114 protein-coding genes, 3 tRNA genes and 1 riboswitch (2 of these 118 only partly in view) are annotated in these 113,161 nt (G+C 60.3%); of the genes, 44 read left to right on the top strand and 73 right to left on the bottom strand.

What is annotated here, in order from left to right; all coding sequences use genetic code 11:
- Positions 1-317 carry the 5' portion of a DUF952 domain-containing protein gene (locus FHW37_RS17995; protein WP_186458299.1) on the bottom strand. 31 nt of this gene lie to the left of the window's left edge, so the window shows 317 of its 348 coding nt (coding positions 1-317); its start codon is at positions 315-317; its stop codon lies beyond the left edge, outside the window.
- Positions 318-402: 85 nt separating this feature from the next.
- On the opposite strand from FHW37_RS17995, the gene FHW37_RS17990 reads away from it, so the two are divergent.
- The 3 genes from FHW37_RS17990 to FHW37_RS17980 all read left to right on the top strand — a co-directional run bounded on the left by FHW37_RS17990 (position 403) and on the right by FHW37_RS17980 (position 2,344).
- On the top strand, positions 403-804 hold the full coding sequence (locus tag FHW37_RS17990; protein ID WP_145638836.1) for a hypothetical protein: 402 nt from the start codon (positions 403-405) through the stop codon (positions 802-804).
- Positions 805-887: 83 nt separating this feature from the next.
- The gene (locus FHW37_RS17985; RefSeq protein WP_145638834.1) at positions 888-1,541 is read left to right on the top strand and encodes a response regulator transcription factor; all 654 of its coding nucleotides are present in this window, start codon (positions 888-890) and stop codon (positions 1,539-1,541) included.
- Positions 1,542-1,678: 137 nt separating this feature from the next.
- Positions 1,679-2,344 carry a S24 family peptidase gene (locus FHW37_RS17980; RefSeq protein ID WP_145638832.1) on the top strand — a complete coding sequence of 222 codons (666 nt, stop codon included), beginning with the start codon at positions 1,679-1,681 and terminating at the stop codon, positions 2,342-2,344.
- Positions 2,345-2,386: 42 nt separating this feature from the next.
- Here FHW37_RS17980 and FHW37_RS17975 read toward each other — a convergent pair whose 3' ends face one another.
- Positions 2,387-3,220, bottom strand: a complete 834-nt coding sequence (locus tag FHW37_RS17975; RefSeq protein WP_145638830.1) for a transporter substrate-binding domain-containing protein — start codon at positions 3,218-3,220, stop codon at positions 2,387-2,389.
- A gap of 243 nt (positions 3,221-3,463) precedes the next feature.
- Here FHW37_RS17975 and FHW37_RS17970 point away from each other — a divergent pair, with 243 nt between their 5' ends.
- On the top strand, positions 3,464-5,275 hold the full coding sequence (locus FHW37_RS17970) for a glycosyltransferase family 2 protein (RefSeq protein ID WP_246690808.1): 1,812 nt from the start codon (positions 3,464-3,466) through the stop codon (positions 5,273-5,275).
- Between the two features lie 6 nt (positions 5,276-5,281).
- Here the strand turns inward: FHW37_RS17970 and FHW37_RS17965 are convergent, their stop codons facing one another.
- The 7 genes from FHW37_RS17965 to FHW37_RS17935 all read right to left on the bottom strand — a co-directional run bounded on the left by FHW37_RS17965 (position 5,282) and on the right by FHW37_RS17935 (position 8,620).
- Entirely contained in the window at positions 5,282-5,632 is a 351-nt protein-coding gene (locus tag FHW37_RS17965) for a YkgJ family cysteine cluster protein (RefSeq protein ID WP_145639325.1), read from the bottom strand.
- Positions 5,633-5,652: 20 nt separating this feature from the next.
- Entirely contained in the window at positions 5,653-5,976 is a 324-nt protein-coding gene (locus FHW37_RS17960) for a hypothetical protein (RefSeq protein WP_145638825.1), read from the bottom strand.
- Positions 5,977-6,070: 94 nt separating this feature from the next.
- Positions 6,071-6,451 (bottom strand): DUF6481 family protein, encoded by a 381-nt coding sequence (locus FHW37_RS17955; RefSeq protein WP_145638823.1) that lies wholly within the window; start codon positions 6,449-6,451, stop codon positions 6,071-6,073.
- Positions 6,452-6,498: 47 nt separating this feature from the next.
- Entirely contained in the window at positions 6,499-6,714 is a 216-nt protein-coding gene (locus FHW37_RS17950; protein ID WP_145638821.1) for a hypothetical protein, read from the bottom strand.
- A 123-nt stretch (positions 6,715-6,837) separates the two neighbouring features.
- Entirely contained in the window at positions 6,838-7,047 is a 210-nt protein-coding gene (locus FHW37_RS17945; RefSeq protein ID WP_186458298.1) for a cold-shock protein, read from the bottom strand.
- A 318-nt stretch (positions 7,048-7,365) separates the two neighbouring features.
- Positions 7,366-7,439, bottom strand: a tRNA-Gly gene (locus FHW37_RS17940).
- An 86-nt stretch (positions 7,440-7,525) separates the two neighbouring features.
- Positions 7,526-8,620, bottom strand: coding sequence for a 2'-deoxycytidine 5'-triphosphate deaminase (locus FHW37_RS17935; protein WP_186458297.1), 1,095 nt, complete (start codon positions 8,618-8,620; stop codon positions 7,526-7,528).
- A 100-nt stretch (positions 8,621-8,720) separates the two neighbouring features.
- A riboswitch (SAM riboswitch) is annotated at positions 8,721-8,799 on the top strand.
- A 46-nt stretch (positions 8,800-8,845) separates the two neighbouring features.
- Between FHW37_RS17935 and FHW37_RS17930 the strand changes: the two genes are divergently transcribed.
- Positions 8,846-10,033: an O-succinylhomoserine sulfhydrylase gene (locus tag FHW37_RS17930; RefSeq protein ID WP_145638819.1), complete on the top strand. Its 1,188-nt coding sequence runs from the start codon at positions 8,846-8,848 to the stop codon at positions 10,031-10,033.
- A gap of 156 nt (positions 10,034-10,189) precedes the next feature.
- Positions 10,190-10,582, top strand: coding sequence for a Co2+/Mg2+ efflux protein ApaG (gene apaG, locus FHW37_RS17925; protein WP_145639318.1), 393 nt, complete (start codon positions 10,190-10,192; stop codon positions 10,580-10,582).
- 19 nt (positions 10,583-10,601) lie between these two features.
- On the opposite strand, the gene FHW37_RS17920 is transcribed toward apaG, so the two are convergent.
- The 5 genes from FHW37_RS17920 to FHW37_RS17900 form a co-directional block, all read right to left on the bottom strand.
- Positions 10,602-10,949, bottom strand: coding sequence for a type II toxin-antitoxin system HicB family antitoxin (locus FHW37_RS17920; protein WP_145638817.1), 348 nt, complete (start codon positions 10,947-10,949; stop codon positions 10,602-10,604).
- Entirely contained in the window at positions 10,946-11,197 is a 252-nt protein-coding gene (locus FHW37_RS34655; RefSeq protein ID WP_145638815.1) for a type II toxin-antitoxin system HicA family toxin, read from the bottom strand. Before FHW37_RS34655 ends, FHW37_RS17920 begins: the two co-directional genes overlap by 4 nt.
- Positions 11,198-11,282: 85 nt before the next feature.
- Positions 11,283-12,272: an Hsp33 family molecular chaperone gene (locus FHW37_RS17910; RefSeq protein ID WP_145638813.1), complete on the bottom strand. Its 990-nt coding sequence runs from the start codon at positions 12,270-12,272 to the stop codon at positions 11,283-11,285.
- A 204-nt stretch (positions 12,273-12,476) separates the two neighbouring features.
- Positions 12,477-13,394: an ornithine carbamoyltransferase gene (gene argF, locus FHW37_RS17905; RefSeq protein WP_145638811.1), complete on the bottom strand. Its 918-nt coding sequence runs from the start codon at positions 13,392-13,394 to the stop codon at positions 12,477-12,479.
- A 54-nt stretch (positions 13,395-13,448) separates the two neighbouring features.
- Positions 13,449-14,645, bottom strand: a complete 1,197-nt coding sequence (locus FHW37_RS17900; RefSeq protein WP_145638809.1) for an aspartate aminotransferase family protein — start codon at positions 14,643-14,645, stop codon at positions 13,449-13,451.
- A 421-nt stretch (positions 14,646-15,066) separates the two neighbouring features.
- Between FHW37_RS17900 and FHW37_RS17895 the strand changes: the two genes are divergently transcribed.
- Entirely contained in the window at positions 15,067-15,606 is a 540-nt protein-coding gene (locus FHW37_RS17895) for a GcrA family cell cycle regulator (RefSeq protein WP_145638807.1), read from the top strand.
- A 94-nt stretch (positions 15,607-15,700) separates the two neighbouring features.
- Here the strand turns inward: FHW37_RS17895 and FHW37_RS17890 are convergent, their stop codons facing one another.
- Both FHW37_RS17890 and FHW37_RS17885 read right to left on the bottom strand, forming a co-directional pair.
- The gene (locus FHW37_RS17890) at positions 15,701-16,102 is read right to left on the bottom strand and encodes a helix-turn-helix domain-containing protein (RefSeq protein WP_145638804.1); all 402 of its coding nucleotides are present in this window, start codon (positions 16,100-16,102) and stop codon (positions 15,701-15,703) included.
- Between the two features lie 10 nt (positions 16,103-16,112).
- A complete protein-coding gene (locus tag FHW37_RS17885; RefSeq protein ID WP_145638802.1) occupies positions 16,113-16,364 on the bottom strand; it encodes a type II toxin-antitoxin system RelE family toxin in 252 nt (83 codons plus the stop codon).
- Between the two features lie 235 nt (positions 16,365-16,599).
- Between FHW37_RS17885 and FHW37_RS17880 the strand changes: the two genes are divergently transcribed.
- Positions 16,600-17,031, top strand: a complete 432-nt coding sequence (locus FHW37_RS17880) for a PACE efflux transporter (RefSeq protein WP_145638801.1) — start codon at positions 16,600-16,602, stop codon at positions 17,029-17,031.
- Positions 17,032-17,094: 63 nt separating this feature from the next.
- Here the strand turns inward: FHW37_RS17880 and phoB are convergent, their stop codons facing one another.
- The 7 genes from phoB to phoR form a co-directional block, all read right to left on the bottom strand.
- Positions 17,095-17,778: a phosphate regulon transcriptional regulator PhoB gene (gene phoB, locus FHW37_RS17875; RefSeq protein ID WP_145638798.1), complete on the bottom strand. Its 684-nt coding sequence runs from the start codon at positions 17,776-17,778 to the stop codon at positions 17,095-17,097.
- Positions 17,779-17,921: 143 nt separating this feature from the next.
- Entirely contained in the window at positions 17,922-18,635 is a 714-nt protein-coding gene (gene phoU, locus FHW37_RS17870) for a phosphate signaling complex protein PhoU (protein WP_145638796.1), read from the bottom strand.
- 58 nt (positions 18,636-18,693) lie between these two features.
- Positions 18,694-19,497, bottom strand: coding sequence for a phosphate ABC transporter ATP-binding protein PstB (gene pstB, locus FHW37_RS17865; protein WP_145638794.1), 804 nt, complete (start codon positions 19,495-19,497; stop codon positions 18,694-18,696).
- The gene (pstA, locus tag FHW37_RS17860) at positions 19,497-20,336 is read right to left on the bottom strand and encodes a phosphate ABC transporter permease PstA (RefSeq protein ID WP_145638792.1); all 840 of its coding nucleotides are present in this window, start codon (positions 20,334-20,336) and stop codon (positions 19,497-19,499) included. Before pstA ends, pstB begins: the two co-directional genes overlap by 1 nt.
- A gap of 4 nt (positions 20,337-20,340) precedes the next feature.
- Positions 20,341-21,318 (bottom strand): phosphate ABC transporter permease subunit PstC, encoded by a 978-nt coding sequence (pstC, locus tag FHW37_RS17855; RefSeq protein WP_145638790.1) that lies wholly within the window; start codon positions 21,316-21,318, stop codon positions 20,341-20,343.
- A 69-nt stretch (positions 21,319-21,387) separates the two neighbouring features.
- A complete protein-coding gene (pstS, locus tag FHW37_RS17850; protein WP_246690827.1) occupies positions 21,388-22,398 on the bottom strand; it encodes a phosphate ABC transporter substrate-binding protein PstS in 1,011 nt (336 codons plus the stop codon).
- Positions 22,399-22,736: 338 nt separating this feature from the next.
- Positions 22,737-24,005, bottom strand: coding sequence for a phosphate regulon sensor histidine kinase PhoR (phoR, locus tag FHW37_RS17845; protein WP_432442869.1), 1,269 nt, complete (start codon positions 24,003-24,005; stop codon positions 22,737-22,739).
- 157 nt (positions 24,006-24,162) lie between these two features.
- On the opposite strand from phoR, the gene ppk2 reads away from it, so the two are divergent.
- On the top strand, positions 24,163-25,068 hold the full coding sequence (gene ppk2 / locus FHW37_RS17840) for a polyphosphate kinase 2 (protein ID WP_432442868.1): 906 nt from the start codon (positions 24,163-24,165) through the stop codon (positions 25,066-25,068).
- A 39-nt stretch (positions 25,069-25,107) separates the two neighbouring features.
- Here the strand turns inward: ppk2 and FHW37_RS17835 are convergent, their stop codons facing one another.
- On the bottom strand, positions 25,108-26,385 hold the full coding sequence (locus FHW37_RS17835; protein ID WP_145638781.1) for a biotin transporter BioY: 1,278 nt from the start codon (positions 26,383-26,385) through the stop codon (positions 25,108-25,110).
- A gap of 302 nt (positions 26,386-26,687) precedes the next feature.
- Between FHW37_RS17835 and chrA the strand changes: the two genes are divergently transcribed.
- The 4 genes from chrA to FHW37_RS17815 all read left to right on the top strand — a co-directional run bounded on the left by chrA (position 26,688) and on the right by FHW37_RS17815 (position 31,450).
- A complete protein-coding gene (gene chrA / locus FHW37_RS17830) occupies positions 26,688-27,905 on the top strand; it encodes a chromate efflux transporter (protein WP_145638779.1) in 1,218 nt (405 codons plus the stop codon).
- Positions 27,906-28,044: 139 nt separating this feature from the next.
- Positions 28,045-29,001, top strand: a complete 957-nt coding sequence (locus tag FHW37_RS17825; protein ID WP_145638778.1) for an NAD(P)H-dependent flavin oxidoreductase — start codon at positions 28,045-28,047, stop codon at positions 28,999-29,001.
- A gap of 144 nt (positions 29,002-29,145) precedes the next feature.
- Positions 29,146-29,221 (top strand) — tRNA-Thr (locus tag FHW37_RS17820).
- Between the two features lie 297 nt (positions 29,222-29,518).
- Positions 29,519-31,450, top strand: coding sequence for a TIR domain-containing protein (locus tag FHW37_RS17815; protein WP_145638776.1), 1,932 nt, complete (start codon positions 29,519-29,521; stop codon positions 31,448-31,450).
- A gap of 242 nt (positions 31,451-31,692) precedes the next feature.
- Here the strand turns inward: FHW37_RS17815 and FHW37_RS17810 are convergent, their stop codons facing one another.
- Together FHW37_RS17810 and FHW37_RS17805 are read right to left on the bottom strand one after the other, a co-directional pair.
- Positions 31,693-31,947, bottom strand: a complete 255-nt coding sequence (locus tag FHW37_RS17810; protein ID WP_145638775.1) for a DUF6074 family protein — start codon at positions 31,945-31,947, stop codon at positions 31,693-31,695.
- Between the two features lie 133 nt (positions 31,948-32,080).
- The gene (locus tag FHW37_RS17805) at positions 32,081-33,202 is read right to left on the bottom strand and encodes an NAD(P)/FAD-dependent oxidoreductase (RefSeq protein ID WP_210249299.1); all 1,122 of its coding nucleotides are present in this window, start codon (positions 33,200-33,202) and stop codon (positions 32,081-32,083) included.
- A 111-nt stretch (positions 33,203-33,313) separates the two neighbouring features.
- Between FHW37_RS17805 and FHW37_RS17800 the strand changes: the two genes are divergently transcribed.
- Together FHW37_RS17800 and FHW37_RS17795 are read left to right on the top strand one after the other, a co-directional pair.
- Complete coding sequence (locus FHW37_RS17800; protein ID WP_145639314.1) at positions 33,314-34,267, top strand: D-2-hydroxyacid dehydrogenase; 954 nt, start codon at positions 33,314-33,316, stop codon at positions 34,265-34,267.
- 33 nt (positions 34,268-34,300) lie between these two features.
- Complete coding sequence (locus FHW37_RS17795; RefSeq protein WP_186458296.1) at positions 34,301-35,167, top strand: GNAT family N-acetyltransferase; 867 nt, start codon at positions 34,301-34,303, stop codon at positions 35,165-35,167.
- A gap of 100 nt (positions 35,168-35,267) precedes the next feature.
- Here FHW37_RS17795 and FHW37_RS17790 read toward each other — a convergent pair whose 3' ends face one another.
- On the bottom strand, positions 35,268-35,660 hold the full coding sequence (locus tag FHW37_RS17790) for a PRC-barrel domain-containing protein (RefSeq protein ID WP_145638770.1): 393 nt from the start codon (positions 35,658-35,660) through the stop codon (positions 35,268-35,270).
- Between the two features lie 256 nt (positions 35,661-35,916).
- Here FHW37_RS17790 and FHW37_RS17785 point away from each other — a divergent pair, with 256 nt between their 5' ends.
- The 4 genes from FHW37_RS17785 to FHW37_RS17770 all read left to right on the top strand — a co-directional run bounded on the left by FHW37_RS17785 (position 35,917) and on the right by FHW37_RS17770 (position 41,121).
- Entirely contained in the window at positions 35,917-37,614 is a 1,698-nt protein-coding gene (locus FHW37_RS17785; RefSeq protein ID WP_145638769.1) for a long-chain fatty acid--CoA ligase, read from the top strand.
- A gap of 188 nt (positions 37,615-37,802) precedes the next feature.
- On the top strand, positions 37,803-39,005 hold the full coding sequence (locus FHW37_RS17780; RefSeq protein WP_432442875.1) for an alpha/beta hydrolase: 1,203 nt from the start codon (positions 37,803-37,805) through the stop codon (positions 39,003-39,005).
- 98 nt (positions 39,006-39,103) lie between these two features.
- Positions 39,104-40,729, top strand: coding sequence for a glucose-6-phosphate isomerase (gene pgi, locus FHW37_RS17775; RefSeq protein WP_145638766.1), 1,626 nt, complete (start codon positions 39,104-39,106; stop codon positions 40,727-40,729).
- On the top strand, positions 40,729-41,121 hold the full coding sequence (locus FHW37_RS17770) for a VOC family protein (protein ID WP_145638764.1): 393 nt from the start codon (positions 40,729-40,731) through the stop codon (positions 41,119-41,121). The genes pgi and FHW37_RS17770 overlap by 1 nt, the downstream gene beginning before the upstream one ends.
- 6 nt (positions 41,122-41,127) lie before the next feature.
- Here the strand turns inward: FHW37_RS17770 and FHW37_RS17765 are convergent, their stop codons facing one another.
- From FHW37_RS17765 to pyrC, 4 genes are all read right to left on the bottom strand, one after another.
- Positions 41,128-42,054 (bottom strand): carbohydrate kinase family protein, encoded by a 927-nt coding sequence (locus FHW37_RS17765; RefSeq protein ID WP_145638762.1) that lies wholly within the window; start codon positions 42,052-42,054, stop codon positions 41,128-41,130.
- A gap of 95 nt (positions 42,055-42,149) precedes the next feature.
- Positions 42,150-42,845 carry an orotate phosphoribosyltransferase gene (locus FHW37_RS17760; RefSeq protein ID WP_145638761.1) on the bottom strand — a complete coding sequence of 232 codons (696 nt, stop codon included), beginning with the start codon at positions 42,843-42,845 and terminating at the stop codon, positions 42,150-42,152.
- Positions 42,846-42,950: 105 nt separating this feature from the next.
- The gene (locus FHW37_RS17755; protein WP_145638759.1) at positions 42,951-44,126 is read right to left on the bottom strand and encodes a GGDEF domain-containing protein; all 1,176 of its coding nucleotides are present in this window, start codon (positions 44,124-44,126) and stop codon (positions 42,951-42,953) included.
- Between the two features lie 113 nt (positions 44,127-44,239).
- Complete coding sequence (gene pyrC / locus FHW37_RS17750; protein ID WP_145638757.1) at positions 44,240-45,283, bottom strand: dihydroorotase; 1,044 nt, start codon at positions 45,281-45,283, stop codon at positions 44,240-44,242.
- 248 nt (positions 45,284-45,531) lie between these two features.
- On the opposite strand from pyrC, the gene FHW37_RS17745 reads away from it, so the two are divergent.
- Positions 45,532-46,455 (top strand): tetratricopeptide repeat protein, encoded by a 924-nt coding sequence (locus tag FHW37_RS17745; protein WP_145638755.1) that lies wholly within the window; start codon positions 45,532-45,534, stop codon positions 46,453-46,455.
- A gap of 33 nt (positions 46,456-46,488) precedes the next feature.
- Here the strand turns inward: FHW37_RS17745 and FHW37_RS17740 are convergent, their stop codons facing one another.
- Entirely contained in the window at positions 46,489-47,526 is a 1,038-nt protein-coding gene (locus FHW37_RS17740; protein ID WP_145638753.1) for a proline racemase family protein, read from the bottom strand.
- Between the two features lie 174 nt (positions 47,527-47,700).
- On the opposite strand from FHW37_RS17740, the gene FHW37_RS33610 reads away from it, so the two are divergent.
- Positions 47,701-47,847 carry a hypothetical protein gene (locus FHW37_RS33610; RefSeq protein ID WP_186458294.1) on the top strand — a complete coding sequence of 49 codons (147 nt, stop codon included), beginning with the start codon at positions 47,701-47,703 and terminating at the stop codon, positions 47,845-47,847.
- An 85-nt stretch (positions 47,848-47,932) separates the two neighbouring features.
- Here the strand turns inward: FHW37_RS33610 and FHW37_RS17730 are convergent, their stop codons facing one another.
- Complete coding sequence (locus FHW37_RS17730) at positions 47,933-49,453, bottom strand: glycosyltransferase family 39 protein (RefSeq protein WP_145638752.1); 1,521 nt, start codon at positions 49,451-49,453, stop codon at positions 47,933-47,935.
- A gap of 243 nt (positions 49,454-49,696) precedes the next feature.
- On the opposite strand from FHW37_RS17730, the gene FHW37_RS17725 reads away from it, so the two are divergent.
- The 4 genes from FHW37_RS17725 to FHW37_RS17710 all read left to right on the top strand — a co-directional run bounded on the left by FHW37_RS17725 (position 49,697) and on the right by FHW37_RS17710 (position 52,346).
- Positions 49,697-50,086 carry an acyl-CoA thioesterase gene (locus tag FHW37_RS17725; protein WP_145638750.1) on the top strand — a complete coding sequence of 130 codons (390 nt, stop codon included), beginning with the start codon at positions 49,697-49,699 and terminating at the stop codon, positions 50,084-50,086.
- Positions 50,087-50,201: 115 nt separating this feature from the next.
- The gene (locus tag FHW37_RS17720) at positions 50,202-51,074 is read left to right on the top strand and encodes a hypothetical protein (protein ID WP_145638748.1); all 873 of its coding nucleotides are present in this window, start codon (positions 50,202-50,204) and stop codon (positions 51,072-51,074) included.
- 63 nt (positions 51,075-51,137) lie between these two features.
- Entirely contained in the window at positions 51,138-51,986 is an 849-nt protein-coding gene (locus FHW37_RS17715; protein ID WP_145638747.1) for a hypothetical protein, read from the top strand.
- A gap of 141 nt (positions 51,987-52,127) precedes the next feature.
- On the top strand, positions 52,128-52,346 hold the full coding sequence (locus tag FHW37_RS17710) for a hypothetical protein (protein ID WP_145638745.1): 219 nt from the start codon (positions 52,128-52,130) through the stop codon (positions 52,344-52,346).
- 57 nt (positions 52,347-52,403) lie between these two features.
- Here the strand turns inward: FHW37_RS17710 and FHW37_RS17705 are convergent.
- From FHW37_RS17705 to FHW37_RS17695, 3 genes are all read right to left on the bottom strand, one after another.
- Positions 52,404-52,480 (bottom strand) — tRNA-Arg (locus tag FHW37_RS17705).
- 135 nt (positions 52,481-52,615) lie between these two features.
- A complete protein-coding gene (locus FHW37_RS17700) occupies positions 52,616-54,130 on the bottom strand; it encodes an ATP-binding protein (protein ID WP_432442867.1) in 1,515 nt (504 codons plus the stop codon).
- A 151-nt stretch (positions 54,131-54,281) separates the two neighbouring features.
- Complete coding sequence (locus FHW37_RS17695) at positions 54,282-56,324, bottom strand: methyl-accepting chemotaxis protein (RefSeq protein WP_186458293.1); 2,043 nt, start codon at positions 56,322-56,324, stop codon at positions 54,282-54,284.
- 506 nt (positions 56,325-56,830) lie between these two features.
- On the opposite strand from FHW37_RS17695, the gene rpmH reads away from it, so the two are divergent.
- The 4 genes from rpmH (at position 56,831) to yihA (ending at position 60,127) form a co-directional block, all read left to right on the top strand.
- A complete protein-coding gene (gene rpmH / locus FHW37_RS17690; protein WP_092996667.1) occupies positions 56,831-56,965 on the top strand; it encodes a 50S ribosomal protein L34 in 135 nt (44 codons plus the stop codon).
- Positions 56,966-56,991: 26 nt separating this feature from the next.
- The gene (gene rnpA, locus FHW37_RS17685) at positions 56,992-57,405 is read left to right on the top strand and encodes a ribonuclease P protein component (RefSeq protein ID WP_145638743.1); all 414 of its coding nucleotides are present in this window, start codon (positions 56,992-56,994) and stop codon (positions 57,403-57,405) included.
- Positions 57,389-59,203, top strand: coding sequence for a membrane protein insertase YidC (yidC, locus tag FHW37_RS17680; RefSeq protein ID WP_145638741.1), 1,815 nt, complete (start codon positions 57,389-57,391; stop codon positions 59,201-59,203). Before rnpA ends, yidC begins: the two co-directional genes overlap by 17 nt.
- A 261-nt stretch (positions 59,204-59,464) precedes the next feature.
- A complete protein-coding gene (gene yihA / locus FHW37_RS17675) occupies positions 59,465-60,127 on the top strand; it encodes a ribosome biogenesis GTP-binding protein YihA/YsxC (RefSeq protein WP_145638738.1) in 663 nt (220 codons plus the stop codon).
- 75 nt (positions 60,128-60,202) lie between these two features.
- Here yihA and FHW37_RS17670 read toward each other — a convergent pair whose 3' ends face one another.
- Positions 60,203-60,760 carry a fasciclin domain-containing protein gene (locus FHW37_RS17670; protein WP_145638736.1) on the bottom strand — a complete coding sequence of 186 codons (558 nt, stop codon included), beginning with the start codon at positions 60,758-60,760 and terminating at the stop codon, positions 60,203-60,205.
- Positions 60,761-60,991: 231 nt separating this feature from the next.
- Here FHW37_RS17670 and argB point away from each other — a divergent pair, with 231 nt between their 5' ends.
- Positions 60,992-61,879, top strand: a complete 888-nt coding sequence (gene argB / locus FHW37_RS17665) for an acetylglutamate kinase (RefSeq protein WP_145638733.1) — start codon at positions 60,992-60,994, stop codon at positions 61,877-61,879.
- 15 nt (positions 61,880-61,894) lie between these two features.
- Here argB and FHW37_RS17660 read toward each other — a convergent pair whose 3' ends face one another.
- Both FHW37_RS17660 and FHW37_RS17655 read right to left on the bottom strand, forming a co-directional pair.
- Complete coding sequence (locus FHW37_RS17660; RefSeq protein WP_145638732.1) at positions 61,895-62,668, bottom strand: isocitrate lyase/PEP mutase family protein; 774 nt, start codon at positions 62,666-62,668, stop codon at positions 61,895-61,897.
- Positions 62,669-62,741: 73 nt separating this feature from the next.
- Complete coding sequence (locus tag FHW37_RS17655) at positions 62,742-63,644, bottom strand: DMT family transporter (protein WP_145638730.1); 903 nt, start codon at positions 63,642-63,644, stop codon at positions 62,742-62,744.
- Positions 63,645-63,750: 106 nt separating this feature from the next.
- On the opposite strand from FHW37_RS17655, the gene FHW37_RS17650 reads away from it, so the two are divergent.
- Both FHW37_RS17650 and FHW37_RS17645 read left to right on the top strand, forming a co-directional pair.
- A complete protein-coding gene (locus tag FHW37_RS17650; protein WP_145638728.1) occupies positions 63,751-64,464 on the top strand; it encodes a pyrimidine 5'-nucleotidase in 714 nt (237 codons plus the stop codon).
- Between the two features lie 108 nt (positions 64,465-64,572).
- Positions 64,573-65,289 (top strand): EF-hand domain-containing protein, encoded by a 717-nt coding sequence (locus FHW37_RS17645; protein WP_145638725.1) that lies wholly within the window; start codon positions 64,573-64,575, stop codon positions 65,287-65,289.
- Between the two features lie 114 nt (positions 65,290-65,403).
- On the opposite strand, the gene FHW37_RS17640 is transcribed toward FHW37_RS17645, so the two are convergent.
- The 3 genes from FHW37_RS17640 to FHW37_RS17630 all read right to left on the bottom strand — a co-directional run bounded on the left by FHW37_RS17640 (position 65,404) and on the right by FHW37_RS17630 (position 70,030).
- On the bottom strand, positions 65,404-67,632 hold the full coding sequence (locus FHW37_RS17640; protein ID WP_145638723.1) for a methyl-accepting chemotaxis protein: 2,229 nt from the start codon (positions 67,630-67,632) through the stop codon (positions 65,404-65,406).
- Positions 67,633-67,880: 248 nt separating this feature from the next.
- Positions 67,881-68,780 carry a ribokinase gene (locus FHW37_RS17635; RefSeq protein WP_145638721.1) on the bottom strand — a complete coding sequence of 300 codons (900 nt, stop codon included), beginning with the start codon at positions 68,778-68,780 and terminating at the stop codon, positions 67,881-67,883.
- Between the two features lie 50 nt (positions 68,781-68,830).
- Positions 68,831-70,030, bottom strand: coding sequence for a DNA recombination protein RmuC (locus tag FHW37_RS17630; protein WP_145638719.1), 1,200 nt, complete (start codon positions 70,028-70,030; stop codon positions 68,831-68,833).
- Between the two features lie 112 nt (positions 70,031-70,142).
- Between FHW37_RS17630 and def the strand changes: the two genes are divergently transcribed.
- From def to truA, 5 genes are all read left to right on the top strand, one after another.
- Entirely contained in the window at positions 70,143-70,652 is a 510-nt protein-coding gene (gene def, locus FHW37_RS17625; RefSeq protein ID WP_145638717.1) for a peptide deformylase, read from the top strand.
- A 67-nt stretch (positions 70,653-70,719) separates the two neighbouring features.
- The gene (locus tag FHW37_RS17620; RefSeq protein WP_145638715.1) at positions 70,720-71,025 is read left to right on the top strand and encodes a FitA-like ribbon-helix-helix domain-containing protein; all 306 of its coding nucleotides are present in this window, start codon (positions 70,720-70,722) and stop codon (positions 71,023-71,025) included.
- The gene (locus FHW37_RS17615) at positions 71,022-71,441 is read left to right on the top strand and encodes a type II toxin-antitoxin system VapC family toxin (RefSeq protein WP_145638713.1); all 420 of its coding nucleotides are present in this window, start codon (positions 71,022-71,024) and stop codon (positions 71,439-71,441) included. The genes FHW37_RS17620 and FHW37_RS17615 overlap by 4 nt, the downstream gene beginning before the upstream one ends.
- A 19-nt stretch (positions 71,442-71,460) precedes the next feature.
- Positions 71,461-72,414 carry a methionyl-tRNA formyltransferase gene (gene fmt, locus FHW37_RS17610; RefSeq protein WP_145638711.1) on the top strand — a complete coding sequence of 318 codons (954 nt, stop codon included), beginning with the start codon at positions 71,461-71,463 and terminating at the stop codon, positions 72,412-72,414.
- Entirely contained in the window at positions 72,414-73,181 is a 768-nt protein-coding gene (gene truA, locus FHW37_RS17605; protein ID WP_145638709.1) for a tRNA pseudouridine(38-40) synthase TruA, read from the top strand. The genes fmt and truA overlap by 1 nt, the downstream gene beginning before the upstream one ends.
- A gap of 49 nt (positions 73,182-73,230) precedes the next feature.
- On the opposite strand, the gene FHW37_RS17600 is transcribed toward truA, so the two are convergent.
- The 4 genes from FHW37_RS17600 to dapD are packed head-to-tail and all read right to left on the bottom strand — an operon-like array spanning position 73,231 to position 76,542.
- On the bottom strand, positions 73,231-73,827 hold the full coding sequence (locus FHW37_RS17600; protein ID WP_145638707.1) for a hypothetical protein: 597 nt from the start codon (positions 73,825-73,827) through the stop codon (positions 73,231-73,233).
- 33 nt (positions 73,828-73,860) lie between these two features.
- Entirely contained in the window at positions 73,861-74,481 is a 621-nt protein-coding gene (locus tag FHW37_RS17595; RefSeq protein ID WP_145638704.1) for a hypothetical protein, read from the bottom strand.
- Positions 74,465-75,661: a succinyl-diaminopimelate desuccinylase gene (gene dapE / locus FHW37_RS17590; protein WP_145638702.1), complete on the bottom strand. Its 1,197-nt coding sequence runs from the start codon at positions 75,659-75,661 to the stop codon at positions 74,465-74,467. The genes FHW37_RS17595 and dapE overlap by 17 nt, the downstream gene beginning before the upstream one ends.
- Positions 75,662-75,681: 20 nt before the next feature.
- Positions 75,682-76,542: a 2,3,4,5-tetrahydropyridine-2,6-dicarboxylate N-succinyltransferase gene (gene dapD / locus FHW37_RS17585; protein WP_145638700.1), complete on the bottom strand. Its 861-nt coding sequence runs from the start codon at positions 76,540-76,542 to the stop codon at positions 75,682-75,684.
- A 178-nt stretch (positions 76,543-76,720) separates the two neighbouring features.
- On the opposite strand from dapD, the gene FHW37_RS17580 reads away from it, so the two are divergent.
- On the top strand, positions 76,721-77,581 hold the full coding sequence (locus tag FHW37_RS17580; RefSeq protein WP_145638699.1) for an LOG family protein: 861 nt from the start codon (positions 76,721-76,723) through the stop codon (positions 77,579-77,581).
- Positions 77,582-77,759: 178 nt separating this feature from the next.
- Here the strand turns inward: FHW37_RS17580 and FHW37_RS17575 are convergent, their stop codons facing one another.
- Complete coding sequence (locus tag FHW37_RS17575) at positions 77,760-78,704, bottom strand: nucleoside hydrolase (RefSeq protein WP_145639303.1); 945 nt, start codon at positions 78,702-78,704, stop codon at positions 77,760-77,762.
- 213 nt (positions 78,705-78,917) lie between these two features.
- Here FHW37_RS17575 and FHW37_RS17570 point away from each other — a divergent pair, with 213 nt between their 5' ends.
- Both FHW37_RS17570 and FHW37_RS17565 read left to right on the top strand, forming a co-directional pair.
- Positions 78,918-79,337 (top strand): Hsp20 family protein, encoded by a 420-nt coding sequence (locus FHW37_RS17570; RefSeq protein ID WP_145638697.1) that lies wholly within the window; start codon positions 78,918-78,920, stop codon positions 79,335-79,337.
- Between the two features lie 45 nt (positions 79,338-79,382).
- Positions 79,383-79,640 carry a DUF1150 family protein gene (locus tag FHW37_RS17565; RefSeq protein WP_145638696.1) on the top strand — a complete coding sequence of 86 codons (258 nt, stop codon included), beginning with the start codon at positions 79,383-79,385 and terminating at the stop codon, positions 79,638-79,640.
- A gap of 25 nt (positions 79,641-79,665) precedes the next feature.
- Here the strand turns inward: FHW37_RS17565 and trmB are convergent, their stop codons facing one another.
- From trmB to FHW37_RS17475, 18 genes are all read right to left on the bottom strand, one after another.
- Entirely contained in the window at positions 79,666-80,367 is a 702-nt protein-coding gene (gene trmB, locus FHW37_RS17560) for a tRNA (guanosine(46)-N7)-methyltransferase TrmB (protein ID WP_145638694.1), read from the bottom strand.
- 109 nt (positions 80,368-80,476) lie between these two features.
- On the bottom strand, positions 80,477-81,736 hold the full coding sequence (metK, locus tag FHW37_RS17555; RefSeq protein ID WP_145638692.1) for a methionine adenosyltransferase: 1,260 nt from the start codon (positions 81,734-81,736) through the stop codon (positions 80,477-80,479).
- Between the two features lie 177 nt (positions 81,737-81,913).
- On the bottom strand, positions 81,914-82,333 hold the full coding sequence (locus FHW37_RS17550) for a helix-turn-helix domain-containing protein (protein ID WP_145638690.1): 420 nt from the start codon (positions 82,331-82,333) through the stop codon (positions 81,914-81,916).
- Positions 82,334-82,481: 148 nt separating this feature from the next.
- A complete protein-coding gene (lnt, locus tag FHW37_RS17545) occupies positions 82,482-84,083 on the bottom strand; it encodes an apolipoprotein N-acyltransferase (RefSeq protein WP_145638688.1) in 1,602 nt (533 codons plus the stop codon).
- An 83-nt stretch (positions 84,084-84,166) separates the two neighbouring features.
- The gene (locus tag FHW37_RS17540; protein WP_145638686.1) at positions 84,167-85,333 is read right to left on the bottom strand and encodes a hemolysin family protein; all 1,167 of its coding nucleotides are present in this window, start codon (positions 85,331-85,333) and stop codon (positions 84,167-84,169) included.
- A 9-nt stretch (positions 85,334-85,342) separates the two neighbouring features.
- On the bottom strand, positions 85,343-85,852 hold the full coding sequence (gene ybeY / locus FHW37_RS17535) for an rRNA maturation RNase YbeY (RefSeq protein WP_145638684.1): 510 nt from the start codon (positions 85,850-85,852) through the stop codon (positions 85,343-85,345).
- Between the two features lie 20 nt (positions 85,853-85,872).
- Positions 85,873-86,928 carry a PhoH family protein gene (locus FHW37_RS17530; RefSeq protein WP_145638683.1) on the bottom strand — a complete coding sequence of 352 codons (1,056 nt, stop codon included), beginning with the start codon at positions 86,926-86,928 and terminating at the stop codon, positions 85,873-85,875.
- A 22-nt stretch (positions 86,929-86,950) separates the two neighbouring features.
- Complete coding sequence (gene miaB, locus FHW37_RS17525; RefSeq protein WP_145638681.1) at positions 86,951-88,363, bottom strand: tRNA (N6-isopentenyl adenosine(37)-C2)-methylthiotransferase MiaB; 1,413 nt, start codon at positions 88,361-88,363, stop codon at positions 86,951-86,953.
- 203 nt (positions 88,364-88,566) lie between these two features.
- A complete protein-coding gene (locus FHW37_RS17520) occupies positions 88,567-89,190 on the bottom strand; it encodes a DedA family protein (RefSeq protein ID WP_145638679.1) in 624 nt (207 codons plus the stop codon).
- 140 nt (positions 89,191-89,330) lie between these two features.
- Complete coding sequence (locus tag FHW37_RS17515; RefSeq protein ID WP_145638677.1) at positions 89,331-90,149, bottom strand: lysophospholipid acyltransferase family protein; 819 nt, start codon at positions 90,147-90,149, stop codon at positions 89,331-89,333.
- Positions 90,150-90,158: 9 nt separating this feature from the next.
- Positions 90,159-90,587 (bottom strand): Fur family transcriptional regulator, encoded by a 429-nt coding sequence (locus FHW37_RS17510; RefSeq protein WP_145638675.1) that lies wholly within the window; start codon positions 90,585-90,587, stop codon positions 90,159-90,161.
- Positions 90,588-90,628: 41 nt separating this feature from the next.
- Positions 90,629-91,123, bottom strand: a complete 495-nt coding sequence (locus FHW37_RS17505; RefSeq protein WP_145638673.1) for a GNAT family N-acetyltransferase — start codon at positions 91,121-91,123, stop codon at positions 90,629-90,631.
- Positions 91,124-91,215: 92 nt separating this feature from the next.
- Complete coding sequence (tsaB, locus tag FHW37_RS17500) at positions 91,216-91,869, bottom strand: tRNA (adenosine(37)-N6)-threonylcarbamoyltransferase complex dimerization subunit type 1 TsaB (protein WP_145638671.1); 654 nt, start codon at positions 91,867-91,869, stop codon at positions 91,216-91,218.
- Positions 91,870-91,915: 46 nt separating this feature from the next.
- Positions 91,916-92,482, bottom strand: coding sequence for a NifU family protein (locus FHW37_RS17495; RefSeq protein ID WP_145638669.1), 567 nt, complete (start codon positions 92,480-92,482; stop codon positions 91,916-91,918).
- Between the two features lie 142 nt (positions 92,483-92,624).
- On the bottom strand, positions 92,625-93,116 hold the full coding sequence (locus tag FHW37_RS17490; protein WP_145638667.1) for a universal stress protein: 492 nt from the start codon (positions 93,114-93,116) through the stop codon (positions 92,625-92,627).
- A 129-nt stretch (positions 93,117-93,245) separates the two neighbouring features.
- On the bottom strand, positions 93,246-94,310 hold the full coding sequence (gene trpS, locus FHW37_RS17485) for a tryptophan--tRNA ligase (protein WP_145638665.1): 1,065 nt from the start codon (positions 94,308-94,310) through the stop codon (positions 93,246-93,248).
- 143 nt (positions 94,311-94,453) lie between these two features.
- Complete coding sequence (locus tag FHW37_RS17480) at positions 94,454-94,849, bottom strand: VOC family protein (RefSeq protein WP_145638663.1); 396 nt, start codon at positions 94,847-94,849, stop codon at positions 94,454-94,456.
- A gap of 15 nt (positions 94,850-94,864) precedes the next feature.
- A complete protein-coding gene (locus tag FHW37_RS17475; protein ID WP_145638661.1) occupies positions 94,865-96,091 on the bottom strand; it encodes a hypothetical protein in 1,227 nt (408 codons plus the stop codon).
- 274 nt (positions 96,092-96,365) lie between these two features.
- Between FHW37_RS17475 and FHW37_RS17470 the strand changes: the two genes are divergently transcribed.
- Together FHW37_RS17470 and FHW37_RS17465 are read left to right on the top strand one after the other, a co-directional pair.
- Positions 96,366-97,556, top strand: coding sequence for a GGDEF domain-containing protein (locus FHW37_RS17470; RefSeq protein ID WP_145638659.1), 1,191 nt, complete (start codon positions 96,366-96,368; stop codon positions 97,554-97,556).
- Positions 97,557-97,792: 236 nt separating this feature from the next.
- Positions 97,793-98,272, top strand: coding sequence for a DUF882 domain-containing protein (locus FHW37_RS17465; RefSeq protein WP_145638657.1), 480 nt, complete (start codon positions 97,793-97,795; stop codon positions 98,270-98,272).
- A 21-nt stretch (positions 98,273-98,293) separates the two neighbouring features.
- Here FHW37_RS17465 and murJ read toward each other — a convergent pair whose 3' ends face one another.
- From murJ to mutS, 8 genes are all read right to left on the bottom strand, one after another.
- Positions 98,294-99,880, bottom strand: coding sequence for a murein biosynthesis integral membrane protein MurJ (gene murJ / locus FHW37_RS17460; RefSeq protein WP_145638654.1), 1,587 nt, complete (start codon positions 99,878-99,880; stop codon positions 98,294-98,296).
- 220 nt (positions 99,881-100,100) lie between these two features.
- Positions 100,101-102,938: a [protein-PII] uridylyltransferase gene (locus FHW37_RS17455; protein ID WP_145638652.1), complete on the bottom strand. Its 2,838-nt coding sequence runs from the start codon at positions 102,936-102,938 to the stop codon at positions 100,101-100,103.
- An 83-nt stretch (positions 102,939-103,021) separates the two neighbouring features.
- Complete coding sequence (locus FHW37_RS17450) at positions 103,022-104,080, bottom strand: helix-turn-helix domain-containing protein (RefSeq protein ID WP_145638651.1); 1,059 nt, start codon at positions 104,078-104,080, stop codon at positions 103,022-103,024.
- Between the two features lie 107 nt (positions 104,081-104,187).
- The gene (gene arsK / locus FHW37_RS17445) at positions 104,188-105,372 is read right to left on the bottom strand and encodes an arsenite efflux MFS transporter ArsK (protein WP_145638649.1); all 1,185 of its coding nucleotides are present in this window, start codon (positions 105,370-105,372) and stop codon (positions 104,188-104,190) included.
- Complete coding sequence (arsC, locus tag FHW37_RS17440) at positions 105,365-105,787, bottom strand: arsenate reductase (glutaredoxin) (protein ID WP_145639301.1); 423 nt, start codon at positions 105,785-105,787, stop codon at positions 105,365-105,367. The genes arsK and arsC overlap by 8 nt, the downstream gene beginning before the upstream one ends.
- Before the next feature lie 100 nt (positions 105,788-105,887).
- Complete coding sequence (locus FHW37_RS17435; RefSeq protein WP_145638647.1) at positions 105,888-106,826, bottom strand: MYG1 family protein; 939 nt, start codon at positions 106,824-106,826, stop codon at positions 105,888-105,890.
- Between the two features lie 118 nt (positions 106,827-106,944).
- Positions 106,945-107,427 (bottom strand): transcription elongation factor GreA, encoded by a 483-nt coding sequence (gene greA, locus FHW37_RS17430; RefSeq protein WP_145638645.1) that lies wholly within the window; start codon positions 107,425-107,427, stop codon positions 106,945-106,947.
- Between the two features lie 269 nt (positions 107,428-107,696).
- Complete coding sequence (gene mutS, locus FHW37_RS17420) at positions 107,697-110,345, bottom strand: DNA mismatch repair protein MutS (protein ID WP_145639300.1); 2,649 nt, start codon at positions 110,343-110,345, stop codon at positions 107,697-107,699.
- A gap of 198 nt (positions 110,346-110,543) precedes the next feature.
- Here mutS and FHW37_RS17415 point away from each other — a divergent pair, with 198 nt between their 5' ends.
- Together FHW37_RS17415 and FHW37_RS17410 are read left to right on the top strand one after the other, a co-directional pair.
- Complete coding sequence (locus tag FHW37_RS17415; RefSeq protein WP_145638641.1) at positions 110,544-112,853, top strand: NADP-dependent malic enzyme; 2,310 nt, start codon at positions 110,544-110,546, stop codon at positions 112,851-112,853.
- Between the two features lie 65 nt (positions 112,854-112,918).
- Positions 112,919-113,161, top strand: partial view of a type II toxin-antitoxin system Phd/YefM family antitoxin gene (locus tag FHW37_RS17410; protein ID WP_145638639.1) — the 5' portion only. Its footprint extends 27 nt past the window's final position; 243 of the gene's 270 nt are visible here — the first part of the coding sequence; its start codon is at positions 112,919-112,921; the stop codon falls past the right edge of the window.

Raw genomic sequence — 113,161 nt, 5'->3', positions numbered from 1 at the left:
CCATCGACGCCGATCAAAAGCGGCATTTCCCAGAGCACAGCCGAAAACGGCAGGTGGCCGTAAAGATGCGGGAAGAGATCTCCCCCGCGCGACGGTTCGAATTTCAGCGCATCGCCGAGGGCGAGAACGTTAACGGCGACAAGAAGCAGGCCGGTCACGCCGCCGAAATACAGCCGCGCCGTTTCGCGCGCCTGGGCACCGGTCGAGAAATGGATGTAGCCATCGCGAAGGTCGATTTCCGCACCTTCAAAAACACCCGTGGCCTTGGCTTCGCGCCAGAGCGCCTCGGGCACGATCTTGTACACGATATCGGTCATCAAAAACTCTCGCTGTCGCGGTATACTCGCGACCGTTTGCAGCAAAGGACAACAATTGTCCATGGCACAAAGAGGAGGCTGCACCATGAAAACTGCAATAGTCCTCGGCGCAATGGCGCTTCTGACGCCCCTTCCGGGCCTGGCGCAGGAACCGCGCTTCACCCTTCAGGAGACCGATGGCGGGGTCGTGCGTCTCGACAGACAGACCGGCGCCATGTCGCTTTGCACGCGCGACGGTGGCAATCTCGTCTGCCGCATGGCGGCCGACGAGCGGGCGGCCTATGAAGAGGAACTGGCGCGTGTCGAAAAGCGGGTGGCAGCGCTCGAGGAGCGCGTCAGCCATATGCGGCCCGACACGCTGCCGGATGATGCGGAATTCGAGCGGTCGCTCTCGCTGATGGAGCGCTTCATGCGCAGCTTCATGGGCATCGTCCGCGACTTTACCGGTGAACCGGAGGCCAAGCCGGGACAACCCAACCGTACGTAGTTTCCTCTCTTGTCTCTCCCCGGCGGCAGCGTTACAACTTCATGACAGGAAGCAGGACTGTGCCTTTGGGAGGAGGCGTAGGCATGCAGACACTCACAATCATCATAGCAGACGACCATCCGCTTTTCCGTGGTGCGCTTCGGCAGGCTGCCGAAGGCGTTGCGGGCGAAATCGTGATCATCGAGGCGGGCGATTTCGAAGCCGCCCGGCAGGCGGCAGAAGACAATCCCGACGCCGACCTGATGTTGCTCGACCTTTCCATGCCGGGGGTCAGCGGCTTTTCCGGACTGATGTCGCTGAGGGCAGGTTTTTCCAGCCTGCCGGTCGTGATCGTTTCGGCGACCGACGATTGCGCGACCATCCGCCGGGCCCTCGACCTCGGCGCCTCGGGCTTCATCTCGAAATCCTCCGGCCTCGACGATATCCGCGTCGGCATCCAGGCGGTGCTGGAAGGCGATATCTGGGCCCCGGCCAATGATCATTCAGCCCCCGAGACAATCGAGGACCATGGCCTGACCGAACTCAAGGATCGGCTGAAGACGCTGACGCCGCAGCAGGGGCGCGTGCTCGCCATGCTTGGTGAAGGCCTGCTCAACAAGCAGATCGCCTATGAGCTCGGCGTCTCCGAGGCGACGATCAAGGCGCATGTCTCGGCCATTCTCCTGAAACTCAATGTCGACAGCCGCACACAGGCGGTGATCAAGCTCGGCAAGGTGAATATGGCAATGGTCGCCTGAACTCGCAGAAAGGATTTTATTCCTTTTTGGCTTTACGGATCGGGCAAGCTCGGCTAAATTCCTTCGGCGCTGTTCCCGACATGACCGGCCGTACATGCCGGGAATGCCGAGCGGCTTGAGCCCGGGACTGGACGACGATGCTGTCACACGAAAAGATATGGAGCGCCATCGACAAGCTCGCTGAACGCAATCAGCTGACGCCGTCAGGTCTTGCGCGGCGGGCGGGCCTTGATCCGACATCGTTCAACAAATCGAAGCGGCTTGGTCCGGATGGCCGACTGCGCTGGCCCTCGACGGAATCGATCTCCAAAGTGCTAGATGCGACCGGTGCGACGATCGACCAATTCCTGAGCTATTTTCCTTCCGTCACGGGCCATTCGCAGCTGCCGCAGGGCAGTTTTCCGCCGCAGGCCGGCACGATACCGCTGCTCGGTTTTGCCCAGGCCGGATCGGGCGGTTTTTTCGACGATGGTGGTTTTCCGGCTGGCCAGGGCTGGGATGTGGTGGAATTTCCCGTCGATCCGAGCCGCAAGAGCGGTGTCTATGCGCTTGAAGTGCAGGGCGAGTCGATGATGCCGCTTTACCGCGACGGCGACGTGCTGATCGTCGAGCCGGGGGCGCAGGTGCGTCGTGGCGACCGTGTCGTTCTGAAAACGCGCGAGGGCGAGGTCATGGCCAAGATTCTGACGCGCCAGAGCCCCCGCACCATCGAACTTCTGTCACTCAACCCGGAACACCCAAACCGGTCCTTCGACATTGCCGATGTTGAATGGATGGCCCGTATCATCTGGGCAAGCCAGTAGTAGCAACCGGCATCAGGAAACAATTCCTGACAAGTGATCGGTTCAGTAAAGCCCGTTCGGGAAATAGCGCAGATAGAGCTCCTGCAGACGGCCGTTGGACGACAGGTCGGCGAGCGCTTGATCAAAGGCAGAGGCGAGCAGCGGGTCGTTCTTGCGCAGCATGACCGACAGGCCTTCGCCCAAAAACTTCTGCGACAGATAGGGGCCGTCGAACAGGGCGCAGCAATTGCCGGACGCTTCTCCCGACACCCAGAAGGGAAGCCGCAGGCCATCGGCAAACACGGCGTCCACCTTGCCGTCCTTCAGAGCCGCCAGCATGGCGTCATAGCTATCGAATGGAGTTGCCGTGATCTTCGGGAAAAACGCCTTCAGCATGGCTTCATGCGTGGTGCCGGCAACGATCCCTACCGGGCGGCCGGAAAGCGCCTTTGCGGTGTCGCCATCGATCCTTGCCGCGCGGTTGCGGGCGAAACGGGCCGGAACGCCGAGATAGGGGCGCGAAAACAGGAAACGGGCGCGCAGTTCGGATGTTGCGGCGATGCCGGCCATGACGGCTTCGCCACCACCGCTTTCCAGCGTCTTTTCCAGCTCGTCAAAAGGCATAGCCTGGATCTGGCAGCGGGTTTCCAGCTTCAGCACGGCGCAGATCTCGCGGGCGAGATCGATATTGAAACCGGACAGGCGCCCCGCCTGATCGGCGAAATTGAAGGGCGGGAAATCCACCGTCGTCAGGATACGGACCCGAAGCACGGCCGAAAGATCGGGCCGCGACAGTCTTTCTGCGCCATCGAACATCAGCGGCAATTGCCGCGCGCCCTCGGCAGCACTTGCCGGGGTTGCCGGAAGGCAGGCAAGAAAAACCCCAAAAAGTTGCATTACGGTGAAGATTCTACCGATTTTCAGGGATGAAAACACCGGGTGCATCCTTATGATCCATATCGGGGCTCAAGACTATCTGGACGAAATCATCAGCAACGTGCGCCCGCGGGTCAACGGTGTAACAGAGTGATGGACGTGGGGAAATATCCGCCAGGGGCGACGGATAAATGGGATGATGCGCGCCGCATTCATCCTTTGCGGGGACACGAGGGCGAGAGCCGGCCAGCGCCGGGGACGGAGATGGCGGTGCTGGCCGCGCTCGGCTTTTCGAAACCGCTTCTGGCGCGGCTGGCGCTGACCGCCCGCGCCAACGGCACCACCGTGGAGGCGGAGCTTCTTGCAAGCGGCGAGGTGGAAGAAAATGCCTATTATGGCGCGATGGCGCGGATGCTGCGCCTGCCCTTCGTGAGCGAGATCGACCCGCATCAGGTCGTTACCACGCCATTGCTCGACACGCAGCTGCATCGGCCGACGCTGCTGCGCATCGCTCATCGCCATCGCCCGCAGGAGGCGGCTATCGTCCCCGAGGCGGCACGCTTAAGCGAGATCGCCGCCGCGCTGATGACCATGCCGGCGCTCGGCCGCAACCTTGCCGTCACGACGCCAAGCGCGGTGCGGCGGGCCGTCTGGAAGGCGGGCGAAGACCGCCGGGTGCGGGAAACAACCAACAGCCTGTTCGAGCAGAAGCCGGCGTTTTCGGCCCGAGTCGTGCTCTCCGGCGCTCAAGGGTTTTACGGTGGCATTCTGCTTGCCGCCATCATCGTCTGTTTCGGCGCCCTGCCCTTCGAGACGCTGTACTGCCTGCATGTCGCCCTGTCCTTTACCTATTTCGCATCGCTGATCCTGCGGATCGTCGCGCTCGCGCGCCGAAAATTCATGGCCGTTCCGCGAAAATCTCTCTCTCAGACCGTCGGGCCATTGCCGCGTTACACGGTCATGGTCGCACTTTACCGAGAGGCGGGCATGGCCGAGCAGCTGCTGCGTGGCCTCGAGCGTCTCGACTGGCCGGCATCTCTCCTCGACATCAAGCTGGTTTGCGAGGCCGATGACCGGGAGACAATTGAAGCCTTGCGGGCACTCGGGCCCGGGCCGCAATTCGAGATCGTCGAAGTGCCGGCCTATGGTCCACGCACCAAGCCGAAGGCGTTGACCTATGCGCTTGCGGCCGCACGCGGCGAGTTTCTCGCGATCTATGACGCGGAGGACCGGCCGCATCCGCAGCAGCTGCGCGAAGCCTATCAACATTTCCGCAATGCGCCACCCGAACTCGGCTGCCTGCAGGCGCCGCTGATCATCACCAATGTCGGGCAATCCTGGCTGAGCGCGTTGTTTTCGCTCGAATATTCCGGCCTTTTTCGCGGCCTGCTGCCGATGCTCGGCAGGACGCGCATGCCGCTGCCGCTCGGCGGCACGTCCAATCATTTCCGCACTGCGGCCCTGATCGCTGCCGGCGGCTGGGATCCCTATAATGTCACCGAGGACGCGGACATGGGCATACGCCTCTACCGGCTCGGCTATAGATCAGACGTAATCCAGCGGCAGACACTCGAGGATGCACCCGTTTCGGTTCCGGTCTGGGTGTCACAGCGCACCCGGTGGTTCAAGGGCTGGGTGCAGACCTGGCTGGTGCTGATGCGCGATCCGCGCCGCCTCATCCGCGACATGGGCCTGGTGCCCTTCCTGATCCTGCAATTGCTGGTCGGCGGCATGCTCGTCTCCGCCCTGCTTCATCCACTGATCCTGGTGTTCCTCGGAGTCGGCGCGATCGCATTGCTCGAAGCGCCGGCAAACGAGGTTTCGGCTCAAGCACTTTCGCTCTTCATCCTCGACAGCGTCAATATCGTCGGCAGCTACCTCACCTTTCTCGGGCTCGGCATAGGGTCGATGATCGACCATGAGAAACAGCTGCTCGGGCGCCGCTGGGTCGCGGTGCCGCTCTACTGGCTGATGATCTCCTATGCCGCCTGGCGGGCGGTGCTGGAACTTTACAGAAAGCCGTTCTTCTGGAGCAAGACGCCGCATACACCGCGGACGGATATGAAGGGAAAATAGCCGGCGTTAAACTATCCCGAAAGCAGCGCGCGCCATCCGACATTCGGGATCACCGGGCAAGCAGGCTCGGCATACATCGGGGCGGACCTCATAAACGAGGCATGACGTGCCCTCGCCGATCCGGCCGGAAAGCGCCGAACAGCGTTCGCCATCACAACGCATGCCGCGCTGATCATCGGCCACGTATTTTGCCGGAAGCAGATCCAGAGCCTCGTCGGTTTCCATGGTGAATCTCGGCCATTCGGACGAGTAGGAGCAACAGGCCCCGCATGTCTGACAGTCCCATGACTGGGAATCGTCCGCATCGTCTGCAAACAAAACATGCCCGTCGTAGTCACCGTCTGGACGCGCTTGCATCAAAGACCCCAAGATCACCGTTACTTGTGTTTGAGCAGCCAGATCTTGCCTGCCATGGTAATTGCATGCGGAGTTTCGGCGGCATTTCCTTCAGCGTCAAGAACACGCAGATGACCGTGCTCCCTGAGCTGCTCTACCGTAACGGTCGTCGCGAATTTTATCTTCTGCGGGCGCTCCTTGAAGCGATCGGATTTCGAATAGGTGACGGTGGCATTGAGATGTGTCCATTTTTTCCCGTCTTCCTGGGGATGAAGATCGCCATCCTTGGCAAGCTTCAGGCACCTGACCTGAGTTGGCGTCAACTCGACTGTCAGGTTGGCAGGGGTGGAGGCAATGATGGTCATGTTTGTCATCGTTTCGTTGGTTGATGGCGCTCTTGGGCAGCGGGCATAAACCCGCATCGCATCTGGCGATTTCGGCCTGTGGCGCGAATAATCGTTAAGACCGGCGCGCTTTTCGTGCGGCATATTTCCGGTCGCGTTCCGCCTTGCGGGCGGCCTCGTCTTCGACAACGCGCGTGACGCGGTTTGCGTCTGCCATCTCACGCGCTTCCACCTCGGCGCGAGCGGCCAAAGCTTCGGCGGCATGGCGCTCGGCAGCCTCCCGCATTTCGCGATTGCGCTCATCAAGCTTCGCCTGCTGCCGTTCCGCCTGACGCACTGCACGTGCTTCGGCAACCAGGCGGCGTTCCGCCTGTCTTGCCTCACGAGCAGGAGCATCCGCATCTTTCTTCGCTATGAAGGCCTGAAGAAGGGCTGCCTTGGCATCGGCCGCGGCATTGCGGCGCTGGGTAAGCTCGTTGTCTCTGACGTTTCTCAATATCTCACTCTCGGATAGATCTGTTTGGTGGCCGGCTTGCGGATTGTTCAGAGGATTTTGCCGGAATCGCCAGCGGGGCCTGCGGCAGCATCCTCAGCTTCCTTGGCGAGGCGCGCCTGGCGCAGCCGAGCCGTCTTTTCCTGGCGGGCAAGCTCGACGGAGCTCACTTCTTCGCGCGCGCGGTCACCCGCAAGGAGCGGAGCCTGCGTTTTACCGAACGCCTTCTCGGCGGCCTGACGTCCCTTGCTATAGTTCTCGGTCATCGGCATCCTCCGTGAGAGCCTTAGAAAGCAACAAAAAAGGTCAGGCAATTGCCTGACCTCATATGGTTTCACGCTTTCAGCAGTGCCAGTACATCCGTGGTCAAAGGAAAGCAGATACCGTTGTTAGGCAGCTTGCAGGTTGCTAGCGGACATCTTGCCGGACTTCCTGTCCTGCTCAAGCTCGAAGCTGACCTTCTGGCCTTCAACGAGCTCGCGCATGCCTGCCCTCTCGACTGCCGAGATATGCACGAATGCATCCGGGCCGCCGTTGTCAGGCTGAATAAAGCCGAAGCCCTTGGTGGAATTGAACCATTTAACTGTGCCAGTGGTCATGATGAACCCTTTCATAGCAACATAGAGGAACGACCGCGACGCGGAGCATTGCGGATGGTGGTAACGATGCTTCAAAGGGAGGGTCGATCAACACGCGGTGCCAGACGCGCAGCAAGCAGTTCTCGGCAGAAAAATATCGGTAAACTGTAAATAGAGGTTGGCGCGCAGAAAGTCAACTTTTAGTTTTGCGGAGCCGCAAAATGAAAATCGAATACACCCATTGGTTGCCATGCGTGGAATTGCAGGCGCAATGGCAAACATCACCTTCTGGTATGGCGGCGGCCAACCGACGCTATTCGAGATCACTGGGAAAGCGATTGGAGCGGGTGAAGGGAATCGAACCCTCGTATTCAGCTTGGGAAGCTGCTGCTCTACCATTGAGCTACACCCGCATTCGACCTTGAGCTTTCCAACAGATGCCGGCGGCTGTCAAGCTCGGCGGCCGGAACCCGCTGAAAGCGAGACCGGCAATTGCCGGTCAGGTGCGAAAATGCTTCGACAGTTTCAGGCCCTGCGCCTGATAGTTGGAACCGAGGCCGGTGCCGTAAAGGCCTTGCGGGTGTTCCAGCATGTGTTCGTAGACAAGGCGGCCGACGATCTGGCCGTCTTCGAGGATGAAGGGCACTTCGTGGCTGCGCACTTCGAGTACCGCACGGCTGCCGCGGCCGCCGGCCGCTTCATGGCCGAAGCCGGGATCGAAGAAACCGGCATAATGGACGCGGAATTCGCCGACCAGCGGATCAAAGGGTGTCATTTCGGCCGCATAGAGCGGCGGCACGTGGACGGCTTCGCGCGAGACAAGAATGTAGAATTCGTCCGGATCGAGGATCAGCTCGTTGCGACCGCGGCTGTAGATCGGCTCCCAGAAATCGAAGAGATCATGCTGCGCCTTCTTGTCGACATCGACGACCGCCGTGTGATGTTTGCCGCGGTAACCGATCAGGCCTTGCGTATCACCGGAAAGATCGATCGAGAGCGCGATACCGCCACCGGAAACGTTCGGCTTGGAGGCTGCCACCAGCGTTTCGGCCTCGTGCAGCGACAGAAGCTCGGGCTCGGACAGGAGCGCATTGCCGATGCGGAAGCGGATCTGCGACAGGCGCGAACCGCGGCGCACGACGATCGGGAAGGTGCGCGGCGAGATTTCCAAATAGAGCGGGCCGGAATAACCGGCCGGGATCTTGTCGAATTCCTGCGCGTGATCCGTGATGACGCGGGTAAAGATATCGAGGCGGCCGGTCGAGCTTTTCGGATTGGCCGAGGCGGACATGCCGGACGGCAGATCGAGCCGCTCCATCAGTGGCACAATATAGACGCAGCCGGTTTCCAGCACCGCCCCTTCGGAGAGATCGATGACATGCAGGCTCAAGCGGTCCAGCTTGTCGGACACGAGGCTGTTCGGGCCCGGCATGAAACTGGCGCGTACACGAAAGGCCTTTGCGCCCAGCCGAAGATCGAGGCTCGCGGGCTGTATCTGGTCGCGATCAAGCTCGCGCTCCGAGATCAGCCGTCCCTCTTCAAAAAGCGCCGCAATCGCGCGGTCCGCCAGAATTCCTGTTTCGCGAGCCATCATGTCTCTCTTATATTTTTCCCGGCATGTTTCTTCCGGCATATTTTCTGGCGACAAAACCAAATGCGCACCATTGACGCAAGCAGGTGCCAGGCGTAAGGCAGCTTTATCCCGTGGTGATTTGGCCGGTCGGCTTGCAGCCACGTTAAACAAGTGGCTAAAAAGACCGGGTTGAAAACCGGTCTGCTTTTGCGACCGGTTTTTTTGTATCACGAAGGTGGTCACGCGATGAGCAAGAATTCGAAGAACTGGCGTCCGGCAACACAGCTCGTACACGGCGGCACGCTGCGCTCGCAATATGGCGAAATGTCCGAGGCGATCTACCTGACGCAAGGGTTCGTCTACGATACGTCGGAAGCAGCAGAAGCCCGTTTCAAGGGCGAGAGCGAGGGCTTTATCTATGCCCGCTACGGCAGCCCGACCAATGACATGTTCGAAAAGCGCATGTGCGCGCTGGAAGGCGCCGAAGAGGCCCGCGCCACCGCATCCGGCATGGCCGCCATTTCGGCCGCCCTTCTCTGCCAGCTGCGTGCCGGTGATCATATCGTTGCCGCCCGCGCCCTGTTCGGTTCCTGCCGCTGGGTGGTCGAAACGCTCGCGCCGCGCTACGGCATCGAATGCACGCTGGTCGATGGCCGTGACCTCGCCAACTGGGAAAAGGCAATCCAGAAGAACACAAAAGTCTTCTTCCTCGAAAGCCCGACCAATCCGACGCTGGAAGTGGTCGATATCGCCGGCGTCGCCAAGCTTGCCAACCAGATTGGCGCCCGCGTTGTCGTCGACAACGTGTTCGCAACGCCGCTCTACCAGAAGCCGCTCGAACTCGGCGCCCATGTCGTCGTTTATTCGGCCACCAAACATATCGACGGCCAGGGTCGCAGCCTTGCCGGCGTCATTCTCTCCGACAAGGAATGGGTGACGGAGCATCTGCAGGATTATTACCGCCATACCGGCCCGGCCATGTCGCCGTTCACGGCCTGGACCCTGATCAAGGGTCTCGAAACGCTGGCGATCCGCGTCAAACAGCAGACCGAGAACGCCGCCAAGATCGCCGACTTCCTGGCCGAGCAGAAAGAGGTTGCCCGCGTCATCTATCCCGGCCGCGCCGACCATCCGCAGGCCGATATCATCAAGAAGCAGATGACGGGCGGCTCGACGCTGGTCGCTTTCGAGCTGAAGGGTGGCAAGGAAGCAGCCTTCAAGCTGCAGAATGCGCTCGATGTCGTGACGATCTCCAACAATCTCGGCGATACGCGCTCGATCATCACCCATCCGGCCACGACGACGCACAAGAACCTCACCGACGAGGCCCGTGCCGAGCTCGGAATCGCGCCGGGGATCGTCCGTCTTTCCGCCGGCATCGAGGATGCGCAGGACCTGATTGACGACTTCGCGCAGGCACTGAAGGCGATCTGAACCCTTTAAAAAGGTGAATCCGGGACGCCCGGATTCACCATATAAGTTATCCCTAACATCAAGTAATCGCTCGCTCAAAGCGCGGTTACGCCGAGTTTTCTTGACCTTTTCCCGGCCTTATACGATATCCCCATGATGAGGATGGTAGAGGCGCCAATGTACCGGGCCCGGACAAAAGATATCGAAGTTTCCGTAGAGCCGTATTACCTTGAGGAGCAGTCCGCCCCCGAGGATAGCCGCTACGTATGGGGCTATCGCATCGTGATCGAAAACCATTCGGTCCATACGGTGCGTCTGGTGCATCGCTACTGGAATATTACCGACGAAAACGGTCTGGTGGACGAAGTCGATGGTCCTGGCGTCGTCGGCGAACAGCCGCGCCTGCAACCCGGCGATACTTATGAATATTCTTCCGGCTGCCCGCTCGACACGCCGTCCGGCGTGATGTTCGGCCATTACGACATGCAGACGGAAGAAGGCGAGATGTTCAAGGTAGACATCCCCGCTTTCTCTCTGGATTCACCGGGACTGACCCGAATCCTGAACTGAATGCAAACCTGTCGGCGGTTCAAGACGCCAAGGTGTGTTGAACCGCCTGAAGCTTCTCCTCTAAGGCAGTAGATACCCATTTGTTCAGTGTTACCCCCTGCTCCGCTGCGAGCATGGCAGCCTGTCGGTGAAGCTCCGGCGCAACGCGGATGTTGAACGTCCCCTTGAAAGGCTTGTCGGGTTCTTTTCCGAGCTCGAGGCAATCTTCGAGATAGGCGTCGATCAGACCTTCGAAAATTTTCTGAGCCTCGGACGCCGCATCACATTCGCCGACAAGCAGATCCTGAATATGCAGGACGCGCACGAAAAGCTGTCCGTCCTCGAACTCGACGGCAGCCTGATATCCATTATAGCTCAAAGTCTTCATATCAGCCTCAATTCGATCAGCACGTCCCTGATCTGGCGCACCATGTAAGGCTTCACCTCGTTACCAGGGTGAGGCTCGTGAAGCCTGATGACATGGCCAGTCTTCCGATGGACAAAACGCCTTCGGCTGCCGCCGCCTGTACTCGCTTCGTCGTAACCGAGAGACACAAGCATCCTGACCAGATCCCGATAGGGAAAAGGCCCACGGCAGGTTCTGAATTCAGCAATAAGCTTTTCGTTCGCCACCATGGCTTGCCCTCAAGCCACAATATAGATCAGGCTGCAACTGAAATCCAGTTGCAGCCTGATCTGAGTTTATCAATCGAGACTTGGTTCAGGCCGCCGCGAATTCGGCCGTCTCGAAGCGGTAGGTCGTCGAGCAGAATTCGCAGGTGACGGCGATCTGGCCGTCTTCCTGGCTGGCCTCGATCTCTTCTGCGCTGAACCCCTGAAGCACGCCCTTGAGCTTGTCGCGCGAACAGCTGCAGCGATCATAGACGCCCTGCGGCTCGTAAACGCGCACGCCGCGCTCGTGGAACAGGCGATAGAGCAGCCGTTCGATCGCCACCTGCGGATCGGTCAACTCGTCCGTGTCGATCGTTTCGACAAGGCTTCTGACTTCGGTCCAGCTGTCGTCTTCGGCCTGGTCAAAATCGCGTTCGTCGCCATCGCCTCCATGCAGGTCCGGATGGCGCATCCGCTCCGGCGCTTCCGGCAGGAACTGCGCGACGAGACCACCCGCCCGCCAGTTATGGCGCGGCTTGCCGTCTTCATCACGATCGAACAGTTCGGCGACACCGAGGCGCACCCTCGTCGGGATCTGTTCCGACTGGCGAAAATAGACGCCGGCGATCTCTTCCAGCGAAGAGCCATCGAGCGGCACGATGCCCTGATAGGGCTGCATGCCACGGCCCTGATCGATGGTGAAAGCAAGGATGCCTTCGCCGAGCAATTCTGGCGGCGAGATACGACCCTCCGTCACTGCAGCCGCCAGCGCCTCTTCATCAAACCGGGCATAGGCTCGCAGGGAGTCCGGCGTCGAAAAATCCGCAACCAGCAGATCGACCGGGCCATTGCCCTTGGTCTGCATGGTGAATTTTCCCTCGAACTTGAGCGACGAACCGAGCAGCGCCGTCAGCACGATCGCTTCGGCCAGCAGCCGGGCGACCGGCGCCGGATAATCGTGACGGCCGAGGATGGCATTAAGAAGCGGGCCGAGCTGGACGGCGCGGCCGCGCACATCGAGCCCATCCACCTGGAAGGGCACGACACGGTCGTCACCGGCAAAGTCGAGATCGTTCAGTTCAACAGTTGCTTCAGCCATCATTCCACTCCTTCATGCCGCATACCCACGCCTTTTACACAAGCGCCGGCCCGAGCGGAACCGCTGGCCGGAGGATAGATGCTCGACAATCTTGTGTTGAGGCGCCGCCATCTTTCGGCAGCGCATGTTTTGAAAGCCGTCAGATGGGGGCATCCCGACGGCAATTCAAGACGTCAGTCCCGGTCGCAAAGGGCTGTCAGGCGCTCAGACGACGCCGAAGCACCATGCAAGGATGGACTTTTGCGCGTGAAGGCGGTTTTCCGCCTCGTCGAACACGACCGACTGCGGACCGTCGATGATCTCGTTGGTCACTTCCTCGCCGCGATGGGCCGGCAGGCAGTGCATGAAAAGCGCGTCCTTGTCGGCCAGCTGCATCAGCGCCTTGTTGACCTGATAGGGCTGGAAGATGTTGTGGCCGCGCGCCTTGTGTTCCTGGTTCATCGACACCCAGGTGTCGGTGACGACGAGATCGACATCGGCCACGGCGCGTTCGGCATCATGATAGAGCGCGATCTCGCCGCCATTGTTGCGGGCCCAGTTCAGGAACTTGTCATGCGGCTCGGAGCCCATGGGCACGGCCATGTTCATCTTGTAGCCGAAACGGGCGGCACCTTCGACGAAGGAATGCAGGACATTGTTGCCGTCGCCGGTCCAGGCGATGGTCTTGCCCTTTACCGGACCGCGATGTTCCTCGAAGGTCATGATATCGGCCATGATCTGGCACGGATGCGTGTCGTCGGTCAGCGCATTGATGACCGGCACGGTGGCATGTTCGGCCAGTTCCATCAGGCGCGTATGATCGGTGGTGCGGATCATGATCGCATCGACGTAACGCGAGAGGACCTTTGCCGTATCACCGATCGTTTCGGCGCGGCCCAGCTGCATTTCGGTGCCCGAGAGGAACAGCGTTTCGCCGCCGAGCTGGCGCATGCCGACATCGAAGGAGACGCGGGTACGGGTCGAGGGCTTTTCGAAGATCATCGCCAGCATCTTGCCGGCCAGAGGCTTTGCCTCGGTGCCGGCCTTGTTGGCCTGCTTTCGCACCTTGGCGTCTTCCAGGATCGTGCGCAGGTCCGTCGAGGACACTGTCGAGAGATCGAGAAAATGTTTCGGTGCTGCCATGTCCTGGTCCCTTATGACGAGGGAACCACCAATGGCTTCCCTCTAATCACCCCTTTAAGCGGATTTCTTCAATTCGGCGGCGGCCAGTTTTTCGGCCGCCTTTTCGATGCGCGAAAGGCCTTCGCGGGCTTCCTGCGCTGTAATCGTCAGCGGCGGCAGCAAACGCACGACATTGTCGCCCGCCGGCACGGCCAGCATTTTTTCATCGCGCATGGCGCCGACGAGTTCGCCGGCCAGCAGCTTGGCCTTGATGCCGAGCAGCAGGCCTTCGCCGCGGATTTCTTCGATGACATCAGGGAAACGGTCCTTGAGGCTTGCCAGGCCCTGGCGGAAGACCAGCGAAACGTCACGGACGTTTTCGAGGAAACCTTCAGCCAGCATGACATCCAGAACCGCATTGCCGACCGCCATGGCGAGCGGGTTGCCGCCATAGGTCGTGCCATGCACGCCGGCCGTCATGCCCGAGGCGGCTTCTGCCGTTGCAAGGCACGCACCGAGCGGGAAACCGCCACCGATGCCCTTGGCAAGTGCCATGATATCCGGCGCCACGCCGGTCCATTCATAGGCAAACATTTTTCCCGTACGGCCGACGCCGCACTGGACTTCGTCGAAGATCAGCAGAAGGCCGTTCTGGTCGCAGATATCGCGCAGCGCAGCCAGAAACTCCTTCGGCACGGGACGAATACCGCCCTCGCCCTGGATCGGCTCGATCAGGATCGCGGCGGTCTTTTCCGTGACGGCAGCCTTCAGGGCTTCGAGATCACCGAAAGGCACCTGATCGAAACCTTCGACCTTGGGGCCGAAACCTTCGAGATATTTCGCCTGGCCGCCGGCGGCGATCGTTGCCAGCGTGCGGCCATGGAAGGCGCCTTCGAAGGTGACGATATGGAATTTTTCCGGATGGCCCTTCACATACTGGTAGCGACGAGCAGTCTTGATGGCGCATTCCAGCGCCTCGGCACCAGAATTGGTGAAGAACACCTTGTCCGCGAAGGAATTGTCGACCAGCCGGCGCGACAGTCTTTCCTGGCCCGGAACCTCGTACAGGTTCGACGTGTGCCAGACCTTGTTCGCCTGCTCGGTCAGCGCCTCGACGAGATGCGGATGGGAATGGCCGAGCGAGTTGACGGCGATGCCGGCGCCGAAATCCAGATATCGCTCGCCGCCTTCCGTCACGAGCCATACGCCCTCGCCGCGCTCGAAGCGCAGGGGGACCCGGGCAAAGGTGTCGTAAAGGGCGGCTTCAGCCATGGCGACATCACTCCTAGAAACACTCGGCAGATCCACGCTCAAAAGTGCTGGATTGCCGGCCGAAAAATCAAAAATGCCGCCCACTGGGCGGCCGGGGGCACTATTATGGTTTAGGGCCCTAATGTCAATAAAACTTGGGCATTTACGAGTGGTTGCAAGGCTTTCGCGGGGGCGGACGGCGGCTGTGACAAATATGACTCTGCCGGGTAGCAAGTTGGGGAAAACCGAGAAATCGATTCAAGGTGATTCCGCCGACTCTTGCCACCGAGTCAGCCTCACACTAGGTTAATGTTCAATTACTAGAACGCATGCGGCGGAACTAGTCACCTAAAGCATAGATATAGTGGGTGCGGCGGATTTATTTCGCCGCAAAGGTTGACGGATTCTGCATGCCTGCAACGTTCAAAGGCGGAGAACGGGCATGAACTGGACTGACGAGCGGGTCGAAAGACTGAAGAAATTGTGGTCCGAAGGCCTTAGCGCCAGTCAGATCGCAGCGCAACTTGGAGGCGTGAGCCGCAATGCCGTGATTGGCAAGGTGCACCGCCTCGACCTGCCGGGCCGAGCGAAATCCGGCGGCACGGTGGCAACCGGACGGCCCGCTGCCAAGCGCGCGGCAGCCGCTGCTCCTCGCCCCCAGACTTTCCAGGCACGCGTCGCACCGCGTCCCGTCACCCGCAGCCTCGGCGCAACCGCCCTCCAGGAAGACATCGAAATCGATGCCGTCCAGGAGACCACGTATCGCCCGGCCTCCAACGTCGTCGTGCCGATCGCGCGCCGCCTTTCGCTGACGGACCTGACCGAGCGCACCTGCAAATGGCCGGTCGGCGATCCGCTGACGGACGATTTCCACTTCTGCGGCTGCGAATCCCAGGATTCTTCGCCCTATTGCAGCTATCACGCACGCCTCGCCTACCAGCCGGCGCATGATCGCCGCAAGGCTGCTGCCGCACGCGCCTGATCGCTGCGGACATCACGAGGACAAGATCGAAAGCCGCCAGCGCATCCGCCGGCGGCTTTTTCTTTGCCTTCCAATTTTTGAATAGCTGTCGATATCAGCCTTTCAGCCATCCCGCGGGCACATCCATTGCGGCTGCGAGACGTTCGGCTGTCGCGTCTGTCAGGCTTCGGCGGCTTTTTTCGATATCAGAAATGTGCCCCTGGGCAGTCCGGCTGGCAGTTGCCAGATCAACCTGGCTTAATCCGCGATATTTTCGGATCGCCCGCAGCCGGCTATCTCCCTTCAAGATCGCCTGTGACACCTCTAACGGCATCAACCCCGCATCACCCTGATTTTCCAACTCCGCCTTGCGAGCATCGTAAACGGCTATATCGTCGGCGTCTTCGTCATACTCCTCGACGCGTGCGGCAAGCGCGTCGAACTCTTTCTTCGACAGGACGACCATTTCCTCGCCACTCGGGGAGGTGATGATCTGTAACGTCTGAAAGCTCAGCATTTCTCTTTCCTCATGCTCGGCTATAGGTCGTCGTCTCGCGTTTACCGATATAGATCGCGAGAATGGTATTCCGGTCTTCGTCGAAGATTACGCGGTAGCGGCCGATGCGCAGGCGGTAACCATCGCGGCCCGAAAGGGCCTTCACATCGCCCTCGCCGGTCATGGCGTATTGATCAAGACCATCGCTCACCTGCCTTCGCCCATCAGCAGGAAGCCTGTCGAAATCTTTAGCGGCCGAAGCTGTAAGGACGATCGTCTTCATGCGGTATATAGATCGCACGAAATATCGCATCTCGTCCAGATATTATCGCAAAATATCGCAGCCTTAACGACATCAAGAAAGGCCGATAGTCTGCATCTAAGCGTCCATCCTCGCCAATTTGCCTACAAATTCCTCTTGATGCACAGAGATTGACCACTTATCTAAGCGGTGAGGACGACCTCCCCAAATTGGGTATGCATTCCGGGACGGCCCGGACAGACCCAAGGGGTAATTTATGCGCTCGACACGCGACCGTATTCGTCACGCCATCGGCTTTGAGCTGATCGGGCTTCTGATCATCATCCCGCTCGGCTCCCTCGCCTTTCACATACCCGCTAGCGATATCGGTATTGTCGGCATCGTCTCGGCGACGATCGCGACGATCTGGAACTATCTCTACAATCTCGGCTTCGACCGGCTGATGCGCTGGAAGACAGGCGGAACGTTGAAGACACCGATCGTCCGCGTCCTGCATGCGATCCTGTTCGAGGCCGGCCTGCTCGTCATCCTCCTGCCGTTCATGGCCTGGAAGCTCGGCATCAGCCTGACCGAAGCGCTGGTGATGGATATCGCCTTTGCGCTTTTCTATGTGGTCTATGCCTTCGTTTTCAACTGGGCTTATGATCGCCTGTTCCCGCTGCCGGAATGGCAGAACCGCACGGCTTGAGCACAAATGAAAAAGCCGGAGATCGATCCGATCTCCGGCTTTTCATAAAACCATTCCGAACAATCAGGCTTCCATCGAATAACCGGCGCCGCGGACGGTGCGGATGACGTCCTGCATGTTGGAGAAGTTGAGGGCCTTGCGCAGGCGGCCGACATGCACGTCGACGGTGCGCTCGTCGACATAGATGTCGTGCCCCCAGACGCCGTCCAGAAGCTGCGAGCGCGAAAAGACGCGGCCGGGTGAAGCCATCAGGAATTCCAGGAGACGGAATTCGGTCGGTCCGAGGCGGACTTCGCGGCTCTTGCGGTGAACGCGATGGGTCTCGCGATCGAGTTCGATATCACCGCACTTCAGAACGCTGGAGAGCACTTCCGGCTTGGCGCGGCGCAGCATGGCCTTGACGCGAGCCATCAGCTCGGGCGTCGAGAACGGCTTGACGACATAATCGTCGGCACCGGTTGCGAGGCCGCGAACCCGTTCGCTTTCCTCGCCACGCGCCGTCAGCATGATGATCGGCAGGCGTTCGGTCTCGGAGCGCATCCGCAGGCGACGGCAGAGTTCGATGCCGGAAACGCCGGGCAGCATCCAGTCGAGGATCAGGAGATCGGGCGTACGTTCCTGAAGCCGGATTTCCGCCTCGTCGCCCCGCAGGATCGTTTCGACCTCATAGCCTTCGGCTTCAAGATTGTAACGAAGGAGCACGCTCAGCGCCTCTTCGTCTTCCACCACTGCGATCTTCGGCTGCATCAGAAATCTGCTCCGTCACTCGTCCTGACCAAAGCGCATGGCGATCTCTTCGGGATCGCCTGCCGCGCTTCGGTTACTTGTTTCATGCATGCCTACCGAACCACTTTCGGCTTTCGGAAGGCATGCCGTTCTTTTGCGGCAGCTCAGTTGCCGGCAGCGCCAAGCGTGTTGGACGTGTCGTCCTTCGGACGCTCGCCTTCGGGCTGGGCACCCGTGGTCATATAATAGATGGTCTCGGCGATGTTGGTCGCGTGGTCACCGATACGCTCGATGTTCTTGGCGCAGAACAGGAGGTGCGTGCAGGTGGTGATGTTGCGCGGATCTTCCATCATGTAGGTCAGGAGTTCGCGGAACAGCGAGGTGTACATCGCGTCGATTTCCTCGTCGCGCAGGCGAATGGCTTCCGCCTTTTCGGCCGAACGGCTGGCATAGACGTCCAGCACTTCCTTGAGCTGCACGAGAGCGAGGTCGGAAAGGTGTTCCAGACCGCGGGCGAGCTTGCGCGGCACGCCGGTGCCCTGCACGGCGATGACACGCTTGGCGGTGTTCTTGCCAAGGTCGCCAACGCGCTCGAGGTCAGCTGCGATACGCAGCGTGCCGACGATTTCGCGCAGGTCGGCTGCGACAGGCTGGCGGCGGGCAATGGTGATGATCGCCTTGTCCTGGATCTCGCGCTCGCCATTGTCGAGGATGACGTCGTCGGAAATGACCTTCTGGGCCAGCGTCGAGTCGGAATTGACGAGCGCCTTGACGGCATCGCCACACATCTGCTCGGCAAGGCCGCCCATTTCGGAAATGCGGCGCGTCAGGTATTGCAGTTCTTCATCATAGGCGGACAGCATATGGGTCTGGGCCATCTTCGTTCCTTCCAGGTGCTTACGTCACCGCGTTCTTAATGAGGGGATGATAGACCGATCAGCCGAAGCGACCGGTCACGTAGTCCTGCGTGCGCTTTTCGCGCGGCGAGGTGAAGATCTTTGCCGTTTCGTCGAACTCGACCAGTTCACCGAGATACATGAAGGCGGTCTGGCGCGAGACGCGGGCAGCCTGCTGCATGTTGTGGGTAACGATGACGATCGTGTATTCGGCGCGCAGTTCGTCGATCAGTTCCTCGATCTTGGCGGTCGAGAGCGGGTCGAGAGCCGATGCCGGTTCGTCGAGCAGGATGATCTCCGGCTTGACGGCGACGGTGCGGGCGATGCAGAGGCGCTGCTGCTGACCACCGGAAAGGCTGGTGCCACCGGAATGCAGCTTGTCCTTAACTTCGTTCCAGAGGGCGGCGCGGCGCAGAGCGGCTTCAACGCGCTCGTCCATCTCGCTCTTGGAAACCTGTTCATAAAGGCGAACGCCGAAAGCGATGTTTTCGTAGATCGACATCGGGAACGGCGTCGGCTTCTGGAACACCATGCCGACCTTGGTGCGCAGCAGGTTCAGGTCCTGGTCGCGGTCGAGAATGTTCTTGCCGTCAACCAGAACTTCACCGTCAGCGCGCTGCTTCGGGTAGAGTTCATAGATGCGGTTCAGCACGCGCAGCAGGGTGGACTTGCCACAGCCCGACGGACCGATGAAGGCGGTAACGCTGCGCTCCGGGAGCGAAAGCGAGATGTTCTTCAGGGCCTTGGATTCACCGTAGTAGAAGTTGAGATTCTTGATCTCGATCTTCGCCCGGTCAGAAACGTTCTGCGGAGCAACTTTTTCCAGGGTAACCATAGTGGTCATTATCCTTCTTTACGTCCGGTGAGGCTGCGGGCGATGATGCTGAGCGACAGAACCGTGAGGGTGATGATGAGCGCACCCGTCCAGGCAAGCTGCTGCCATTCCTGGTAGGGGCTGAGTGCGAACTGGAAGATCGTGACCGGCAGGCTGGCGATCGGCGCGTTGAGATTGCTGCTCCAGAACTGGTTGTTCAGCGCGGTGAACAGGAGCGGAGCAGTCTCACCCGAGATACGGGCAACGGCGAGCAGGATGCCTGTGACGATACCCGAAAGGGCGGCGCGATAACCGACCGAGCGAATGACGATCCAGCGCGGTGCGCCGATTGCGGTGCCGGCTTCGCGCAGTGCGTTCGGAACCAGATTGAGCATGTCTTCCGTGGTGCGGACGACAACCGGGATGACCAGCATGGCGAGCGCCACGGAGCCGGCAATACCCGAGAAGTGACCCATCGGACGGACAATCAATTCGTAGATGAACAGACCGATGATGATCGACGGCGCCGACAGGAGAATGTCGTTGATGAAGCGCACGATCGTCGTCAGTTTGCTGAAGCGTCCGTATTCGGCCATGTAGGTGCCGGCCAGAATGCCGATCGGCGTGCCGATGACGACGGCGATGATCGTGACGACCACGCTACCGTAGATCGCGTTCAGGAGACCGCCTGCCGAGCCCGGAGGCGGCGTCATTTCCGTGAAGACCGCGAGGGAAAGGCCAGCGGCGCCCTTGTAGAGCAGTGCGCCGAGGATCAGTGCCAGCCATGCCAGGCCGATGCCGGCAGCGGCGACACAGAGACCCATCATGATCCCGTTGGTGGCCTTGCGGCGGGAATAGATCGTCGTCATGGGATCAAGCTCCTGCCTGGCGACCCATCCGGAGCAGCATGTAGCGGGCGGCTGCGAGGATGAGGAAGGTGATGAAGAAGAGGATGAGACCGAGCGACATCAGCGAGGAGACGTAGACATCCGCATCCGCCTCGGTGAATTCGTTGGCGATGGTGGCGGAAATCGTCGTACCCGGCGCAATGATCGAGGCGGTGAGACGATGGGAGTTACCGATCACGAAGGTAACGGCCATGGTTTCGCCGAGGGCACGGCCAAGAGCCAGCATGACGCCACCCATGATACCGACGCGGGTATGCGGGATAACGATGCGGCGAACGACTTCCCAGGTGGTGCAGCCGATGCCGTAGGCGGATTCCTTCAGGACGCCCGGGACAGTGTCGAACACGTCCTTGGTGATCGAGGCGATGAACGGCAGGATCATGATCGCCAGGATGAGCGACGAGGTCAGGATGCCGATGCCGTAGGGCGGGCCGGCGAACACGGCGTTCAGCACCGGAACATTGGCGAAGACATCGATGAGGAAGGGCTGAAGCGTTCTCTGCAGGAACGGAGCGAAGACGAACAGGCCCCAGATACCGTAGATGATCGACGGAATACCGGCCAGAAGTTCGACCGCGATGGCGATCGGACGGCGCAGCGGACGCGGGCAGAGTTCGGTCAGGAACACGGCGATGCCGATACCGACCGGAACGGCGATCAGGATGGCGATGCCCGAGGTGATGAGCGTACCATAGATCGGCGCGAGCGCACCAAAGGTCTCGGTGACCGGGCTCCAGCGCGCCGTCGTCAGGAAGGCAAAACCGAATTTATCGAGAGCGGCCCAGGAACCGCTGACCAGCGACACGAAAACGCCGCCGAGAATGACAAGGACCAGGATTGCGGCCAGACGGCAGGCCCAGTGGAAGATCGTATCGGTCAGCGCAAAGTGCCGAACCACTTTTTCGCGCCGGCTGTCGACGCGCTCCGCGATTGCCAAGGTCATGCTCCAGTCCTTGAGATTTGGCCGGTTGAGGTGAGAAGGGGCGCGTCAGACGCGCCCCTTGCAAGGACATTACTTGGTAGCGACGTCCTTAGCCCACATGGCTTCGACGCTCTTGACGACCGATTCCGGCATGGCGACGTAATCGAGTTCGTCAGCCATCTTGCCACCGTTCTTGTAGGCCCAGCCGAAGAACTTCAGGGCTTCAGCGGTAGCAGCCTTGTCTTCCGGCTTCTTGTAAACCAGGATCCAGGTTGCCGAGGTCATCGGCCAGGTTTCAGCGCCCGGCTGGTTGGCGAGAATGACGCCGTAGCCCGGCTGCGAGTTCCAGTCAGCGTTGGAAGCAGCAGCAGCGAAGGTCTTGGCCGACGGCTCAACCTTCTTGCCATCCTTGTTGATCATGTCAGCAAAGATCATCTTGTTCTGCTTGGCATAGGCGTATTCGACGTAACCGATCGAACCGGCAGCCTGCGTGACGTTGGCAGCAACACCTTCGTTGCCCTTGGCGCCAATGCCGACCGGCCATTCGAGAGCCTGAGCAACGCCAACCTTTTCCTTCCACTCAGCCGAAACGTCGCCGAGGAAGTAGGAGAAGTTGAAGGTGGTGCCCGAGCCGTCCGAACGGTGAACAACGGCGATTGCCTGCGACGGCAGCTTCGATTCTGGGTTCAGCTTCTTGATGGCAGCGTCGTCCCACTTGGTGATCTTGCCCTGGAAGATGTCCGCAAGGGTCTTGCCGTCCAGAACCAGTTCGCCCGGCTTGATGCCTTCGAGGTTTACGACCGGAACGATACCGCCCATAACCATCGGGAACTGAGCAAGGCCGGTTTCGTCGAGATCCGAGCCCTTCAGGGGAGCGTCAGAAGCGCCGAAGGTAACCGTCTTTGCCTTGATCTGCTTGATGCCGCCGCCGGAACCGATCGACTGATAGTTCAGGCCGATGTTGGTTTCCTTCTTGTAGGCGTCGGCCCACTTTGCATAGATCGGGAACGGGAAGGTAGCGCCGGCGCCGGAGATGTCAGCAGCCTGGGCGGTGACCGTCGTAAAGGTAGCGGCCGCGGCGATTGCGAAAGCAAAAGCCATCGGGCGGGTAAACTGGTTCATTGAGGTTCTCCTCTTCGGATAACGAAATCGACGCCATGCGCCGATCAGAGCGCCCTAACAGGGCCGGATAACAGTTCGATGACGCGCGCCAGACCGCGAGGAAAAGCGGCAGAACTTGTCGTTCCGCATGCCCATCCTTCAGCCATGACGCTCTTAAGACGCGGGTGCCAGTGTGGTATTCCCAGCCTTCGCCCGATTGTCTTAGCCGCCGTTGCCCGCATCTTTTATGTCACTTCGATGAAACATTTGTGACATGTTAAGTCATTGAAATTTAATATTTATTCATACGCACAGCTGTGCAATGCCGATTTTTTATGTCAGAACCTGACGGTGAACTCCGTCCCCTTCTCAAGTTCCGACTTCACGATCAGCCTGGCCCGGTGGCGGGTGAGGATATGCTTGACGATCGCAAGCCCAAGACCAGTGCCCTTTTTGGAGCGGCTATCGGCGACGCTGACACGGTAGAAACGCTCGGTCAGGCGCGGCACATGCTCGGCCGGAATGCCCGGGCCGCGATCGACGACGCTGACTTCGACCGACTGCGACGGATCATTCTTCAGGTGGACATCAACGAGCTTGCCCTCCTGTCCGTATTTGCAGGCATTTTCGATCAGGTTCTCGAAGACCTGCACCAGCTCGTCACGATCCCCCAGAACCTCGACCTTGTCGGCATCCGGCAGATGCATGCGGATCTCGACGCCGAGATCTTCCGCAAGCGGCAGAAGTGAGTCCCGGACATGGCCAAGCAGCGGCTTCAGGTCCACGGCCTGGTCTGGCGCGATATGCGACTTCAGTTCCAGCCGCGACAGGGAGAGAAGGTCGTCGACCAGGCGGCTCATGCGCGTCGTCTGATCGAGCATGATGCCGAGGAACCGCTCCTGCGCCTTCGGATCGTTTCGGGCCGGCCCCAGGATGGTTTCGATGAAGCCGCGCAGCGACGCGAGCGGCGTTCTCAGCTCATGGCTGGCATTGGCGACGAAATCCGAACGCATGCGGTCGATGCTGCGCAGTTCGGATACGTCCTTGAAGGAGAGGATGTAGAGGTTTGTCTCGACCGGGCCGAAATCAGACAGATCGACCGGCGATACGCGCAGGATGAAGACCCGCTCGGACGGCAGGCGCTCCGAATGTTCGATCTGGTTCGGCTGGCCGGTCGCGATCGTCTCGCGGACCATATCGAGAATGCCGGGCGAGCGAAGACGGGCGGAAAGATGCGCGCCCAGCGGCATCGGCCCTAGCACGCGCTCTGCCGCCTTGTTCTGGTAAAGCACGACGGCATCCTCGCCGAGCACATAGACCGGTGTTTCGAGAGCCGAAAGCGTTGCGCCGATCAGGGGAAGCGGATCGAAGACCGGCTGCTCGATTTCAACCGGCTCCACGATCTCGACCGGAACCTCCATCGGCGTGCGGGAGACGGCGACGATGACCAGAAGCAGCCAGCCGACCGCGACACCCGGCCATTGCAGGCCGGCGACCAGCGCCACCACAGCCAGAAGCGTGAGGAGAATGAGAAGCACTCGTTCATGGCGGATGCGCGCGCCGAGAACCGTCCAGATCCGTATCAATGCCTGCTGCAGCGTTTCCAATGGCCCGCCTCTTCCCCGTAAATCTGCGCTCATATAACGCTTGCATGACAGATATACATCGACCCTGTGGGAAACTCACAAGCGGGTCGAGCCTGTCCGGACGTTACGTACACCCTATATGACAGCCACATGAACCGGCATCAGGGAAGGAATGAACATGGATCAGTCAAGTCGCGGCCAATCAAGTCAAAGCCAGTCAAGCCGCGCGGTGCAGCTCGTCGTCGGCGAGAAGATGCGGACTTTCGACATAGACGATCCCAAACTTCCCGACTGGGTGGATGATGGCGCGCTGCCCTCCGGCGGTTATCCCTATGACGACAAGATGGACAAGGACAAATACGAGAAGCAGCTGGAGAAGCTGCAGATCGAACTCGTCAAGGTGCAGTTCTGGATGCAGGCGACCGGCAAGCGGATGATGGCCCTGTTCGAAGGACGCGATGCCGCCGGCAAGGGCGGCACGATCTTTTCCATCCGCTCCTATATCAATCCGCGCTCGGCGCGCGTCGTGGCGCTTGCCAAGCCGAGCGAGACCGAAGCCGGGCAATGGTATTTCCAGCGTTATGTCAGCCAGTTTCCGAGCAAGGGCGAGATCGTGCTGTTCGACCGCTCCTGGTACAATCGCGCCGTCGTCGAGCCGGTCATGGGGTTCTGCACGCCGAAGCAATATGATGACTTCATGAAGGCGACGCCGCAGTTCGAGGAAATGGTGGCCGATGACGGCATCCATCTCTTCAAGTTCTGGCTGGATATCGGCCAGGAAATGCAGCTCAAGCGCTTTCACGACCGGCGGCATGATCCCTTGAAAATCTGGAAGCTGTCGCCGATGGATATCGCGGCCCTGAACAAGTGGCCGGATTATACGGCCAAGCGCGACCGGATGCTGCGCGACACCCATACGAAACAGTCACCCTGGACGGTGGTTCTATCTAACGACAAGCGGCGCGCGCATCTCAACGTCATCCGCCATATCCTGCTTTCGCTCGATTATGACGGCAAGGACAAGAAGGCGATCGGCGAGATCGACGACAAGGTGCTCGGTTTCGGCCCGAAATTTTTGAAATGACGGATGGCCTGCCCTTGAACCGGCAGGCCAAAAACAAAATCAGCCGCCGGGCAGGATGCGCACGGAATAAAGAAGCACCGGCTTGTCGGCGCCATCGATACCGGCATTGATGAGCAGACGGCCCGGTGCGTTCGGCGCCAGGGTGCGATCGAAGGTGACCTTGAACAGGGCTTCGAGCTTTTCCTGCGATGCCGTGAAGCGGTGGCGGGCGCAGGTTCCGAGACTGCCGAAATCGCAGCTGACCGAGAACTGGATGCCCTGATTGGCACCGGCCTGCACCGTGATTGCGACGGTCGAGGTCTTGGCCGCCATTTCCTTCAACAGATCCGCCGGTACGGTGATGGCGATATCGCCATCGGCCGTCGGTGTTGCCGACAGCATGCGGACGGCGGGGCCTTCCGATCCATCGACCGCATCAACCCTTGCCTGACGGCCCGGTTTCAGGCCGGCAATATCGGCGGGCTTGAAGATCTCGGCCCATTCATCGGAAAAGCCGCCGCGCGGATCGAACCGGCTATTCGGCTGGCCCGATTGGCTGCGCGCCATCTGGTTCGCAGCATCGACGGCATCCTGAATGACCGACTGGACCATGCCGGACGAATAGAACCACCAGCAACCGCCCGCAACGATGATCAGCGTGACGACCCAAGTTATGAGATGCGAGAGAAAACCGCGCCGCTTGCGCGGCTTGGCGGCGCGCTCGGGCGCGACGTCGAGATCGGTGCGGCCACGACGGCCACGGGCCTTCTTGTCGGCCTTGCCGGCTTTTTCGGCCTTTTTCCTCTCGGCGCGCGACAGGCGAGAAGGTTGTGCCGCGGGCGCTTCGGACATCTGGCCGAGACGCTCGTTCTCAAGACCACCGAGATCGCCTGCATTGGCATTCGCATTGCTGCCGGCAAACGTCGGTGCCTGGCGGGTTGCTCCACCCAGTTCCGGCTCTTCGCTTCTTCCTCTCGGGACCGCGGGGGCAACAACAGGTGTCTCGACGGATGCCGCACGCCGCTCCGGCTCCACGACCGGCTCGAATTCCGGCACAGCGGCAACGGCATGGTCATCGTCGGAAAGGTCGTCATCGTAAGACCCCGCAGACGCCACCTGGGCGGTCAGCCGGTCGATCTCTTCGGTCTCGATCTCGCGGATCTTTTCTTCCAGCCGCTTGCGCTGCTGCAGGATGATCAGCGTGTCGGAGACGCCCTGTTTCTGCAATCCGGCTTCCAGCGCCTGGCGGGCGGACTGATAGATTCGCGCCCGCGTCTTGCCATCCGCCCTATCCGAGCGGTCCAAAGCATTCCTGATCGCCGTTTCCAAACCGCTCACTGCCGGTCCTTCCGGTTACTCTCACACATGCAGACCTGCATCCGTACACCCCGATTTCAGGCGGACGCCGGTCCTTTAAGTTTTCGGTAACCTCTCCGGCAGGGAACTGCAAGCGGGGGCCACCCTTCATACCTTTGCGGAAATTGGGGAAAAGATGTGTCGCTGTCGCTTTCACGGCAAAGCGTGGCAATCCGAACCACCCGGCCAGCCTCCCTGCGGAAAAGAGAATTTGGCGATGCACCCTGTCATCAAGTCCTCATCTGCAACGACAATAGAAGCGGATCGAACCGGAAAGGGCGGATATGAACAGTGAGGCTGGCGAGCAAGTTGCGGGATCAAGGACAGGCACGGCGGGCGAGGTGTTCCGCGCATTCCTGAAACTCGGCCTGACCGCGTTCGGCGGCCCAATTGCGCATCTCGGTTATTTTCGCGACGAGTTCGTGACACGCCGCAGATGGATCGACGAGAAAGGCTATGCCGATCTGGTCGCGCTCTGCCAGTTTTTGCCCGGCCCGGCCTCAAGCCAGGTCGGCTTTGCGATCGGGCTTTTGCGCGCAGGCCCGCTCGGTGCAGCCGCAGCATGGAGCGCCTTCACCCTGCCCTCGGCGCTTCTCCTCTTTCTTTTCGCAAGCGGCACGGCGGCATTCGACAACCCGGTCGCCGACGGCCTTCTGCATGGCCTGAAACTCTGCGCCGTCGCGGTGGTCGCGCAGGCGGTCTGGGGCATGGCCCGCACGCTGACACCGGATAGGCCACGCGCGGGCATCGCGCTTGCCGCACTTTTCCTTGTGACGTTCGGCGGGGCTTTTGGGCAGATTCTTGCCATCGCGCTCGGTGGGCTGTCGGGCCTTGCACTTTGTCGTGGCGCCGTTGCCGAACCGGCAAAAAGCCTCTCCTTCAGCCTGCCCCGATCATTCGGCCTCGGCTGCCTCATTGCCTTTTTCATCCTGCTCTTTGGATTGCCGCTGCTTGCTGCCACACTGGATCTGCAAGGATTGCGGCTGTTCGATTCCTTCTATCGCTCGGGCGCGCTGGTCTTTGGTGGCGGACACGTCGTGCTGCCGCTGTTGGAGGCGGAGGTGGTACAGCCGGGCTGGGTTTCACAAAACACTTTCCTCGCCGGTTATGGCCTGGCGCAGGCGATGCCCGGGCCTCTCTTCACATTTTCCGCCTATCTCGGCGCTGCGGTGGTGCCGGCACCAAACGGGATGCTTGGGGCCACCATTGCACTTGCCGGCATTTTTCTGCCCGGCTTTCTGCTTCTTCTCGCCGCCCTGCCCTTCTGGAATGGCCTGAGCGGCAACCCGGCGGCACAGGCGGCGATGCGGGGCGCCAATGCGGCCGTGGTCGGCATTCTCGGCGCTGCCCTTTATGATCCCGTGTGGACAGGTGCGATCCTCACGCCGGCCGATTTCGCACTAGCATTCGCCGGCTTCCTTCTCCTGACAGTCTGGAAAACACCACCGTGGACCGTGGTTCTTGTCATCGTAGCCGGCGCCCTTATCCTCCGGGCGGTCTGACGAAATTCCAGCCGAATTTGCCTGCCACATACGGCTGACCCGCCATGAAACGAAAACAGCGCAAAGCGGCTTTCCGCGGCGAAAAGCATCTGCTACATCGATTGACGTTCGCGTAAACGTCAATTTGGGAGGATTGCAGATGTTGCCGGCCGTGTTGAAGGAGAAACTGCGCCTGCCCGTGGTGGCCTCGCCGCTTTTCATCATCTCGCATCCCGAACTAACTCTGGCGCAATGCAAGGCCGGCGTGGTCGGCGCCTTCCCGGCTCTCAACGCCCGGCCGGAAAGCCAGCTCGACGAATGGCTCTCAATGATCACGCAAGATCTGGCCGCCCACGATGCCGCCCATCCCGACCGGCCGGCAGCACCTTTTGCCGTCAACCAGATCGTCCACACGTCCAACAAGCGGCTGGAGCACGACCTGATGCTCTGCGTCAAATACAAGGTGCCGATCGTCATTTCCTCGCTCGGCGCCGTGCCCGAGGTTAATGCTGCCGTGCATTCTTATGGCGGGATCGTGCTGCATGACGTGATCAACAACCGGCATGCGAATTCGGCGATTCGCAAGGGCGCCGATGGGTTGATCGCAGTCGCGGCCGGTGCCGGCGGGCATGCCGGCACGCTTTCGCCTTTCGCCCTGATCCAGGAAATCCGCGAATGGTTCGACGGGCCGCTGCTTCTGGCCGGCGCGATCGCCACCGGTGGCGGCATTCTGGCGGCGCAGGCAATGGGCGCCGACATGGCCTATATCGGCTCGCCCTTCATCGCCACGAAGGAAGCGCGTGCGTCGGACGGCTACAAGCAGATGATCGTCGAGGCCGCTGCCGCCGACATCGTCTATTCCAACTATTTTACCGGTGTGCACGGCAACTACCTGAAGGGCTCGATCCAAGCCATGGGCCTCGACCCCGACGCCCTGCCCGTCGCCGACCCGTCGAAAATGGATTTCGAGGCGGCCACGACCGGCCCAAAAGCCTGGAAGGAAATCTGGGGGGCAGGTCAGGGAATCGGCGCCGTCAAGTCGATCGCTTCCGTCGCGGAACTGGTCGATCGGCTGGATGGAGAATATGCGGCGGCACGCCAGCGGCTGGCGCTCTGACGCGTCCTGCCGCGAGACTTCGCATCGGTGCTGTTCGGCAATTCGAGAAAATCTCCGGCAATTGCGAAATCCGTCTTGAAATCACCGGGCATTGCCTGTATCAGCCCCTTCACCTACAGCCCGGCTTCGCCGCGCGCTGAAAAAGCCGCTTTAGCTCAGGTGGTAGAGCACATCATTCGTAATGATGGGGTCGCAGGTTCGAGTCCTGCAAGCGGCACCAGTTTTCCATATTTTTCAATGAATTTATGCTGATATTGGGATCGTATCCTTTAAGTGCATCCTGATACCCATTTTTCCTTACATCCGGTGGCATATGATTTTGGCCGCCTGTAAACTATACAATACAGATTGTGTTGTGACGACAAAGCTGTGGCTTTCGCAAGCTGATATGCGCTTTACGACTAGTTCAGAAGTGCTGATTCACCTCGTGTTTGATAAAATTTCAAATCGGTTACCTTGACGCGAGGCAGCGTAAAACGAAAACTTCGGGAATACGCAACCGAGTCCATTATTTTTCATGGCTAAACCAATCGTCTTTATCGGCTCTTCCTCTGAACACCGTAACTTGGCCTTATATATCCAGTCTGCCATGCAATATGATGTGGCTCCAGTCGTATGGACTCAAGGAACCTTCGAACCATCTCATTTCACCCTTGAGTCTTTAGAAAGCGCTTTAGATAAGGCCGACTTTGCGATCCTTGTTTGCGCACCTGACGATGTTACGGTCAGCCGGAACAAGGAATATTCAACAGTCAGAGACAATGTCATCTTTGAGCTAGGCCTGTTCATAGGTCGACTCGGCAGAAAACGGACCTTCCTCGTCAGCCCAAGAGGTGTAGATCTTCATTTGCCATCCGATTTAAGCGGACTCACACCGGAAACGTTTGATCCTGATGAACTCTTAAACCCAGAAGCCGCTCTTGGCCCTGCCTGCACCAAGATCAAGGCCGCCATTGTAAAAGCGGGAAGACTCCCTCGAAGCGATTTCTCTGAAGCAAGAGAAGGCATGGCAGAAGAGAGATCTCTCGACCGATCCGATGAACTGCAACATACCCCGCAATCGACATGGAGTGACGAAAAGTTCGAATTCGAATTTTTTATCGCAACGATGCACGAGAATGAAAAACGTGTCTCTGAGATCGAGGATGCGTACAGGACATCCGCACTAAACACTTCTCAAGAGAAGCTGGCGGAATGGGATACAAGGTGTGAATACGCTAGAATAATTTCGGGAAAAGGAGGCAACCTTTCTCTCATAAGGGATAAGTCAGAGGCTTTCCCAATGAACGCGGAAATTAGAAAAACGCTAGCCCAGGCGTTACAACATTACGGAGACGACCTCGGAGCCTTGCAAGAATTCATTATTGCTGTGGACATAGCAAATGATGCGCAAATCGCCGCTAATATTTCCAAGAGAGGAGTTGAGGTTGCTAAGAAAGTTAAAAATTCGAGTGCTCTGAAGACTTTCAAAGAAAAACTCATAAGCTTTCCCATTAAAAATCATCGCGACAAATCTGAAATAATGGAAGCATTTCGCATACTTGTGGAGGCCGCGAAGCTACCTGAGATCCATAAAGCTCTGGGCGAACTGATAACGGCAATGAAACCCGACGATATAGACGCGCGCTTTGCTTCTGCGCATGCCTATTCCGAGGCAGATCAGGATGGGCTTTCTATGCTGCAATACGAAGCAATCCCCCCTGAAGAACGTAGCGGCATGGCATGGAACAACCTCGGCGTGAGTTACGACAGGCTCGGCCTTAAGAGTAAAGCCATAGGAGCATTCGAGATTGCAGCGTCTAAAGGAGAAACAATTGCAGACGGTAACCTCGCGCGAAAACTAACTTTTGGGGGCTTTCATATCGAAGCTCGAAAGCGGGCCGACAGCGCAATCCTAAAGCCATCCCCCCATGAGAGTGTGTGTAGTATTGCGGCGGAAATTCGCGAACAAAAAGAGGACGAAGAGCTGCGCTATAGTGCGGCGCGCGAAAGGGCGCTCGAGCAGCGGAAGGAACGGACAGCAATCGGCGAAGCTGCTCTCGTGCAGATCGGTGCTGATATTGATGGTTATTGGGACACTGAATTTGGGCAAATTCAGCTCATTTCTGACGAAGATGGGAACTATTCCGCCTCTACTCACGTAACTCACCAAGTTAAATCTATTGGGTTCGGCATTCTAAAGCCTTCCCGAAATATGATTGAGAGACGTAACATTCGCATCGCGCTAAAGCGCTTTGGAAACGCTTTGGAAGGAACAATCACGCGAGAAGCCGGAGACTCTCCAGCAACTCTTTTGGGAGCTATAGACTTAGAACATCATCTGTTGTTGGCCATTTCTGTAGATGGCCAGACGATATCTGGTATCGAATTTGGGTATCAAGAGGCACGCGTGAATTGGCGGCGATCGACATCACTACAAATCACTGAACAAACCCAGTCAGAGACTTAAGCCTGCTGTAGCCTGCAACATGGATTGGAGGGCACCAAAGTTATAGCCGTCATTCTCATGGGCAAGCGCAATGGCCCGCAATTGACCTTGCACCTCCCACACATTAGCTTCCCATCATCCATCACGACGCAAGCTTCAATCCTTAAACCCGCGCCCTGTTGCGGCTTTCCGCCAAAAAAGCTGCAACAGGAGGACCGGCCGCCCGCCGCGGCTGGTCCTCCTGAATTTTTCTGAAAGGCAGATCAGCCTGCGGAGACGCCGGCGCCGTTTTCGGCGTACATGGCCTGAAGCTCCATCTGCACGGCGTGCATGAACAAAGCGGCCTGATGGGAGATCTCTGCGTCCGGAACCCCCTGTGCCCGCATTCCCTTTGCGAATTCCGCCATTTCCGCCCTCCAGAAGCGATTGGCCTCATGGCCATGGATGTTTTGGAGGATTTCGGCGCATCTCCTGATGTCGGCGGTGCGGCGGTCGGCCGGGAATTGTAGCAGCGTCATTGGATCTCCGTACAAAACGGGCGAATCGCCCGTACACTGCCCCAAACAATGGCCGGGAGTTCTTCACAAAGGCTGAACGGCTGCTTATCCGCGGAAGTTCCCGGCTTTTTCGCCAAAAGACATCAAACCGGGCTTACGGATTCGTGAGTTTTTCCAAGAGATGATCGGCAATCGCCATGGATGACGTCAGGCCCGGCGATTCGATCCCGTAGAGCGCGGCATAGGCGCGGTGGCCGGTCTCGGCCGAGCCCTGAATGACGAAATCGCCGCCGCCACCCGCATCGCGCCCGGCGATCTTCGGGCGGATACCGGAATAAGCGGGCACAAGCGCGCCATCGGCAAGATTGGGAAAATAGCGCCTGATCGCCGCGTAGAATTTTTCCGAGCGCTTTGGCTCTACCGCATAATCGATCGCCTCCACCCATTCGACATCCGGGCCGAAGCGCGCTTGGCCGGCGAGATCAAGCGTCAGGTGGACGCCAAGCCCGCCCGGCTCCGGCACCGGATAGATCAGTCTTTGCGCCGGCGCGCGGCCGGCAAGCGAAAAGTAAGAGCCCTTTGCATAATGCCGGGCCGGGATGGTGGCGGGATCGATGCCCTCGATATTTTCCGACAGGCTCCAGGCGCCGAGCCCGGCGGCGTTGACAACGAAGCTGGCCTCGATCTCGACCGGATCCCGGCCACCGACCGACAAGCGGATCCGGTCATTGTCCAAGAGTGCACCGCTCAGTACCGGGGCGTTCAGCACCAGGCTGCCGCCATGGTTTTCGAGATCGGCGATATAGGCCTGCATCAGGGAATGGCTGTCGATAATGCCGGTCGAGGGGGAGACCAGCGCAGCAAAGCCCGTGATCTGCGGCTCCATTGCATTGAGCACGCTTGCGTCGATCAGGCGGCAATCGTCGACGCCGTTGGCTTCGGCCTGTTTCAGCAGTTTTTCGAGATAGGCCACTTCCGGTTCGTTGGCCGCCACGACCAGCTTGCCGCACTGGCGGTGGGGGATGTGACGGTCGCGGCAATAGTCGTAAAGTTTCTGCTTTCCCGCGACACAGAGTTTCGCCTTCAGACTGCCGGTCGCGTAATAGAGGCCGGCATGGATGACCTCGCTGTTGCGGGCGGACGTGATGGCGCCGGGCAGTGGCTCGGCTTCGAGCACGATCACCTCGCGCCCCGCCATGGCCAGCGCACGGGCGACCGCAAGGCCGATGACGCCGCCGCCGACCACGACACAATCGAGCTCCATCACATCGGTCATTCTTTTCCCCGCGATCTTGCATTCCGGCCGGCAGGCCGGATGTTATACGAGACGGGCCCGACGAACAGCGTCGTGGCCATGATCGACATTCCCGATACGCAGGACCGGACCATGCCCAAAATAGTGTTTCTCGACCGCGATACGATCGGCCCTTCGGTGACGATCACCCGCCCCGCCTTTTCCCATCAATGGGTGGAATATGGCAAGACGGCAGCGGACGAGGTGGCCGGGCGCATTGCGGATGCCGATATCGTCATTACCAACAAGGCGCCGGTGCGGGCCGAGGCGATGGCAGGCGCGCCGAACCTGAAGATGATCGCGGTGGCGGCAACGGGTTATGACGTGATCGACCTTGCGGCCGCAAAGGAGCGCGGCATCACCGTGTCGAATGTGCGCGGTTATGCCGTGAACACCGTGCCGGAACACACGTTCGCGCTGATCTTTGCGCTGCGCCGCTCGATCGTCGGTTTCCGGCAGGATGTGATCGATGGCGAATGGCAGCGCGCCAACCAGTTCTGCTTCTTCAACCACCCGATCCGCGACCTCGCCGGCTCGACGCTCGGCATTTTCGGCGGCGGGACCTTGGGTGGCTCGGTGGCGAAGATCGCCGAGGCCTTCGGCATGACGGTGCTTCTGGCCGGCCGCAAGGGCGCCGGGACGGTGAAGCCCGGTTATACGGCCTTCGAGGAGGTGTTGGAAAAGGCCGATATCCTGACCTTCCACATGCCGCTAACACCCGAGACCCGCGATCTGATCGGGCTTGCCGAATTCCGGAAGATGAAGAAGAGGCCGCTGATCATCAATACGGCACGCGGTGGGCTGGTGAACGAGGCGGATCTGGTGACGGCACTGGATGAAGGGCTGATAACCGGCGCCGGTTTCGACGTTTTGACCCGCGAGCCGCCGGCAGCGGATAATCCGCTTCTCAAAATCCTCAACCGGCCGAATATCATCGTCACCCCGCATGTCGCCTGGGCGAGCGACGAGGCGATGCAGACGCTCTGGGTGCAGGTGATCAGCCATGTCGAGAATTTCGAGAAAGGCACGCCTTCCAACGTGCTATAGACGGGCCATGCGCAACCGGGCGGAGGAATGGACGTGGATGACAGCGCAAACCTGAATCGCCCTCCCCTGCGGCGCAGCCTTGCCGACACCTCGCTTGAGGATGCGGCCAGGGCCCTGACGGAAGGGTTTGCCGGTTACGTCGTGACCTTTACCGCGTCTGCCGCATCGATTGCCCTGCGCATGGAGCGCGAAAATATCGACGCGGATTGCAGCGAGGTGTTTTTCGATGGCGATACGCCGGCTGGCATTCTGCTCGTCGCACGCCGCGGCAATCGCTGCCGCATCAGCGCTCTTGGCATCGGGCCTGCCATCCGCGGCAAGGGGGTTGGCCGGCAGGTGATGGCAAAAGCGATCGACGCCGCCCGCCGGCGTGGCGACCGGGAAATGGTGCTGGAGGTGATCGACAGCAATCCGCGCGCCCGCGATCTCTATGTATCACTCGGTTTCGAGACGAGCCGCCAGCTGGTCGGGTTCAGCAGAGGCCGGCGCAGGCCTGCACCTGATCTTCCGACAGATGCGCCCGAACTCGCGGCCTGCGATCCGGTAAAAGCTGCGGATATGCTTTTGCGCTTTGCCGAGCCCGGTCTGACCTGGCAGACTGATCCGGTCTGTTTTCGACATGCCGCCCCGCCGCTCAAGGGATTTGCAATTGGCGAAACGGCGGTGGCCTTGCTGGATGACAGTTCGGCCGAGATCCGGATCCATGGCCTTGCCGTCGATCCTGGTCAAAGACGCAAGGGGCTTGGCCGTGCGCTGGCTGATGGACTTGCTTCGGCCTATCCCGGCCGGCGGCTCTATATCGTCGAAAATGTGCCGAAAGGGTTGCTCGACCCTTTCATGCGCAAGATCGGCTGGAGGCGATCAAGCCTTACCCAGTCGGAAATGCGGCTAAAGCTCTGAATGTAAAAACCCCGCACAGCAATTGCTGTACGGGGCTCCATTCTCATCTCGAACCATCCCTCGCGGACCGCTCTTGGAGAATTTCGACCGTCAGGAAGAATTACATCCAGTAGGGCGGGATGCCGTAATAGTCGTAGACCTTGCGATCGTTGGCACGATACCAGGTCTCATCATCGGCATCGTGGTATTTCGGGGCGCCGACGATCTGATCCTTGGTCAGGTCGATGCGATAGCCATCGAGCTGTTCGTCGTAACGCAGCTTTTCCCAGGGAAGCGGGTAATAGTCGTCGCCGATCCCGAGGAAACCGCCAAAGCTCAGAACGGCATAGGCCACACGACCGCCGCGCTTTTCCAGCAGAATGCGTTCGATAGAACCGATACGTTTGTTGTCAGCGCCATAAACGGCTGTGCCTTCGACCTTGTCGCTGGCAATCAGCGAATGAGTGTCCTTGACGTAAGGGTCCTGGCCGGCTCGCGGTTCCTGATGCAGCATGACGCACCTCCTCTTGTTGTGCAGTGTCATGCCTATAAAACTCTCGGGGCAGAGGGATGTTCCCTGATTTCATTTCAAAAGGCGATCACAACTCCGCTTTCAACGGCGCCATTCATTGACGTTTACGTCAAAGTTATATAGCTCTTGAATTATCTGGCTCGATGCCATGGCGACGTGGCATAATCGTTCATCGGACCCCGAGGTGGAGGACCTCTGATCCGACAGGACCGCCGGCATTTGAATGGAGGAGGTTATCATGAATGAAGTGACCGCGCGTAGCGCGACGTCGATGCCCAAGATCTGGCTCGCCTCCTATCCACCGACCGTGCCGGAATTCATTCCACCGCTGAAACATCAATCGCTGGGAGAGCTGTTCGAGGATAGCTGCGCCCGGTTTGCCGAACGGCCTGCCTTTTCCAGCATGGGCAAGTCGTTGACGTTTCGCACGTTGGAGGCCGAAAGCCGCAAGATCGGCGCCTGGCTGCAGGCGCAGGGGCTGGCAAAGGGCGACCGGGTGGCAGTCATGCTGCCTAACGTGCTGCAGAACCCGGTGATCGTTTATGGCATTCTTCGCGCCGGTTTCGTCGTCGTCAACGTCAACCCGCTCTATACGCCACGGGAACTGGAGCATCAGTTGCGCGATTCCGGCGCCAAGGCGCTGTTCGTGCTCGAAAACTTTGCCAGGACTGCCGAGCAGGCCGTACCGAAGACGGATGTGAAACATGTCGTCGTGGCAACGATGGGCGATATGCTGGGCCTCAAGGGCCATATCGTCAATTTCATTGTGCGGCGGGTGAAAAAGCTCGTGCCGGCATGGTCGCTTCCGTCTGCCAAAAGTTTTCGGCAGGTGCTTTCCGAAGGTGCGCGGCTTTCGCTGTCTGCTCCTGGCACCAAACCGTCCGACCTCGCCTTCCTGCAATATACAGGCGGCACGACGGGCGTTTCCAAGGGTGCGATGCTGACCCATGCCAACCTTCTGGCCAACAAGGAACAGATGGGTGTCTGGCTGGATTCGGCCTTTCTCGAAAAGAAGCGGCCGGAACAGCTGCAGTTTCTCTGCGCGCTGCCGCTCTACCATATCTTCGCGCTGACGGTGAATTCGCTGATGGGGGTGGCGACCGGCAGCCACAATATCCTGATCGCCAACCCGCGCGATATCCCGGCGCTGGTGAAGGAGATAGGAGAACACCAGATCCATATCTTCCCAGGTCTCAATACGCTGTTCAATGCGCTGATGAACAATGCCGATTTCCAGAAACTCGATTTTTCGGCGCTGATCCTGGTGTTCGGCGGCGGCATGTCGGTGCAGAGGCCGGTGGCCGAACGGTGGCTGGAGATGACCGGCTGCCCGATCACCGAGGGATACGGGCTTTCGGAAACGTCTCCGGTCGCCACCGCCAATCGCTGCAATCGTCGCGACTTTTCCGGCATGATCGGCCTGCCGATCTCCTCGACTGAAATTTCGATCCGCGACGACGATGGCGAGGAGGTCGAGCAGGGCGATGTCGGCGAGATCTGCATTCGCGGGCCGCAGGTCATGGCTGGCTACTGGAACAGGCCGGACGAGACCGCCGCAGCGATGACGCCGGACAATTATTTCCGCACCGGCGACATGGGCTATATGGACGCTCAGGGCTATACGAAGATCGTCGATCGGAAGAAGGACATGATCCTCGTCTCCGGTTTCAACGTCTATCCGAACGAGGTGGAGGAAGTCGTCGCCAGCCATCCGGGCGTGCTCGAATGCGCAGCGGTTGGCCTGAAGGACGAACATTCCGGCGAGGCGGTCAAAATCTTCGTCGTGCGCAAGGACCCGAATCTGACCGAGGCGGAAGTGAAGGCGCATTGCGTCGCCAACCTCACCAATTACAAGCGGCCCCGCTTCATCGAATTCCGCGACAGCCTGCCCAAATCGAATGTCGGCAAGATCCTGCGGCGCGAGCTGAGGGGATAACCGAGCGTTGCAGGCTTGCGACAGGTGGCGCCGGAAGCTTGTCTCCGCCACGGCTCTTCCCGCCATCAGCGATGGACGCAGGCCGCCGGCTGGATTAGCGATAGCTGCTTGAAGGGGTCATGATGACCTCCCTGGGAGTTATCTTGAAGACGCTGGCTGACATTCAGGTTCGCGCAATTGCCGTCGTCATGACGCTTGCCATGCTGAGCGCCTGTGCTGGCCGGCCCGAAGGCGTGCTCGTGCCGCAGCAGGTCGCTTCCGCAGAAAAAACATCAATGGTCGATGTTCTCGTGGCGACGACGCGTCGGCCGTCCGAAACGCCGGGCGTGCTTTTTTCCGGCGAGCGTGACAAGGGTGCCCATGTCACCGAGATCAAGGTTTCCATCCCACCGGAAAGCAAGCACAAGGTCGGCCAGGTCGAATGGCCTTCAAAGCTGCCTGCGGATCCTGCCAAGGAGTTCACCACCGTTTCCGTCACGCCGATGACGCCGCAATCGGCACCGGCCTGGCTAAGGGGCAATCTGCCGAAAAGCCGCCGGGTTCTTGTCTTCGTGCATGGTTTTAACAACCGCTACGAGGATGCCGTCTACCGATTTGCGCAGATCGTCCACGATTCGAAGGCGGATGTCGCGCCGGTGCTCTTCACCTGGCCGTCGCGCGGCAGCATCTTTGCCTATAATTACGACAAGGAAAGCACCAACTATTCCCGCGATGCGCTGGAAGACATGTTGCGCCGGCTGGCGCGAGATCCTCAGGTCGGCGAAGTGACGATCATGGCGCATTCGATGGGCTCGTGGCTGACGGTCGAGGCGCTGCGCCAGATGGCGATCCGCGACGGGCGGGTCGCGCCAAAGATCCAGAACGTCATCCTCGCCTCGCCGGATCTCGACGTCGACGTCTTCACCAACCAGTTTTCCGCGCTTGGGCCAAAACATCCGAAATTCACGCTGTTCGTATCGCGCGACGACCGGGCGCTCGGCCTTTCGCGGCGCATATCCGGCGATATCGACCGGCTTGGTCAGGTGGACCCGACGGTCGAGCCTTATCGCACCGCCTTCGAAAAGGCCGGTATTACGGTTCTCGATCTGACCGCGCTGAAAACCGGCGACAGCCTGAACCACGGCAAATTCGCCGAAAGCCCGCAGGTCGTTCAGCTGCTCGGCAACCGCCTGATTGCCGGCCAGACGGTGACGGATTCCAGCGTCGGTCTCGGCGACAGGCTCGGTGCAGTGGCGCTTGGTGCGGCTCAGACGGTTGGTGGTGCCGCCAGCGTTGCCGTCAGCACGCCGATCTCGATCTTCGATCCCGAGACCCGCCGCAACTATAATGACCAGCTCAACCGGCTCGGCAACGCCGCCGGCAATACGGTGACGACGGCTGCCGGACAATAGTCCAAACGCCGAACAAACTTGCATAAGGATGCGCTTGATTTGAGCGGGAAAGCGAATAGGTTCCCGTTCATCGTTTGCCCAAGTGCTGAGGAAATCCCATGCAGGCCATCGTCCAAGAGCTGAAGTCCGCCGTCGAAAAGACCAATGCCACCGATATCCGGGCGGCCTTTGCCGCTGATCCGGGCCGGTTCGGCAAATTCAGCGTCTCCTTCGACGACCTGACCATGGATTATTCCAAGATAGCCGTGAATGGCGAGATCCTCGCCCTCCTCGAAAAGCTGGCCGAGGCTGGTGGCGTTGCAAAGAAGCGCGAAGAAATGTTCTCCGGCGTCGCGATCAACTTCACCGAAGGCCGCGCCGTTCTGCATACCGCGTTGCGCAATCGATCGAACACGCCGGTTCTGGTCGATGGCAAGGACGTCATGCCTGATGTCAACGCCGTACTTGCAGCCATGGGCAAGTTTTCCGACGGCATCCGCTCGGGTGCGCTGAAGGGCGCGACCGGCAAGAAGATCACCGACGTCGTCAATATCGGCATTGGCGGCTCGGACCTCGGCCCGGTGATGGTGACGCTGGCGCTCGCCCCTTACCATGACGGCCCGCGCGCGCATTTTGTCTCCAATGTCGACGGCGCCCATATTGCCGATACGCTGAAGCATCTCGACGCCGAAACGACGCTGTTCATCGTCGCCTCGAAGACGTTCACGACGATTGAGACGATGACCAATGCGGGTGCAGCCCGCAAGTTCATTGCCGACAAGCTCGGCGATGCGGCGGTCAAGCATCATTTCTGCGCCGTCTCCACCGCGCTCGACAAGGTTGCCGCCTTCGGCATCGACCAGGACCGTGTCTTCGGTTTCTGGGACTGGGTCGGCGGTCGTTATTCGATCTGGTCGGCGATCGGCCTGCCGCTGATGCTGGCGGTCGGGCCTGAGAATTTCGGAAAATTCCTCGATGGCGCACATGCCATGGACAAGCATTTCCGCGAGGCGCCGGTAGCCAAGAACCTGCCGATGCTTCTCGGCCTGATCGGCTTCTACCACCGCAACGTCCTGGGTTACGCGACCCGTGCCATCCTGCCTTACGACCAGCGCCTGCTGCGCTTCCCGGCCTATCTGCAGCAGCTGGACATGGAATCGAACGGCAAGGGTGTGACGATCGACGGCACGCCGGTCGAGGGCAATTCCGGCCCGGTCGTCTGGGGCGAGCCTGGCACCAATGGCCAGCACGCCTTCTACCAGCTGATCCACCAGGGCACGAGCATCATCCCGGCCGAGTTCATGATCGCCGCCAACGGTTTCGAACCGGAGCTGCGCAACCAGCACGAACTGCTGATCGCCAATTGCCTGGCGCAGTCCGAAGCGCTGATGAAGGGCCGCACCTTCGAGGAAGCCAAGGCGCAGCTCACCTCCAAGGGCATGGACGACAAGCAGGCCGATTTCATCGCGCCGCACCGCGTCTTCACCGGCAACCGCCCGTCGATCACCTTCGTGCACGACAAGCTGACGCCATTTGCGCTCGGCCGGCTGATCGCGCTTTACGAACACCGCGTCTTCGTTGAAGGCGTGCTCTTCCGCATCAACTCCTTCGACCAGTGGGGCGTCGAGCTCGGCAAGGAACTGGCCACCGGTCTTCTGCCGGTCGTTGAAGGCAAGGAAAGCGCCGAGGGCCACGATTCCTCGACGCAGGGCCTCGTGAAGGTGCTGGCCGGGCTGAAGAAGTAATGCAGGCGCCGGTCTTAAGGATCGCGCGGCCGACGGATGATATCGGTCGGCTGCGCAGCTTCTATGAGACTGGCCTCGGCTTCGAGCAGCTTGCAGCATTCGAAGACCACCAGGGTTTCGACGGCCTGATCCTCGGGCATGCCCGATGGCCCTATCACCTGGAGTTCACGCATCAGCGCGGCCACACTGTTGGCCGTGCTCCAAGCGCTGACAATCTCATCGTGCTTTATCTGCCAGACCGTTCGGAATGGACGGCTGCGACGACACGCATGCAGACAGCCGTATTCAAGCCTGTCCCATCCTATAATCCCTATTGGGACCAGGACGGGCAGACTTTTGAAGACCCGGACGGTTACCGGGTCGTATTGCAGAATTCAGCTTGGAGCCGATAAGCGGGCTTAAAGCCCGATCTCGTTCGCAAACGGCGGGTTGGCCCCTGCCCGCGACACGGTGACGGCTGCGGCCTTGGCGCCGAGTGCCAGTGCCTTGGCGATCTGGTCTTCGGAAAGGTTTGCCACCTGCGATTTGGTCAACAGGTTCTGCATCTTCAACGATGCCAGAATGCCGGCATCGAACGTGTCGCCGGCGCCGACCGTGTCGACCACCGTTACCTTTTCGCTCGGCACGACGACCTTGTGGTTCGCCGTATAACCGACAGCGCCATCCGCACCGCGGGTGACGACGACGAGCTTTGCGCCGTGATGCAGCCAGTGGCGGGCAAGTGTTTCTTCATCACCTTCAAGACCGAACCAAGCGAGATCCTCGTCGGAGAATTTGACGATGTCGGACATGGCCGCCATGCGGCGGATGCGGGCGAGATGGGCCGCCTTGTCCTTGATGAAGCCGGGGCGGATATTCGGATCGAGCGAAATGACGCGCTTTTCATGCTCGCGCTTCATCAGGGCTTCATAGGTCGAACCGCAGGGTTCGGGGATGAGGCTGATCGCGCCGAAATGCAGCGCCTCACAATCATCGCCGAGCGCCGGCAGATCGGCTTCGGTGATCATCCGACCGGCCGTGCCCTCGTCATAGAAGGCATAGGTCGCGTGGCCATCGACCAGTTTGACGAAGGCGATGGTCGAGGGACGCGGGGTGATGGCGCAATAGGAAAAGTCGACATTGCTGGCACGCAGCGTATCGCGCAGAACATCGCCCATCATATCATCGGCCAGGCCGGTGAAGAAACCGGTCGGGGCGCCGAGGCGGCCGAGCGCGATTGCCGTGTTGAACACCGCGCCGCCGGCATAGGGCGCGAACGCCTTTTCACCAAGCGTCGTCTCACGCGGAAGCATGTCGATAAGGGCTTCGCCGCAGCACAGGATCATGGATTTCCTCCCAAGGAATTATTGCCTGCTTTTCGACAGGAATAAGCGAGCTTTTGTCCGTTGGCTAGGGCAAAAGCTCGCTTGAAGGTTACTGCTTATTTCGGCAGTTCGCTGATGCCGCCATTGCGGGCCGACCAGGCGAGCGGCGCGTCGAGGAAGGCCTCGACTTCCGACAGCGTCTTTTCGTCGAACAGTTTCTGGTCGCGGGCGACGGCCAGAACATTGCGCCAGGTGGCGATGTGGTGGAACTGCACCTTGCCATCGGCAAAACGCAGCGCGCCTTCATCGAAGATGCCGTAATAGAACAGCGCCATGCCGTGATCGACAATGCCGCCCGCAGCGCGGATCGCATCGATGAACTTGAACATAGAGCCGCCGGCCGTCGTCAGGTCCTCGATGACCAGCACGCGCGAACCTTCCGGCATGTTGCCTTCGATCTGGGCATTGCGGCCATGGCCCTTCGGCTGCTTGCGAACATAGATCATCGGCAGCGCCAGACGATCGGCCAGCAGGGCTGCGAAGGGAATGCCCGCGGTCTCGCCGCCGGCGATGCAATCGAACTTTTCGAAGCCGGCATCACGGAGAAGAGTGGAGACGGCGAAGTCCATGATGGCAGAACGAACACGCGGATAAGAGAGAAGCTTGCGGCAGTCGATATAGACCGGGCTCATCATGCCGGAGGCGAACTTGTAATGCTTGTCGGCATTAAAATGCACCGCGCCGATTTCCCACAGCATCTTGGCCATGAGTTCGGCCATCAGGTTACGGTCGGGGAATGTGGTCTGGATCATGCGCGCGCTCCTTTTGTCAAAACCACGCGCCGCAATAGCAGCATGGATGGCAAGGCGCCAGCGGGCAAAGCGCTTATTTCCCGGCATATGGGCGGATATGATGTCTCAGGCGCTGGTGCGGCTCTCCGTCGGCTCGACCGAACGCAGATAACCGGCGACCTCGACACGATCACGACCGGCGCGCTTGGCATCGTAAAGCGCCGCATCGGCGCGGTTGAGCACGATCTCGAAAGGCTGGCCTTGCGGTGTGCCGACGGCAACACCGGCGCTGACGGTGCATTTCAGGATGCTTTCGCCGACTTTGATGTCGCGCACGCCAAAACGCCGGCGGATGTCATTGGCGATGCGTTCGGCGCGGCCGGGCAGGACGTTGTCGAGAAGCACTGCGAATTCCTCGCCGCCGAGCCTTGCCGCCTGGCTGCTGCGGATATCGGCCAGAATATCGGCCGCAAAAATCTTCAGCACTTCATCACCGGCCGCATGGCCATGCTGGTCGTTGATCGACTTGAAACGGTCGATGTCGAAGACGATCACTGCCGTCGAGGCGGTGAAGACACGGCTACCATAATCCTCGAAAAGCGCGCGTCGGTTCATCAGGCCGGTCAGCGGGTCGGTCATCGCCTCGCGGCGATGAAGGGCAGCCATGCGCCATTGATGCAGCGCCAGCGACAGGGCGCCGATGCCAGTCATGCCGGCGATGCAGACACCGATGTTGAGATTTTCGGCCCAGTTGTCAGGCGCGTGTCCCAGTATCCATTGTTCGCGGCTCATGAGCACTGCCGCGCAAAGGACGAAGGAGAGGCCGCTCAAAGCATAGAGTATCACCATGCCGTAAAGCGGTACCGGCGCTTCCTCGCGGGCAAGCCAGTATTGCCAGGCCGTGCCGGCCAGAAGCAGGGCGGTGGCAATGTTCATCAGGATGATGCCGAGGCCATCGATGCCGCCGACGATGAGCGGCACGCCGGGGATCGCCGTCGCAAGGCTCAGCAGTCCTGCAAGACGCCAGGGCTTTTCACCGGTGCGGAACTGGACGGAGGCTGCATAGATGACGCTGAACCCGGCCATCAGGAAGACATAGGCAAAGGATGCAATCACCGGCCCGGCATCGACCGTATAGGAACTATAGAGAAAGATGCCGGAAACCGTGAGGCCGAGCGCAATAACCAGTGTGAAAAGAAAGGAATCCGTCCGGCGCGAATACCATGTCCCGAAAAGAGTCACCATGAGACACGCGGCGGAAACGCCGAGCGCTAGCAGAAGAGACTGGTAGTCTAGCATCATGCCGGAATTCTCTTCGATTATCGAAGGAGGATAGTCGGGGCGAAAGCTATCTTCCTATTCTCTCCAAATAGTTACCATTCCAATTCGAGATTTAGTTTTTCGGCGTCGTAAAATTATTCTTCCATCACGTCCCAGTGAAGCGGGAACATCGGATCGAAAACAGTGATCGGACCTGCACCCGTGTAACGCTTGTCCGGGAAAACAACCGGCTCATCGCGGCGAACGAGCGTCATCATCTCTTCATTCGGCGCCAGACCATACCAGGCCGGGCCGTTGAGCGACGAGAATGCTTCCAGCTTGTCCAGCGCACCGTCCTGCTCGAAGACATGGGCAAGGCAGCTCATCGTGTTGACCGACGTATAGATGCCGGCGCAGCCACAGCCGCATTCCTTGAGCGGATCGACATGCGGCGCCGAATCCGTGCCGAGGAAGAAACGCTTGTCGCCGGATGTGGCGGCAGCGCGCAGCGCCAGACGATGGTTCTCGCGCTTGGCGACCGGCAGGCAGTAATAATGCGGGCGAATGCCACCGACCAGGATCGCATTGCGGTTGATGATCAGGTGATGGGTGGTGATCGAGCCGGCAAGGTTTGCGGCGGACGACTTGATATAGTCGATGCCGTCAGCGGTCGTAACGTGTTCCATCGTTACCTTCAGCTCCGGCAGCCGCTTGCGCAGCGGATCGAGCACGGTCTCGATGAAGACGGCTTCGCGGTCGAAAATATCGACGTCCGGCGTGGTGACTTCGCCATGCACGCAGAGCGGCAGGCCGATCTTCGCCATGCGCTCCAAAACCGGCATGACCTTGGTGAGGTCGCGGACGCCGCCATGGGAATTGGTCGTGGCACCGGCGGGATAAAGCTTTACCGCATGGATGAGGCCGCTCTTCTTGCCCTCTTCGACATCGTCGGCATCGGTGTGCTCGGTCAGATAGAGGGTCATCAGCGGCTCGAACCGATCACCGGCAGGAACGGCAGCCATGATGCGCTCGCGATAGGCTTTTGCATCCGACGTGGTGACGACCGGCGGAACCAGGTTCGGCATGATGATCGCGCGGGCGAAATGGCGGCTGGTATCGCCGACGACACCTTCCAGAACGGCGCCATCGCGCAGATGCAGGTGCCAATCGTCCGGGCGGCGGATGCTGATGGTTTTCATGATGATCCCGATAGTCCCGATATGCGGAGAGTTTTCTCCCCTTAGCACCATCGTTCAGCGGAAAACAATCGGAGGAGACCAAACACGGTATGAAGAAACAAGCGGCGCCGAAGATTGCCGGCTAAATTTCACGCGAAAGTGCACGATGCGACGACATTTATCGCCAAAAGTGCCGGATCCTCAAGGAACCAGTGCGGGTTTTCGGCGTTCGTTAATCAATCTGAAGGTTCTATGAATCGGAGCACACAATGAAATCCCGGACTTCCAAAGTCAACAGGGGATTAGCAGCCGCCACAGGCGCTGCCGTTGTCCTTTGTGCATTGACAGTTTCCCCGAGCGCCGAGGAGCGCGCCAATCTCGTTGTGGTATCCGCCATGCAGGGCGAATGCGACCAGCTGGCCGGCAGCCCCTATGACGAGCTTCGCAACAGCGAATATCAGCCGGTCGACGTGGCCAATATCGACGGCAAGGCGATCGACGCCTGCCGCATGGCGTATGAGGCAACCGGCAATCCGCGGTTTGCCTACCAGCTTGGCCGCGCACTCAACAATTCGGATCAGGCCGATCAGGCTATGGGCGCCTATGATGCCGCCGCCAAGGCCGATTATCCGGCTGCCAAGGTGAATTTCGGCATGCTGATGGGTCGCCTCGGCGACGATCAGGCCGAATTCCGCCTCTATAGCGAAGCTGCCGCCAGCGGCAACCGGCTCGCCGCGTATAATCTCGGCGTTGCCTATCGCGACGGTCTCGGTACTCAGCCGGACATCCAAAAGGCTCTGAACTGGTTCGAGAAGGCTGCCGCCGAGGGCGACGATACAGCCGCCTTCAATATCGGCGCCATCTATGACGAAGGCACACTGATCCCGCAGGACGACCAGACGGCGATCGCCTGGTACGACATTGCCGCCCAGCGCGGCAATGCGGATGCGATGATCAATCTCGGCCTGATGTATGAAGCCGGCGAAGGCATTGCCGCCAATGCCCAGAAGGCTGCCGAAATGTATCGCGAAGCTGCCGAGAAGGGCGACGTCTTCGGCGCCTACAAATACATGCAGTTCCAGGACATGGGCGTCGTTCAGGCACCTTCGAAGGACACCGAGGATGGCGTCAACACGCTGGTCCTAAAGCAGGGCGACATGGAAAGCCCGGCAATCTCGGGCAAGGAGATCTGATTTTTCAGATCCCCTGCCTCCGCATCATTCTCGTCAGATATCGCCGGCCGACGGACCCCAGACGTCGGTCATGGCGAAACCTTCGGCCAGCGGATCGAACGGATCGAGCGCGACCTGGCTGAGGCCGAAGGTAAAACCGCGGCCGGCAATGGTCGGCACGATCGCCTTCTTGCCCGCGACTTCCGTTTCCTTTGCCAATCCGACTTCAAATTGCGTGCCGATGATCGAGCGCGACTGAAAAACGTCTCCGACCTTCACTTTTCCACGCGCATGTAATGCGGCGAGATTGGCGGAATTGCCCGTGCCGCAGGGTGAGCGATCGGCACGGCCCGGCCACATGGTCGTGCAGGTGCGAACCGTGCCATCGGCTTCCGTATCGCGGAACATCACATAGGCAACGCCCGAGATCGCCGGGATTTCCGGATGCACGACCTTGATCTGCCGGTTGATCAGATCCTTCAGCACCATGCCGGCCTGAACGAGAGCCGCGGCATTGCCCTTCCCGATGGTGAGCCCGATCTGGCTGACATCGACCAGGCCATAAAAGATACCGCCGTAACAAAGGTCGAGACGGATCTCGCCCCATTCCGGGGTCTGCAGTGCCACGTCAAGCTCGTGCACGAAGGATGGCACCATGGTGAGTTTTACTTTTTCGCAGCGACCGTCACGGCAGGTGGCCGTGGCGCGCACGAGACCGGCCGCGGTTTCCAGGGTGACGATGGTTTCTGGCTCCTTCATCTCGACAATGCCGGATTCCAGAAGCGCCGTCGTGACGCAGATCGAATTCGAGCCGGAGCTGGCATGCGCCTGATCGGGCTGCAGGATGATGAAGGCGGCATCGGCCTCCGGGTGTTTCGCCGGAAGCAGGAGATTGACGGAGCCGATCGGCGCACCGCGCGGCTCGAGGCAGAGGAAGCGGCGCAGTTCCTGGCCCTTCGGATCGGAATTCAGCCAGGCCAGCTGGTCGGCAACCGTATCACCCGGAATCTTCGGCACACCACCGATCGCGACCCGGCCGATCTCACCTTCCGCATGAACATCCAGCAGCTGGATCGTGCGCTTCCATCTCATCCGTCTTCACTCCATATGCCAGGATCGGCCTGCGTTTCGGAAACCGGCTTCAAACGATGCCGGGAAAAGCCGCCGTCGATGCGCAGACGCGCATCCGATGCGGCAATCGATATAACAGCGCCTGCAGTTTGCAAGCGGCTTTAGGGTCTAAACTCAATCAGGATAGGGGTTCTGTTGGCGATGATGGGATTGAATGGAAGCAAACAAGCGCAAGGCAAGACCTTCTGGTCTTGTCGAGCATTGTTTGCGATCAGGCGGCCCATCATCGCCAATCCTTCGGACAAGCTGTATTTTGTGCCTGCGGGCGTCGGAAAGGTTTGAAAATGATGCGCATTTCCTGCACCTCTCCTCCTACTCAGGCACAAAATACAGCTTGCAGAACCCCTATCCTGATTGAGTTTAGACCCTAGCGCAGCCAGAGATAACGGAAGCTCATTTTTCTATCGCCACCGAAACGGTAAGGCAGGACAACGGTTCTGCTCTCCGACGCAGTGAGGCCGAGTTCGGAGGGCGTGCCGCGCAGATCGACCGCCTTGTCTGCAGCATCTTTGTCGGAAGGCACTTCGATCACCAGAACCGGCGGGCGGATATCTGCAATCGCAATGCCCTTATCGGGGCTATCCGTATTGATGACCGGAACACCCGGAAACTGCAGTCGCATATTGCCGGCGAGATGCATGCCGCGTGCGAGGATAGCGGCCGGGTGATCCTCCTTGCGGATCACCTCCCCTAGATCGGCGAAGGGCATGTTGGTGCGATAGACGGGGCCGCCGAAAGCGGCACCCAGAGTTCTCACCGGTGATGGCAGGAGGCTGACGACCATTACGACGATCAGGAATGGCAGGAGCCGCCGGAAACCACCCTGAAGATCGGCGCCTGCTTTCTCCAGCTTCAGAAGAAGATAAAGCGGCAGGACCAGAAGATAGGGATCAAGCCAGCGCTCGGTGATCTTCGTCGTGCCTGCTACGAGAATGACGAGAACGACACCCGCCAGCGAAAACAGCATCATCAGGCCGAAAAGCCGGGTCCAGCGATCACTGGCTGATGCCGCCGAGCGGACGTCTCGCCGGAAGGCGATCGACAGTGCCACGACGCACAGCGCGCCGAAGGCAAGGCAAGCGGCAATCAACGAGCCGAATGCCTTGATAATGCGCACGACGCCATGCGGCGCATTCGCTTCCACCATCTTGGTCATCGTGCCCCGCGTGGCGAGGTCGAGATTGTCGAGGAGCCAAAGCGCGTGCGGCAGGACGATGGCAATGCTCACCGCAAAGCTGAGAAGCACGAGCGGATGAAACAGTTTTGGCCGCCATTGCCGGTCGCAGAAAACGGCAAGCACGGCCGAGGCGGGCAGAAGCACGAAATTGTATTTCGAGATCGTGCCGATGCCGATCGCGAGCCCAAGAATGGCATAGCCCTGCCAGTCGGCCCGCTGCAGCACCCGGCAAAGCCCGTAGAGGAAAAGCGAGGCCGCCATCAGCACGGCGACTGTGTGGGTGAGATCAAGCTGCGGCATGACGGAGACCTGCGGCAGCGTCACGAGGGCCAGCATGGCAAAGGCAACCAGGACAGGCGAGCGGCGCAGCTCCCAGCCCGCCATGCCGTAAAAGACATAGGCCAGGAACAGGATCAGGAATTTGGGCAGGGCCAGAGAGAAGAGCGAGATGCCCATCAACCCGACCGCGGCATTCTGCACCCAGTTGAAGAAGGGAGGCTGCGGCCCATAGCCGAGAAGCCAATATTGCGAAAACAGCGACTGCTCGGCTTCATCGAGACTCAAGCCGTTCGGCAGTGCGACGCGGATGGCGATGCTGATCACAAAATAGAGGCCGAGAAAAACAACGGCCGGCCAAAATCCCGCAGAAAGGCGATCCGCAAAACCGGCAATGCGCGCGGATTTCTCACTGCCTATCTTGTCACTTACCATGTCCATATGCCCCGACCGCCGGCTTGCCGACAAATTCCGACGCGGCCGACAGGTCCGCGCATGACGATGCCGATGAACAGCAAAATCGGCCAGCAGGCAACCAGAACTGCACAATTGCCAGCTGGGGGCGCGCGCCCTGCCCCGCGCTGATGGAAAAGCAGACCCGACAAATCGGCTGTTGGCGCAAGCGCCGATCTTCTCTAGTTCTGCCAGCGGGAGGCTAGGCAAAAAGGGAACAGAGACATGGAATTGCAGCCGCCGGCTGATATGGAACTGACACTTCGAACGCTGGCAATGCCCGCAGACGCAAATCCGGCAGGCGATATTTTCGGCGGCTGGGTGATGTCACAAATGGATATCGCGGCCTTCGTGCGCGCCAACGAGGCGGCAGGCGGACGCACCGTGACGGTTGCCGTCCATGAAATCGTCTTCAAGAAACCAGTCAAAATCGGCGACACGCTCTGTGTCTATACCCGGATCGAAAAGATAGGCCGCACCTCGATCATGCTGAAGATCGAAGCCTGGACGCGCCGGCACTATGTCGATACCCGCGAAAAGGTCACCGAGGCCGTGTTCGTGATGGTGTCGGTCGACAGCGAGGGCAACCCGCGCCCGGTCAAGAGTGGTGCGTAATTCCTGGTCAGCCTGACAACAGCCTAATACTCTATCCCGATTGTGCAGCTTTCGGGATGGAGCTCTCCGCAGACCCGTTTTGCACCGGGCAAGCTTTCCGCACCCGGTTTTCGAGATGGATGCGAAGGTCACCATGGGTAGGATCCTGTTTTCTCTTCCGGTCACCGAGAGGCCGGATATCGTTCGGCAGCAGATCGAGAACATCAATTATTTCTGCCCGGGATCCCTGATCTGCATTCACATCGCCGCAGGCGCTTCTGCGGGCCGAAGCGAGTTCGAGCACTCCTGCGACTTCGAAAATGTCGTCATCAATCCCTATTCCTATTTATTCGCCCCCGGCGCCGGCATGCTGCATCTGCATGTCAGCAACTTTCTGCACATGCTTGAGACGGGCTCCGAATTCGACACGGTCATGCTGATTTCCGCCGACGAGCTTCTGATAAAGCATGGCCTTTCCGACCATGTTTCGAAACATCCGATCGGCGCCCAGACGGAAGTCTTCGATCTTGCCACGGATTGGAGTGTCTTCCGCGAAGATCTCCTGAAAACCACCGCAATGCAGGGCTTCCTCTCCGGTGTGGAGCTTCCGCTTTATTTTGGCGGCCAGTCGGAAGGTCAGTTCTTCAAGCGGCCGATCTTTTCGCAGCTGACAAGGCTGTTCATCGCGAATTTCCCGATGGCACCTTGCGGATTTCCGATCGAGGAGATCGTTCCCTCGACGATCGCGGCCCGTCACAGCTTCAATGGCATGGATATCGTGCAGCCGGCGACCTTATGCGACTATTGCACAAGGCTGGTGGTGACCGAGGAAATTCTGGCGCAAGTCTTGAGCGGCAAAGGCTCAATCTTTGCAGATCGGTTGCCCGACAGGCTACGATCACCGCATATCGGGACGTCGGTTCTCAAAACAGTGTTCAGCATCAAAATCAGCGAACGCATGACTGCGAGATGGGACATTCGAGCACATATTCGCAGTCTGATGACATAGCGGGGACTGGGGCAAGAAACCTGAAACGGCAGAACTCCCTCCAGATTGGTACCCAGGCAAGAAATGGCAAAGCTTCTCATCTCCCTACCCGTTCATGAAAAGCCGGAGATCGTTCGGGATCAACTGGAGAACATCCGCTATTTCTGCCCGGATGCGACCATTTGTGTGCATGTTTCGGCCGTTGCGACGTCTCCCAAAGACGAATTCCGCAGGCAGTGCGATCTGGAGAACGTACTCGTCAATCCAAGTTCCTACGAGACCGCTTGGTGCGAGGGTTTGATGCACACGCATGTCAGCAACTTCCTGTACGCATTGGAACAGGGATGCGATTTCGACAAGGTCGTACTGCTTTCTTCCAACGAATTGTTGGTTAAGCCGGGCCTTGCGGAATATGCCTCACGGCATTCCATTGCCTGCCAGACGGAAGTTTATGATCACGTTACAGACTGGATGTTCTTTCGTGTGGATATCCTTAGTTCGACGCCGATCCGCAAACTTATCAAGACGCTCGATATGAAGGCTTATTTCGGCGGACAGGCAGAGGGGCAGTTCTATGACAGGCAGATCTTCGCGCATATGGCCCGGCTGTTCATCGATCATTTCCCAATGGGCCCATGCGGATTTCCAAGCGAAGAAGTCGTAACGGCGACGGTTGCCGCGCACTATGCGATGCAAGGCACGGATGTCGCATTGCCCATAACGCTCTGTGATTACTGCACCAATCTTGTCATATCCACGGAACTAATCGATCAGGTGCGAACCGGCACCGGAACGATCTATGCACGCCGCATCCTCAAGGCACTACGAAATCCACATGTCGGCACGTCGGCACTAGGCGGCGTGTTTAGTATCAAACGGATTCCGCGCGAAGATTGTGAATTGCGCCGATATGTGCGCGGGCTAATGGTCTAACCTAAGCCTCTTTTGCGAAGCGTCCCACCCGATCAGCGAACTAAGGCGGGGAGACTTTCAGCGAACACACGTAAAGTGATATATCTTTTCCGGACGCGCCCTTATGGGCGAAGCGATGCGTATGCAAACCGGAGGCACGCAATGTCCGTTATCCAGGAAGAATTATCATCGGCCGTGCCCGCGCATCCGGAGGAAATCAGAGCGGACTACGAGCTTCGCATCGGAAAGCACATCAACCTACGTGCCAGCGCCCGTATAACGCCTGCGGGCGTGATCAGCACGGGTATCGCGGTTGCTGCGATCATCTTGGCAGCAGGTTATCTCGCAACATCAACACGCCGTCGCGGCGAGCCAATATGAGACGCTTTCGTCCCATATAGAGGCCGATATTTATTCAGATTTTTTCAGAAAGAGAAATGGCGCACCCGAAGAGATTCGAACTCCTGACCCCCAGATTCGTAGTCTGGTGCTCTATCCAGCTGAGCTACGGGTGCGTCTGCGACGGTCATTTCCGTCTGCGTGGCGATCCTCTAAAGGGTGCCGCGGAGGATTGCAAGCGGTTTTACCGAAAGAAATGTCACCCGAGTGTCATTTATTTTATAAACCATTGATTTCAAAAGATATTTCAATCATGCCCGAACCCGGTAGTCATCCAGGGAAACCGGACGGTCGGGAATTTCGATGCGGAACTGGGTGCCGGGCGTCGCTTTTTCGACGAGCGCAATGGTGCCGCCATGGGCAAGAACAAGCTCTCTGGCGATGACAAGGCCAAGTCCGGTGCCGCCAGAGCGGGCGGAGCCGCGGAAAGCCGAGAAGAGGTTCTCACGGGCCTTGCGCGGCATGCCGGGGCCGGTGTCGTCGACGACGATGTTGACGACGCTGCCGACCCTGTGCGCCGTGACGGTGATGCGCCGCGCAATCGACCGATCCGTCGGTTCGAAGGAGACCAGCGCCTGCAGCGCATTGCGGCAGAGATTGTGGATGACGCGGAAGAGCTGCTCGCTATCGCAATCCACTTCCAGCTCGGCGGCGATCTGGTCATTGAACTCGATGCCGCCATCCGGATCGAGCGCCATCAGCTCGCGCACTTCCAGGCAGAGATCGGCAAGCCGCACGAGCCGGCGGCGCGGAGCAGCCTCGGATGCCTGTCCATAGGCCAGGACCTCGCTCGTATAGCCGACGGCGCGGTCGATCGTGCGCAGGAGTTTCGGTGCGAAGCTGCGCACCATCGGATCCTCGACATCGGTCAGGCGGTCGGACATCAGCTGCGCCGAGGCGAGAATGTTGCGCATGTCGTGATTGATCTTCGAGACGGCGAGGCCGAGGTCGGCGAGATTGCGCTGCTGCTTCAAGGTGCGCTGCAGCTCGGTCTGCATGGCGGAGAGATGCCGGCCTGCGACGGCGAGCTCACCGCGCGAACTGTCCGGCGCAAAGACGCGTGACGGGTCCTCCGGCTGTTCGGAAAAACGTTGCATGCCGAGTGTGAGCCGGCGGATCGGCATGATCATCATGCGATTGATGGCAAGGAAGATCAGGATCGCCGTGATCAGCGAAATTACCAGCGACAGGATGAACATGATCTTCGAATATTTGAACATGTCCTTGCGCAGGGCATCGTCGGTCATGACCAGTTCGATGATCATGTCGCTATCGCCGATGGGGCCGAAAACGCGCATGACGCGCCCGCCCCCGAAAAACAGCGTGTCCAGCGCATCGCCCATCGTGGTCAGAAGCGGCGTATCGGCCAGATCATATTGTTCATCGACCTGCGGCGGCACTTCGATTGCGGCCAGAAGGCGCGAGGTGCCGTCCTTGCGCAGGGCGATAACCTTGGTGCCGGTTGCAAGCAAAGTGTCGTTCTGCACTGCGCGGGGCAATTCTGCCGGCTGAAGACCGTCGATGACGATGCCGGCAGCAGCGGCTGTGTCCAGCTTGTCGCGCAGCCAGTTCATCCGCATGCCCGCGATCAGCGGCATGAAAATCAGGATTTCGGCGAGCATGACGAATACGACGGTCAGCCATAGAAGCCGGCCGGACAGCCCCCGAAAGAGGCGCGGCATCTGATATGCTGCGGCCGCATTGGCCATGGCCGCCGCCTGTCCGGCAGCGTCAGCCTCATCTTCCGTGCGGTTTGCAAACTTCATCATGCACATCCAGCGCCTCATTGCCGGCGACAATGAACCTCGGCACATATTAGCCTGATAACGGTTTTTTGCCAGCATTTTGCGCGACGCACAAAAAACAGGGCGGCCCAATCTGTGGACCGCCCTGTTGTCTTGTCAGTAATACTTCAGATCAGAATTCTTCCCAATCCTGGTCGGCAGCCGTTGCAGCAGCGGCCTGACCACCACCGAATGCGCGGGCCAGCTTGCCGGCCATTGCCCGGATCGGCGTCTTTGCCGGAGCGTGCCTGTTCGCACCGGTGCCTGCCGAAACCACCGAAGGACGGGACGGCTGGCGGCTTGAAGAGGTTCCTGTGTCACTGCCGATGCGGAAATGCGAGACGAGCTCGAACAGATTGTCGGCCTCGCCGGAGAGTTTGGACGTCGCAGCCGAGGTTTCCTCGACCATGGCGGCGTTTTGCTGCGTTACCTGGTCCATCTGGTTGACGGCGGTATTGACCTCCGCCAGACCCGTCGCCTGCTCACGGGATGCCGTGGCGATCGAGGTGATATGGTCGTTGATGCGGATGACGCGGCTCTCGATATCGCTCAAGGCCTCGCCGGTCTTCTGGACCAGCTGCACGCCACCGGCCACCTCGTCTCCGGACTTGGCAATCAGTGCCTTGATATCCTTGGCGGCACTTGCGGAGCGTTGGGCAAGCTCACGGACTTCCTGCGCGACGACCGCAAAGCCCTTGCCGGCCTCACCCGCACGGGCGGCTTCGACGCCGGCGTTGAGGGCCAGAAGATTGGTCTGAAAGGCGATCTCGTCGATGACATTGGTGATCTGGGCGATCTCGCGAGATGCCTGCTCGATCCGGCCCATGGCATCGACAGCATTGCGGACGACGGCGCCGGACTGGACGGCACTTTCCTTGGCCTCGCCCACCATGACGGTCGCTTCCTGGGCACGTTCGGTCGAGGTCCGGACAACGGCGGTGATCTGGTCAAGCGCGGCAGAGGTCTCTTCCAGAGCAGCAGCCTGCTGTTCGGTGCGTTTGGAAAGATCGTTGGTCGCGGCACTCAGCTCCGAGGCGCCACCATTGATCGAGCCGGTTGCCTGACGGACATTGGCCATCGTATTGGCCAGCGTCCCCATGGCGGAATTGACGTTTTCCTGCAGCTCGGCGAATGCGCCCTTGAACTGGCCGCGCATGCTGTCGCTGAGATCGCCGTCGGCGAGGCTGCGGACGACGCGGCGGGTTTCGGACACGCCGCCATCGACGCTCGAAAGCAGCTGATCGACGTTGCGAGCAAAGAGGTCGAGGCTTTCTTCGCCCCATTGCTTGTCGATACGGCGGGTAAAGTCGCCCTCGACGGCAGCGCCGACCACGGCCGACATGCGCGACTGAAGATCATCGCTCTTGGCGCGCATCGCCGAATCCGACTGGTTCATGCGGGCGACTTCGAGGCCGTTCTTCTTGAAGACTTCAACGGCGGCAGCCATGTCGCCGATCTCGTCCTTGCGGCCGGAAGACGGGATCGTCGTCTGGTAATCCCCTTCGGCCAGCGATTTCATCGAGGCCGTCAGGTCGAGGATCGGCTGGCTGATCTGCCGGCGCCCGAGATAAAGGCCGGCACCCAGTCCGCCCGCGACACCGACCAGCGTGGCAAACAGCACGCCATAGAAGATCACGTCGCCGAAATTGTCGATCTCCTTGCTCAGGACGTCGAGCTCATTCTGGTCAGCCTGAACGATGCCATCAATCTCGGCCTGATAGGCCTTGCGGTTGGCGCGGTTGGCGTCATTGTTGCCCTGCACATTGGCTGCTTCCGGGCCTTCGACCTGACCAAGGCGGACGGTTTCAGAACGGAAGGCCTTGAACTCCTGGAAACGGGCGGTCAGCTTGTCGAACGCGTCCCGCTGGCCCGCCGGAATTTTCGGCTTCCAGTCGGCGATGAGCTTTTCGATCTCACCGAGCGACTTCAAAACCCCTTCCCCAAAAGGTTTTGCGGCTGCCGTATCCTTGGCGGCATAGATACCGCGGGCGTCCATGACAACGGCGGTCACGAGGCGATTGAGATGTTCCCCGTTATAGGCGCGGTCCGATACATTGGCGTAGGCATCCGCAAGACTGTTATATTTGCTTACGGAAAAGAGCGACAAGCCACCCAGAACGCAGGCAACAAGGCTCATCGACCCGACAAGCAGGGTTATTTTGGCTCTGATCTTCACACTGTCATTCCTTTGCAAACAACAAACACAGGAAAAACCGACAGCGTCAGCCAATCCCCCTCATCATTGCTAAAAATAACAGCCGGTCGTTAATAATCATTGAGTAGCAATTGTCATCTATCTGAGCATATGCGCGCGAAAATCTACCAAACATCGTCGAATATTACTTTCAACGGTCTCCAAAATTGCGCTTCTGCAGCTAAATACGAATTATTATCCCTCATTTGCCGGAGACCTTAAATACAGACCGATTGTCACAATCATTAATACGTATGATCAAATTTTACTATTTAAAGTCGATGCGGATTGATCGCGAGTTGTGACTGCTCAATGCCCGGCGCTGCCTGATTGACTTTTCCGCCCTCTTCCCGCATAAGCCGCGCACGTTCAGCTCCAGCCGGCTCGCACGCGTGCGGTCGCTTGCGCAGAACGTTTTTCCGAAACGCTCTTGCATCCCATAAGGGAAGCAAACTTCAAGAAGGGCCGCACACCGCGGCATTAAAAAAATGAAGCGTACCTACCAACCGTCCAAGCTTGTCCGCAAGCGTCGTCATGGATTCCGCGCCCGTATGGCCACCAAGGGTGGACAGAAGGTTCTTGCTGCCCGTCGTGCACGCGGCCGCGCTCGTCTCTCGGCCTAAGGCCGAGATGCCCGATTGAACGGGCGATGACGATCGAAACGAAATCCAAAAAAACTGTCGGGCGGCTGAAAAGCCGGCCGCAGTTTCTTGCCGTGCGCACTGGCGAAAGCCGCCGCGGCCGGACCTTTCTTCTTGAGGTCCTCGACAGACACGAGCCGGAGGAGCCTCCGCGCGTCGGATTTACCGTTACCAAGAAACATGGCAACGCGGTGGAACGCAACCGCATGCGCCGCCGGCTGAAGGCCGCGGTGACGCAGTCTGCCGGGTTTGCAATGGAGAACGGACACGACTATGTCATTGTCGCGCGGCGGGAGGTGCTGACCACGCCCTTTGCCGAAATCACCGCCCGGCTCGTCGAGCGGATCAAGAACAAGGCCGACACACGCAAGCCCGGTCCGAGGAGACCTGTTCCAGGAAAGCATGATGGAAAAGAACCGTAATTACTTCATCGCGATCGCGCTTTCAGTCGTGATCGTCCTTGCCTGGCAGTTCCTCTACATGAACCCGAGGATGGAAGCGCAGCGGCGCGCCGACGAAGCGCTGCAGGCGCAACAGGCGCAGCAGCAGGACGCCGCCAAGAAGGGCCAGCCGATGACGCTGGACGGCATCAACTCGGCTGTTACGACCGGCAACCTGCCCGGCCAGACCCAGGCTGAAGCGACCGCGACCCGCGAACAGGCGCTTTCCAAGTCGCCGCGCATCGCGATCGACACGCCGGCGGTTTCCGGCTCCATCAATCTGGTTGGCGCACGCTTTGATGACCTGAAGCTGCGCGAATATCACGAGACCGTCGACGACTCGAGCCCGATCATCACGCTGTTCTCGCCGGCCGATACCAAGGACGGTTATTTCACCGAACTCGGTTATGTCGGCAACGAAGCAAGCGGCGCAGTTCCCGGCCCCGGCACGCGCTGGACCGCCGCAGACGGCCAGAAGCTGACCCATGAAACGCCGGTGACGCTGACCTATACGAACGACAAGGGCATCGTCTTCACCCGCAAGATCTCGATCGACGAGCACTACATGCTTTCGGTCGCCGACAAGATCGACAATACGACCGGCGCACCGGTTTCGCTCGCTTCCTATGGCCGCGTGACCCGCTACAACAAGCCGGTCACGCCTGCCGTCTGGGTCATTCACGAAGGTTTCCTCGGCGTTGCCGGCAAGGATGGCAGCCTCAGCGAACACACCTACGCGAATATCGAAAAGGAAGCCGTCACCAGCGACAAGGCGACCGGCGGCTGGCTCGGCATTACCGACAAGTACTGGGCCTCGACGATCGTGCCGCCGCAGGCGACACCTTACCAGTCGCGGTTCACCCATTTCACCGACGGCCAGCCGCGTTACCAGGCCGACTACAAGGGTGACGACTTCATCGTTCAGCCCGGCCAGTCGAGCGAGATGACGAACCTCGTTTTCGCCGGCGCCAAGGAAGTGCCGCTGATCGATGCCTATGTCGATCAGTATTCCATCCCGCATTTCGACCTGATGATCGACTGGGGCTGGTTCTACTTCATCACCAAGCCGATGTTCAAACTGATGGACTTCTTCTTCCGTCACGTCGGCAATTTCGGTGTTGCGATCCTGCTGACCACCGTCGTCGTCAAGCTCGTGTTCTTCCCGCTCGCCAGCAAGCAGTACAAGTCGATGGCGAACATGAAGCGCATGCAGCCGAAGATGGAAGAGCTGAAGGCCAAGCACGGCGACGACCGCATGGCCCTGCAGCAGGCCATGATGGCGCTCTACAAGGAAGAGAAGATCAACCCGATCGCCGGCTGCTGGCCCGTGGTCCTGCAGATCCCGATCTTCTTCTCGCTCTACAAGGTCATCTACACGACGATCGAAATGCGTCATGCGCCTTTCTTCGGCTGGATCCAGGACCTTTCTGCGCCGGACCCAACATCGCTGTTCAACCTGTTCGGCCTCTTGCCTTACGACGTGCCGCATTTCATGCTGATCGGCGTGTGGCCGATCGTCATGGGCATCACGATGTTCCTACAGATGCGCATGAACCCGACGCCGCCGGATCCGACCCAGGCCGCCATCTTCACCTGGATGCCGCTGATCTTCACTTACATGCTGGCATCCTTCCCGGCCGGCCTCGTCATCTACTGGGCCTGGAACAACACGCTGTCCGTCACCCAGCAGGCGATCATCATGAAGCGCCACGGCGCCAAGATCGAGCTGTTCGACAACCTGAAGGGCGTATTCAAGCGAAAGCCCGCGGCGACAAAATGATCTTCAAAACCCCGCTTCGGCGGGGTTTTTCATTTAAGACATTGAAGATTGCCCCTCATCCGGCTGCCGCCACCTTCTCCCCGTTCTGACGGGGCGAAGGGATATGCCGTCCCCTCCCCACACCCCTTGGATGCCGAATGAGGCAGGTCCCCTCTCCCCGCCTGCGGGGAGAGGGCTAGGGTGAGGGGCAATCGTCCGCTTGACATTATCGGCCAAAACCCCGAATCCCTGCCTTTCCAGACGTAACAGGACGACGACATCATGCCCGCAGACAAGAACATGGACGACAAGCCGCTGTTCGGCCGCCCCTGGATCTTTATCCGCGGCGTTCCGTCGATGAAATTCTTGCCGCCGGAAGGCCCCCTCGAAGTGGCTTTCGCCGGCCGCTCGAATGTCGGTAAGTCGTCGCTGATCAATGCGTTGGTTGGCCACAAGGGGCTTGCCCGCACATCCAACACGCCGGGCCGAACGCAGGAGCTCAACTATTTCGTTCCGGACGGTTATTCCGGCGAAGGCAAGGACTTGCCGCCGATGGCGCTGGTCGACATGCCTGGTTACGGCTACGCCAAGGCGCCGAAGGAAAATGTCGATGCCTGGACGAAGCTCGTCTTCGACTATCTGCGCGGCCGCGCGACGCTGAAGCGCGTCTATGTGCTGATCGACAGCCGGCATGGCGTGAAGAAGAACGACGAGGAAGTTCTGGACTTGCTCGACAAGGCGGCCGTTTCCTATCAGCTGGTTCTGACCAAGACCGACAAGATCAAGGATCCGGCCGTGCCGAAGCTCGTGGCCGAGACGCTGGAAAAAATCCGCAAGCGGCCTGCCGCCTATCCGGTCGTGCTCTCGACCTCGTCGGAAAAGGGTGCCGGCCTCGACGAGTTGCGCCAGGCGATCGTCGAAACGGTCGGCTATCAGACGAACTGAAAAGAGATCCGGTCACTCAAGGGCGATGAGCGACCGGATCATTGTAAGGGCGGTTATTGTTGTGGGGCGTCGCCCTTACATTTTCGGCAGAAGAACCTTGTCGATGACATGAATGACGCCGTTCGACTGCTTGACGTCGGCGATCGTCACATGCGCCACGCCGCCGGTTTCATCGGTGAGGGTGATCTTGCCCATGCTTTCCTTGGCCTTCAGAATGCAGCCACCGACCGTCTTGACGTCATGGGTACCCTTGTCGTCCTTGATCATCTTCTCGATGGTCTTCGACATGGCATCGGCCGCGACGACGTGGCAGGTCAGAATCTTGGTCAGCTGCGCCTTGTTTTCCGGCTTCAGCAAGGTTTCGACGGTGCCCTTGGGCAGGGCGGCAAAAGCTTCATTGGTCGGTGCGAAGACCGTGAACGGTCCCTTGCCCTGCAGGGTATCGACCAGGCCCGCAGCCTTGACGGCGGCGACGAGCGTCGTGTGATCCTTGGAGTTCACGGCATTTTCGATGATGTTCTTGTTGGCATACATCGGAGCGCCACCGACTTTCGGATTGGCGGCATAGGCGCCGGCAGCAGTGGCGGAGATGGCAGCAGCGACCGTGATCGCGCGGATTGCGGATTTCAGCATGACGTTCTCTTCCTCTTTTATCGCCCCGGCGCGGATGCGCACCTCCCAGGCGTCACGTCCCTCATTCAGGGATCAGGACAAGAGACGAAGCCGACAGAAAATTAGTTTCAGGGCCGCAAAAGATTTCTGCCGCAAAAATGCCTTGCCGATTTCGGCAAAAGACGCGGCGCGATTATTTCCTCTGTCAAGAACTTGGGTTAAAAGGCCCCACTCATCATTCAGGGGTACCTCATGACGGCTTCCGAAAGCGAACTTCAGGCTCAGCTTCTGGCGCAGGCGCTGCCTTACATGCAGCGTTACGAGAACAAGACGATCGTCGTAAAATACGGCGGCCATGCCATGGGCGATTCGACGCTCGGCAAGGCCTTTGCCGCCGATATCGCGCTTCTCAAGCAGTCGGGCGTCAACCCGATCGTCGTGCATGGCGGCGGCCCGCAGATCGGCGCCATGCTGACCAAGATGGGCATCGAATCGAAGTTCGAAGGCGGGTTGCGTGTTACCGACGCCAAGACGGTCGAGATCGTCGAAATGGTCCTGGCCGGCTCGATCAACAAGGAAATCGTCGCTCTCATCAACCAGACCGGCGAATGGGCGATCGGCCTGTGCGGCAAGGACGGCAACATGGTGTTTGCCGAAAAGGCCAAGAAGACCGTGGTCGATCCCGACAGCAATATCGAGCGCGTGCTCGATCTCGGCTTCGTCGGTGAAGTGGTCGAGGTCGACCGCACCCTGCTCGACCTGCTCGCCAAGTCGGAAATGATCCCGGTCATCGCCCCGGTCGCCCCCGGCCGTGACGGCGCCACCTACAATATCAATGCCGACACGTTTGCCGGCGCGATCGCCGGCGCGCTGAACGCGACGCGCCTTCTCTTCCTCACCGACGTTCCGGGCGTGCTCGACAAGGACAAGAACCTGATCAAGGAACTGACCGTCTCGCAGGCGCAGGCGCTGATCAAGGACGGCACGATTTCCGGCGGCATGATCCCCAAGGTCGAGACCTGCATCGACGCGATCAAGGCCGGCGTCCAGGGCGTCGTCATTCTCAATGGCAAGACCGCCCATTCGGTCCTGCTCGAGATCTTCACCGAACACGGTGCCGGCACGCTGATCGTTCCCTGATCAGCGGAGCCGCAATCAGGCCGTGGCGGAAAACACCGCCGCGGCTTCTTCCTGCAGCCTGGCCATCATCGCCCGATAGGGACCGGGACCATAGCTGACGCGGCCGACACCGAGTTCGGCCAGCCTCTTCGGCGCAGAAACGCCACCCATCATCATGATATTGACCGGAAGCTCCACCGCCTCGCAGAGCTTTGCGATCAACGCGTCATCGGCAAGACCCGGTGCGAAAAAGCCGCTTGCCCCAGCCGACGCGTAGGTTTTTGCACGGGAAATCGCCTCATCGAGCAGACCGGCATGCCGGCTCTGGTCGCTTTCCTTGAGAAAGAGGTCAGTACGGGCATTGATGAAGAACGGGATGCCGCGCTGGTCTGAAAGCGCACGAACGGCTTCGATGCGCTTGGCCTGGACACCAGCCGGATAGATGCCGGAGCCACCGACCACCTGATCCTCGAAATTCATGCCGACCGCACCGGTATCGATCAGCTTTCCGACGTTTACTGCAAGCGCCTGCGGATCCTCCGCATAACCGCCTTCGAAATCGACGGAGAGCGGCAGGCTGACTGCCGCGGTGATGGACCTTGCCGTCGCAAGCAGAGCTTCAAGCGGCAGCTTTTCGCCATCCGCATAACCTTTCGATGCGGCGACCGACCAGCTGCCAGTGCCGAGCGCCTTGGCGCCAGCATCGCCGACGGCCTTGGCCGTGCCGGCATCCCAGATATTGTAGATGATGACCGGGTTGCCCTTCTGGTGAAGGGCGCCGAATTCAACTGCTTTCTGTTTCTGAGACATGGATGGTCCTCCTATTTGTTTGTCGCCATTCTAGCGCGGCGGGACGCCGCTGCCGATGAAAATCCGACTACGGTCAGGAAAAGAGCAGGCCCAGAATGCCGCAGACGATCAGCAGGCAGCCTGCGAATTCCATGCGGTTCACCCGCTCATGGAAGAGGAAATAGGAGGCCATGAAGGTGAAGACGAGCTCGATCTGGCCGAGCGCGCGGACATAGGCGACCTGCTGCAGGGTCATGGCCGTGAACCAGCCGGCTGAGCCCAGCACACCGGCGAGGCCAACCAGCGCCGAGGAGCGCCAGGTGACAATGACCTGGACAATCTCGCGCTTGTCCTTCCAGAGCATCCAGATGAGCATGAAGGCCGTCTGGAAGGTCGTGACGCAGGCAAGCGTGACGGCCGCCTGCATGACCGGGCCGGGACCGCCGAGTGCGAGGGCCGCACTGCGATAGGCGACCGCGGAAATCCCGAAGACCGCGCCGGAGGCAATGCCGATCAGCGCCGTGCGACCGGTGAGCGCCACGACCAGATTGCGCCAGGAGACCGGCATGCGCGCCATCGAGATCAGCATGACGCCAAAAACGCCGACGATGATCGCAACGATCGAGCCGGGTGTGAGCTTCTCGCCGAGCAGAATGAAACCGAAGATCGCCGCCTGCACCGGCTCCGTCTTCGAATAGGCCGTGCCGACCGCGAAATTCCTAAGTGAGAAGAGATAGACGAGCAGCATGGTCGCAAAGATCTGCGCCAGACCGCCGATCACCGACCAGACAGCGAATTCGACGTTCAGCGCCGGGAAGGCGTAACCGACGAAAAAATGCAGCGACATCACGTAAAGGATCGCCACCGGAAAACCGTAACCGAAGCGCACGAAGCTCGCCGCGCGGGTGCCGAGCTTGCCCTGCAGGTGTTTCTGCAGCGCCGAGCGCAGGTTCTGGCAGAAGGCTGCGAATATGGTGATGGGGATCCAGAGTTCCATTTTCCGGCGGTAACACGCGTTTCCGCAGCCGGCCAAGGTCGCCGAGGCGCAAAAATGTTCGCCCTGCCGATTTTCTTTAAGGCTCGCCCGGTGCATAAGGCTTGGCATGGATAAAAAGCCGAAGACCTCGCCCGAACCCGCCGATTTCGCCCATGTCCGTGACTGGGTTTTCGATCTCGACAACACGCTCTATCCGCATCACGTCGACCTGTTCTCGCAGATCGACAAGAACATGACGGCCTATGTGCAGCAATTGCTGCAGCTGGAGCGGGACGAGGCGCGCGCGCTTCAGAAAAGCTATTATCACGAGCATGGCACGACCCTGCAGGGGCTGATGCTGCACCATAATATCGATCCGGACGACTTTCTCGAAAAGGCGCATGCGATCGATTATTCGGCGCTTCTGCCGCATCCGGAACTGGGTGCGGCGATCAAGGCTCTGCCCGGCCGTAAATTCATCTTCACCAATGGCAGCGTTCCGCATGCCGAGGCTGCGGCGCGGGCGCTCGGCATTCTCGACAACTTCGACGACATCTTTGATATCGTCGCAGCCGGGTATCTGCCAAAGCCGGCGGGCGCGACCTATGACAAGTTTGCGAGCCTGCACCGGGTCGATACGAAGAACGCCGCCATGTTTGAGGACCTGCCGCGCAACCTTCTGGTTCCACGCGCGCTTGGCATGAAAACCGTGCTTCTGGTGCCGCGCAATCTCGATACGGTCGTCATGGAACGCTGGGAAAAGCCGACCGACGAGGACGATCATATCGACTACGTGACAGACGATCTGGCGGCGTTTCTCACCGGTCTGCAGGCCGCCTGAAGTTCATCCGGCCTTACCAAAAGTTCATCCACATTACGGATGTTTAAGTGGTTTTGACCAGGAACGGCTCCTACCTTCAAGCTATCGAAGCAATGGAGGAACCGATCGATGATCGCCAGAAAGCTCGTTTTGGCCAGCCTTGGTGCCGCTCTTATTGCCGGCGCCGCCAACCCGGCGCTCGCAGCTCCCCGCCATGACGGTCCGCCGCCGCCACACGGTCCGGGCATGATGGGCCACCGGCCTGATATGATGAAGGACGGTATCTTTATCCGCCTTCTGAAAACTGCCGATACCAACAAGGACGGCAAGATTTCCAAGGACGAGTTCACCGCCCGCGAAGAAGCGCTGTTTGCCGAGATCGACAGCAACAAGGACGGCATGCTGAGCCGCGGCGAGCTTCTCGACTATCGTCTGGCGAAGATGGAACAGTTCCGCAAGGACAACCCGCCGCCGGAAGCCGCCGATAAGGGCAAGCCCGATGACGGCAAGGGTGGCCCCGATCAGAACATGGCCAAGAACGACGACGGCCCGCGTCCTCACCGCCCGGATCGCGACTGGGACGGCCCCCGCCATGACGGCCACGGCCACCATCACGGATGGCGCGACGGCGACCGCCGTGAGGCCCGCTGGGATCGTGATCGGGAAGGTGGTCCGCGCGGACCCGGCATGATGGGTCGCGGCCTGTTCCGGATGATCGACGAAGATCATGACGGCAAGATCAGCAAGGCCGAAGCCACAGCTGCAAGCGACAAGCTGTTCGCCTTCATGGACACCAACAAGGATGGACAGATCACCATCGACGACTTGCCGGATCGCCCCCTCTAGTTCCCCCGCCCCCTTTGGAACTAGTACCGGTAACGTCGAAAGGCCCGCCTCCTGCCCCGGAGGCGGGCCTATTGTTTTATCGCGACGGACCAGCCGCCGCGTTATACGATGATCTTACGCGTAGCGGCGTTCGTAACCCTGCTGCGAGAAGGCTTGGCCCTGACGTGAGGTGCGGAAGCGGGAAACAAGCGAGCTTAGCGTGCCTGCCTCTTCGCTCAGCGCCGTGCTGGCCGCCGTCGCCTCTTCGACCATGGCGGCGTTCTGCTGCGTCACCTGATCCATCTGGTTCATCGCCGCATTGATCTCCTTCAAACCTGCCGCCTGTTCGGCGGCGGAGGCGGAGATGCGGTCGATCAGGCCGTTGATCTGCATGACCTGAATGGCGATCTTCTGCAGCGCATCACCGGCCCGGCCAACGAGATCCACGCCTTCACCCACTTGGCTTGCGGACGTATTGATCAGCTCCTTGATCTCCTTTGCCGCCGTCGCAGAACGCTGTGCGAGTTCACGGACTTCCTGCGCGACAACCGCAAAGCCCTTGCCGGCTTCACCAGCGCGGGCCGCTTCGACGCCCGCGTTCAGCGCGAGAAGGTTGGTCTGGAAGGCGATCTCGTCGATGACACCGATGATCCGCGAGATTTCCTGCGAGGACTGGGCGATCGCCTGCATGGACGCGACGGCCTTCTGCACCACTTCGCCGGATTTTTCCGCGTCGGAACAGGCCAGATTGACGGTGGAGGCCGCACTTCCGGCGTTTTCGGCGCTGGAATTGACCTGTTGCGTCAGGGCGTTGAGTGCGGCCGCGGTCTCTTCGAGGCTTGCCGCCTGCTGCTCGGTGCGGCGCGACAGGTCGTTGGCGCTCGACGCAATCTCGCCAGTGCCGTTGGCGATCGTCTCGACCGAATTGTTGACCGAGGTGATCGTGCCTTCGAGGCTGGCGAGTGCGCTGTTGAAGTCATTCTTCAGCTTGGCGTATTCGCCGGGGAAATCCGTGCCAATACGGTAGGACAGATTGCCGTTGGAAAGTTCGGCAAGGCCGGATGCGAGCGCGGAGACAATCTTCGACTGTTCGCCGGCACTTGCCTCACGCTCGATCTCGACCTCACGGCGATGGCTTTCGGCGGCGGAACGCTGCGTTGCAGCCTCCCCTTCCAGTCGACGGCCATCGGCCAGCGTATGGCGGAAACCTTCGAGCGAACGCGACAGGGCACCGATCTCGTCATTGCGGCTCTGGCCGGCGACCGGCTGCTCGTAACGGCCCTCGCCCAGAACCGCGACGCTTTCCAGCAGCGCCTTCAGCGGACGACGAATGAAGGCGCCGGTTGCGAAATAGAGCGCGATCAGCACGGCGACGAGAAGCAGGATACCACTCACGGCGGTCATCATGGTCTGGTCGCGGACCGGTGCTGCAATGACGCTCGAGGGTACGTCGACGACAATGGCCCAGGTCGTGTTGAGATCCGGCACGGTGAACGGATAAACGACGCGTTCATAGGGCTCGGCAGCATCGGCCTTGAGGTTGGAGATTTCCTTCGGCGTACCGGCCTTAAGTGCTGCCAGCAGGCCATCGGCACCCTCGCCTTCCACCGGCTTCATCAGATTGGCGGCGACAGCCGGCACGATCCATTTGCCGCCCTGGGACACCAGAAGCACGCGGCCCGAACCGAAGGGGCGCATGGCCTGCAGCTTCTTGGACAGGGTGGCGAGCGAGACGTCCACGCCGGAGACGCCGATCAATTTCGAACCCGAGACGACCGGATAGGTAACCGAGCTCATGGCCGTGTTTTCGCCCGTCGTGCTTTCGACATAAGGCTGGGTTAGGGCGCCCTTTTTCGAGGCGGCGGACAGGGCATACCATTCGGCCTGGGTGTCGATATCGAAGACACTGAAGGCAATCTCACCGCTGCGGCTCTTCGTCCAATAAGGCGCGAATTCGCCCTTCTTGTTGCCCGCCATATCCTTGTTGCCGACAAGATCGGCATTCTTGCCATCGAAAGCGCCGGGCACTTCGGCAAACCAGCTGCCATAGGCAAAGGCGTTCTGTTCAAGATTGGCCTTCAAGGCATCCGTGACGCCCTTGCGGTCGAGATAACCGCCGGCATGGGCGCGACCGATGACACCGGCCATGGAGCGGGCGGCGCCGGCGATCTGACCCATGTCGATCGCGACTTCATTGGCGATCGCGCGTGCCTCGGCATCCGCCTGGGCGAGCGTCAGGCTGGAAACCCGCTCGCGCGACTGGAAGATGAGGAAAGTGTTGGTGATCAGCAGCAGGACGGCAATCGCCAGCCCCGTCAGCAGAATAAGCTTCGTCGAAAGAGATTTCGGCTGCAGGGGAAACATCGGGCCGCCTCGCAAGAGCAGTTCTCGGGATAGAGGAGACAGTGCATCAGAGACACCCATTCATTGGGCGCGAGACCGGCTGCGTGGCGCCGTTCCTTCAGGAAATGCAGGCGGAAGCTAGGATGGAATGGCTACCATTTGATTAAAATCAACCGCGAGATTGCGCGGTAAACGCGCTTAGGCGCGGTCTGACAACCGGACATGTCGCAGCCCGGCTGTCATCTGTCGTGGATAGCCCTGAATACTGATTATCGTGCTGCGTCGACTGCCGCCGCCAGCGGAATGGAAGGCTGAGCACCACGGGCGAGGCAGGCAAGCGAGCCCGCGACAGCTGCCCGTCGCAGGGCATCGCCAAAGGCAAATCCCTGATCAAGGCTGGCGGCGAGATAACCGCAGAACGTGTCTCCGGCACCGACCGTATCGACCGGCTCGATCTTCAGCCCCATGGCCGTGACGATCTCACCATCACGGATCGCCATGACGCCGTCGCCGCCAAGCGTGACAACAAAGGTCTGGCCGGTTTCGGCATGCAGACGGCGCAAGGCCTCTTCCCGCGCCGCACGGTCCTTGACGTCGCCGCCGACGGTCAATTCGAATTCGGTCTCGTTGGCGACGACGATATCGGCAAGCCGCGCAAGGCGGACGGTATCGGCAGTAAACGGCGCCGTGTTGAGCATGGTCAGCACGCCGCGTGTGCGCGCCGCGACCAGTGCTGCCTCGACGGCCGCCGCCGGCACTTCGAACTGCAGCATCAGGACATCTTTGGGCGACATGGCCGAAACGGCGGCTTCGGCATCCGTTGCGTTGACGGTGCCATTGGCGCCGGGCACGACGGCGATCATGTTCTCTCCGTCATCACCAACGAGGATCAGCGCGGTGCCCGTCGAGGTCGCGACATGGGCGACGGCGGAGAGATCCGTGCCGGCCTCTTCCAGCAGCGTCAGCGCCGGACCGGCAAACTCGTCATTGCCGACGGCGCCAGCCATATGCACGACACTGCCTGCACGGCGAGCCGCCAGCGCCTGGTTTGCGCCCTTGCCACCGGCCGCCGTCGCAAAACTCGATCCGGCGACGGTTTCGCCCGGTGCCGGCAGACGCGCGGTGGTGGCGATGAGATCCATGTTGATGGAGCCGAAGACGGTGATCATGTGCGGTCCGAGCCTTTCCGATAAAACGCGCGCGACACTGCCCGAGACGATCAGTCCTCGTCAACTACCCGCAGCTTCAGAAGTCCTGTCCGGCTTTCGACGGGTTGTGGATTTACCCTGGGGCTGGAATTGGGCATCGGCTCCGCTTCCGCCGATGCCGGCGCTTCGAGTTCCAGCGCTGCGATCCTGCCGCCGCGGCGGGCAAGTTTTTCGTTGGAGGTGACGATCTGCTCGACATCCTTCTGCGCGGCCAGAAAATGCGCCTGCAGTTTTCGCGTCCGCTCGTCGAGCCGGCCGAGATCTTCCATCAGCAATGCCACTTCGCCCTGGATGAGATGCGCCTGTTCGCGCATGCGCTGATCCTTCAACACCGCCTGGATAACCTGGATCGACAACATCAGCAGCGACGGCGAGACGATGACGATACGGGCACGTTGGGCCTTCTGCACAGATGCCTCGAAATGCTCATGGATCTCGGCGAAGATCGATTCGGACGGCACGAACATGAAAGCCGTATCCTGCGTCTCGCCAGCAATCAGATATTTTTCCGCAATATCGCGAATATGCACCTCGAGATCGCGGCGAAACTGCTGACCGGCCGAGCGGCGCGCTTCTGGCGCGGTCGCCTCGCGAAAGGCGTTCCAGGCTTCCAGTGGGAATTTCGCATCGATCACCAGCGGTGGTGCGCCATTCGGCATCCTCACCGTACAATCGGGCCGGCTGCCGTTCGACAGGGTCGACTGGAAGGCGTAGGCGCCGATCGGCAGGCCATCGGCGATGATCGTCTCCATCCGCCCCTGGCCGAATGCGCCGCGCGTCTGCTTGTTGGAGAGGATGGCCTGCAGGCCGACGACATCCTTGGCCAGCGTCTGGATATTATTCTGGGCCGCATCGATGACCGCCAGCCGCTCCTGCAATTGCCTGAGATTGTCATGGGTCGATTTCGTCTGCTCGGCAATTGTCGCGCCGATCCGGTGCGACATGCCGTCGAGACGCTGGTTGACCGCCTGATTGAGCTCGCCCTGACGCGTGGAGAACGCTTCCGTCATGGCGGAAAGGCGACCCTGCATTTCGCTCTGCAGACGGATCAGTTCCGACAGCTGCTCCTGCGCCTCATCTGCCGCGCGGTCGGAGCCGCGGCGCAGAATGGGGGCCCCCGCAATCAGGATCGCGACGGCGGCGATTACCGCGATCAAGACGGGCGGCTGAGCGGCGAAAAATGCGGTGAGGCGGGCAATGAAATCGGTCATTGCCAAAACCTATCAGAAATCCACCGCTTGAAAAGATCAAACCATGAACATTGCGCATTCCGGACGATCGATGCCTGTTCCATCCTTGAAAAAGATAGGTTATGGGGAGCGCATGACGATCAAGCCGCTTATCATCCTTCCCGATCCGCTTCTGCGCCAGGTTTCCGCCCCGATCGAACGGGTGGACAGCGAATTGCTGACGCTTGCCGACGACATGCTGGAAACCATGTATGACGCGCCGGGCATCGGCCTTGCCGGCATCCAGATCGGTGTGCCGCGCCGCATCCTGGTGATCGACCTTGCACGGGAAGGTGAAGAGCCGGCACCGCAGGTCTTCATCAATCCGGAAATCGTCAAGTTCTCGGAAGAAGGCTCGGTTTATGAAGAGGGCTGCCTCTCCATTCCGGAATATTATGCCGAGGTCGAACGGCCGGCGACAATCACCGTCCGACATATCGGCCGCGACGGCAAGGAACACGTGGTAGAGGCCGACGGCCTGCTCGCCACCTGCCTGCAGCACGAGATCGACCACCTGAACGGCGTGCTGTTCATCGACCATATCTCCCGGCTGAAACGCGAGATGGTGATCAAGAAGTTCACCAAGGCCGCCAAGGGCAAGTGAGCCGAGGGTTGCGTTGTAAAACGGGGTTGCGATACCTAAGATATGGAAAATATCTCAGGAGGTGAGCATGGCTGATCTACTGGTTCGCGATATTTCCGAAGGGTTGACCGAAAGTCTTGCGGCGCGCGCCGACAGGGCCGGACACAGCGTGTCCGACGAGGTCAAGACGATTCTGCAGCGTGAATTCCCGGAAGACGACCATCCATCCGGTCTCCGAGACGCTTCCGCGAATGAGCAATCGGCTCTTGAGGTGCTTCGATCCATCATGAGGGCGGACAGCGAGGAAGAGGCTGCCGAGTACATCAAGATCATGGATGAAATCGAGGCGGAGCGAAAACGTGATTTCGGGCGGCCATTTGAGGACTTCGAGTGATCGTCCTCGACACGAACGTCATTTCGGAACTCACCCACCCCAAGCTTCATCAGGATGTTAGCCGCTGGTATCACGCCAATGTCGGGGCCGACATCTATCTTTGCGATATTGTCGTGATGGAGCAGGCTTATGGTGCCGAACGCTTCCTGTTAAAACATGGCTCGATCAAGCATGAAAACAAGCTTGTTGACACCCTTAAGGCATTTGATGGCAGAGTTTTGCCGCTGACACCTGAGAATGCGATTTTGGCGGGCAAGATCCGCGCCCGCCGCGAAAGCACCGGCCGGCCGATCTCCGTGCAGGACGCCATGATCGCCGCCATCTGCCTTGCCAACGGCGCAACACTCGCCACGCGCAACGTAAAGGACTTCGAGGGGCTTGATCTTCGCCTCGTAAACCCGTTTGAAGGCGCCTGAACAGGAACGGGCGACACATATGTCTCTTCGCATCATCTTCATGGGCACGCCGGAATTTTCCGTGCCGACATTGCAGAACCTGAAACAGGCCGGGCACGAGATCGTTGCCGTCTATAGCCAGCCGCCGCGGCCGGGCGGGCGGCGTGGGCTCGATCTCGTCAAGTCGCCGGTGCATCAGGCAGCCGAACTGCTCGGAATTCCGGTGCTGACACCGCTCAACTTCAAGGTCGAGGAAGACCGCGAGACATTTCGCGCCTTCGAGGCGGATGTCGCGGTCGTCGTTGCCTATGGCCTGCTTCTGCCGGAAGCGATCCTCACCGGCACCAAGCTCGGCTGCTACAATGGCCATGCCTCGCTCCTGCCGCGCTGGCGGGGAGCCGCTCCGATCCAGCGGGCGATCATGGCCGGCGACGAAAAGACCGGCATGATGGTGATGCAGATGGAAAAGGGCCTCGATACCGGTCCCGTTGCGCTGACGAAGGAAGTGGCGATCGGCGAGGCGATGACAGCCGGTGAGCTGCATGACAAGCTGATGCTGGTCGGCGCCCGTGCCATGGTCGAGGCGATGGAAAAGCTCAAGGCTCGTGACCTGCCGCTGACGCCGCAATCCGACGAGGGCGTGCTTTATGCCGCCAAGATCGACAAGGGTGAGACACGCATCGATTTTGCGCGACCGGTGCACGACGTGCATAACCATATCCGCGGCCTCTCCCCCTTCCCCGGCGCCTGGTTCGAGGCGGAGATCAACGGCAAGCCTGAGCGGATCAAGGTTCTCGGTTCCGAAATTGGCACTGGCGAAGGTGTGGCTGGTACGGTGCTCGACGACGCGCTGACGATCGCCTGCGACGAAGGCGCAGTAAGGTTGACCCGGCTGCAGAAGGCAGGCGGAAAGCCTCTGGCCGCCGCGGATTTCCTGCGCGGCACGCCGCTTGCCGCGGGGACGTTGCTGCCATCGCCGGCGGGAACGCCCTGATGCCGCGGTTCCGCATGCGCGTCGAATATGACGGCACATCCTATGTCGGCTGGCAGAGCCAGGAGAATGGCCATTCGGTGCAGGCGGCGCTGCAGAAAGCCATTCTTTCGCTGACTGGTGAAACGGTGTCCGTCCGCGGTGCAGGCCGCACCGATTCCGGCGTGCATGCGCGTGGACAGGTGGTCCATGCCGATCTTTCACGCGACTGGCAACCTTTCAAGCTGCGCAATGCGTTGAATGCGCATCTGATGATGGCGAATGAGAAGGTCGCCGTGATCGACGTCATGCAGGTGGATGAGACGTTCGACGCACGGTTTTCGGCAATCAAGCGGCATTATCTCTACCGCATCATCAGCCGGCCCTCGCCGCTGGCGATCGAGGCCGGGCAGGCCTGGTGGGTGTCGAAGACGCTCGATCACGAGGCGATGCATGCGGCCGCCCAGACGCTTGTTGGCCACCACGATTTTACCACCTTCCGCTCGGTCCATTGCCAGGCAAAAAGCCCGATGCGCACGCTCGACCGGCTGGATGTGACGCGCCATGGCGACCTGATCGAGATCCGCGCCACCGCCCAGAGCTTTTTGCACAATCAGATCCGTTCGTTCGCCGGCACGCTGAAACTCGCCGGCGAAGGCAAGATGACACCGGATGACGTGCGCGCCGCGCTCGAAGCACGCGACCGCAAGGCCTGTGGCCCGGTGGCACCGCCGCAAGGGCTCTATTTCATGCAGGTCGATTATCCGGGCGACGCCGAACCAGCCACTTGAATCGCATGTCGTTATCGCAAAACCGCGTCACACTTTTGCGCGAGATGCGTCAGGTCGGATAGACCTCAAGAAAACGCTGCATGGCTTCGGAGAGAAGCATGTCCGGCACGATCAGCACCATGACCAGCGTGGTGACGATCAGCGGCTGCGGGCCGCAGATCAGCCTTGTGATGCGGATGACGCAGACGACCATCAGGATCAGCAGGCAGAGGTGTACGATCGCCAGCAGGCCGTCTATGCCGACATGCAGAAGGAAGCCGATGCTGAGGATGCCATAGGCATAAGCGAAGGGGATCGACAGCCAGTTGAAGGTAATCACCAAAGCCGGGAATTTCTTGCCGATGCCGAGCAGCGCGCAGACGAGACCGACAAAGATCAGTGGCAGGATCCAGTCCATCACTTCCAGCATGGCCAGCCGCACGAAAAAGATGCCGCCGACTTTTGTATCGCGCGGCATGCCGTTCAGGAAGAGTGAGCGCCACCACAGCCAGGATACGGCCATGGCCGGCAGGCACCAGACAAAGGCCCAGAAAGACCGCATCATGCCGCGATCAGAAATATCGAGCATGCGGAAACCCTGCCGATCACCCCTGATCAGCAGGAACAGGCCGATGAGATAAAGCCTGACTTCATGATAGGAAGGCATAGACACCTCCGGTGAAAGCACGTCTGGCATACATCATGCGGCATGCACTCCCATCAAGCTTGCGACCCCCTGCACCAATACCAGCTGGCAGAAGATCAGAAGAACAAGCGTGGCACCACGAACCCAGGGCGAGCCGCCCATGATCGTCACCAGCATCCGCCAGCCGAGAATGAGGACGCCTGCCCATAAGGCGAGCGAAAGAGCCGTCGAACTGAATGTCGTGAAAGCGCTGGCGCCACCCTTCTGATCCGACAGAAGTCGGACAGGCGTCAGAACCACCGCGACGAGATAGGCCAATGGCACGGCAAACCAGTTGCGCGCGACAATCAGCGTCCGCAACAAAGGCCGGAACTGCAAGGCAAAGGAAAGGCCGGCAAGGCAGAGGACTGGCAGGCCCCACTGAGCCGCCTCGATGACGATCATCTTGGTGACGAAGGTCGTCATGCTCTCACCGCCATAGGGATAGGCGTGAAAGTAGGCGATCCGTTGGAAAACCCAACCGATCAGGATGGCCGGCACACACCAGAGGGCGGCATGAAACGAGCGCAACACGCCGGCATCGGAAATATCGAACCGCTGCAGGCCCCGCGCGTCGCCCTGGATCAGCAGCCAGAGGCCTTCGAGGTGAAACCGGACATCATGGAAGGGTGGCATCGCCGAACCAGCGGGAGAGGAAGGTGCCGTAGATCTGTGTCAACGTTTCCAGATCGGCAAGGGCAACCCGTTCATCGATCATATGCATGGTCTGGCCGACAAGGCCGAATTCGACGACCGGGCAATAATCCTTGATGAAACGTGCATCCGAGGTGCCGCCGGTGGTCGAAAGCTGCGGCGTGCGGCCGGTGACCTTCTCCACCGCCCCCGAAAGCGAGCTGATCAGCGCGTTGTTGCGGGTCAGAAAAACATGGCTCGGGCGTTCGGCCCAGACCATTTCGTAGCGGATCGGATCGCGACCGGGCCGCAACGTGTCTTCAGCGGCGGCCGCGTCGAGGCGGCGCAGGATTTCCGCCCTCACCGTCTCGGCCGTCCAGGTGTCGTTGAAACGGATGTTGAAGGAGAAGGCCGCCTTGGCCGGGATGACATTGGTCGCCGGATTACCGACATCGACCGAGGTCACTTCCAGATTGGAGGCCGGGAATTCAGGCGTGCCGGCATCGAAGGGCGGATCCATCAGCGCGCTGGCCAGCGGCAGCAGGCCGCGCACCGGATTGTCAGCGAGATGCGGATAGGCGGCGTGGCCCTGCACGCCGAAAACGGTCACCTTGCCCGAGACGGAGCCACGGCGGCCGATCTTGATCATATCGCCGAGCACATCCGGGTTGGTCGGTTCGCCGACCAGGCAGGCGTCCCAGCGCTCGCCTTTTTCGGCGGCCCATTTCAGGAGCTTGTCCGTGCCGTTGACGGCTGGGCCTTCCTCATCGCCGGTGATCAGGAAGGAGATCGATCCCTTTGGCGCACCATGCTCTTCGATGTGGCGGGCGACGGCTGCGACGAAACAGGCGATACCGCCCTTCATGTCGACGGCGCCGCGGCCGAACATTTCTCCGTCTTCGATCTCAGCGGAGAATGGCGGATGGCTCCAGCTCGCCTCGTCGCCGACTGGCACGACGTCCGTATGGCCGGCAAACATCAGATGCGGGCCTTCAGTGCTAAGTCGGGCATAGAGGTTTTCGATATCCGGCATGCCCGGTTCCGTCGCCACCATACGCTCGACCCTGAAGCCGAGCGGCGACAGCATCGCCTCCAGCGCGGACAAGGCGCCGCCCTCGGCAGGTGTTACCGAAGGGCAGCGGATCAGGGTTTTCAGATTTTCGACGGGATCGGAAACGGACATGTTTGAATGATCGGCTTTTCTCAGTCGCGCAGCAGTTCGTTGATGCCGGTCTTGGAGCGGGTCTTTTCATCGACCGTCTTGACGATCACGGCGCAATAGAGATGCGGCGCGGCAAGGCCATTCGGCATGGTGGCATTGCCCGACGGCATGGAGCCGGCGACGACGACCGAGTAAGGCGGTACTTCGCCGTAAAAGACTTCGCCGGTGGCGCGGTTGACGATCTTTGTCGACTTGCCGATGTAGACGCCCATGCCGAGGACCGAGCCTTCGCGGATGATGCAGCCTTCGACGACTTCCGAACGGGCGCCGATGAAGCAATTGTCCTCGATGATGGTCGGGCCAGCCTGCATCGGCTCCAGAACGCCACCGATGCCGACGCCGCCGGAAAGATGGACATGCTTGCCGATCTGCGCGCAGGAGCCGACCGTTGCCCAGGTATCGACCATCGTGCCTTCATCAACGAAAGCGCCGAGGTTGACGAAGGACGGCATCAACACGACGTTCTTGGCGATATAGGCCGAGCGGCGCACGACGGCATTCGGCACGGCGCGGAAACCGGCGGCACGGAACTGGTTTTCGCCCCAGTTTTCGAACTTGGACGGAACCTTGTCCCACCAGGTCGAATTGCCGGGGCCGTTCTTGACGACTTCCATGTCGTTGAGGCGGAAGGAGAGGAGAACGGCCTTCTTGAGCCACTGGTTGACAGTCCAGGCGCCATCGGCACCACGGACGGCAACGCGGGCTTCGCCGCTGTCGAGCAGGTTGAGCGAGGTCTCAACGGCGTCGCGTACCTCGCCTTTGGTCGAGACCGTCACGCTGTCGCGATTGTCGAAGGCGGTCTCGATGGTCTTTTCGAGGCTGGCGAGGTCGATGCTGCTCATGGGGAATCCTTAAACGTCGCGCGATATCGTGATGGTTTGGAAGGCGCGGTCGGGTGGCCAAATGGTGTCATTTGCTCTAAGCGACCGCCACTCAAGCGTCAATGTGAATTGGCGTCAATCCCGATTCCCGATGGCCCATCGGCGATGGTCGAATTGACGCGGAAGGAAGGCAAAGACCATGGCGAAGGCGACAAAAGACGGACCACGGCGGGATGACGGCGTCTGGGATCCGCTGAAGGACAACAAGGCCGACAAGCATGCGGCCGCCGGCCAGCCGAAAACGCCGCAGACGGAATCGCCTTCCTATCGCCTGGCCTATGCGGACGAGGAATTTCTCGGCCGCGAGGAACTTCGCCCCGTCCGCCTGCAGCTGGAGCTGATGAAGGCGGAGATGATGCTGACCGAGCAGGGCATCAAATCGACTGTCGTGCTTTTCGGCGGCGCCCGCATTCCGGCACCCGGACAGGTGCCGTGGGCCGCCCATAACGAGGTTCAGCGCAACAGCCTGACGGCCGCCTCGGTCTATTACGAGGAGGCCCGCAAGTTCGCGGAGCTCTGCGGCAAGCAGTCGGCCGCCTTCCACCATCAGGAATATGTCGTCGTCACCGGCGGTGGCCCCGGCGTCATGGAAGCCGGCAATCGCGGCGCTGCAGAAGCCGGCGCCCCGAGTATCGGCCTCAACATCATGCTGCCGCACGAGCAAGCGCCGAACCGCTATGTCACGCCCGAGCTTTCGTTCAACTTCCACTATTTCGCGATCCGCAAGATGCATTTCATGATGCGGGCGAAGGCGGTCGCGGTCTTCCCGGGCGGATTCGGCACGCTGGACGAAATGTTCGAGGCGCTGACACTGATCCAGACGAAGCGGATGGAGCGCATCCCGCTCATCCTGTTCGGCGAAAAATTCTGGCGCACGATTATCAACTTCGAGGCGCTTGCCGAATTCGGCACGATCGCGCCGGGCGATATCGACCTGATCAATTTTGTCGAGACGGCTGACGAAGCCTGGAAGATCATGGTGGATTTTTATGGGCTTTGAGAGGGCAGCCTTTTCGGTTGCGACTGCCCCTCATCCGCCTGCCGGCACCTTCTCCCCGTTCTGACGGGGAGAAGGACATTTGCCGCACGCTCCATGCCTCAATAAGGCCACGTCCCCTCGCCCCGTTTACGGGGAGAGGGTTAGGGTGAGGGGCAATTCCTCAACCGAAAACGCCAGCTCAGAGCCGGCCGACACGCTCCGTCAGAAGCTCGAAAAAGCCATCCGCATCGACAGTGCGCATGAAGGTCGCATTCGGCTTACGGTCGGTCACCCGCCACCAGTCGACGACGGTCATGCCGACCGTCAGCTCGGATTCCACCTCGATCTCGACATTGCATTCCCGGCCAGAGAAGAGTTCCGGCTTCAGGAGGTAGGCGATCACGGTCGGATCATGCAGCGGGCCGCCGTCGGAGCCGTATTTCTCGATGTCGAAACGCTCGAAAAAGGCCAGCCATTCGACCAGGACCTGAGCCGGACGCGTGCCGAGTGCCGCAATCTTCTCGACGCGGGCCTTCCTAGTCAGAAGCTGGTGGGTGACGTCGAGCGGCATGATAACGAGCGGAATGCCGGCGCCAAAGACGATCTTGGCGGCTTCCGGGTCGACATAGATGTTGAACTCCGCGGCCGGCGTAATGTTGCCGCCTTCTGAAAAACCACCGCCCATCATCACCAGCTCTTTTACGCGCGGCGCGATGTCCGGTGCTTTAGTGAGCGCCATGGCGATATTGGTGAGCGGACCAAGCGTGCAGAGCGTCACGGTGCCTTCCGGTTCGCGGCGCAGCGTCTCGATGATGAAATCGATCGCGTTCTGCTCCTGCGGCAGCATGGTCGGCTCTGGCAGTTCAGCGCCATCGAGGCCCGTCTTGCCGTGAACATGCTCGGCTGTCACCTGCGGGCGGTTGAGCGGCTTCAGCGCGCCTTCGTAAACTTTTGCTTCCGGATGGCCGCAGAGTTCGCAGACGATGCGCAGGTTGCGGCTGGTGAAGGAGAGCGGCACATTGCCGGCGACGGCGGTGAGGCCGAGGATCTCGATCTCGTCGGGGCTGCCGAAAGCCAGCATAAGCGCTGCGGCATCGTCCTGGCCCGGATCCGTGTCGATGATGATCTTTCTGCGTTGCATGATCTCTCCCATGGGCTTCCCCTGATTTATGACGGGCCCTGATTTCTTATGGGTTTCTGGGCTGGCTTGGCCGCGATTGTCAAGTCTCGGGCTTCAGCCCCGGGATCGGCTTGCGATCAATCGGGCAAGCCCCCATATAGAGGGCGTCGGCGGGCCTTACGGACGTTGGCAAGGTCGTGTGAACCAGACCAGGTCGCTTAAACAAGGACTGTCTCGATGAGCCGGACGACGCCGTTCGCAAGCCCGCTGCTTCTGGGCTTCGACGCCATGGAAAAGACGCTTGAACGCTTGAGCAAGGGCAATGATGGCTATCCGCCCTACAATATCGAGCGCATTCGCACCGCGACGACCGATCTGTTGCGAATCACACTTGCCGTTGCCGGGTTTTCCGAAGCCGAACTCGACGTGACGACCGAAGAAAATCAACTTTTTATCCGTGGCCGACAGGTCGATCAGGGCGAGCGGGAATATCTCTATCGCGGCATCGCAGCGCGCCAGTTTCAGCGGATTTTCGTACTTGCAGACGGCATGGAAGTGTCTGGCGCCGTCCTCAAGAATGGCCTTCTTTCGATCGACCTCACCCGCCTGGAACCCGACCGCGTAGTGCGAAAAATTAACATTTCCGTCTCACAGTAGAGCATCAGCATCATCGCTGATGCGCCCTCACTACTGGAGGCAGGAATGCTCTTGAAAGAAGCGAATACGCGTTTGACGCAGTCCCAGCTCGAACACCTCGGCAACGGCGAGGTTGGGTACATTCGCAAGATGAAATCGGATGAAGTTTCCCGCTGTTTCCCGGAAGCTCCCGATATCGATCCGAGCCTCGATCTGTGGGCTCTGTTCGGCGCCGACGGTACGCCGATCCTCCTCACCGATAACCGTTCCAGCACCTTCTTCAAGGCCGCTGAAGACGACCTGAAGACGGTCAGCCTGCACTGATTGTCATGCGTGGAACCTGACGACGTCAGGTTCTCTTGAAGATCAGATAGGCCGATGAGCGGCCTTCGCGGCGGGCCTTGTTTTCGTAACGCGTGCCAGGCCAGCCGGCAAAGGGCGTCAGCCAGTCGGAAGACTGCTCGGCCTGCCATGCAAAGCCGCCGTGATCGCGGCAATGGATCAGCGTCCAGTTGACATAGGTATCGATGTCGGACGCGAAACAGAAAAGGCCGCCGGGTTTCAGCACCCGATGAAAACGGTCGAGATTGACCTGCGAAACGAACCGCCTTTTCCAATGCTTCCGCTTCGGCCACGGATCGGGATAGAGCAGATCGATACGGCCGACAGAGGCCTCCGGAAGCCAGTCCAGTACCTGCGTGGCGTCATCATCATAGACGCGGATGTTTTTAAGCCCGAGATCCTCGACGCGGGTGATCAGCTTTGCCATCGAATTGACGAAGGGCTCGACGCCGATAAAGCCGGTCGCGGGATTTTCCTGGGCGCGGTGAATGAGATGTTCGCCGCCGCCGAAACCGATTTCCATGCGGATATTTTCGACGGGCGCCTGAAACAACTCGACCAGGGAGGCCGGCGCCGGTGTCTGAAGGTCGAGCTTCAGCTGCGGCAGAAGCGTCGCCATGCCCTCCGCCTGACGCTCGCGGAGTGCCTTGCCCTTGCGGCGGCCGAAAAAGGCTTCGGTGGCGCGGCCTGGATGCTGCTGGTCGGTCATGCTTCACAGTCTCTCATAGTAACAAAGCCGGCTCTCGTAATGACAAAGCGGGCGCCTTCGCGCGAAGGCACCCGCTTTACTGTTTTCTGGGGTCGTTCGTAAAGGCCGATCAGGCAGCCTGCAGAACTTCGGCCTTCATCGCTTCCTTGAGCGGCTTGACGAGATCCGTCTTTTCCCAGGAGAACGAGCCGTCGCGACCAGACTTGCGGCCGAAATGGCCGTAGGCAGAAGTCTTCGCGTAGATCGGCTTGTTGAGGTCGAGGTGGCGGCGGATGCCGGTCGGCGACAGGTCCATGACCTTGCGGATCGCGGCTTCGACCTGATCTTCGGTAACGCCATGGCCGGTGCCGTGCAGATCGACATAGATCGACAGCGGCTGGGCAATGCCGATCGCGTAGGAGATCTGGATCGTGCAACGTTCGGCAAAGCCGGCAGCAACGACGTTCTTGGCGAGGTAACGGGCAGCGTAAGCAGCCGAACGGTCGACCTTGGTCGTGTCCTTGCCGGAGAATGCGCCGCCGCCGTGCGGAGCAGCACCGCCGTAAGTGTCGACGATGATCTTGCGGCCGGTCAGGCCAGCATCACCATCCGGACCACCGATGACGAACTTGCCGGTGGGGTTGATGTACCACTTGCAATCGGCAGCAATCGGCAGTTCGCCGAGAGCTTCCTTGATATAGGGCTCGACGACCTGGCGAACCTTCTTCGAATCCCAGTTCTCATCGAGATGCTGGGTGGAGAGGACGATCGAGTCGACGGCGGCGGGCTTGCCGTTTTCGTAACGGACGGTGACCTGGCTCTTGGCGTCAGGGCCAAGCTTGGCAGCTTCGCCCTCGCCCTTCTTGCGGGCGGTTGCGAGGAGCTGCAGGATCTTGTGCGAATAATAGATCGGAGCCGGCATGAGGTCCGGCGTTTCCTTGCAGGCGTAACCGAACATGATGCCCTGGTCACCGGCACCTTCGTCGCCCTGCTTGTCGGCTGCGCTGTCAACGCCCTGGGCGATATCGGCAGACTGCGAATGCAGGAGAACGTCGATCTTGACAGTCTTCCAATGGAAGCCGTCCTGCTCGTAGCCGATGTCGCGGATCGCCTTGCGGGCAGCGGACTTGAACTTCGACGGGTTGATGACGTCGTTGCCGTTCTTGTCCTTCTTCATCAGGCTCGGCGGAAGACGGACTTCACCGGCGATGATGACGCGATTGGTGGTGGCGAGCGTCTCGCAGGCGATGCGCACCGACCAGGGATCAACTCCGGTCTTGGCAGCCTCGCGATAGACGAGATCCACGATTTCATCGGAAATACGGTCACAAACCTTGTCCGGATGGCCCTCGGCCACAGACTCGCTCGTGAACAGGTAGCTAGCGCGCATTACGGGATTCCCCTCAAAGAATAGACCAAGCTTGTGTACTGAGTCGGCGGCTCGAAAACAAGCGTACAACCACATAAATATATCTTTATGTGTGAACGTGGGGTTTTCGTGCGCAATCGCACGCATAAAAAAAGCGGCCCTGAAAGCCGCTTTTTCAAAGAAGCCGGATAGGACCGGTTATTCCACTTCGGCATCCGCTGCGAGCGACTTGACGAGATCGACGAGACGACGGCGAACCTTCGGGTCGGCGATCTTTACAAAAGCGCGGTTCAGCTGAAGGCCTTCAGAGGACGACAGGAAGTCGACCACGTAGTTCGAGCTGGACGCCTCCGCCATCCCGTTCGCACCACCGGCCTGATCACCCGGGGCATCTTCGAAGAAGAATGAAACCGGAACGTTCAGGATGCTGGAAATGTTCTGCAGACGGCTTGCGCCGACGCGGTTCGTTCCCTTTTCGTATTTCTGGATCTGCTGGAATGTAATGCCAAGGCTTTCCCCCAATTTTTCCTGGCTCATTCCAAGCATAGTCCGACGCAAACGAATCCGACTCCCGACATGAATATCTATCGGGTTCGGCTTCTTTTTATTCTCGATCATAACGACGTCCTGATAAAGTTGCTGTCTATCCAACCTGGTGTCCGCGTGTGGGGGATACACTTCGCGTTGTTAGGCACAACGGTTCCAACAGTTGAAGCGCATGGCGGGACTAGAGGCTCAGGCACTATGCAATTTTAGGGGTTTTTGGTCAATTCTTCTTAAATTTAAAACTTGTGCGCGAGATCGCTGCAATCGACAACATTACAACCATTACCAACCAGAAGTAACTCTGACGGGTATGTGCGTACCAATGCGCAACAGGTATGCTCCCGATGGTTGAATCGATCACACCTTTTTGATTGTAGTCCATCCCCTCCACGACCCTGCCGAAAGGGTCCACAAAGGCGGAAACTCCGGTATTTGCACTGCGAATCAACGGCAGGCCGGTTTCGACCGCACGGATGCGGGCCTGGAGGAAATGCTGGTAAGGGCCGGGCGTGGCCCCGAACCAGCCATCATTGGTGACGTTGAGAAGCGCACTGGTGCGCTCCACCGAGTCATCGATCTCGTCGGGGAAGATCGCCTCGTAGCAGATCAGAGGATAAAAGCTGCGGCCACCGGGAAGCGTGAGCAGCGAGCGGGTCGAGGCGGCGGAAAAGCCGCCCGGCATGGCGATCGCATCGGTTATGCCGACCTGCCTCAGCAGATCCTCGTAGGGCACATATTCGCCGTACGGGACGAGATGCACCTTGTCGGAGGCCGAAATGATCTGGCCCTGACTGTCGATGACATAGATGGAATTGTAATAACGCGGCGCAAAACCGACACCGGCATTTTCAGCGCGCACGGCGCCGGTGATCAGCACCTGACCGTCCTGCAGGACATCAGCGATGCGCGACAGGGCATCCGGATTGTCGGTCAATATGAAGGGGATGGAGGTCTCGGGCCAGACAATGACATCGGGTCTCTTGCCGCCGTTCTGCGGTGGCAGCGCCGAGAGCGTCAGATGTTCCTCGAAGATCGAGTGCCTTTCATTGTCGTCCAGCTTGCGCGACTGGTCGATCAGCGGCTGGACGATCCTCACTTCGATAGGATCCTTCGAGGCAGCAGCGACCGCAGCATCCGCACCGTGAAGCCGCCAATAACCGAAACCGAAATGGGCGCAGAAGAGAAGCGCCGCGACGGCGAGGCCCAACCCCATGCCCTTTTTCGTGCCGATTAGTGCTGGCGCGGAGAAAACGAAGACAGCGAGAACCGTGACGCCGAAAATGCCAAGCGGGGCCGCAGACTGCATCATGATCGGCATCGGCATGGCGCCATAGCCGATCGCGTTCCAGGGGAAGCCGGTCAGCACGAAACTTCTAAGCCACTCGGCAAGGCCAAAACTGAAGGCGAGTGCGGCAATACGCCCCAGCCCGTCCGACCAGAGGATGCGGGCGACAAGCGCTGCCAGACCGTAAAACAGCGCCAGATAGGCCGGCAGGCCGAAGACGGCGAGCGGCAGCGCCCAGGCGAATTCCTCGGCGTCGACCAGCAGCGCATTGCCGAGCCACCAGAGGCCGGCGACGAAATAACCGAAGCCGAACAGCCAGCCGAGGAAAAACGCCGAGCGGGCACGGCTGAACAGGCCACCATTCGGATGACCGGTCGTGCCGTCCATCAGCCAGACGAAGACCGTGAAAGAGACGAAGAAGGCCGCGAAGAAACCGAAGGGCGGCAAAGCAAGCGCGCCAAGCGCGCCGGCCAGAATAGCCAATATTGCGCGCGGCCAGCCCCAGAGAAGCATGATCCTGCCTGCCAGCCGCTCCATCAATGTCCCCTTCACGCGCCCCGAATCAGCCGCCGCAGTCTTCCAAAAAAAATGCGGCTTGTCCCGAAGCCGGGCGTTGAAAGTCAGCGCTGTGGCTGATCCCCTTCCGGCCGGCTCGGCGGCGGCAGGAGAGCTGCCGGATGCTGCTGCTGATCGGTGAGAAGAAGTTCCCCCTCCCCTTTCAGACGACGGCGGACGAGAGCGCGCTTGCGCATGATGCGAACGCGCTTGATGCGGCGCGGATCGGCATCGAGGATCTGGAATTCGAAGCCCGGCACCGCCTGAACGACCTCGCCGCGCACCGGAATACGGCCAAGCGCCGAGAAGATCAGGCCGCCCAACGTATCGACATCCTCGAGACGGTCGCGAATATCGAAATCGGGACCGATCGCCTCGGCGATTTCCTCGAGTTCGACGCGGGCGTCTGCGAGAAACACGTCTTCGCCGGTCTGCGAGAACATGACCTCGTCATTGTCGTGCTCGTCCTCGACATCGCCGATCACCATTTCGACGATGTCTTCATGGGAGACGAGACCATCGGTGCCGCCATATTCGTCGATCACCAGCGCCAGCTGGGTGCGGGCCGCCTGCATGCTCTGCAGCAGGTCGGAGGCCAGCATGGACGGCGGCACGAACAGGATTTTGCGGATCAGGCCAGCCTCGGCGACCGTCTGCTCGAGATCGACACGACCAAGATCGAAGGCAGCGCGCGGCGTGCGGACCGCCTTTTCCGGCTTTTCGGCGGTAACGGCAGCAGCAGATGCAGAAGCGCGGCCGCTGGTGCGGCGCTTGTTACGTGCTTGCTTGGCCAGATAGGAGAGAAGATCGCGGATATGGACAAAGCCGCGGGCATCATCGAGATTGTCGCCATAGACCGGCATGCGCGAGCGGCCGGTCTCTTCGAAATGGATCATCAGATCGCCGATCGTCATGCCCATATCGACAGCTTCGATATCGGCGCGCGGCACCATGATGTCCTCGACGCGGACCTCGCGGAAGCGAAGGATATTATGAAGCATCGCCCGCTCTTCGGGCGAAAAGGCATTGCTGACATTGGTGTCAGTCATCAGGGCGTCGGCGAGATCCTCGCGCAACTGCTCTCCCTGAGACGGCCGCAGCAGCCGAAGCGCGCGCGACCAGAAGGAGTGATGGTTCCTCGCAAGAGGTTCCCTAGAGTGACTACTGCCCTCGTCCGAGGAGGCTTCGGAGTCCTTGCCCTCGCGGGCATTGCTTGTCGAAAAGTCGTTCATAATCTCAAACTATGTTAACGGGTCCTGCCCCGCATAGGGGTCAGATAGGCCGAGTTCGGCCAAAATGCTAGTTTCCAGGGCTTCCATTTCTTCGGCTTCTTCCGTTTCGATATGGTCGTAGCCGAACAAATGCAGGAACCCATGGACGAGTAGATGGGTCAGATGATCGTCGAAAGTCTTGTCGAGATCAACCGCTTCCCGCTCGACAGTTTCGCGGGCGACGACGATATCGCCCAGCATCGGGCCGGGCATGCCGCCCGGTTCAAGCGGAAAAGCGGGGAAAGACAAGACGTTGGTCGGCTTGTCCTTGCCGCGCCACTCGGCGTTGATTTCTTTGATTGCCGCATCATTCGTGAAGACAAGCGAGACTTCCGGCGCCATTTTCGGGAAGGGCTGGTCTTCGTTTTTGGCAAGAAACGCGGCGGCAGCGCCAAGAACCTTGAGGCTCAACGCCTCCAGGGCCGGCTCTTGCGGCCAGCCTTCGTCTTCCACACTGATCTGAATATCGAGTTCGGGCATGAATAGTGATCCGGCCGGGATTACCGGTCCAGATCCTCGCTTTCCTCGTGAACGGCATATTGCGCGTCATAGGCCTTGACGATGCGGCCGACCAGCGGATGGCGCACGACATCGGTATCCTTGAATTTGATCACCGAAATGCCTTCGACACCCTTCAGGATCTGCAGCGCCTCGACCAGACCGGATTTGACGCCGCGCGGAAGGTCCACCTGGCTCGGGTCGCCGGTGATGATCATCCGGCCGCCTTCGCCGAGACGGGTCAAAAACATCTTCATCTGCATCGAGGTCGTGTTCTGCGCCTCGTCGAGGATGATCGCGGCATTCGACAGCGTGCGACCGCGCATGAAGGCGAGTGGCGCGATTTCGATGACGCCGGCCGTGATTGCCCGCTCCACCTTGTCGCCCGGCATCATGTCGTAGAGCGCGTCATAAAGCGGCCGCAGATAGGGATCGACCTTTTCCTTCATGTCGCCGGGCAGGAAGCCGAGGCGTTCGCCGGCTTCGACGGCAGGACGCGACAGGATGATCTTGTCGACGGCGCCGCGCTCCAGCAGCTGGGCGGCATGGGCAACGGCGAGATAGGTCTTACCGGTACCGGCCGGGCCGACGCCGAAGACGAGTTCCGAGCGCTCCAGGGCGCGCATATAGGCGTCCTGCGTCGGCGTGCGGGCAACGATCGTCTTCTTCTTGGTGGAAATCTGGCTCATGGAGAGTTTTGCCTTCTTCTCCATGGTCGGCAGCTGCAGCTGGTCGTCGGCCGCCTGGGCCATGCGGATTGCGCCTTCGACGTCGGATGCTTCCACGGAGCCGCCTTTCTGGAGACGTTCATAAAGGAAATCGAGTGCGCGACGGGCCTGATTGGTGGCCATGACGTCGCCGGAGATCGCAACCGAATTGCCGCGCGGACGGGCATCGATATTGAGCCGCTGCTCCAGCAGTTTCAGGTTCTGGTCGAATTGGCCGAAAAGCTCGCTGGCGAACCTGTTGTTCTCAAACGTCAGGACAAAGTGATTGGCGTCGGTCGCGGCGGTGCGGGGCTGGCGCGCGGATGAAGAAGCCAATTCACGTCCGTTCAAGCAGGCAATCTCCCAGTTAACCTCAAGCTCCGATTAAACTCTCTGCTGGTTCGGCAAACAAGCTGTTCGGGCCGGTTCCAATGATTCGTACACGGATAATCTCACCGATTTGCGATGTTTTTGCATCAACATTCACAGACTGAAGCCAAGGTGAGCGTCCGATGACCTGGCCAGGCATGCGACCGGGCTTTTCCAGAAGCAGGTCGATGGTCTTGCCGATACAGGATTTGGCGAAGTCGGCCTGCTGTTTCAAGAGCAGGGCCTGCAGTCTTTCCAGACGTTCGGCCTTTATTTCCTCGGCCACCTGATCGGTGAGATCGGCGCCGGGCGTACCGGGGCGGGTCGAATATTTGAACGAGAAGGCCGAGGCGTAGTTCACTTCCTCGACCATTTTCAGCGTGTCTTCAAAGTCCTGATCGGTTTCGCCGGGGAAACCGACGATGAAATCGCCGGACATCGCGATGTCGGGACGGGCATTGCGGATGCGCTCGATCAGCCGCAGATATTCGGCGCCGGTGTGACGGCGGTTCATCGCCTTCAGGATACGGTCGGAACCGGCCTGAACGGGCAGATGCAGATAGGGCATCAGCGAGCGCAGATCGCGATGCGCCTCGATCAGCCGGTCGTCCATGTCGCGCGGGTGGCTGGTCGTATAGCGCAGGCGGGCGAGGCCCGGAATTTCGGCGAGGCGATAGAGAAGATCGGCAAGGCCCCAGTCGGCACCGTTCGGGCCGGCCGCGCGCCAGGCATTGACGTTCTGGCCGAGCAACGTGATTTCGCGCACGCCGCTTTCGGTAAGACGCTTTGCCTCGTCGAGGATCTGCTGCACGGGACGGGAAACTTCGGAGCCGCGCGTGTAAGGCACGACGCAGAAGGTGCAGAACTTGTCGCAGCCTTCCTGCACGGTGAGGAACGCCGTGACGCCGCGGGCGCGAATTCCGGCCTTTTCGGTGGCCGGCAGATGCGCGAACTTGTCCTCGACAGCATATTCCGTATCGACGACGGCCTTGCCGGCGCGCGCCTTGCGCAAGGCTTCCGGCAGGCGGTGATAGGTCTGCGGTCCGATGACAACATCGACCGAGGGCGCGCGACGAACGATTTCCTCGCCTTCGGCCTGGGCGACGCAGCCGGCAACGCCGATCAGGAATTCGCGGCCTTCGGCGGCACGTGCCTTCTTCATGTCGCGCAGACGGCCAAGCGCCGAATAGACCTTTTCGGCGGCCTTCTCGCGGATATGACAGGTATTGAGCAGAACGAGATCGGCCTCGCCCATCTCTTCCGTCGTCACATATCCCTCGCTCGCCAGCGCATCGCCCATGCGCACGGAATCGTAGACATTCATCTGACAGCCATAGGTCTTGATGAAGACCTTTTTGCTGTTGGGACGATCGACCGGCGCTTCGGCCGGCGTGGGACAGGAGACGTGTTCGTTCATGAGCCGCTCATAACGCAAGAAAGGCCGGAATTGAAGCGTTTCCTGAATAGATTGCCCCTCATCCGCCCTGCCGGGCACCTTCTCCCCGTTCTGACGGGGAGAAGGAAACTTGCCGCACCCTGTCTGCCCCGCTTGGGGCACGTCCCCTCTCCCCGTCAAAACGGGGAGAGGGTTAGGGTGAGGGGCTGATTTGTGCGTGGGCTTTACCCTTCAACCGCCGCCTTCCGTTTGCGCCAGCGGCGCCAGACGACAAAAGCCAGGCTTTCGACCACCATCAGGATGATCATCACTTCCAGTGCCAGTTCAGACACGTTGCCGTCGAAGGAAAGGCGGGCGCAGATATAACCGATGGCAAAGAACAGACCGTTCCAGATCGCCACGCCGAGTGCGCTGGCGACCGCAAACGGACCGGGGCTTACCTTCAAGAGGCCGGCGATTGCCGGCGCGACGAGACGGATGGTGGGCACAAGTTGAGAGGTGAAGGACAGTGCCGACTGATTGGTGCGGAAATAGAGGATGAGGCTTTCAACACGAGCCGAAGAGGTGCCGAAGAGAAGGGCGAAGCGGGTGAGGAAACGAACCGAACGCTGCTCGGAAACGCTGACTGCACAGAGATAATAGATGGATCCACCGACATAACTGCCGGCGACCGCTGCAAACAGTGCTGCCGGCGCAGACCAGGATCCGGATTCCGATGCAATGCCGATCGCCACCAGGATTGCATAGGAGGGAAAGATCGGTACGACCCGCTCCGAAAAGGCGACCAGGAAAACCCCGAGCAGGCCATATTCGGCAGACCAGGCAATCAGACTTCCAAGCGGATCCATTCTCTCTTCCAGATTGTTGGCCTATGGCAGGTTTCGATAACCCGCCGTAACGCGCCTGACTTGTTCAATCTTTCGATTGTCTTCACTTCTTCGACCGTCTGGCGCAAATGGGAGGCGGAGGGCCGAGGCGCAATAGGCTTCTATTTCACGTTCTCGTCGTATTCGTCGTAATTCCTGCCGCGCAGATGCCGTGTCAGCAGTTTGCGAAGCTGGGCCGTGACGTCGGCTGAGAGCTTTTTGCGGTTGTCGCCGGCGCGAAAATCGATCGTGTCGCCAAAGGCGACTTCCACATCAAGCGCGCCTTCCCGCAATATGCCCATCAGGTGCGGCAAAAGTTCGATATCGCCGGGCCAGGCGGCGATCGGGCGGTGATAACGGCCCATCGCCATGCCGTTGACCCGCGTATAGGCGATTGCCGCCGGCTGTACATGCACGATCTTTTCAGCTGTCGCCGGTGCCGCCGCGGCAGCGGCGCCGAAAAGGGACGACTTGACTTCGAGAAGACGATTGCCGTCCGAAGTCGTGCCTTCGGGAAAGAGCACGACGATCTCGCCGGCATTCATGCGGGCGGCGATCTCGTTGACCTGATCCCCGGTGCGGCGCTTTTCCTCGCGCACCACGAAAATGCTCTTCTGCAGCTTGGCGAGCAGGCCGAAGACCGGCCAGTTCGCGACTTCCGCCTTGGCGATATAAACGACATCGGCAACGGCACCGAGGACGAGAATATCCTTCCAGGAGGCGTGGTTGGAGGCCAGCATCAAAGGTCGGCGTGCATCCATCTTGCCGTGAACATGGATGCGGATACCAAGCAGGAAACAGGCGCTGCGGTGCCAAAGGCGTGGCACGTAACGACGGATCTTCAGATCGAACGCAAGGCCGACGAGCTGAAACGGCAAAAGGACCAGCGTCACCACGACAAGGCTGAAAAGGACGAGGCCGATCCGGATATTGGTAATCACCGGTCGTCCTTACTGGTCGTCTTTGTCGAGCGGGATACCGTAGAGTTCCAGCCTGTGGCCGACGAGGCGAAAACCGAGTTCGCGGGCAATGCGCTCCTGCAGCGCCTCGATTTCCGCAGACTGGAATTCGATGACATTGCCGGTGTTGAGGTCGATCATGTGATCGTGATGCTCTTCCGGCACCGTTTCATAGCGCGACCGGCCATCACGAAAATCGTGGCGCTCGATGATTCCCTCGTCCTCGAACAACTTGACCGTGCGGTAGACTGTGGAGATCGAGATGCGCGGATCGACCTTGGAAGAGCGGCGATAAAGCTCCTCGACATCCGGGTGATCGTCGGAATCCTGCAGGATACGGGCAATCACGCGGCGCTGGTCCGTCATGCGCATGCCTTTTTCGGCACACAGCTCCTCCAGGGTTTTGGAAAGATCCGTCATGACGTTTTAGCCTTCGAAACGTTCAAGTAGAAAGTCAGGAACTAGCGAAGAACGCGGCTCATGACAAGCGCGGCGGACCGTCGCCCATCGGCACCGGTGTAATAGGACGGTCTTTCCCCGACTTTCCGAAAGCCGAGCTTGGCATAAAGATCGGCAGCGGGCTTGTTGGCGGCCTCGACCTCGAGAAACATCGTATCGGCGCCGCGCGACACGGCTTCACGCAGGGCGGCCTGCATCAACCGCCAGCCGAGACCTTGTCGCCCATATTTTTCGGCAACGGCAACCGTCAGAATTTCCGCCTCACCGCCGCCTTCACGGCAGAGCACGAAACCGGCAAGCGGTTTTGAGAAAAAGGCATTGGTCTGGCGAACCGCGAAACCGAAGACATTGTGCTGCAGGACGAGGTTCTGGAATTCGCCATCGCTCCACTGTCTCGGAAAGCGCTGACCATGCAAGTCCGAAATCTCGACGCAGTCATCCACTTCGAGAGCGACCACCTCGAAAAACGGTTTCCAGCTCAGATAATCGTCGAACATGGTTCCATCCCAACCATCGCGCTGGCAGCATTTTGTTTTGGCATGTCGTTTTCGCAAAACCGCTGCACACTTTTGCGCGACATGCTCTGGCCCTACTGGCGGGCCAGCGCGAATCCGGTCTGCGGTTTGGCATCCGGGCCACGAAGATACAAGGGTTTTGGCCGCGCCGCATCCGCTGGCTTTTCCGCACCGATCCGCGCCACCATGCCGATATCGAAACGATCCGGCACCGGAAGTGCACCTTCCTTGTGCTCGGTCCAGGAGCCGGTCACGGCTGCCGAAAAGCCGGTAACGAGAGCATCGAAATCATCCGGCGACAGTGCCTGCGGCGTATCGAGCGCTGCACCTGCGGCAGAGAAAGCCTGGGTATAAATCTCGTTGCGCTTGGCATCCATCGCAACAACGACGGGCTTTTGCGGATGCGCCTGAAGATAGGTTCTTGCCAAAACCTCGAGCGTCGTCACGCCGACGCAATCGATGCCGAGTGCCAACGAAAAACCGCGGGCCGCTGCAACACCGACGCGGATGCCGGTAAACGAGCCGGGACCGATGACGACCGCTACCCGACCGATTGCCGATAGTGGCAGGCCGGCGTCATCGAGCGCCGTGTCGATCATCTCCATCAGCCGCTCAGCATGGCCCTTGCCGATCATCTCGGTGACGACGGACAGGGTTTTGCCCGCCGCTACATCGTAAATGGCAGCGGAGCAATCCACACCGGCAGTGTCGATGGCCAGAACAATCATATCGGGTCGGTCACGAAAGGGAGATCGGATGCGGGACGGGTGAGGCTCAGAGAGCCTCGACCGCCTGAACTTCCGGCACAAAGTGCTTCAGAAGGTTCTGCACACCATGCTTCAGGGTCGCCGTCGAAGACGGGCAACCGGAGCATGCGCCCTTCATGTTGAGATAGACGGTGCCTTCCTTGTAACCCTTGAAGGTGATGTCACCACCATCCTGGGCCACAGCCGGGCGAACACGGGTTTCGAGCAGTTCCTTGATCGTCGCGACGATGGTCTCATCATTCGCGTCGAAGAACTCGCCTTCCTCGTCCAGATCTTCCGCAAGCGAGGACACACCGCCCATGACCGGCTGGCCGGACATGAAATGCTCCATGATTGAGCCGAGGATCGCCGGCTTTAGGTGCTGCCACTCGGCATCTTCCTTGGTGACGGTGATGAAGTCGTAACCGAAATAGACGCCGGAAACGCCGCCGATTGCAAACAGGCGCGCAGCGAGAGGAGAGGCCTCGGCTTCGCCTTCATTGCGGAAATCTGCGGTACCGCGTTCCATGACGACCTTGCCGGGCAAAAATTTCAGCGTCGCCGGGTTCGGCGTGGTTTCCGTCTGGATGAACATGGATCGTCTCCCGGGCGATAGCGGCCCTTGTTTAGAATTCTTCAAAAGAAGATAAGCCTTATCAGCTTTAGGTTCAAGTGCGCCTTTATGCCCTAAGGGTCAAGTCACAACAGCGGGTGATGCGGCCAAGTTCGGATACGCATCAGGCCAGCGCGTCGATTTCCTCGTCGGTCAGCACGTCCGGCAGGACGGTGACGGGGATCGGAAAAGCGGCACCGCGGCCGGCAACGGCGGAAACCAGCGGGCCTGGTCCTTCCTTGGCAGAGGCGGCGGCAAGCACGAGAATGGCAATATCGCGATCTTCCTCGACGAGCGCGTTGATCTGTTCCGGAGCGCTGCCTTCACGGATGACGATTTCCGGATCGATGCCGATCGCCTCGCGCACCTTCTGGGCGGCCTTTGCCATCACGGCCTCGGCCTCTTCCATGGCTTCTGCCCGCATGATCTGCTCGACGCCGAGCCATTGCTGAAAATCGCCTTCAGGGATGACATAGAGCAGCACCATGCCGCCATTGGTGTTTTTCGCGCGGCGGCCGGCATAATAGACCGCCTTTTCGCATTCCGGCGTGCCGTCGATGACCGCCATGAACTTGCGCCTGTGACCTTCAAGCCGAGATAGCCGTTTCGATACCATGACGTCCCCCATGCATGCACGTAGTCGACCGACGCGGTCGTGATGGCGAAATTATACGAATGGCAGAAAATGAAAACCCGCCAGTTGAGGCTGGCGGGTTGACGATGTCTCGGCCTGGATTGTTTGCGATCAGCGCAGGAAGCCGACGATGTCGAAGACCTCGCCCATGACCTTTTCGGCCCGTGCACTTGCCCGCTCGCCGCCATCGCGCAGAATCGCGTCGATATGGCTCGTGTCGTCCAGGAGGCGGCGCATTTCGAGCGAGATCGGCGCAAGCACATGCACGGCAAGATCGGCCAGCGCCGGCTTGAAGACCGAGAATTGCTGACCGCCGAATTCTGCAAGCACATCCGCTTTGGACTTGTCGGCGAGCGCTGCATAGATACCGACGAGATTGTCGGCTTCCGGGCGACCCTTCAGGCCTTCGAGTTCGGTCGGCAGGCCTTCCGGATCGGTCTTGGCCTTGCGGATCTTCTTCAGGATCTCGTCGGCATCGTCCATCAGGTTGATACGCGACAGATCGGACGGATCCGACTTCGACATCTTCTTGGTGCCGTCGCGCAGCGACATGACACGCGGTGCGGGGCCATCGATCAGCGGCTCGACCAGCGGGAAATAGCCATGGATCGGCTCTTCACCGACGACCATGTCGACGCCGGTGCCGGTGGTGCGGATCTTATCCTGGAAGTCGATGTTGAATTTTTGCGCGATGTCGCGGGCGAGTTCCAGGTGCTGCTTCTGGTCGTCGCCGACCGGCACATGGGTGGCGCGGTAGACGAGAATATCGGCGGCCATCAGGCTCGGATAGGCGAGCAGGCCGAGCGAGGCGTTCTCGCGGTCCTTGCCGGCCTTGTCCTTGAACTGGGTCATGCGGTTCATCCAGCCGATGCGGGCGACGCAATTGAAGACCCAGGCGAGTTCCGCATGCTGCGGCACGGCCGACTGGTTGAAGACGATGTGTTTCTTCGGGTCGATGCCCGAGGCGATGAAGGCGGCCGCGATCGAACGGATCTGGCCACGCAGGTCGTCATGCACGAGCTGGGCAGTGATCGCATGCAGGTCGACGACGCAATAGATGCAGTCGTTGTTTTCCTGCAGGGCCACGAACTTGCGGATGGCGCCGAGATAATTGCCGAGATGGAGATTGCCGGTCGGCTGCACGCCGGAAAAGACAAGCGGCTTGAAAGAATTCATGTCGTCCTCGATAGGCTGGTGGAAGGCCTCAGGTCCTGGAATACGAAAGCCCCAAAGGTTTGATTTCCTCCGGCGCCCACGCCCCGCGGGCCATGTAGCTGATGGGCGGGCTTATGCACGCCTGCCGGTGTGCAATCAAGGCCTCAACCGGCAGCAGGCTCAATCAAATCCCAGGTGTTGCCGTAAGGATCGGAAAACACCGCCACCGTGCCATAGACTTCGTAACGCGGCTCTTCGAGAAAGCTTACGCCGCAGGCAATCATGGCGGCATGATCGCGGGCGAAATCGTCGGTCTTCAGGAAGAAGCCGACCCGGCCGCCGGCTTGACGGCCGATCGCCGCCTTCTGGTCTTCGGTAACGGCTTCGGCGAGCAGGAGCGCCGCCCCCTCCCCGCCCTTCGGCTTCACCGTCAGCCAGCGCTTTCCTTCGGGCTGGACAGTGTCCTCCAGACATTCGAAGCCGAGTGACCCACAATAAAAGGCCTTGGCCTTGTCATAGTCATCGACAACGAGGGTGACGAGAAAGATCGAACGGGACATGGCGGCAGGCTGCTTTCAGAGGGACGAGATCTTGTCGGTGAGCGCGACCCAACCGCCCGGCTCCATGATCAGCGCGCCGATATCATAGCTGCCGAGCATGGCGAGCGCCGAGCGTCGGGTGAAAAGCTCGCTTACCAGCCGTGTCGCGGGGCCGGCATCGCGATGGAAATAAAAACTCTGGCGGGCCTCGTGCACGACCTTATCGAATTCAGCCGAGGGCAGCCGGCTTGCCGGCGGCGCATGGGCTTCGAGCGCCTCGCGCGCGGCGGAAAGACCCATGCCCGTCAGCCGTGGCGGGCGAGCGTCCTCGCGCAGCTTCTCATTGGCCTGACGCAGGTTGAGGCCGGTCAGGCGCGGCGGCTTGCGGCGGGCGAGATAGCTGTCCTTTGCAAAAAACTCCGCCGGATCGCGACGATGCATGCGGCACCAGGCATAAAACTGTTCCTGATAGGCGCGCCAGTGGATTTCCAGCGCCAGTCGGGCGCAATTTCTGGCGTGAAAGGCCTTGTCGAATGTCTTCGTCACCGCCACCGAACCGTTGACGGCGGCCGAAACACCAGCGGTGATAATTTCGCCGAGGACCGGAATGGAACCGGTGACAAGTTTCGTGCCTTCGATGCCGGATTTGTGGGCCTTGACCTTAATGACCTCGCGCACGAGTTCCGACAGCGTGACGCCACGCTGCGCCTCGGCATCTATCGCGTCGATCTCGCTGGCCAGCATTTTCAGCTTGGTGAGATGGGCTGCGGTGGAGACCGTCGTGTTCGTCTGTCGGGCGATTGACAGCGCATTGACTGGAAGATGACCCATCGAGGCCGCAACGGCGACGGAGCCCGCAATGCTGAAACCGTTGCCGCCGACTTCCTTGATCCGGCGCCGCTGCAGGTATTTCAGCGTCGCCGGGCTTTCGGTCGTCATATCGCCTTTGCTATGGCCGTGGCCGACGAAAAGCGGGTTCGGTGGCACCTGGATCTTGCCATTGCCCTTTGCCTTGTAACTGTTCTGCGCGCCCTGGGCGATGCTCTGGCCAAGCCCGGCATAACCGGCGCTGCCGCCGCCATTGGCACCACCGAAGGCGACATCGAGGCAGATGGAGGCGATTTCCGTAATGGAAAGCGGCGCGTCCTTCTTGTCGTATTTGCCCTTCTTGTCGGCAGCAGCCGAAAGCTTGTCATCCAGCCGTGACGTGCCGGCGAGAGCAAAGGGTTTCGGGGCGGGAGAGCTTTTGAAAAATCCAAACAACGTAACAACCTCTTGCGGAGGAGCCAGCACCGGTCGGGCGGTGCCACATCCAGATGGGACACATGATGTACGGCCCCACTATGGCCGCCGGGGAGAATCGGGTCAACCGATGGTATGTGACGGTTTTCTGACATGCCGCTTTCCCGCCTTTGCTACCGCTGACAGCGGATGACGGCGATGCCTGCCGGCTTACCGAAACCAGCCATCCCGTCTTTAGATTCCGGTTAACATTCCATCCTAGCGTGTAATTCACTTTTCACCCGGAGCATCCCTCATGAGCGCCGTGACGCTGGAAGAGGTGGAGAACCAGATCGGGCGTGGCTTCGGCTTCCTGCGTTTTTCCCCGCGGATCGAAGCCCTGTTCCGCACGGATTATGGTGCGGACCGGTTGCGCCTCGTGCCGGTTTGGGGCGTGGTCGGGCTGATCATCTACAACCTGATCTATTTCTGCGACCGCGCCATGCTGCCGGATCTGCTGGGTGAACTGCTGATCATCCGCCTGATGGTGTTCACGCCGATCGTGCTCTTCTCGATCATGCTGCTGCAGCGCTGGCCGAGTTCCGGGCTCTACAACCTCCTCACAGTCATCATCGCGATCCTCAGCGTGACCCTGCCGATGACGGTCGCGGTTTACAGCACGAGCCCCTATCTCTTCGCCTATCAGAACTACAATGCCGCGGCTTTCCTGTTCTTCGTGATTTCGCTGAGGCCTCGCTTTCCGGCGATCGTCATCGGACTGGCGCTGATGTGCGCCTCGCATTTCATCAGCACCCATCTGAGCGGCGCCTTCGACACGGTCTCCTATATCGGCATCCTGACATTCTATCTGACGCTCTCCGTCTTCCTCGTCGTCAGCGCCTATTTTCTCGAGCGCACGGACCGCCAGAATTTCCTCAACCGCCTGAGGGCTGGCCTCCTCTACCGGCAGCTGGAATACAATGCCGAACGCGATGAGCTGACCGGGCTTCTCAACCGGCGCTCGCTGGCCCGCATCAGCGGGGAGATCTGGCGGAACGCATCGACACAGCCCACCGTCTCGGCGATCCTGCTCGATATCGATCATTTCAAGCGCTTCAACGATGTCCACGGCCATCTCGAAGGCGATGCCTGTATCCGGACCGTCTCCAACTCGATCCGCAATGCCGCCGATGCCAGCTCGCATGTCTTCCGTTTCGGGGGGGAGGAAATTCTGGTGCTCTCGAGTGGCCGTGATCCGCTCTCCCTGCTTGCCATGGCCGAGCGCATCCGCACCGGCATAGAGGCGCTCGGCATCCGTCACAGGGGGCTTGAAGATGGCTGCGTGACGGCCAGCCTTGGCGTCGCCTTTGGTCTTCCCGCCGAGATTTCGCTTGAAAAATTGCTGCAAACGGCAGACGAGGCTCTTTATGAGGCGAAACGCCGCGGCAGGAACATCGTCGTCATCGCGGGCGCGGAAGAAACGGGCCCCTGCCTGGCCGCCAGCTGAGATTCTCGCCGGTAAATCAAAACATTAGCCGCCTAAACGATATCGCCGGAGAACCGGAATTGCCTGATATTCCGGGGAATCCGTTTGCCCTATGGTTAATGCAGCTTAAGTATTTAGGCGGATAAATCCCAGTTTGGAGCATATTGCTCCTTATTCACGTCACTTTTGGAAAAGAAATACCCCGCCCAGAACAAGACGGCCTGCGATGACGACAGGTCCTTTCTCTGGAGACACCTATGCGCATCTTTTTTCGCGTCGCGCTCGCCTGCCTTTTGACTGCCGGCTTCGCCCTTCCCACCCAGGCTGCCGAGACTGAGAAGCGCCGCAGCTCATCCTTCAAGCATGATTATTCGGCCTATTACACCGTTCAGCGCATCAGCGTGCGTACCGGCTGTTTTCCCGACAAGCTGGAAGCGGTCCTCGCCCACATCGCCGTCGAGACCGGCCACAAGCCGGTGGTAACCTCCGGCCATCGCCCGCATGCCGGTCATTCGCAGCACAGCCGCTGTTTTGCCGCCGATATCCGGGTGCCCGGCGTATCCGACAGGGCCATTCTGGCCGCCGCGGCAACCGCCCCCGGCATCGGTGGCATCGGCCAGTATTGCAACGGCATCATCCATGTCGATGTCGGGCCGAAGCGGACATGGAACTATTGCAGCAAGGGCGCTGCCAAGCGGACGCTTGCGCGCTACAAGAAGAAGCGCAGCCATTACTGACGGACGCCCACGCCCCGCCCGCTATTGCTGCGGAGGGGCAGGCGCCTTCGGCTTGCGCTTCATGTTGCGCCTGATCATCCCAAGATCGGCGCCGCCGATCAGGAAGGCGCAGGCGAAATAGACGATCATGGCAAGTCCGAGCAGACCGAACAGAGCCACAACCTTTTGCACAAGCGGTACGCCTGGCGCGAGCCATGCGGACGCATAAGGCATGGCATAAAGAAGCGCTGCCGACATGATCGCGGTCGAGACAAGAAGCAGCGCCGTGCGGCGGGCAAGCGCCCATTCCCAGGCAAGATGGCCGCGCCAGACGAGCGTGGAAAACAGAAGCACGGTATTGGTCCAGCCGGCAGCCGCCTCGGCGGTCGCGATGCCGCGCTCGGCGATCAGCGGGAAAAGCGTGATCGCAAGGCCGGAATTGATGACGACCGAGAGCATGGTGAAACGCATCGGTGTCTTGGTATCCTCACGGGCATAAAAGCCGGGCTGCAGCGCCTTGATCAGCACGAAGCCGGGCAGGCCGAGGCCGTAAATGGCGAGGATAGAGCCGACGACGGCTGTGTTTTCGGCCGAAAACTGGCCACGTTCGTAGAGCACGCGGATGATGGCGTCCGACAGGATCCAGAGGCCGGCGGCGGCGGGCAGCGTCAGGAACAGCACGAACTCGATCGAGCGGTTCTGGATATTGGCGGCCTCCTTGGCAAAGCCGCCTTTCAGGGCACGGGCAAGTTCCGGCAGGAGCACGACTCCGACCGCGACACCGACGACACCGAGCGGCAGCTGATAGATACGATCGGCATATTGCAGGGCGGCGATTGCGCCTTCCTTGCCCGAGGCGATCGCCTGGCCGATGATCTGGTTGATCTGGGTAATACCGCCGGTAATAGCGGCAGGAACGGCAAGCACCAGAAGGCGCTTGACGTTCGGCGTCATGCGCGGCCGCTTGAAGCCGATATTGATGCCGGCATGGCGCACACCTGCATAGACCACCGCCATCTGCAGCAGGCCGGCGAGCAGCACGCTCCAGGAGAGATACCAGGCGATCGTCTGCGGATCGGCATGGATCCACAGGCCGTAGAACAGGGCAGCGATCATCACCACGTTCAGGAAGACCGGGGCGATGGCGGCCGCGAAGAAATGGTGGAGCGAATTCAGCATGCCCGACAGCATCGCCGTCAGCGACATGCACATCAGATAGGGAAACATCACCGCCGCCATGCGGATGGTGAGCGAGGTCTTTTCCGCGTCATCGGCAAAACCCGGCGCGATGATCCATTCCACCAGCCATGGCATCATCAGTTCCATGACGATGGTGATGATCAAAAGCGCGGAAAACAGGACGCCGAAAACCTCTTCGGAAAACCGCTTGGCACCCTCGACGCCATTCGCCTCGATCTCCTTGGAAAAGAGCGGCACGAAAGCGGCGTTGAAAGCGCCCTCGGCAAAGAGGCGGCGGAAGAGGTTGGGGAAGCGGAAGGCTGCGTAAAAGACGTCGGCCATCGGGCCTGTGCCGAGTGCGGCCGCCATGAAGGTTTCACGGGCGAAGCCGAAAATGCGGCTGCCAAGCGTGGCGCCACCGACGGTCGCGAATTTTCTGACGAGGCTCATGGGGTGGCAATGCTCGGGCGGATGATGGCGACCGGATGGCGGATGGCGGCCGTAGAGATAAGCCCCTCACCCCGCCTCCGCTTTGCTCGGCGCACCCTCTCCCCGTAAACGGGGCGAGGGGGAACGATGAGCGACGCGGCATATCCCTTCTCCCCGTCAGAACGGGGAGAAGGTGCCGGCAGGCGGATGAGGGGCGAAACGCAATTGAGAGCGTGCGACATCACGCACTCGCCTTCGACTTCTTCGCCGGCGCGACCGGGGTGGGCACCGGTGACGGGGCGATGATGCCGGAGGGCATGCCTGCGCGCATCTCGTCTTCCTGCTCGGACATGACCGCCTTCAGCCTTGCGATGATATTACCCTGGCGGTTCTCGTTGGTGACCTTATGGCCGACGAGATCGACGACATAGAACGTATCGATGATCTTTTCGCCGAATGTGGTGATGCGGGCCGAATGGATGTCGAGCGACAGGTCGGCCAGCACAGCGGTGATATCGGCAAGCAGGCCGGTGCGGTCGAGGCATTCGACCTCGATGACCGTGAACTTGTTCGACAGGCCGTTAGAGATGATCGCGGACGGCGGGATCTGAAAAGTCTTGTTCTTCTTCTTCGACTTGGCGCGGGTGGCGATGACTTCCGGCAGGCGCTTCTTGCCGGCCAGAACATCCTCGATCATCCGGCTGATCGTTCCGGCGCGGCGCAACTCGTCCTCGTCGATCGAAAATTCGCGGTTGATCAGGATCGTATCGAGCGCGCGGCCATCGGAGGTCGTAAAAATCTGCGCATCGGCGATATTGGCGCCGGCAGCGGCACAGGCGCCGGCGATGATCGACAGAAGGCGCGGATGGTCAGGCGCCAGAACCGTGATCTCGGTGATGGCGTGGAAACTGTCCGTGCGCACCATGGTGGCGAGTGCCTGACCGGCACGATCGGCTTCGCGGATGAACTGCGCGTGGCGCACCTGATCGTCCAGCGAGACGGAGAGGAGATAGGGCTGGTAATGCAGCTTCGAGAAGGCGCGGCGCTCCTTCTGGCTCCAGTCACCGAGTGCCTTGGACAGTGCCTCTTCGGCCGCCTTGGCGCGCTCCTTGCGGGAGACTTCGGAAAAGCCGCCGGAAAGCAGCAGCTCGGTCTCGTAATAGAGCGTGCGCAGAAGCTGGCCCTTCCAGCCGTTCCAGACGCCGGGGCCGACGGCGCGGATATCGCAGATCGTCAGGACCAGCAGCAGCTTCAGCCGGTCCATCGACTGCACCTTTTCGGCAAAGTCGGTGATCGTCTTGCGGTCGTGCAGGTCGCGGGTCTGGGCGGTCATCGACATGACGAGGTGTTCCTCGATCAGCCAGACGACGAGTTCAGTCTGTTTCGGATTGAGGCCAAGCCTCGGGCAGAGGCGGCGCGCAACGCGGGCACCGGCAATCGAGTGGTCTTCGTCACGGCCCTTGGCGACGTCATGCAGGAGGACGGCCACGAAGAGCGCATCACGCTCCTCGATGCCGGGCATCAGCTTGTTGGCGAGCGGATGAATTTCGGCCGCCCTGCCCTGGTCGATTTCCGACAAAGCCTCAACGGAGCGGATGAGGTGCTCGTCGACCGTGTAGTGGTGATACATGTTGAACTGCATCATCGCCACGACCTTGCCGAATTCCGGAATGAAGCGGCCGAGCACACCGGCCTCGTTCATGCGGCGCAGCATCAGGGCCGGATCGCGCTTCGAGGTCAGCATGGAGAGGAAGAGGCGGTTGGCTTCGGCATCCTCGCGAACCGTATTGTCGATCAGCGACAGCGAGCGCGAAATGCTCTTCAGGGCATCCGGATGCAGTTCCAGGCCGGTAATATCGGCGACGTGGAAAAAGCGCATGATATTGACCGGATCGCGCTTGAACACGCCCGGATCGGCCAGCGTGATGCGGCCACGATCCTCGACGAAATCGACGGTGCCGGCGATCTTGTGCTGACGCTTGGTGAAGCGCGAGATGACGCGGCGCGTGATGCCGGGTGCCGCCTTGGCCTGGGTATCCTCAAGGGCGGCGCAGAGAATGCGGGTCAGGTCGCCGACATTCTTGGCGACGAGGAAATAGTGCTTCATGAAGCGCTCGACCGCCGAAAGGCCGGGTCTTGCATTGTAGCCGAGGCTTGTCGCGATCTCCCGCTGGATATCGAAGGACAGGCGCTCCTCGGCTTTGCCGGTCAAAAAGTGCATCTGGCAGCGGACAGCCCAAAGGAAGTCATCGGCCTTTTCGAAGGAACGCGCCTCTTCGCGCGACAGCACGCCGAGCTTGACCAGATCGGCCGTATCGCGGACGCGGTAATAATATTTGGCGATCCAGAACAGCGTGTGCAGGTCGCGCAACCCGCCCTTGCCTTCCTTGACGTTCGGCTCGACGAGGTAACGCGTATCGCCCGCCTTCTTGTGGCGCTGGTCGCGCTCGGCAAGCTTGGCGGCGATGAATTCCGGGCCGGTATCGGCAACGATCTCGTGGTCGAAGCGGCTTTCCAGCTCCTTCACCAGGTTCTCGCGGCCGCAGATATAGCGGATTTCGAGGATTGCGGTGCGGATCGTCATGTCGGTCTTCGACAGACGGATGCATTCCTCGACGGTGCGGGTCGCATGGCCGACCTTGAAGCCCATGTCCCAGAGCAGATAGAGCAGGAACTCGACCGCCTTGCGCATGCCTTCGGTATTCTTTTCCGGCAGGAGGAAAAGAAGATCGATATCGGAGCCCGGCGCCAACGTGCCGCGGCCGTAACCGCCGACCGCCGCAACGCTGATATCGCGGCCTTCCGGATAAAGATGCTCGACGATCGTCTGGTGCAGGACGCAGATCAGATTGTCCTGGATCCAGGAAATGCGGCGGGCGCAGTTGATGCCGCTGCCATCCTTGTTCAGGAGTTCGCGCGCCTTTTCCCGGCCCTCGACGCTTGCCTTTCTCAGGATCGGCAGAAGGGCTGCACGCACCTCCAGCGAAGGACGGGATCCGCCTTCCACCACTGCCTTGCAATCGGCCTTCAGCCGGTCAACATCCATGAGTTCGGAAAAGTCGATATCGTGTCTTGCCATGTCTTCCCGCCGGTGCCGGTCTTCTCTCGGTCTCGCCTGCCAGGGCGGCAGACGGATGTTTAAGGCACCCATTCCAGCCATTATCAGGGCTGGACGTTTCCAAGTTGTTTCTTCGCGGCCACAAGGTCAAGCCCGTTATTTGCCGGAATCGTTGCAGAGCGCCGCGCTGCGCGCCATTGGCGCGGGCTCATGCCGGTCACGCGGCGGAACTCGCGGTTGAAATTGGATTTCGTCGAAAACCCCGCATCGAACATGATTGCCGTCGCCGGCTGGCTCGTCTCCTCAAGAAGGCGGCAGGCTTCACCGACGCGCCGATTGTTGACGAATTGCGAGACGTTGAGGCCGGTTACCCTGTTGAGTACGGACGAAAGGTCGCGGGCCGGGATCCCGGCCTTGCGGGCAAATTTGGCGAGGCTCAGATTTTCGTCGCGATAAAGATCACCCGCATCCAGCGCCGCCGTCGCGCGGGCGACGATCGCAGCATCCTCCGGGGCCGGATCCGCCACCGGCTGCGGTTTTTGCAAAGCCCGTTGCGGCGAAATGTAAAACAGGCCGACCGTAGCAAGACCGACAATGTTCATCACCGTGATCGCGAAGGGCACACTGCCGGGACCATTGAAGGCTGCATGAATGGCAATCGCGGCATCGCCCGCGGCAAAGAAGAACATCAATGCCGCCGTCAGCCTTGCAGCTCGAAGAGCCGGCCGCATGCGTTCCAGCTTGGCCTCGGCCATCAGATCCTCGTCATCCGTCCGCGTCAGCCGCCAGAGCGCGATGCCGTAAGCGATGAAAACGCCGAGAAGAAGGGGATCGACCAGAGGCCGCAGGGCAATCACCGCACAAAGCACGAGGACCGGCGGCAGAAGGTGCAGGAAGGGCGATGGCGAAGGAACACCGGTGAGTTCGCGGAAAGCGAGGAAGGCCAGTGGCGGCATCGCGGCGGCCGTCACAGGCTGTACCGGCGCAAGCTCGCTCACACCGTAACCGAAATGCAGGCCGACGATCAGGCCCTGCAGGGCATAAAGAATGAGGAAAGCCGTGAAATAACGGCGGCTTCCCGGCACGTCAGCGCCCTTCAGGCTTTGGTGAAGTGCCAGCGCAAAAACCAACCCGGCAAGGAAAGGCAGAGGAACGGTAAGCAAGACGACGATCCCGGCAATGGCGGCCGAACGGCCTCAATATCGTTTCGGCATGACCATAACATGTTCGCAGCCGAGGGGCAGGACCCGAAGCCCGTCTCGTAGTTATTTCATGCGGGGATGCGGCGTGGTGAAATGCACAGAAAGCAGACGATCGCCAGCGAACCGATCGCGGCGGCAAGAGCAAGCGACCATGCAGTGCCGATATTCTGCATGGAAAGCGAAAACAGGAAGGGCGCCAGCGCCGACAGGATCAACCGCGCCGCCATCATCCGGCCCTGCAGGCTACCATAACCCTCACTGCCGAAAAGCTGCAGCGGCAAGGTGCCGGTGACGATGCTGAGCAGGCCGTTACCCATGCCGAAGATCACGGCGAACACGAGGGCGCCGGTGACGGAAGGGGCCGTCACGAGAAGGACTGTGACTCCGAGCGGAATAAGGACTGCGGCGACCAGCGCAAGGTGAAGTGCGGCAAGGCCCTTGCCGAACACCATGTTGATCAGCCGGCTTGCCACCTGAGACGGGCCGAAGGTCGTTCCGATCAGTGCCGCCGCCGCACCGAGGCCAAGGTTCGACAGAAGCGGGACCATGTGGACGAGCACGGCGGCGCTGACGAGCGACATGAAGGAAAAGCCAGCCACCATCAGGCTGAAGCCGATGCGCCGCCGCTCAGCCGGAAGACTGCCTTCCATGCGCGGCAGGGCCGAGGGCGCCTTTTCCCGCCGTCGGGCGGGGCCGCGTGCCAGCATGGCATGGATCGGCAGGCAGACGAGAAGATTGAGCGCGGCAAAGACGAGATAGACGTGTTGCCAGGAAAGATGGGCATGCAGCAGTGTCGTCACCGGCCAGAACACTGTGGAAGCGAAACCGGCGATCAGCGTCAGATAGGTGATGCTGCGGGATGCGGCCTGCGGGCGAAGCTGCACGAGCAGGGCAAAGGCCGCACCATATTGCACGAGATTGGCCGAAATCTCGATCGCGATCAACGCCAATGCATAGGATGCCCTGCCCGGCGCCATCGCGCAGGCGGCAAGCGCCAAGGCCGCGATGGCAGAGCCGATCGTCATCACCCGCCCTGCCCCGATCCTGTCGAAAAGCACACCGAGCCAGGGGGCGGTAAAACCGCCGATCAGCAGTGCGACCGAAAGGATGCCGAAAATCCATTCGGTCGACCAGGAAAAATGGTTCGCCATATCCGGCGCCAGAATGCTGAAACTGTAATAGAGCGTGCCGTAACCGATAATCTGGGTGACCCCGAGCCCTGCGACGGCCGCAAGGGGTACACGCTCAGACAAGACGCTTGCCGTCAGCGTCGATCACCTGCTGGCCATCTTCCTTGGCAAAGGCACCACTCTGGCCTTCGGGCAGGATATCGAGAACCAGTTCCGAAGGGCGCGCGAGACGCGTACCGAGCGGTGTGGCGACGAAAGGCCGGTTGATCAGGATCGGATGCGCCAGCATGGCATCGAGGAGCGCATCATCCGTCAGCGACGGATCGCCGAGGCCAAGCTCGGCATAGGGCGTTCCCTTTTCGCGGATCGCCTCGCGCACCGTCAGGCCGGCATTGGCGATCATGGCTTTCAGCTCCCCGCGGCTCGGCGGGTTTTTCAGATACTCGATGATGGTCGGCTCGATGCCGGCATTGCGGATCATGGCGAGTGTGTTGCGGGACGTGCCGCAGGCCGGGTTATGGTAGATCGTGACGGCCATCATTGCTGCGGGCATCCTTTCCCGGAAAATTCCTGCGCTAGCTCACTGATTTTACGCAGCTCCGGACGCAAAACCGCTGCGCACTTTTGCTGGATCTGCTCTAGTTCGCCTCGGTGCCGGCGGCCAGTGCTTCTTTCACCGCGATCTCCGCCATGGCGAGCACGGCTTCCTTCGTTTTTGCAGCGGCGATGAAGCGGCCATTGTGGCAGAAGGTGGCGCCCTTCACGCCGGAGGCGGCTTCGAGATCGCCATTCGTCAAGCCTGCCCAGGCGGCCGGCAGGTCGGCGCGGGCTTCAAAACCTTCCTCGCTGCGGCGGATCGTGGTGAGGCACCAGTCCTTGTCGCGCGGGTGGACGACGAAGAGAAGATGATCGGCGCCGGCCTTAACGATAGAGGGGCGGAACGGCATGCCGACCGGCAATTCGAGAACGCGGCCTTCGCCCGTCTCGGCAATCGCCTTCATGACCAGTGCCTCAGCGCGCAGCTTTGCCGCACTGCCAGCGATCCTTGCCTCGACGAAGCTGCGGGCAATACCGAGCGCCGTGTTGAAGCCCCGCATTTCGGCCTCGGGATCGGTCTCGTCGAAAACAGGCTTCAGCGTTTCGAGAAGCGACGGCAGGGTGAGACCTGCCAGCGGGCCGGCGATGGACGGGTTGAGTGCGCCATTGTCCATGAGATCGATCGGCAGAACGAAGCTTTTGTCGAACGAGGCATGCAAAGGCTCGACATGATCGGCAGGGATGCCAAGTGCTATCAGATAATCACGGCCGTAATGTTTCCAGACCAGGCCAAAGGAACTGTAAGGGTTGCCATCCTCGCGCAGCGGCGCGCCGCGCTGGTGATGATCGAAAATGCCCTTTTCGGCGTCATAAGCGCCGCCGACATCGTAGATGATGCGGTCGGAACCAGGCGTGATCCATTCCGGCGCGCGGCTGCGGACAATCTTCGCCTCCGGGAAAAGGCGGGTCAGGATGACGCTGGACAGAGTTTCGTCGGCATGAAAGCCACCGGAATGGGTGACAAGAAAAGCTGGAATCATGCCGGGAGAGGCCCTGTTGTTCGAGATGCGGTACAGCCAGATACCCTTTCACGCAGGCGATCTCAATCCATCGCTAACCCGAAATGCACGTCTTGGTTAGCGGCCCGGTCTGAAAACCTCAGGAAATGGCGACAACCTCAAGTTCCTGATCACCAATCACGATCAGATCGCCGACCGTCTTGCCCATCAGGCCCCGTGCAACCGGCGAAACATAGGAAACGGAACCCGCTTTCGGATCGGCTTCATCCTCGCCGACGATGCGGTAAGTCTGGACACGGCCATCGTCGCGGCTGAATTTGACCGTGCTGCCGAATGCGACCAAGTCGTTCGACGCCGGCACCGCCACGAGTTCGGCGGTGCGGACGCGTTCGGCCAGGTAACGAATATCGCGCAAGGGGCCGGCCGACTGACGCCGGCGCTCGTTGATATCCTCGACCGCCTGGGCCGCCTCATAGGCTTCGCGCGCCTGTTTCAGCTGGGTTTCAAGCGCCTTGAGGCCGGTTTCCGTCACCAGATTGAGATGGGGCGAGATGACACGATCCGGCAGCAGGGTTTCTGCGGCCGTTTCGGCACTCTCTTCCTTGACGAAGGCGACGCTCACGCTGGGGCTCCATTTTGACGCGAAAGCAGGAATATAGGGCAGCGGGAGGGTGGATGCCAATATTGTTAACAGCATGTGAGGCGCCCCCCTCTGGCCTGCCGGCCATCTCCCCCACAGGTGGGGAGATGGGCTGGGCGCTCGTACATCGCCCGGACATCGACCGCTGAGGGAAGCGAGAGGTCGCCACGGACAGATCTCCCCCGTGTGGGGGAGATGCCCGGCAGGGCATAGGGGGGTATCCCGCCCCGTGCCGCCAATGGGTTACAGCCCTACTTCTCTCCCATTTGCTTCTTCAGCGCATAAAGCGCATCCAATGCCTCGCGCGGGCTCATCTCGTCCGGGTTGATCGCCTTCAGGCTTTCTTCGACCTTGGAAGCACCACGGCGCGTCTCTTCCTTCCGCACCGCGACCTGGAAGAGCGGCAGATCGTCGATCAGCTGGCTTGCCGGGTTCTTGCGATCGGAATCCTCCAGCCGTGTCAGGACATCGCGGGCGCGGGCAACGACCGAGTCCGGAAGGCCGGCAAGACGAGCGACCTGGATACCGTAGGAACGATCGGCGGCGCCCGGGCCAACTTCGTGCAGGAAGATGACCTCACCGTCCCATTCGCGGACCTTCATCGTCGCGTTGGAAAGCCGGCTGAGCTTTTCCGAAAGCACGGTGAGTTCGTGGAAATGGGTGGCGAACAGGCCGCGGCAGCGATTGCCTTCGTGAAGATGCTCGACGGCGGCCCAGGCGATCGACAGGCCGTCGAAGGTGGCGGTGCCGCGGCCGATTTCATCGAGGATGACCAGCGAACGGTCGGTCGCCTGATTGAGGATGGCTGCCGTCTCGACCATTTCCACCATGAAGGTGGAACGGCCGCGGGCGAGATCGTCAGAAGCGCCGACGCGTGAGAAAAGGCGGTCGACGATGCCGATATGGGCGGATGCGGCCGGCACAAAGGAGCCCATCTGGGCGAGGATGGCGATCAGTGCGTTCTGGCGCAGGAAGGTCGACTTACCGCCCATGTTCGGGCCGGTCAGCAGCCAGAGTGCGCCGAACTCGCCACCATCCTTGGGCGAAAGATCGCATTCATTGGCAATGAACGGGCCGGAAGACTGGCGGCGCAGAGCCTGCTCGACGACCGGATGGCGACCGCCCTCGATCGCGAACATACGGGACGCATCGACGATCGGGCGGCGGTAATCCCATTCCTCAGACAGCATGGCGAGGCCGGCTGCGACATCGACGATGGCAAGCGCACGGGCACCGGCCTTGATCGCCTCGGCTTCAGCCGTGACGGCCGATACCATGTGGTCGAAGGCGGCAAGCTCGATCGTCAGCGCCTTGTCGGCGGCATTGGCGATGCGGCTTTCGAGATCGGCAAGCTCCGTTGTGGTAAAACGCATGGCATTCGCCATCGTCTGGCGATGGATGAAGCGCGCCTTGGCTTCCGGCGTGTCGGTCATCGGGCCGGAATTTCCGGCCGTGACCTCAATGAAGTAACCGAGCACATTGTTGTGCTTGATCTTCAGCGACTTGATGCCGGTCTCTTCCGCGTATTCCAGCTGCAGACCTGCGATCACCTTTCGCGACTGATCGCGCAGGGCACGGACCTGATCCAGCTCGGCATTGGCGCCATCGGCGAGGAAGCCGCCATCGCGCTTGAGGAGTGGCAGTTCTTCGGCAAGCGTTTCGGCAAGTAGGCTTTCGACCTGCGCCGGCAGGGATTTCAAATCTGTGAGAGCTGCGGAGAGTTCTTCCGGCAGCATGGCCTCGCCGAGGAAGGCGGCAACCCCGCGTGCGGCTTCGAGGCCGACAAGGATGGCGCCGAGATCGCGCGGGCCGCCACGGTCGAGCGCGAGGCGCGACAGGGCGCGCGGCATATCCGGCACGTGCTTGAGGGCCGAGCGCAGTTCGGAGCAGAGGCCCGGTTCCTCGATCAGGAAGGAGATGGAATCGAGCCGCAGATTGATGCGCTCGGGATCCGTCAGCGGCGACATCAGCCGTTCGGCCAGCAGGCGGGCGCCGCCGCCAGTGACCGTACGGTCGATCGCCTTCAGCAGCGTGCCGTCGCGCTCGCCGGACAGGGTGCGGGTGAGTTCGAGATTGCCGCGGGTGGCAGGGTCGATGAACAGCGTCGAGGCGCCGCTTTCACGCTCCGGCCGGCCGAGCGGCGGGCGTTCGGCAAGTTGGGTCTTTTCGACGTAAGCGACAGCAGCAGAAGCGGCAGCCAATTCCGCGCGGGAAAAAGTGCCAAAGCCGTCCAGCGTGCCGACACCGAAATAACGGGCGATGCGGCCTTCCGAGGTTGCGCTATCGAAGAGGACAGAAGGCTGCGGCACGACGACGCGGCCGAGCACGTCGAAGACGGGTTTTAAGGACGCATCATGGAAGGCCGTGTCGGGGACGATCAGCTCGCGCGGGTCGATGCGCAGGATATCGGCAAGCAGACGCGAGGGATCTGTTTCGGCCAGTCGGAAGACACCGGTCGAGATGTCGATCCAGGCGAGCGCCATCTGCGGATCGGTCGATCCCTTGATGCGCGCGAGCGTCATCAGGTAGTTGGATTCCGAGGCGACGAGCAGCTTTTCCTCGGTGATCGTGCCGGGCGTGACGAGGCGCACGACATCGCGCTTCACCACCGATTTTCCGCCGCGTTTCTTCGCTTCCGCAGGGTCTTCCACCTGTTCGCAGACGGCAACGCGGAAGCCGAGAGCGATCAGTTTCTGCAGATAATCGTCGGCCGCATGGACCGGCACGCCGCACATCGGAATGTCGATCCCCATGTGCTGGCCGCGCCGCGTCAGCGTGATGCCGAGCGCTCGCGACGCGTCCACAGCGTCCTCGAAGAACAGCTCGTAGAAGTCGCCCATCCGGTAGAAGAGCATCGACCCTGGGTTGTTGGCCTTGATCTCGATATATTGTTCCATCATCGGCGTGGCCGATGCGCGGCTCTCTTCCGTCGCCAGTTGGGCGGCAGTCAGGGCTTCGATGGAGAATCTTTCAAACTGGGTCACGGAAACGATTTTTTGTTGCACGCTGGGAGTGGCGACACTATCGGTGTTGACCCCTTAAAGACAACATCCGCAGGCCTCCAACGGACGGCTGCCCACAAAAAGCTGGAGAGGAACATGCCCGTGAATGGTCCGAGCAATGACAAGAACAGCGGCAAGGTTAGCCGCAACCGCGCATCGGTGACGGAACAGGAAGCGCTGGACTTCCACTCCGAAGGTCGTCCCGGCAAGCTGGAAATCACCCCGACCAAGCCGATGGCGACACAGCGCGACCTGTCGCTTGCCTATTCGCCGGGTGTCGCAGTGCCGGTCCTGGCGATCGCCGCCAATCCGGCGACTGCCTATGATTATACGACGCGCGGCAATATGGTGGCCGTCATCTCCAACGGCACGGCCATTCTCGGCCTCGGCAATCTCGGGGCGCTGGCCTCGAAGCCGGTCATGGAAGGCAAGTCCGTCCTGTTCAAGCGCTTTGCCGACGTGGATTCGATCGACCTCGAAGTCGATACCGAAAATGTCGACGAGTTCATCAACTGCGTGCGTTTTCTCGGGCCCTCCTTCGGCGGCATCAATCTTGAGGACATCAAGGCTCCGGAATGTTTTATCATCGAAAGCCGCCTGCGCGAGCTGATGGACATCCCGGTCTTCCATGACGACCAGCACGGCACCGCGATCATCGCCGCCGCCGGCCTGATCAACGCGCTGGAATTGACCGGCCGCGACCTGAAGACCACCAAGCTCGTCTGCAACGGCGCGGGTGCGGCGGCGATCGCCTGCGTCGAGCTGATCAAGGCCATGGGTTTCAACCCGGCCAATATCACGCTCTGTGACACAAAGGGCGTCATCTACCAGGGCCGCACCGAGGGCATGAACCAGTGGAAGAGCGCGCATGCGGTGAAGACCGACAGCCGTTCGCTGGAAGAAGCCATGAAGGGTGCCGACGTCGTGTTCGGCCTTTCCCAGAAGGGCGCCTTTACCGAAGAGATGATCCGTTCGCTGGCGCCGAAGCCGATCATTTTTGCGATGGCCAATCCCGACCCGGAAATCACCCCGGAAGAAGTCGCCCGCATCCGCGACGACGCGATCATGGCGACCGGCCGTTCGGACTATCCGAACCAGGTCAACAATGTGCTTGGCTTCCCCTACATCTTCCGCGGCGCGCTCGATGTGCGAGCCCGCCAGATCAACGATGCAATGAAGATCGCCGCCGCCCAGGCACTGGCCGATCTCGCCCGTGAGGACGTGCCGGATGATGTTGCCGCCGCCTATCAGGGCAATCGTCCGCGTTTCGGCGCCCAGTACATCATCCCGGTTCCGTTCGATCCGCGGCTGATCTCGGCGATCCCGGTCGCCGTTGCGAAGGCTGCGATGGAAAGCGGCGTAGCGCAGAAGGACATTCCGGATCTCGGCGCCTACGCCGCAGAGCTTTCCGCCCGCCGCGACCCGATCGCCGCGACAACGCAAGGGATCTACGACCGCGTTAAGCGTTTCCCGAAGCGCGTCGTCTTTGCCGAGGCGGAGGAAGAACAGGTGATGCGCGCCGCCGTCACCTTCACCCATCACAAGCTCGGCACGGCGATCCTGCTCGGCCGTGACGACGTGATCCGCGCGACGGCCGAAAAGGCCGGTATCGACCTCGACCGGCCGGGCATCGAGATCGTCAACGCGCGCATTTCCGATCGCGTCGATACCTATATCGACTATCTCTACGAGCGCCTGCAGCGCCAGGGCTTTCTGCTGCGCGACGTGCAGCGCCTGATCCATAACGACCGCAACCATTTTGCCGCCACCATGGTGGCGACGGGCGATGCGGATGCGATGGTGACGGGCACGACCCGCAATTATGCAACGGCGCTTTCCGACGTACGCCGCTGCATCGACGTGAAGCCGGGCCATAAGGTGATCGGCGTTTCGATCGTGGTTGCCCGCGGCCGGACGATCTTCGTGGCCGACACGGCCGTGCACGACATGCCGAATGCCGAGCAGATCGCCGATATCGCCGTCGAGGCCGCACGGGTCGCCAGGCGCATGGGTTACGAGCCGCGTGTCGCCTTGCTTGCCTATTCGACCTTCGGCCAGCCTATCGGCGAACGGTCGGAACGCGTCCGCGAAGCGGTCAAGATCCTCGACGGCCGGCGGGTTGATTTCGAGTATGACGGCGAAATGGCGGCCGACGTGGCGCTCAATGCGCACCGGATGGAGCAGTATCCGTTCTGCCGTCTTTCCGGCACGGCCAATGTCCTCGTCATGCCGGCGATCCATTCGGCTTCGATCGCCACCCGCATGCTGCAGGAACTCGGCGCCTCGACCGTCATCGGCCCGCTTCTCGTCGGCCTCGACAAGTCGGTGCAGATCACCCAGATGGGCGCCAAGGATTCGGATATCGTCAACATGGCAGCCATCGCCGCCTACAACTCCGGGTCGTAAGGCTTTCTTGAAATGGCGCTCCGGGTGGATTAGTCTGAGAAGACATTCACCCGGAGCGCATGCTCATGAAAACCGTGAATATTGCCCAGGCCCAGGAAGATCTGTCGCAGCTCGCTGACGAGGCGGCGAAGGGTGAAGGTTTCGTCATCGAAAAGGATGGGAAGCCGCTGGTGAAAGTGGTGCCGGTTGAGACATCCCCGACTGCAGAGACAGCGGAAGCACCTAAGAAAAAGCGGCGGATCGGCTTTCTGGATGGGCAATTCTTTATTCCAGAAGACCTGGATAAGGCCTTGGACAAGGAGATCGAG

This window comes from Neorhizobium alkalisoli (assembly GCF_007829835.1).
Classification (GTDB): Bacteria; Pseudomonadota; Alphaproteobacteria; order Rhizobiales; family Rhizobiaceae; genus Neorhizobium.
The sequence above is the reverse complement of the archived record's forward strand: the minus strand, read 5'-3'. Positions and strand labels throughout refer to the sequence as shown.

Coding starts and splice junctions, on each gene's coding strand:
- FHW37_RS17990 (WP_145638836.1), top strand. CDS start 403: ATGAAAACTGCAATAGTCCTCGGCGCAATGGCGCTTCTGACGCCCCTT.
- FHW37_RS17985 (WP_145638834.1), top strand. CDS start 888: ATGCAGACACTCACAATCATCATAGCAGACGACCATCCGCTTTTCCGT.
- FHW37_RS17980 (WP_145638832.1), top strand. CDS start 1,679: ATGCTGTCACACGAAAAGATATGGAGCGCCATCGACAAGCTCGCTGAA.
- FHW37_RS17975 (WP_145638830.1), bottom strand. CDS start 3,220: ATGCAACTTTTTGGGGTTTTTCTTGCCTGCCTTCCGGCAACCCCGGCA.
- FHW37_RS17970 (WP_246690808.1), top strand. CDS start 3,464: ATGGCGGTGCTGGCCGCGCTCGGCTTTTCGAAACCGCTTCTGGCGCGG.
- FHW37_RS17965 (WP_145639325.1), bottom strand. CDS start 5,632: ATGCAAGCGCGTCCAGACGGTGACTACGACGGGCATGTTTTGTTTGCA.
- FHW37_RS17960 (WP_145638825.1), bottom strand. CDS start 5,976: ATGACCATCATTGCCTCCACCCCTGCCAACCTGACAGTCGAGTTGACG.
- FHW37_RS17950 (WP_145638821.1), bottom strand. CDS start 6,714: ATGACCGAGAACTATAGCAAGGGACGTCAGGCCGCCGAGAAGGCGTTC.
- FHW37_RS17945 (WP_186458298.1), bottom strand. CDS start 7,047: ATGACCACTGGCACAGTTAAATGGTTCAATTCCACCAAGGGCTTCGGC.
- FHW37_RS17935 (WP_186458297.1), bottom strand. CDS start 8,620: ATGATGGCTCGCGAAACAGGAATTCTGGCGGACCGCGCGATTGCGGCG.
- FHW37_RS17930 (WP_145638819.1), top strand. CDS start 8,846: ATGAGCAAGAATTCGAAGAACTGGCGTCCGGCAACACAGCTCGTACAC.
- apaG (WP_145639318.1), top strand. CDS start 10,190: ATGTACCGGGCCCGGACAAAAGATATCGAAGTTTCCGTAGAGCCGTAT.
- FHW37_RS17920 (WP_145638817.1), bottom strand. CDS start 10,949: ATGAAGACTTTGAGCTATAATGGATATCAGGCTGCCGTCGAGTTCGAG.
- FHW37_RS34655 (WP_145638815.1), bottom strand. CDS start 11,197: ATGGTGGCGAACGAAAAGCTTATTGCTGAATTCAGAACCTGCCGTGGG.
- FHW37_RS17910 (WP_145638813.1), bottom strand. CDS start 12,272: ATGGCTGAAGCAACTGTTGAACTGAACGATCTCGACTTTGCCGGTGAC.
- argF (WP_145638811.1), bottom strand. CDS start 13,394: ATGGCAGCACCGAAACATTTTCTCGATCTCTCGACAGTGTCCTCGACG.
- FHW37_RS17900 (WP_145638809.1), bottom strand. CDS start 14,645: ATGGCTGAAGCCGCCCTTTACGACACCTTTGCCCGGGTCCCCCTGCGC.
- FHW37_RS17895 (WP_145638807.1), top strand. CDS start 15,067: ATGAACTGGACTGACGAGCGGGTCGAAAGACTGAAGAAATTGTGGTCC.
- FHW37_RS17890 (WP_145638804.1), bottom strand. CDS start 16,102: ATGCTGAGCTTTCAGACGTTACAGATCATCACCTCCCCGAGTGGCGAG.
- FHW37_RS17885 (WP_145638802.1), bottom strand. CDS start 16,364: ATGAAGACGATCGTCCTTACAGCTTCGGCCGCTAAAGATTTCGACAGG.
- FHW37_RS17880 (WP_145638801.1), top strand. CDS start 16,600: ATGCGCTCGACACGCGACCGTATTCGTCACGCCATCGGCTTTGAGCTG.
- phoB (WP_145638798.1), bottom strand. CDS start 17,778: ATGCAGCCGAAGATCGCAGTGGTGGAAGACGAAGAGGCGCTGAGCGTG.
- phoU (WP_145638796.1), bottom strand. CDS start 18,635: ATGGCCCAGACCCATATGCTGTCCGCCTATGATGAAGAACTGCAATAC.
- pstB (WP_145638794.1), bottom strand. CDS start 19,497: ATGACCACTATGGTTACCCTGGAAAAAGTTGCTCCGCAGAACGTTTCT.
- pstA (WP_145638792.1), bottom strand. CDS start 20,336: ATGACGACGATCTATTCCCGCCGCAAGGCCACCAACGGGATCATGATG.
- pstC (WP_145638790.1), bottom strand. CDS start 21,318: ATGACCTTGGCAATCGCGGAGCGCGTCGACAGCCGGCGCGAAAAAGTG.
- pstS (WP_246690827.1), bottom strand. CDS start 22,398: ATGGCTTTTGCTTTCGCAATCGCCGCGGCCGCTACCTTTACGACGGTC.
- ppk2 (WP_432442868.1), top strand. CDS start 24,163: ATGGATCAGTCAAGTCGCGGCCAATCAAGTCAAAGCCAGTCAAGCCGC.
- chrA (WP_145638779.1), top strand. CDS start 26,688: ATGAACAGTGAGGCTGGCGAGCAAGTTGCGGGATCAAGGACAGGCACG.
- FHW37_RS17825 (WP_145638778.1), top strand. CDS start 28,045: ATGTTGCCGGCCGTGTTGAAGGAGAAACTGCGCCTGCCCGTGGTGGCC.
- FHW37_RS17815 (WP_145638776.1), top strand. CDS start 29,519: ATGGCTAAACCAATCGTCTTTATCGGCTCTTCCTCTGAACACCGTAAC.
- FHW37_RS17810 (WP_145638775.1), bottom strand. CDS start 31,947: ATGACGCTGCTACAATTCCCGGCCGACCGCCGCACCGCCGACATCAGG.
- FHW37_RS17805 (WP_210249299.1), bottom strand. CDS start 33,202: ATGACCGATGTGATGGAGCTCGATTGTGTCGTGGTCGGCGGCGGCGTC.
- FHW37_RS17800 (WP_145639314.1), top strand. CDS start 33,314: ATGCCCAAAATAGTGTTTCTCGACCGCGATACGATCGGCCCTTCGGTG.
- FHW37_RS17790 (WP_145638770.1), bottom strand. CDS start 35,660: ATGCTGCATCAGGAACCGCGAGCCGGCCAGGACCCTTACGTCAAGGAC.
- FHW37_RS17785 (WP_145638769.1), top strand. CDS start 35,917: ATGAATGAAGTGACCGCGCGTAGCGCGACGTCGATGCCCAAGATCTGG.
- FHW37_RS17780 (WP_432442875.1), top strand. CDS start 37,803: ATGACGCTTGCCATGCTGAGCGCCTGTGCTGGCCGGCCCGAAGGCGTG.
- pgi (WP_145638766.1), top strand. CDS start 39,104: ATGCAGGCCATCGTCCAAGAGCTGAAGTCCGCCGTCGAAAAGACCAAT.
- FHW37_RS17770 (WP_145638764.1), top strand. CDS start 40,729: ATGCAGGCGCCGGTCTTAAGGATCGCGCGGCCGACGGATGATATCGGT.
- FHW37_RS17765 (WP_145638762.1), bottom strand. CDS start 42,054: ATGATCCTGTGCTGCGGCGAAGCCCTTATCGACATGCTTCCGCGTGAG.
- FHW37_RS17760 (WP_145638761.1), bottom strand. CDS start 42,845: ATGATCCAGACCACATTCCCCGACCGTAACCTGATGGCCGAACTCATG.
- FHW37_RS17755 (WP_145638759.1), bottom strand. CDS start 44,126: ATGATGCTAGACTACCAGTCTCTTCTGCTAGCGCTCGGCGTTTCCGCC.
- pyrC (WP_145638757.1), bottom strand. CDS start 45,283: ATGAAAACCATCAGCATCCGCCGCCCGGACGATTGGCACCTGCATCTG.
- FHW37_RS17745 (WP_145638755.1), top strand. CDS start 45,532: ATGAAATCCCGGACTTCCAAAGTCAACAGGGGATTAGCAGCCGCCACA.
- FHW37_RS17740 (WP_145638753.1), bottom strand. CDS start 47,526: ATGAGATGGAAGCGCACGATCCAGCTGCTGGATGTTCATGCGGAAGGT.
- FHW37_RS17730 (WP_145638752.1), bottom strand. CDS start 49,453: ATGGTAAGTGACAAGATAGGCAGTGAGAAATCCGCGCGCATTGCCGGT.
- FHW37_RS17725 (WP_145638750.1), top strand. CDS start 49,697: ATGGAATTGCAGCCGCCGGCTGATATGGAACTGACACTTCGAACGCTG.
- FHW37_RS17720 (WP_145638748.1), top strand. CDS start 50,202: ATGGATGCGAAGGTCACCATGGGTAGGATCCTGTTTTCTCTTCCGGTC.
- FHW37_RS17715 (WP_145638747.1), top strand. CDS start 51,138: ATGGCAAAGCTTCTCATCTCCCTACCCGTTCATGAAAAGCCGGAGATC.
- FHW37_RS17710 (WP_145638745.1), top strand. CDS start 52,128: ATGTCCGTTATCCAGGAAGAATTATCATCGGCCGTGCCCGCGCATCCG.
- FHW37_RS17700 (WP_432442867.1), bottom strand. CDS start 54,130: ATGAAGTTTGCAAACCGCACGGAAGATGAGGCTGACGCTGCCGGACAG.
- rpmH (WP_092996667.1), top strand. CDS start 56,831: ATGAAGCGTACCTACCAACCGTCCAAGCTTGTCCGCAAGCGTCGTCAT.
- rnpA (WP_145638743.1), top strand. CDS start 56,992: ATGACGATCGAAACGAAATCCAAAAAAACTGTCGGGCGGCTGAAAAGC.
- yidC (WP_145638741.1), top strand. CDS start 57,389: ATGGAAAAGAACCGTAATTACTTCATCGCGATCGCGCTTTCAGTCGTG.
- yihA (WP_145638738.1), top strand. CDS start 59,465: ATGCCCGCAGACAAGAACATGGACGACAAGCCGCTGTTCGGCCGCCCC.
- FHW37_RS17670 (WP_145638736.1), bottom strand. CDS start 60,760: ATGCTGAAATCCGCAATCCGCGCGATCACGGTCGCTGCTGCCATCTCC.
- argB (WP_145638733.1), top strand. CDS start 60,992: ATGACGGCTTCCGAAAGCGAACTTCAGGCTCAGCTTCTGGCGCAGGCG.
- FHW37_RS17660 (WP_145638732.1), bottom strand. CDS start 62,668: ATGTCTCAGAAACAGAAAGCAGTTGAATTCGGCGCCCTTCACCAGAAG.
- FHW37_RS17655 (WP_145638730.1), bottom strand. CDS start 63,644: ATGGAACTCTGGATCCCCATCACCATATTCGCAGCCTTCTGCCAGAAC.
- FHW37_RS17650 (WP_145638728.1), top strand. CDS start 63,751: ATGGATAAAAAGCCGAAGACCTCGCCCGAACCCGCCGATTTCGCCCAT.
- FHW37_RS17645 (WP_145638725.1), top strand. CDS start 64,573: ATGATCGCCAGAAAGCTCGTTTTGGCCAGCCTTGGTGCCGCTCTTATT.
- FHW37_RS17640 (WP_145638723.1), bottom strand. CDS start 67,632: ATGTTTCCCCTGCAGCCGAAATCTCTTTCGACGAAGCTTATTCTGCTG.
- FHW37_RS17635 (WP_145638721.1), bottom strand. CDS start 68,780: ATGATCACCGTCTTCGGCTCCATCAACATGGATCTCATCGCCACCACC.
- FHW37_RS17630 (WP_145638719.1), bottom strand. CDS start 70,030: ATGACCGATTTCATTGCCCGCCTCACCGCATTTTTCGCCGCTCAGCCG.
- def (WP_145638717.1), top strand. CDS start 70,143: ATGACGATCAAGCCGCTTATCATCCTTCCCGATCCGCTTCTGCGCCAG.
- FHW37_RS17620 (WP_145638715.1), top strand. CDS start 70,720: ATGGCTGATCTACTGGTTCGCGATATTTCCGAAGGGTTGACCGAAAGT.
- fmt (WP_145638711.1), top strand. CDS start 71,461: ATGTCTCTTCGCATCATCTTCATGGGCACGCCGGAATTTTCCGTGCCG.
- truA (WP_145638709.1), top strand. CDS start 72,414: ATGCCGCGGTTCCGCATGCGCGTCGAATATGACGGCACATCCTATGTC.
- FHW37_RS17600 (WP_145638707.1), bottom strand. CDS start 73,827: ATGCCTTCCTATCATGAAGTCAGGCTTTATCTCATCGGCCTGTTCCTG.
- FHW37_RS17595 (WP_145638704.1), bottom strand. CDS start 74,481: ATGCCACCCTTCCATGATGTCCGGTTTCACCTCGAAGGCCTCTGGCTG.
- dapE (WP_145638702.1), bottom strand. CDS start 75,661: ATGTCCGTTTCCGATCCCGTCGAAAATCTGAAAACCCTGATCCGCTGC.
- dapD (WP_145638700.1), bottom strand. CDS start 76,542: ATGAGCAGCATCGACCTCGCCAGCCTCGAAAAGACCATCGAGACCGCC.
- FHW37_RS17580 (WP_145638699.1), top strand. CDS start 76,721: ATGGCGAAGGCGACAAAAGACGGACCACGGCGGGATGACGGCGTCTGG.
- FHW37_RS17570 (WP_145638697.1), top strand. CDS start 78,918: ATGAGCCGGACGACGCCGTTCGCAAGCCCGCTGCTTCTGGGCTTCGAC.
- FHW37_RS17565 (WP_145638696.1), top strand. CDS start 79,383: ATGCTCTTGAAAGAAGCGAATACGCGTTTGACGCAGTCCCAGCTCGAA.
- trmB (WP_145638694.1), bottom strand. CDS start 80,367: ATGACCGACCAGCAGCATCCAGGCCGCGCCACCGAAGCCTTTTTCGGC.
- metK (WP_145638692.1), bottom strand. CDS start 81,736: ATGCGCGCTAGCTACCTGTTCACGAGCGAGTCTGTGGCCGAGGGCCAT.
- FHW37_RS17550 (WP_145638690.1), bottom strand. CDS start 82,333: ATGATCGAGAATAAAAAGAAGCCGAACCCGATAGATATTCATGTCGGG.
- lnt (WP_145638688.1), bottom strand. CDS start 84,083: ATGGAGCGGCTGGCAGGCAGGATCATGCTTCTCTGGGGCTGGCCGCGC.
- FHW37_RS17540 (WP_145638686.1), bottom strand. CDS start 85,333: ATGAACGACTTTTCGACAAGCAATGCCCGCGAGGGCAAGGACTCCGAA.
- ybeY (WP_145638684.1), bottom strand. CDS start 85,852: ATGCCCGAACTCGATATTCAGATCAGTGTGGAAGACGAAGGCTGGCCG.
- miaB (WP_145638681.1), bottom strand. CDS start 88,363: ATGAACGAACACGTCTCCTGTCCCACGCCGGCCGAAGCGCCGGTCGAT.
- FHW37_RS17520 (WP_145638679.1), bottom strand. CDS start 89,190: ATGGATCCGCTTGGAAGTCTGATTGCCTGGTCTGCCGAATATGGCCTG.
- FHW37_RS17510 (WP_145638675.1), bottom strand. CDS start 90,587: ATGACGGATCTTTCCAAAACCCTGGAGGAGCTGTGTGCCGAAAAAGGC.
- FHW37_RS17505 (WP_145638673.1), bottom strand. CDS start 91,123: ATGTTCGACGATTATCTGAGCTGGAAACCGTTTTTCGAGGTGGTCGCT.
- tsaB (WP_145638671.1), bottom strand. CDS start 91,869: ATGATTGTTCTGGCCATCGACACTGCCGGTGTGGATTGCTCCGCTGCC.
- FHW37_RS17495 (WP_145638669.1), bottom strand. CDS start 92,482: ATGTTCATCCAGACGGAAACCACGCCGAACCCGGCGACGCTGAAATTT.
- FHW37_RS17490 (WP_145638667.1), bottom strand. CDS start 93,116: ATGGTATCGAAACGGCTATCTCGGCTTGAAGGTCACAGGCGCAAGTTC.
- trpS (WP_145638665.1), bottom strand. CDS start 94,310: ATGAATTCTTTCAAGCCGCTTGTCTTTTCCGGCGTGCAGCCGACCGGC.
- FHW37_RS17480 (WP_145638663.1), bottom strand. CDS start 94,849: ATGTCCCGTTCGATCTTTCTCGTCACCCTCGTTGTCGATGACTATGAC.
- FHW37_RS17470 (WP_145638659.1), top strand. CDS start 96,366: ATGAGCGCCGTGACGCTGGAAGAGGTGGAGAACCAGATCGGGCGTGGC.
- FHW37_RS17465 (WP_145638657.1), top strand. CDS start 97,793: ATGCGCATCTTTTTTCGCGTCGCGCTCGCCTGCCTTTTGACTGCCGGC.
- murJ (WP_145638654.1), bottom strand. CDS start 99,880: ATGAGCCTCGTCAGAAAATTCGCGACCGTCGGTGGCGCCACGCTTGGC.
- FHW37_RS17455 (WP_145638652.1), bottom strand. CDS start 102,938: ATGGCAAGACACGATATCGACTTTTCCGAACTCATGGATGTTGACCGG.
- arsC (WP_145639301.1), bottom strand. CDS start 105,787: ATGGCCGTCACGATCTACCATAACCCGGCCTGCGGCACGTCCCGCAAC.
- FHW37_RS17435 (WP_145638647.1), bottom strand. CDS start 106,826: ATGATTCCAGCTTTTCTTGTCACCCATTCCGGTGGCTTTCATGCCGAC.
- mutS (WP_145639300.1), bottom strand. CDS start 110,345: ATGATGGAACAATATATCGAGATCAAGGCCAACAACCCAGGGTCGATG.
- FHW37_RS17415 (WP_145638641.1), top strand. CDS start 110,544: ATGCCCGTGAATGGTCCGAGCAATGACAAGAACAGCGGCAAGGTTAGC.